76 protein-coding genes, 4 tRNA genes and 1 pseudogene are annotated in these 81,297 nt (G+C 69.9%); 45 read left to right on the forward strand and 36 right to left on the reverse strand.

Translation table 11 applies throughout. The features are described 5' to 3' along the window. Positions 1–96 precede the first annotated feature (96 nt). The 9 genes from AB0B64_RS45020 (at position 97) to AB0B64_RS45060 (ending at position 10,340) form a co-directional block, all read left to right on the forward strand. Positions 97–1,650 carry an AMP-binding protein gene (locus tag AB0B64_RS45020; RefSeq protein WP_358187350.1) on the forward strand — a complete coding sequence of 518 codons (1,554 nt, stop codon included), beginning with the start codon at positions 97–99 and terminating at the stop codon, positions 1,648–1,650. 72 nt (positions 1,651–1,722) lie between these two features. Further along, the gene (locus AB0B64_RS45025) at positions 1,723–3,306 is read left to right on the forward strand and encodes an NAD(P)-binding domain-containing protein (protein ID WP_357955661.1); all 1,584 of its coding nucleotides are present in this window, start codon (positions 1,723–1,725) and stop codon (positions 3,304–3,306) included. Further along, the gene (locus tag AB0B64_RS45030; RefSeq protein ID WP_357955863.1) at positions 3,306–4,376 is read left to right on the forward strand and encodes an alpha-hydroxy acid oxidase; all 1,071 of its coding nucleotides are present in this window, start codon (positions 3,306–3,308) and stop codon (positions 4,374–4,376) included. The genes AB0B64_RS45025 and AB0B64_RS45030 overlap by 1 nt, the downstream gene beginning before the upstream one ends. Next, positions 4,370–5,878, forward strand: a complete 1,509-nt coding sequence (locus AB0B64_RS45035; RefSeq protein ID WP_358187359.1) for a cytochrome P450 — start codon at positions 4,370–4,372, stop codon at positions 5,876–5,878. Before AB0B64_RS45030 ends, AB0B64_RS45035 begins: the two co-directional genes overlap by 7 nt. Positions 5,879–6,155: 277 nt before the next feature. After that, positions 6,156–6,845 (forward strand): response regulator transcription factor, encoded by a 690-nt coding sequence (locus AB0B64_RS45040; RefSeq protein WP_358187363.1) that lies wholly within the window; start codon positions 6,156–6,158, stop codon positions 6,843–6,845. Further along, positions 6,842–8,188 carry a HAMP domain-containing sensor histidine kinase gene (locus tag AB0B64_RS45045; protein WP_358187369.1) on the forward strand — a complete coding sequence of 449 codons (1,347 nt, stop codon included), beginning with the start codon at positions 6,842–6,844 and terminating at the stop codon, positions 8,186–8,188. The genes AB0B64_RS45040 and AB0B64_RS45045 overlap by 4 nt, the downstream gene beginning before the upstream one ends. Positions 8,189–8,229: 41 nt before the next feature. Further along, the gene (locus AB0B64_RS45050; protein WP_358187620.1) at positions 8,230–8,502 is read left to right on the forward strand and encodes a helix-turn-helix transcriptional regulator; all 273 of its coding nucleotides are present in this window, start codon (positions 8,230–8,232) and stop codon (positions 8,500–8,502) included. A gap of 233 nt (positions 8,503–8,735) precedes the next feature. Next, positions 8,736–8,942, forward strand: coding sequence for a hypothetical protein (locus AB0B64_RS45055; RefSeq protein WP_357955667.1), 207 nt, complete (start codon positions 8,736–8,738; stop codon positions 8,940–8,942). A 168-nt stretch (positions 8,943–9,110) separates the two neighbouring features. Further along, positions 9,111–10,340 carry a transposase gene (locus AB0B64_RS45060; protein WP_358187375.1) on the forward strand — a complete coding sequence of 410 codons (1,230 nt, stop codon included), beginning with the start codon at positions 9,111–9,113 and terminating at the stop codon, positions 10,338–10,340. Here AB0B64_RS45060 and AB0B64_RS45065 read toward each other — a convergent pair. Further along, positions 10,323–10,484 (reverse strand): hypothetical protein, encoded by a 162-nt coding sequence (locus AB0B64_RS45065; RefSeq protein WP_357955670.1) that lies wholly within the window; start codon positions 10,482–10,484, stop codon positions 10,323–10,325. The two genes, AB0B64_RS45060 and AB0B64_RS45065, sit on opposite strands and share 18 nt — an antisense overlap. A gap of 218 nt (positions 10,485–10,702) precedes the next feature. Between AB0B64_RS45065 and AB0B64_RS45070 the strand changes: the two genes are divergently transcribed. Further along, positions 10,703–12,874 (forward strand): hypothetical protein, encoded by a 2,172-nt coding sequence (locus AB0B64_RS45070; protein ID WP_358187379.1) that lies wholly within the window; start codon positions 10,703–10,705, stop codon positions 12,872–12,874. 75 nt (positions 12,875–12,949) lie between these two features. Here the strand turns inward: AB0B64_RS45070 and AB0B64_RS45075 are convergent, their stop codons facing one another. Next, positions 12,950–13,777, reverse strand: a complete 828-nt coding sequence (locus tag AB0B64_RS45075) for a hypothetical protein (RefSeq protein WP_358187385.1) — start codon at positions 13,775–13,777, stop codon at positions 12,950–12,952. Positions 13,778–14,023: 246 nt separating this feature from the next. Between AB0B64_RS45075 and AB0B64_RS45080 the strand changes: the two genes are divergently transcribed. Continuing rightward, complete coding sequence (locus AB0B64_RS45080) at positions 14,024–14,248, forward strand: hypothetical protein (protein WP_357955675.1); 225 nt, start codon at positions 14,024–14,026, stop codon at positions 14,246–14,248. Between the two features lie 122 nt (positions 14,249–14,370). Here the strand turns inward: AB0B64_RS45080 and AB0B64_RS45085 are convergent. Further along, positions 14,371–14,445 (reverse strand) — tRNA-Val (locus AB0B64_RS45085). A 427-nt stretch (positions 14,446–14,872) separates the two neighbouring features. Between AB0B64_RS45085 and AB0B64_RS45090 the strand changes: the two genes are divergently transcribed. Beyond that, positions 14,873–15,289, forward strand: coding sequence for an SsgA family sporulation/cell division regulator (locus AB0B64_RS45090; protein WP_020547189.1), 417 nt, complete (start codon positions 14,873–14,875; stop codon positions 15,287–15,289). Between the two features lie 263 nt (positions 15,290–15,552). Here the strand turns inward: AB0B64_RS45090 and AB0B64_RS45095 are convergent, their stop codons facing one another. Continuing rightward, complete coding sequence (locus AB0B64_RS45095; RefSeq protein ID WP_357955676.1) at positions 15,553–16,170, reverse strand: DUF305 domain-containing protein; 618 nt, start codon at positions 16,168–16,170, stop codon at positions 15,553–15,555. A gap of 78 nt (positions 16,171–16,248) precedes the next feature. Between AB0B64_RS45095 and AB0B64_RS45100 the strand changes: the two genes are divergently transcribed. Further along, entirely contained in the window at positions 16,249–17,601 is a 1,353-nt protein-coding gene (locus AB0B64_RS45100) for a beta-propeller domain-containing protein (protein WP_358187395.1), read from the forward strand. Here the strand turns inward: AB0B64_RS45100 and AB0B64_RS45105 are convergent. Genes AB0B64_RS45105 through AB0B64_RS45120 form a run of 4 tightly spaced genes read right to left on the reverse strand, consistent with a single transcriptional unit; the run spans position 17,595 to position 22,009 of the window. Continuing rightward, positions 17,595–19,280, reverse strand: coding sequence for a serine/threonine-protein kinase (locus AB0B64_RS45105; protein ID WP_358187399.1), 1,686 nt, complete (start codon positions 19,278–19,280; stop codon positions 17,595–17,597). The genes AB0B64_RS45100 and AB0B64_RS45105 overlap by 7 nt on opposite strands. A gap of 4 nt (positions 19,281–19,284) precedes the next feature. Further along, positions 19,285–20,115 (reverse strand): aminotransferase class IV, encoded by an 831-nt coding sequence (locus AB0B64_RS45110; protein WP_357955683.1) that lies wholly within the window; start codon positions 20,113–20,115, stop codon positions 19,285–19,287. After that, positions 20,112–21,125 carry a chorismate-binding protein gene (locus AB0B64_RS45115; protein WP_358187406.1) on the reverse strand — a complete coding sequence of 338 codons (1,014 nt, stop codon included), beginning with the start codon at positions 21,123–21,125 and terminating at the stop codon, positions 20,112–20,114. The genes AB0B64_RS45110 and AB0B64_RS45115 overlap by 4 nt, the downstream gene beginning before the upstream one ends. Beyond that, positions 21,092–22,009 carry a LysR family transcriptional regulator gene (locus AB0B64_RS45120; protein ID WP_357955688.1) on the reverse strand — a complete coding sequence of 306 codons (918 nt, stop codon included), beginning with the start codon at positions 22,007–22,009 and terminating at the stop codon, positions 21,092–21,094. The genes AB0B64_RS45115 and AB0B64_RS45120 overlap by 34 nt, the downstream gene beginning before the upstream one ends. A gap of 58 nt (positions 22,010–22,067) precedes the next feature. Between AB0B64_RS45120 and AB0B64_RS45125 the strand changes: the two genes are divergently transcribed. Then, positions 22,068–23,222 (forward strand): Rid family hydrolase, encoded by a 1,155-nt coding sequence (locus AB0B64_RS45125; protein ID WP_357955689.1) that lies wholly within the window; start codon positions 22,068–22,070, stop codon positions 23,220–23,222. Between the two features lie 71 nt (positions 23,223–23,293). Here AB0B64_RS45125 and hutH read toward each other — a convergent pair whose 3' ends face one another. Together hutH and AB0B64_RS45135 are read right to left on the reverse strand one after the other, a co-directional pair. Further along, a complete protein-coding gene (gene hutH, locus AB0B64_RS45130; protein ID WP_357955691.1) occupies positions 23,294–24,844 on the reverse strand; it encodes a histidine ammonia-lyase in 1,551 nt (516 codons plus the stop codon). Between the two features lie 16 nt (positions 24,845–24,860). Continuing rightward, a complete protein-coding gene (locus AB0B64_RS45135) occupies positions 24,861–25,649 on the reverse strand; it encodes a helix-turn-helix transcriptional regulator (RefSeq protein WP_358187417.1) in 789 nt (262 codons plus the stop codon). 104 nt (positions 25,650–25,753) lie between these two features. On the opposite strand from AB0B64_RS45135, the gene AB0B64_RS45140 reads away from it, so the two are divergent. From AB0B64_RS45140 to AB0B64_RS45160, 5 genes are all read left to right on the forward strand, one after another. Continuing rightward, positions 25,754–26,575, forward strand: coding sequence for an SDR family oxidoreductase (locus tag AB0B64_RS45140; RefSeq protein ID WP_358187421.1), 822 nt, complete (start codon positions 25,754–25,756; stop codon positions 26,573–26,575). 220 nt (positions 26,576–26,795) lie between these two features. Further along, on the forward strand, positions 26,796–27,275 hold the full coding sequence (locus AB0B64_RS45145; protein WP_357955697.1) for a hypothetical protein: 480 nt from the start codon (positions 26,796–26,798) through the stop codon (positions 27,273–27,275). Between the two features lie 34 nt (positions 27,276–27,309). Beyond that, positions 27,310–27,381: transfer RNA gene (locus AB0B64_RS45150), tRNA-Gly, on the forward strand. 15 nt (positions 27,382–27,396) lie between these two features. Continuing rightward, a tRNA-Cys gene (locus AB0B64_RS45155) sits at positions 27,397–27,467 on the forward strand. Positions 27,468–27,471: 4 nt separating this feature from the next. Then, a tRNA-Val gene (locus tag AB0B64_RS45160) sits at positions 27,472–27,546 on the forward strand. Positions 27,547–27,895: 349 nt separating this feature from the next. Here the strand turns inward: AB0B64_RS45160 and AB0B64_RS45165 are convergent. From AB0B64_RS45165 to AB0B64_RS45180, 4 genes are all read right to left on the reverse strand, one after another. After that, positions 27,896–28,240, reverse strand: coding sequence for a GNAT family N-acetyltransferase (locus AB0B64_RS45165; protein WP_357955699.1), 345 nt, complete (start codon positions 28,238–28,240; stop codon positions 27,896–27,898). Positions 28,241–28,931: 691 nt separating this feature from the next. Next, positions 28,932–30,386, reverse strand: a complete 1,455-nt coding sequence (locus AB0B64_RS45170; RefSeq protein ID WP_358187427.1) for a S1 family peptidase — start codon at positions 30,384–30,386, stop codon at positions 28,932–28,934. A gap of 170 nt (positions 30,387–30,556) precedes the next feature. Then, the gene (locus tag AB0B64_RS45175; RefSeq protein ID WP_357955704.1) at positions 30,557–30,751 is read right to left on the reverse strand and encodes an AMP-binding protein; all 195 of its coding nucleotides are present in this window, start codon (positions 30,749–30,751) and stop codon (positions 30,557–30,559) included. Further along, entirely contained in the window at positions 30,748–30,897 is a 150-nt protein-coding gene (locus tag AB0B64_RS45180) for a hypothetical protein (protein ID WP_358187433.1), read from the reverse strand. The genes AB0B64_RS45175 and AB0B64_RS45180 overlap by 4 nt, the downstream gene beginning before the upstream one ends. Before the next feature lie 425 nt (positions 30,898–31,322). Here AB0B64_RS45180 and AB0B64_RS45185 point away from each other — a divergent pair, with 425 nt between their 5' ends. Then, positions 31,323–33,197, forward strand: a complete 1,875-nt coding sequence (locus AB0B64_RS45185) for a glycoside hydrolase family 97 catalytic domain-containing protein (RefSeq protein WP_358187438.1) — start codon at positions 31,323–31,325, stop codon at positions 33,195–33,197. A 50-nt stretch (positions 33,198–33,247) separates the two neighbouring features. Further along, positions 33,248–35,674 (forward strand): glycoside hydrolase family 95 protein, encoded by a 2,427-nt coding sequence (locus AB0B64_RS45190; protein WP_358187443.1) that lies wholly within the window; start codon positions 33,248–33,250, stop codon positions 35,672–35,674. Here the strand turns inward: AB0B64_RS45190 and AB0B64_RS45195 are convergent. Continuing rightward, positions 35,661–36,503: an SAM-dependent methyltransferase gene (locus AB0B64_RS45195; RefSeq protein WP_357955713.1), complete on the reverse strand. Its 843-nt coding sequence runs from the start codon at positions 36,501–36,503 to the stop codon at positions 35,661–35,663. The genes AB0B64_RS45190 and AB0B64_RS45195 overlap by 14 nt on opposite strands. Before the next feature lie 189 nt (positions 36,504–36,692). On the opposite strand from AB0B64_RS45195, the gene AB0B64_RS45200 reads away from it, so the two are divergent. Continuing rightward, entirely contained in the window at positions 36,693–38,279 is a 1,587-nt protein-coding gene (locus AB0B64_RS45200; RefSeq protein ID WP_358187448.1) for a Coagulation factor 5/8 type domain-containing protein, read from the forward strand. A gap of 5 nt (positions 38,280–38,284) precedes the next feature. On the opposite strand, the gene AB0B64_RS45205 is transcribed toward AB0B64_RS45200, so the two are convergent. From AB0B64_RS45205 to AB0B64_RS45215, 3 genes are all read right to left on the reverse strand, one after another. Further along, entirely contained in the window at positions 38,285–38,848 is a 564-nt protein-coding gene (locus AB0B64_RS45205; protein ID WP_358187453.1) for a dihydrofolate reductase family protein, read from the reverse strand. Between the two features lie 109 nt (positions 38,849–38,957). Further along, positions 38,958–39,584: a helix-turn-helix domain-containing protein gene (locus AB0B64_RS45210; protein WP_358187458.1), complete on the reverse strand. Its 627-nt coding sequence runs from the start codon at positions 39,582–39,584 to the stop codon at positions 38,958–38,960. 240 nt (positions 39,585–39,824) lie between these two features. After that, on the reverse strand, positions 39,825–43,028 hold the full coding sequence (locus AB0B64_RS45215; RefSeq protein WP_358187624.1) for a BTAD domain-containing putative transcriptional regulator: 3,204 nt from the start codon (positions 43,026–43,028) through the stop codon (positions 39,825–39,827). Between the two features lie 101 nt (positions 43,029–43,129). Between AB0B64_RS45215 and AB0B64_RS45220 the strand changes: the two genes are divergently transcribed. Both AB0B64_RS45220 and AB0B64_RS45225 read left to right on the forward strand, forming a co-directional pair. After that, a complete protein-coding gene (locus AB0B64_RS45220; protein ID WP_357955720.1) occupies positions 43,130–44,443 on the forward strand; it encodes a hemolysin family protein in 1,314 nt (437 codons plus the stop codon). Then, positions 44,440–45,459: a hemolysin family protein gene (locus AB0B64_RS45225; RefSeq protein ID WP_358187465.1), complete on the forward strand. Its 1,020-nt coding sequence runs from the start codon at positions 44,440–44,442 to the stop codon at positions 45,457–45,459. The genes AB0B64_RS45220 and AB0B64_RS45225 overlap by 4 nt, the downstream gene beginning before the upstream one ends. Before the next feature lie 6 nt (positions 45,460–45,465). Here AB0B64_RS45225 and AB0B64_RS45230 read toward each other — a convergent pair whose 3' ends face one another. From AB0B64_RS45230 to AB0B64_RS45255, 6 genes are all read right to left on the reverse strand, one after another. Next, positions 45,466–45,903, reverse strand: coding sequence for a hypothetical protein (locus AB0B64_RS45230; protein WP_358187468.1), 438 nt, complete (start codon positions 45,901–45,903; stop codon positions 45,466–45,468). Positions 45,904–46,062: 159 nt separating this feature from the next. Next, the gene (locus tag AB0B64_RS45235) at positions 46,063–47,316 is read right to left on the reverse strand and encodes an amidohydrolase family protein (RefSeq protein WP_357955726.1); all 1,254 of its coding nucleotides are present in this window, start codon (positions 47,314–47,316) and stop codon (positions 46,063–46,065) included. Continuing rightward, entirely contained in the window at positions 47,313–48,122 is an 810-nt protein-coding gene (locus tag AB0B64_RS45240) for an ABC transporter ATP-binding protein (RefSeq protein ID WP_357955728.1), read from the reverse strand. The genes AB0B64_RS45235 and AB0B64_RS45240 overlap by 4 nt, the downstream gene beginning before the upstream one ends. Next, positions 48,115–49,821, reverse strand: a complete 1,707-nt coding sequence (locus tag AB0B64_RS45245; RefSeq protein WP_358187478.1) for a dipeptide/oligopeptide/nickel ABC transporter permease/ATP-binding protein — start codon at positions 49,819–49,821, stop codon at positions 48,115–48,117. The genes AB0B64_RS45240 and AB0B64_RS45245 overlap by 8 nt, the downstream gene beginning before the upstream one ends. Beyond that, a complete protein-coding gene (locus AB0B64_RS45250) occupies positions 49,808–50,863 on the reverse strand; it encodes an ABC transporter permease (RefSeq protein ID WP_358187484.1) in 1,056 nt (351 codons plus the stop codon). Before AB0B64_RS45250 ends, AB0B64_RS45245 begins: the two co-directional genes overlap by 14 nt. Before the next feature lie 27 nt (positions 50,864–50,890). Next, positions 50,891–52,432 carry an ABC transporter substrate-binding protein gene (locus AB0B64_RS45255; protein ID WP_358187490.1) on the reverse strand — a complete coding sequence of 514 codons (1,542 nt, stop codon included), beginning with the start codon at positions 52,430–52,432 and terminating at the stop codon, positions 50,891–50,893. Between the two features lie 251 nt (positions 52,433–52,683). Between AB0B64_RS45255 and AB0B64_RS45260 the strand changes: the two are divergent. The 4 genes and pseudogenes from AB0B64_RS45260 to AB0B64_RS45275 all read left to right on the forward strand — a co-directional run. Further along, positions 52,684–52,797 (forward strand): annotated as a pseudogene (locus AB0B64_RS45260) (AsnC family protein); the annotation flags it as partial. A gap of 27 nt (positions 52,798–52,824) precedes the next feature. Next, on the forward strand, positions 52,825–53,694 hold the full coding sequence (locus AB0B64_RS45265) for an Lrp/AsnC ligand binding domain-containing protein (protein ID WP_358187629.1): 870 nt from the start codon (positions 52,825–52,827) through the stop codon (positions 53,692–53,694). Positions 53,695–53,838: 144 nt separating this feature from the next. Next, positions 53,839–55,092: an amidohydrolase gene (locus AB0B64_RS45270; protein WP_358187494.1), complete on the forward strand. Its 1,254-nt coding sequence runs from the start codon at positions 53,839–53,841 to the stop codon at positions 55,090–55,092. Positions 55,093–55,378: 286 nt separating this feature from the next. Then, positions 55,379–56,200, forward strand: a complete 822-nt coding sequence (locus AB0B64_RS45275) for an SAM-dependent methyltransferase (protein ID WP_357955739.1) — start codon at positions 55,379–55,381, stop codon at positions 56,198–56,200. 2 nt (positions 56,201–56,202) lie between these two features. On the opposite strand, the gene AB0B64_RS45280 is transcribed toward AB0B64_RS45275, so the two are convergent. Further along, complete coding sequence (locus AB0B64_RS45280; protein ID WP_358187500.1) at positions 56,203–57,132, reverse strand: helix-turn-helix transcriptional regulator; 930 nt, start codon at positions 57,130–57,132, stop codon at positions 56,203–56,205. A 205-nt stretch (positions 57,133–57,337) separates the two neighbouring features. On the opposite strand from AB0B64_RS45280, the gene AB0B64_RS45285 reads away from it, so the two are divergent. From AB0B64_RS45285 to AB0B64_RS45305, 5 genes are all read left to right on the forward strand, one after another. Beyond that, on the forward strand, positions 57,338–57,994 hold the full coding sequence (locus tag AB0B64_RS45285) for an NAD-dependent epimerase/dehydratase family protein (RefSeq protein ID WP_357955742.1): 657 nt from the start codon (positions 57,338–57,340) through the stop codon (positions 57,992–57,994). A gap of 76 nt (positions 57,995–58,070) precedes the next feature. Beyond that, positions 58,071–59,144, forward strand: a complete 1,074-nt coding sequence (locus tag AB0B64_RS45290) for an LLM class flavin-dependent oxidoreductase (protein WP_357955873.1) — start codon at positions 58,071–58,073, stop codon at positions 59,142–59,144. 30 nt (positions 59,145–59,174) lie between these two features. Further along, the gene (locus tag AB0B64_RS45295; RefSeq protein ID WP_357955744.1) at positions 59,175–59,855 is read left to right on the forward strand and encodes an FMN reductase; all 681 of its coding nucleotides are present in this window, start codon (positions 59,175–59,177) and stop codon (positions 59,853–59,855) included. A gap of 91 nt (positions 59,856–59,946) precedes the next feature. Further along, positions 59,947–60,732, forward strand: a complete 786-nt coding sequence (locus tag AB0B64_RS45300) for a chitosanase (protein WP_357955746.1) — start codon at positions 59,947–59,949, stop codon at positions 60,730–60,732. A 36-nt stretch (positions 60,733–60,768) separates the two neighbouring features. After that, on the forward strand, positions 60,769–61,845 hold the full coding sequence (locus AB0B64_RS45305; protein ID WP_358187512.1) for an SDR family NAD(P)-dependent oxidoreductase: 1,077 nt from the start codon (positions 60,769–60,771) through the stop codon (positions 61,843–61,845). A gap of 22 nt (positions 61,846–61,867) precedes the next feature. Here the strand turns inward: AB0B64_RS45305 and AB0B64_RS45310 are convergent, their stop codons facing one another. Further along, positions 61,868–64,057 carry a glycogen debranching N-terminal domain-containing protein gene (locus AB0B64_RS45310; RefSeq protein ID WP_358187518.1) on the reverse strand — a complete coding sequence of 730 codons (2,190 nt, stop codon included), beginning with the start codon at positions 64,055–64,057 and terminating at the stop codon, positions 61,868–61,870. Positions 64,058–64,180: 123 nt separating this feature from the next. Here AB0B64_RS45310 and AB0B64_RS45315 point away from each other — a divergent pair, with 123 nt between their 5' ends. From AB0B64_RS45315 to AB0B64_RS45340, 6 genes are all read left to right on the forward strand, one after another. After that, positions 64,181–65,209: a LacI family DNA-binding transcriptional regulator gene (locus AB0B64_RS45315; RefSeq protein ID WP_357955754.1), complete on the forward strand. Its 1,029-nt coding sequence runs from the start codon at positions 64,181–64,183 to the stop codon at positions 65,207–65,209. A gap of 11 nt (positions 65,210–65,220) precedes the next feature. Beyond that, positions 65,221–66,447 (forward strand): extracellular solute-binding protein, encoded by a 1,227-nt coding sequence (locus AB0B64_RS45320; RefSeq protein ID WP_358187527.1) that lies wholly within the window; start codon positions 65,221–65,223, stop codon positions 66,445–66,447. Further along, entirely contained in the window at positions 66,447–67,454 is a 1,008-nt protein-coding gene (locus tag AB0B64_RS45325) for a sugar ABC transporter permease (RefSeq protein WP_357955875.1), read from the forward strand. Before AB0B64_RS45320 ends, AB0B64_RS45325 begins: the two co-directional genes overlap by 1 nt. Positions 67,455–67,498: 44 nt before the next feature. Further along, the gene (locus tag AB0B64_RS45330) at positions 67,499–68,329 is read left to right on the forward strand and encodes a carbohydrate ABC transporter permease (RefSeq protein ID WP_358187531.1); all 831 of its coding nucleotides are present in this window, start codon (positions 67,499–67,501) and stop codon (positions 68,327–68,329) included. A 202-nt stretch (positions 68,330–68,531) separates the two neighbouring features. After that, positions 68,532–68,855, forward strand: coding sequence for a PadR family transcriptional regulator (locus AB0B64_RS45335; RefSeq protein ID WP_358187535.1), 324 nt, complete (start codon positions 68,532–68,534; stop codon positions 68,853–68,855). Continuing rightward, complete coding sequence (locus AB0B64_RS45340; protein WP_358187540.1) at positions 68,852–69,703, forward strand: hypothetical protein; 852 nt, start codon at positions 68,852–68,854, stop codon at positions 69,701–69,703. The genes AB0B64_RS45335 and AB0B64_RS45340 overlap by 4 nt, the downstream gene beginning before the upstream one ends. 6 nt (positions 69,704–69,709) lie before the next feature. Here the strand turns inward: AB0B64_RS45340 and AB0B64_RS45345 are convergent, their stop codons facing one another. The 3 genes from AB0B64_RS45345 to AB0B64_RS45355 all read right to left on the reverse strand — a co-directional run bounded on the left by AB0B64_RS45345 (position 69,710) and on the right by AB0B64_RS45355 (position 71,335). After that, positions 69,710–70,492 (reverse strand): thioredoxin family protein, encoded by a 783-nt coding sequence (locus AB0B64_RS45345; protein WP_358187542.1) that lies wholly within the window; start codon positions 70,490–70,492, stop codon positions 69,710–69,712. Between the two features lie 89 nt (positions 70,493–70,581). Further along, the gene (locus tag AB0B64_RS45350) at positions 70,582–70,914 is read right to left on the reverse strand and encodes a metalloregulator ArsR/SmtB family transcription factor (protein ID WP_358187549.1); all 333 of its coding nucleotides are present in this window, start codon (positions 70,912–70,914) and stop codon (positions 70,582–70,584) included. Continuing rightward, a complete protein-coding gene (locus AB0B64_RS45355; protein ID WP_357955767.1) occupies positions 70,901–71,335 on the reverse strand; it encodes an SRPBCC domain-containing protein in 435 nt (144 codons plus the stop codon). Before AB0B64_RS45355 ends, AB0B64_RS45350 begins: the two co-directional genes overlap by 14 nt. A 126-nt stretch (positions 71,336–71,461) precedes the next feature. Here AB0B64_RS45355 and AB0B64_RS45360 point away from each other — a divergent pair, with 126 nt between their 5' ends. Next, complete coding sequence (locus AB0B64_RS45360) at positions 71,462–72,916, forward strand: carboxylesterase family protein (protein WP_358187558.1); 1,455 nt, start codon at positions 71,462–71,464, stop codon at positions 72,914–72,916. A gap of 66 nt (positions 72,917–72,982) precedes the next feature. Here the strand turns inward: AB0B64_RS45360 and AB0B64_RS45365 are convergent, their stop codons facing one another. The 3 genes from AB0B64_RS45365 to AB0B64_RS45375 all read right to left on the reverse strand — a co-directional run bounded on the left by AB0B64_RS45365 (position 72,983) and on the right by AB0B64_RS45375 (position 74,627). Further along, on the reverse strand, positions 72,983–73,282 hold the full coding sequence (locus tag AB0B64_RS45365; RefSeq protein WP_358187563.1) for a helix-turn-helix transcriptional regulator: 300 nt from the start codon (positions 73,280–73,282) through the stop codon (positions 72,983–72,985). 1 nt (position 73,283) lies between these two features. Beyond that, positions 73,284–73,631 (reverse strand): type II toxin-antitoxin system RelE/ParE family toxin, encoded by a 348-nt coding sequence (locus tag AB0B64_RS45370; RefSeq protein ID WP_358187567.1) that lies wholly within the window; start codon positions 73,629–73,631, stop codon positions 73,284–73,286. Positions 73,632–73,805: 174 nt separating this feature from the next. Next, positions 73,806–74,627: a helix-turn-helix transcriptional regulator gene (locus tag AB0B64_RS45375; RefSeq protein WP_358187571.1), complete on the reverse strand. Its 822-nt coding sequence runs from the start codon at positions 74,625–74,627 to the stop codon at positions 73,806–73,808. Positions 74,628–74,787: 160 nt separating this feature from the next. Between AB0B64_RS45375 and AB0B64_RS45380 the strand changes: the two genes are divergently transcribed. Then, positions 74,788–75,513: an alpha/beta fold hydrolase gene (locus AB0B64_RS45380; protein ID WP_358187577.1), complete on the forward strand. Its 726-nt coding sequence runs from the start codon at positions 74,788–74,790 to the stop codon at positions 75,511–75,513. 43 nt (positions 75,514–75,556) lie between these two features. On the opposite strand, the gene AB0B64_RS45385 is transcribed toward AB0B64_RS45380, so the two are convergent. After that, complete coding sequence (locus AB0B64_RS45385; protein WP_357955783.1) at positions 75,557–76,525, reverse strand: HD domain-containing protein; 969 nt, start codon at positions 76,523–76,525, stop codon at positions 75,557–75,559. Further along, positions 76,522–76,851 carry a helix-turn-helix transcriptional regulator gene (locus AB0B64_RS45390; protein WP_358187583.1) on the reverse strand — a complete coding sequence of 110 codons (330 nt, stop codon included), beginning with the start codon at positions 76,849–76,851 and terminating at the stop codon, positions 76,522–76,524. Before AB0B64_RS45390 ends, AB0B64_RS45385 begins: the two co-directional genes overlap by 4 nt. A gap of 304 nt (positions 76,852–77,155) precedes the next feature. On the opposite strand from AB0B64_RS45390, the gene AB0B64_RS45395 reads away from it, so the two are divergent. After that, complete coding sequence (locus AB0B64_RS45395; RefSeq protein ID WP_357955787.1) at positions 77,156–77,662, forward strand: DoxX family protein; 507 nt, start codon at positions 77,156–77,158, stop codon at positions 77,660–77,662. Positions 77,663–77,683: 21 nt separating this feature from the next. Here AB0B64_RS45395 and AB0B64_RS45400 read toward each other — a convergent pair whose 3' ends face one another. Further along, complete coding sequence (locus AB0B64_RS45400) at positions 77,684–78,481, reverse strand: NAD(P)H-binding protein (RefSeq protein ID WP_357955789.1); 798 nt, start codon at positions 78,479–78,481, stop codon at positions 77,684–77,686. 77 nt (positions 78,482–78,558) lie between these two features. Here AB0B64_RS45400 and AB0B64_RS45405 point away from each other — a divergent pair, with 77 nt between their 5' ends. Further along, a complete protein-coding gene (locus AB0B64_RS45405) occupies positions 78,559–79,074 on the forward strand; it encodes a helix-turn-helix domain-containing protein (RefSeq protein ID WP_357955791.1) in 516 nt (171 codons plus the stop codon). Between the two features lie 61 nt (positions 79,075–79,135). Here the strand turns inward: AB0B64_RS45405 and AB0B64_RS45410 are convergent, their stop codons facing one another. Continuing rightward, a complete protein-coding gene (locus tag AB0B64_RS45410) occupies positions 79,136–79,417 on the reverse strand; it encodes a hypothetical protein (RefSeq protein ID WP_357955793.1) in 282 nt (93 codons plus the stop codon). A 338-nt stretch (positions 79,418–79,755) separates the two neighbouring features. On the opposite strand from AB0B64_RS45410, the gene AB0B64_RS45415 reads away from it, so the two are divergent. Continuing rightward, positions 79,756–80,277 carry a hypothetical protein gene (locus AB0B64_RS45415; protein WP_358187595.1) on the forward strand — a complete coding sequence of 174 codons (522 nt, stop codon included), beginning with the start codon at positions 79,756–79,758 and terminating at the stop codon, positions 80,275–80,277. After that, positions 80,259–81,297 (forward strand): zinc ribbon domain-containing protein (locus tag AB0B64_RS45420; RefSeq protein ID WP_358187600.1); only part of this gene is annotated, 1,039 nt, incomplete at its 3' end. The genes AB0B64_RS45415 and AB0B64_RS45420, both read left to right, overlap by 19 nt.

The raw sequence follows: 81,297 nt of genomic DNA on the forward strand, positions 1-81,297 counted from the left end.
CTGATCGGCCTCTGATCCGCGATCCCTAACGTGACAACTGGGTTATATGACCAGATACATGTCGCAGCCGACCGCCGCAATGGTGAGGAGCCGACCATGCTGTTCCCGCTTCCCCTTCTCGACGCGTTGCGGGGCTCGCCCGGCGGCGTGGCGTTCGAGCACGGGTCCCGGACCGTCTCACGGGGTGAGCTGCTGGAGATGATCCGGCGGCTGGCCGGCGCGCTGGCCGATGCCGGGCTCGGGCCCGGCCGGGGCATCGCCATCCGGACCGCCGTCTCGCCGGAGGCATTCGCGGCGCACATGGCCGCGCACGCGCTGGGCTGCCGCGTCGTGGGCGTCCGGCCCGGCTACCCGGCCGCGCAACTCGCCCACGTGCTGGGGATGGGAGTCGACGTCCTGCTGGTCGACGGGTCGCTCCCCGTGCTGGTCGACCGATCCAGCGCGGCACCCGAGGGGCCGCTTCCCGCGCTGGTCGACCGGTCCAGCGCGGCACCTGAGGGGCCGCTTCCCGTGCTGTCCTTGGCGGAGTTGCTGGCGCGCGCCGACGATGGCCGCCCCCTCGCCGTCACGGCGCGGCCCGACGACGTGGCCGCCCTGACCTTCACCAGCGGCAGCACCGGGCGGCCCAAGGGCTGCGCGATCACCTACCGCGCGCTGAGCGAGCACTGGGCGTGGCAGCCCCGCGTGTGGGGCCCGGTCGCGGCGGCGCTCGCCGAGTCGTTCGGGCGCTACCTGCTGTTCGGCACCCTGGCCAGCATGGTCGTCATGGAGTTCCTGGCGCCGTGCCTGCTGGGCGGCGGGACGGCGGTGATCCCGGAGGACGACGGGCGGCCGGTCTTCCCGTACGCGATCGAGCGCCACCGGATCACCGGCTCCATCATCACCGTGCCCCGGCTGTACCAGATGCTCCGTCTGCTCAAGGACGACCCGGTCGACGTCGGCAGCCTGCGCGCGCTGATGGTCTCCGGCTCCCCGCTCAGCCCGTCCCGGCTGGCGGCGGCGGTGGAACGGCTCGGCCCGGTCGTCTACCAGGGCTACGGCCAGACCGAGGCGGGCAACATCGCGATGCTCACGCCCGCCGACATCGCCCGGGGCAACGTGGCCTCGGTGGGCCGTCCGCATCCGGGGGTCGAGATCAGCGTCCGGGACGAGGCGGACCGGGAGGTGGCCGCGGGAGAGACCGGCGAGATCCACGTACGCAGCCCGTACCTGATGTCCGGCTACTGGGGGCAGCCGGAGGAGAGCCGCGACACGCTGCGGGACGGCCGGCTGCGCACCCGCGACCTGGGCTACGTGGACGAGGACGGCTTCCTGTACCTGGTCGGCCGGACCCGGGATGTGATCATGGTCAACGCGGTGGTGGTGTACGCGGGTCCGATCGAGCGGGTGCTGGCCGCTCATTCCGACGTGGACGAGGCGTACGTGGCCGGGGCGCCGGACGAGCTGACCGGCGAGGCCGTACACGCGTTCGTGGTGCCCGCCGCCGGGCGGACCCCGGACCGCGACGCGCTGACCGCCCTGGTACGCGCCGAACTCGGCGACGACAGCGTGCCCCGGACGATCACGGTGGTGTCGGCCGTCCCGGTCGCCGCCAGCGGCAAACCGGACAAGCGCGCCCTGCTGGACCAGCCCGGCGGGCGGATGCTCTGAGCATTCTCTGAGAATCGCCCGCCAACACTGAGGTCGTCCGTTTCATGACATCGCTCGTTTCATGACATCGCTGTGACGGAGGCCTACGTGCCGGACAACGCCCTCGACTACCTGGTGATCGGCGCCGGCCCGGCGGGGCTGCAACTCGGATATTTCCTCGAAAAAGCGGGCCGGTCGTACCTGATCCTGGAAGCCGGTCCCACGCCGGGCATGTTCTTCCGCACCTTCCCGCGCCATCGCACGCTCATCTCGATCAACAAGAGGTACAACGGAACCTCCGACCCGGAGCTCAACCTCCGGATGGACTGGAACTCCCTGCTGTCGGACGACCCGGACCTGCTGTTCACCCGCTACAGCGACCGCTACTTCCCCGCCGCCGACGACATGGTCCGTTACCTCGCCGACTACGCCGCCGCGTGCGGCCTGCGGATCGTCCACGACGCCCGCGCCGTCCACATCACCCGCGCGCCCGGCATGGGCCCCTTCCGGGTGACCGACGAGCGCGGCCGGTCGTACGAGGCGAAGCGCCTGATCGTGGCGACCGGGGTCAGCCGGCCCAACATCCCGGAGATACCGGGCATCGAGACCGCCGAGCTCTACGGCACGGCCGCCACCGACCCGTCCGGCTACGTGAACCAGCGGGTGCTCGTCATCGGCAAGGGCAACTCGGCCTTCGAGACGGCGGACAATCTGGTAGAGACCGCCGCGGTGATCCACGTCGCGGGCCCGAACTCCGTACGCATGGCGTGGCGCACCCACTTCGTCGGCCACCTGCGCGCGGTCAACAACAACTTCCTCGACACCTACCAGCTCAAATCGCAGAACGCGGTGCTGGACGGCTCGGTCAAGCGGATCGAGCAGCAAGCCGACGACTCGTACCTGGTGACGGTGAGCTTCGCCCGCGCCGACGAGGTCACCAAGGACATCCCGTACGACCGGGTGATCGTCTGCACCGGCTTCCGGTTCGACGCCTCGATCTTCGACGACGGGTGCCGTCCTGAGCTGATGATCCAGGACCGGTTCCCGGCGCTCACCCCCGCCTACGAGTCGGTCAATGTGCCCGGCCTCTACTTCGCCGGGACGCTGACGCAGTCCCGGGACTTCAAGCGCGGCACCAGCGGGTTCATCCACGGCTTCAGGTACGGCACGCGCTCGCTGCACCGCGTCTTGGAGCACAGGTACCACGGCGTCCCGTGGCCCGGCCGCGAGCTCGCCGCAGAGCCGGAGGCCATGGCGGCGGCGGTGCTCGACCGGGTCAACCGCTCCTCGGCGCTGTGGCAGCAGTTCGGGCTGCTGGCCGACGTCATCGTCCCCGACGGCCGGGGTGGGGCCCGCTACCTGGAAGAGCTGCCGGTCGACCTGGAGGACCCGCCGATCGGCGACGCCGGCCATTTCGCGATCACCCTGGAGTACGGGCCGGAACACGACACGGTCGACCCCTTCGACATCGCCGTCGGCCGGATCCGGCAGAGCGACTCCGCGCGCGCCCACGAGGGCCACTACCTGCACCCGGTGGTACGGCATCACCGGCCCGGCGCGCCGGCCGCCGTCCACCACATCACCGAGAACCTGGAGAACGACTGGACCTCCCCGGAGGTGCACGTCGCGCCGCTGCGAGCCTTCTTCGCCCGCCAGGCCGCCTCGGTGCCGGCGTGATGGACACGCTGGGCGAGTTCGAGACCGGCGAGATGGACACGCTCGGCGAGTTCGAGGCCGCCGCCCGCGCGCGTCTCGACCCCGCGCACTACGACTACTTCGCCGGCGGGACCGGTGACGAGGTCACGCTGCGGGCCAACGAGGCGGCGTTCGACCGGCTGGCGCTGGTGCCGCGGGTGCTGCGCGGCGCCGGGAAGCTCCAGCTCGGCGTCACCCTGCTGGGCAGCCGCGCGGCCATGCCCGTGCTGGTGGCGCCGACCGCGTTCCACCGGCTGGCCGACCCCGAGGGCGAGCGGGCCACGGCCCGGGCCGCCGCCACCGCCGAGACGATCATGATCGTCTCCATGGCGTCCACGGTCGCCGTCGAGGACGTGGCCGCGGCGGCGCCTGGGGCCAAGCTCTGGTTCCAGCTCTACATCCAGCCGGACCTGGCCTTCACCGAGACCATCGTCCGGCGCGCCGAGGCGGCCGGCTGCACGGCGCTGGTCGTCACGGTGGACTCCCCCACCCTGGGAGCGCGGCCCCGGGACCGGCGCAACGGCTTCAACGACCTGCCCGAGGGCCTGCGCTGCGAGAACCTGCGCGACGGCGCGCGGGTGCGGCCGATCGTCATGTCACCGGAGATCTCCTGGGCGCACCTCGACCGGCTCAGGGAGATGACGGCGCTGCCGATCGTGCTCAAGGGCGTCGCCCATCCCGCCGACGTACGCCCGGCGCTCGACCACGGCGTCTCGGCGCTGGTGGTCTCCAACCACGGCGGCCGGCAGCTCGACACGGTCCCGGCCGCCGTCGACCTGCTGCCGGACATCGTGGCCGCCGTCGGCGGAACCGTCCCGGTGCTGCTGGACGGGGGTGTGCGGCGCGGCACCGACGTGCTGAAGGCGCTGGCGCTGGGCGCCGCCGCGGTCGCGGTGGGCCGCCCGGTGATCTGGGGGCTGGCGGCGGACGGGGAGCGGGGCGCGGGCCGGGTGCTCAGCCTCTTGCGTACCGAGGTCGAGCGGGCGCTCACCCTGTGCGGCTGCGCGTCGATCGACGAGCTCGAACCGGGGATGGTGCGACGACCGTGGTGACCGGAGCTTTGACCGCAGTGGCCACGGCGCTCGCCGTCGTCGCGGTGCTGAGCCTGCCGTGGTGGCTGCCGGGCCGGGTCGTGGCGCTGCGTGTACGGGTCTTCAACCGGGTCAACGGGGACGAGGGCATCCCGGTGCCCGGCGATCTGGTGGGGATCGAGCGGTTCAAGGAGGTCTACTCCCATCCGGCGGCCGGCGGCCGGAGCAAGGGCGCCGCCCTGTCGGACCTGTTCTGGTACTGGCTGGCGCCCGGCCCCGAGATGCACCAGGAGCACCTGGAGGCGGGCGAACGGTATGACGCCGTCGCCCGGGCCACGCGCGGCTTTCTGTCCATCCCGCGTACGGAAGCGGAGGAGCTGACCCGCCGCTGCGTCACCCGGACGCTGCGGGAGGCGGGCGGGCTGGTCCGGCTGCGCGACCTGATGATGCCGCTCTGGGCGGAGTTCTCGTACGAGCTGGTCTTCGGCAGGCCATGCCCGCGCACGGCCCGCGACCTGATCGCCGGCAACGCGAACGACGTCGTCACCTCGCTCAAGTGCTGCGGGCTGCGGCACATGGACCGGCGCGACCGGCTGACCCGGTATCTCATGGACCGGCTGCCCCTGGTACGGCAGCCGCTCCCCGAGGGGTTGTCGGCCAGGGAGCAGGCGCTCTATCTGCAAGGGGCCTTCTTCAACACCGCGGTCGTCCAGCTGTCGGAGGCCATGGCCCACCTGCTGATGGTCCTCGCGCAGCACCCGGACGTACAGGCCAGGGCGTTGACGGGCGGTCCGCGCTACCTGGACCAGGTGATCGCGGAGACGCTGCGGCTCTACCCGCTCTTCGGCATCGCCCACCGCGTCACGACCGGCGACATCCCGCTGGACGAGCACACGGTGATCCCGGCGGGCTCGGTGCTGTGCTTCAACTACCCGGAGTTCCACCGCGCGGGCTTCACCGACCCCGACCACTTCGACCCCAGCCGCTTCGGCCCCGACCGGTCCGACCCGGCTCGCCTCCACCCCGACCGCCTCGACCCGGTCCAATCCCAGCCTGACCACTTCAGCCCGGCCCAATCCCACCCTGACCACTTCGACCCGGGCCGCTCCCACGCCGACCGGTTCGACCAGGCCCACCCCCGCCCTCACCGAACGGCGGTCCGTGAGCTCAACCACATCCCGTTCGGCGTCGCCGCGAACCGGCCGTGCCCGGCCTGGCGGCTGGCGCCGATCGCCATGCGGGTCGCGGCGGAGGAGATCCTGCGCCTGTACGCCCTGGACTCCACCGCCTCCCACACCCGGTCCCTGCCCAACCGGGGGCCGTGCCTGCTCACCCCGCGCTACGCCCGCAGGAGTGCCGCCCACCGGCCACTGCTGCTGTTCGTGCGATTCAGGGACCGCTGGGAGGACGTCTGGCGCAGCCTGGTCCAGCTCGTCCTCGGCACGTACATGGTCTGGGACGCGCGCAGGCAGCGGCTGTGCGAGCGCCACTTCGCGGATGACGGCCAGCCGGTCGCCCACTGACCATCCCGCCCAGCCGATCACCCGCTGATCGTCCCAGCCGACCGGTCACCCAACCGATTGTGCTGATTGTCTGGATTGCGAGCGGAGGAATGGTATGCCGACGATGGCGCTGGTCGCCGCCGGTGACCCGAACGCCTCGAGCAGGCAGGGAGAACCGACCCCGAACAGCCCCGCCCTCTGGAGAAGCAGACAGCCGCCGCCCAGCCCACCATTTCCTGAAATGTCAACACTTGTCGGGACCCTGGTAATTCTGCGGCGGTGATGCAACGGTTGATCCGTGGCTGGGACATCGAGTACAGCCGGCGCCCCCGCCCGTCGGCTGCTGCTCGTGGAGGATGACCGCGAGCTCGGGGGCATGTTGGTGGACCTGTTCACCGACGAGGGCTACACGGTCGACCTGGCCCTGGAGGGGCAGCGTGGCCTGCACCTGGGCCTGAGCCGCGCCTACGACGCCATGATCGTCGACCGGGGCCTGCCGGTGGTCGACGGCATCGACCTGCTGCGGCGGCTGCGCAGGCAGGCCGTCACTGTGCCGGTACTCGTCCTCAGCGCCTTCGGCACGGTCGCCGACCGGGTCACCGGGCTCGACGCGGGCGCCGAGGACTACCTGGTCAAGCCGTTCGAGATCGACGAGCTGCTGGCCAGGGTACGGGCGCTGCACCGCAGGAACCTGGACCAGGCAGGGCTGCTGCCCGTCGGCGCCGGCTGGCTGGATCCGGAGGCCCACACCGTACGGCTGCCGACCGGCGAACAGGTGACCCTGTCCGGCCAGGAGGCGCGGCTGCTGCACGCGCTGGCGATCCGGCCGCGGCAGGTGCACACACGCGCCTCGCTGCGGCAGCGGGTCTTCGACGGCGCCCGCACCGACGCGATCGTGGACACCTACGTCTACTACCTGCGCGGCAAGCTGGGGGCGGGCATCGTCAGCACCGTACGAGGCGTGGGCTACCGCCTGGGTGAGCTGTGAGGGGGCAACTGGCCGCCGATCCGGATCGGCGTCTGCTGAACCGGGCCCGCCGGCGGGTCACCGTGCAGGTGGCGGGCGCGATCTCGGTGGTGCTCGCGCTCTTCGGGGTGATGGTCTACTGCGTCACCGTGAGCGACCAGAGCGCCTCCGCACGGCGCGACCTGGCCGCCGCGACCCAGCACGGCTCCGTCGCTCACCCTCCCCCCTGCATGTGGCTGTTCGAACTACGCGACGGCACCGTACAGGCCTCTCCCGGCGCACCGGCGGCGCTCCCCCTGCGCACCGCGCTGTACCTGGCCGCCGCCGGCGGCGGCCCGCAGGTCACCCAGGCCGAGCTGGCCGGGCAGAGCTATCTCGTACGCACCGAGCGGCGCGGTGACGTGGCGACCCAGGCGGTGATCGACCTTCGCTACCAGGCCGCCGAACGGCAACGCCTGCTGCGCACGATCGCCGCCGCCGAGCTAGCCGGGCTGCTGGCCGCGCTGCTGATCGGCCAGGTCCTCGCCCGCCGGGCGATCGCGCCGCTGGGCGAGGCCCTGGCCCGCCAGCGCAGGTTCGCCGCCGACGTCAGCCACGAGCTACGGACCCCGCTGACCCGCCTGCACACCCGCGCCCAGCTCGTGGCCCGCCAGCTGCGGCGCGGCACCGACCCGATCCTGGTCATCGACGAGGCCGACCAGCTGGTCACCGGCAGCCGCCAGCTGGGCGAGGTGGTCGAGGACCTGCTGGTGTCGGCCCAGTTCAGGCAGCTGCGCCGGCCGTTCGTCCCCGTCGACCTGGCGGCGCTGGCCGAGGAACTGGCCGTCGCCGAGGCGGCCCGCGCCGCCGCGCACGGCGTGACGATCGAGGTACACCGCCAGGGCCTCGACGCCCACACCGTGCGCGGGGCGCAGTCGGCACTCCGCCGGGTGATCTCCGCCCTGCTGGACAACGCGCTCGGCCACACGAGTGCGGGCGGGCACATCTGGATGACGATCGTCGGCGGCCCGGAGGTGGTGGAGCTCACGGTGCGGGACGACGGGGTGGGCCTGGATCCGGCCGACTCCGAGCGGCTGTTCACCCGGTTCGTCGGCCAGGGCTTCGGGCTGGGGCTGGCCCTCGTACGGGAGGTGGTGGACGGGCACGGCGGCACGATCACGGCGGACGGGCGGCTGGGCGCGGGCGCGGTGTTCACCGTCCGCCTCCCGGCGGACCCCACCGTCCCGCACCGCCCGCGGCCAAGAAACGAGCCCACCAAGCCCACCAAGCCCACCAAGCCCGCCGAAACCACCAAGCCTGCCGACCACTCCGACCACTCTGGCCGCTCCGACCGCTCGGACCGCGAGCCTGAGCGGCGATTCTGATCCGCAATATTCCAACTCACGAATATTCCGGATCCCATCGACTGGCTGCTCGAAGCGGTATCAGCCAGAGCAAGATCTCCAAGATCGAGACAGGCGAAGTACCGCCCTCCGCAGTCGACGTCGAGCGCATCCTGCGCGCCCTGAACGCTTCACCTGAAGTGACCGAGGAGATCACCGCTCTCCCGCGACTGGCGAACACGCAGTTCCTAGACTTGCGCTCTACCCTTCGGCGCGGCCTCTGTGCCCGGCGGATGTCATGGCGGTCCAACTCGGTCGTCTGGCGTCGCTGGCGGTTCTTCCCAATATCCGGTTAGGCGTCATCCCCGTGGCTCAACCGCACCTGCCAGAGGGGCCGCTGGGCAAAGCCATGGGTCGACCTGGTGGTCTGGTCGGACGGGCTTCGCTTTTGGTGGCGTGTCGGCTGGAACGGAGAACACCCGAGACCCGTCTACGCGTGGCATCCGTCGGCGCACCCGACGCGCGCCCGCCGCCGCGTGGCGCACTCGCCTTCCGAGGCGACCCCCGGTGCGTATCCATGGGTGTGAGGTTGCGCGAATTGATCAGCGCGTTCCCCGGCTGGGACATCTCAGACGCGGCCGGCGGGGGCTGGTACGCGGTCCGCATCGCCACGGTCCCCGCACACAGCGGGCTCTCCAATGTCCGGTGTGGAGCCACCTTGGACGAGCTGCGTAAGCACCTGGAGCTGGAAGCTCAACGCGCGCGCCGCCCTGCCCGGCTGCGAGGTGCGGCCTGACCTGCCGCCCCGTCTATCAGGGACGCTTCATCTGAATTGTGGCGTGGAGACCCGGTCCTTCAGGGCCGGGAGGAAGCGCCACCCCTCCTCTCGAAAACAGTATGGAAAGACTCGGTCACGTTCGGTAATATGTGCGGTGGGTGAGGCCGGAGTGACAGGAGGTGCGTGATGGCGATCCGCCGCTCCGTCGCCAAGCGGCACGGCCTGCCCACGGTCGTGCAACTGCGGCTCACACCCGCACCGGCCCAAGCCGACGCCCTGGCCGCAGCGGTGCTGCTGTGCAATCAGGCGGCCACCGTCGTCTCCCGCCTGGCCTGGCAGCACCGTGTCTTCGCTGTGGTGGAGTTGCATCGGCTGGCCTATTACGAGGTGCGGGCGCAGGTGGCCGGGCTGGGCGCGCAAGCGGCCGTGCGGGCCATCGCCCGGGTCGCCGGCGCCTACGCCAACCGGCGCGCCACCAAGAAACGCGCCCACATCTTCCGCCCGCACGGCGCCGTCCCCTACGACGCCCGACTGATGAGCTTCAACCGGGACGCCCGCACCGTGTCGCTGTGGACCCCCACCGGCCGCATCACCCTCCCCTACACCGGCCGTACGGAAGACCTCAAAGCCGTGGACACGCTGCCGCTCGGCGAGGCAGACCTGATCTGCCGACGCGGCGTGTGGCTGCTGCAGGTCGCCCTCACCCTGCCCAAGCCGGCGGTGCGCGAGCCGGTTCACGGCTTTGTGGGGGTTGATCAAGGGGTGGCCAACCTGGCGGTCACCTCCGACGGGTCAGTGCTGCCCGGCCCCGCCCTGCCGGGGCCGATCGGCGGCAACGGCCACGTCCGCACCCTGCGCGAGCGACGCCATCGCCAACGCCGACGGCTGCAGAAGAAAGGCACGTCTGCGGCGCGGCGGGTACTGCGCCGCCTGTCCGGCCGTGAACACCGGATGATGACCGACCTCAACCACCAAATCAGCAAATACGTGGTGCGCGAAGCCGAACGCACCGGCCGCGGCATAGCCCTGGAAGACCTTCAGGGCATCCGCGGCCGGGTAAGGGCTCACCGGCTCCAGCGGCGCACCCTGCACAACTGGGCCTTCGCCCAGCAGATCACCCTCACCTGCTACAAGGCCACCCGAGCCGGGATCGCCTTCCTGCTGGTCGACCCCGCCTACACCTCCCAGGCCTGCCCGGAATGCGGGCACGTCAGCAGGGCGAACCGTCCGGCGCGGGGCCGGTTCGTCTGCGAAAGGTGTGGCCTCGCTGGGCACGCCGATCACATCGCGGCCCGCAACATCGCCGCACGCGGCGTTGCGGGCTGGGCTGCCATCAACCAGCCACACGCTACCGGCCTCCCTTCACCCAGACGGGACCGTGAGAGCAAACCACCGGCTTCAGTCGGTGGTAGTTGATTCTTGCCTGCTCTCCGCACTGAGCAGCAGACCGAAAAGCGCGCCTTGCGCGGTTTGAGTACGGAACGCGTCCAGCGGCGGGTTCGATCCGATGCCGAAGAGGTCTTCGGCATCCTTCACGGACGGCGCGGAATCTAGGCTCACGGCCATCCCCTGTCCTGCTGGAGGCCTCCATGTCCGGGCCTGATCAACTGTTCGCCAAGCTGCGGGCCAGGCCGGCGCGGGCCCGCGTCTGGGTGCAGACGCTGATTCTGCTCGTACGCCCTGGATCTTCGGGTCGCGGGGGTGGGAGCGAAGCATCTCCTCACAGAGCCCGCCCAGGATCGGTTTCACCTGCGGCGGCGGAACAGGCAACGAGCCGGTTGACCGGTGAGCGCCCCGAGGGCGATAGTGCGGACGAGCGCCGCCGGCACGCCCGGGACGAGTTACGGCGGGGCGGCGTCGTCTGGCTGGCCTATGCCACCGCGGTGCGGCACCTGATCCGGCTCGCGGTGCCCGCCGCGGCGGTATTCCTGCCGATCGGCCTGCTTGCGGCGTCGGCGCTGGTCTTGCTCGCGGACGGGTCCGCGGCGGTGGTCAACGGCGACTTCGAGCTGATCGGCACGCCTGATACGTCCTTGCTGGCGTGGTCGGCGGCGGTGCTGGTCGTCTTGGGGGCCGGACAGGCGGTGGCGCTGCCCGCGACGGTGATGCTCGCCACCGGGCGGCTGGTCGGCAAGGACGTCTCGGCCTCCGACGCGATGCGGGCCGCGGCCCGGCGCTGGCCCGCGATGGCGGTCCTCGTCCTGGTCGGCGTGTTGGCGTTCACGGCTGCTCTGGTGGCCGGGCTCGGCATTCTCATGTGGACCGGGGCGCAGGTCACGGCTTACGCCGTCATGACGGTCCTGGCCCTGTCCGCGATGCCGTGCCTGCTGGCCGTGGCGCCCATTGTCCTGGAGGGCCGGTCCGCGAGGGGCTCGCTCGCTCGCGCCTACCGGCTGACGGCCGGCGCCTCCTGGGCAACAACGCTCACGCTGGCCTTCGGCGTCGTGCTCTTGCCCGCACTGGCCGCGCAGGCAGTGAACTGGGCGGTGTCCGGGCTGCCCATCGTGCCGGCCGTGGCCGGCTCCGTACTGGCGTTGGCCACCGTGCCGTTCCAGGCGGCCGTGATCGCCCGCCTGTTCCTGCACCGCTTGGACATCAAGGGGACGATCACCGAGTTCAAGGAGGTCGTCGACGGTCTGCCGGCGAGCACGCCACACCCGGTCAGGCGCGTGCCGGTGCTCGCGGCGCTGCTCCTGCCCGGCCTGCTGTACGGCGGCGCGGTGCTGATCAACCCACTCGGCTGGCTGGAGGTCTCCGAGACGGCCGTCACAGAGAACTGGTCACGCGAGTCGGACTCCGAGGTTTCTGAGGAGGACGGGCGTCCAAAGCCGCAACTCCATGCGTCGGACTTGCAAGCCCTGCACGCGGGGCAGGGCGGGCGCATGGTCATGCTCCTCGACGACTCCGCCGAGGCGAAGCTGCTGACCTGCATGGACAGCAGCTGCACTCAAACCCGGTTCACCTGGGCCGAACCGGTCGGCGTCGTCGGCGGGTACACAGCGGCCAGCGCCCGGCTGGCGGACGGCCGTCTCGTCGTGTCGACGTGGACGCAGGAGGGCGCGGACGAAGACGGGCTGATCCTGGACTACGACAAATGGCGCGCCCGGCTCGGGCTGCTGATCTGCGACGCGACGGCCTGCGTCCCGGCCCCTGGCGGCAAGACCATCACGGAGGTGACATCGTCCACGCAGGACAGGACGGTCGCTCTCGCGGCACGGCCTGGCGGCGGTCTGCTGGTCGCCCAGCTCCACCAGCTCCCGTTGAGTGAAAGTGACATCGCCGAGGAAGGGCTCTCGATCACCACCTGCGACGATCCGGCCTGCACCCATCCACGCACCAAGCAGATCGCCAAGCTTCCCGTCCACAGATACCGGGACAACGATCGCGGCCTCATCGCCGGCGTAGGCCCCGACGACCGGCCCGTTGTGCTGCGGTTCGACCGCGAAACCGGCTCGGTCTTCGTGATCTCCTGCGACGACCCCGCCTGCGCCCGGGCACGCACGGGGCAGCCCGTCCAAGATTCGACCGATTACTCCGACGGCCAAGCCGGCGCTGCCATGCTGGTCCGGGCCAACGGCCGGCCGCTGATCGCCTACCGGGATGTGACCGACGGCGCGATCAAACTGCTCGACTGCCACACCCGCGAATGCTCAAAGGCCGGCACCATCACGCTGTCCGAACCCGGTCACAACACGGCGCCGGCGACGGTGCTGTCCCGGGACGGGCGGGCTCTGGTGGCCTATCAAGACCTCGACCGCAAACGGGTCGTCATCGCCGCCTGCACGGGAACGCACTGCACGCGCACTCCGATCACGACGATCCGGCGCCGCGGTAGTGATGGCCTGGCCATGGCGTTGAACGGCCAGGGCCGACCCATGATCGCCTGGATGGACGTCGGGGGATGGCACGACTGGGACCTTGTCGTCACCACGCCGCTCAACCTGCCCTGACCCAACTGGTTCCCGCGCTACCGATCAACGTGCCGCGCCACACCTGATCATCGGGCACGAGCGCTCGCAAGGAGCTCAAGGCGTTCCGTCCAAGCTCGCGAGCAATCGCTCGATCTCCGAGGCATCAGGCAGACTCTCCACCACCGGCGGTAGAACTGGAACGGCGTCTCGCTCATCGACTGCCGCAAGGTGTGCGACACCAGGCGGCACCACGGAGCGGATCGCCTCTACGCAGCGGGTTTCGGCCTCAGCGCGGATGCTGATCGCCTTCAGGGCGGAACGTTTGGCCTCCTGCCGTTCTTCTTCCCACTCGCGGGCCTCTCGGGCGACCTCGACGGATCGTTCTCTCCTGTACGGATCGGACAGATCGCGGATGAGCTCTTCCGCCATGAACTCGTCCAAGGCGCGCCAGTCACCGCCCGGCGCATCCGGCGCCGAAGCCAGGATACGGAAGCTCCGGACGGCCCGGCTGTGCGCCTCTCGCGCGTTCTCCGCCCAGGACCGCGCGCCGGATGCCTGTGTCCTGGCCAACTCCACGCTGTCGGCGAAGTCCGACAGCGCCTCGGCGCAGGCACGATAGGCGATCGCGAGTCTGGTCGTCTCCGCGTGGATCTCCGTCATGATCTCATGGAAGTCGGCATCATCACCGTCTCGCACCCGGGCGCCGCCGACCGGCCGGGCGTAGTCGGTGGACATCGAGGAGAACCAGCCCTGTCGATGGGCCGAGTGCTTGGCCGCCCGCTCCAGCAGCACCCGCTCACGGCGCGACACGCTCCCGTCCAAGGCCCGCAGCACCAGGTCGGCCACGTCCTCGGGCCGGTAGCGACGATCCAGCGAGCCGTGCAGCTCCACCAGGGCTTCCCGGCGGGCTGGAACGCGGCCGTCCGCCTCGCGGAACTCCATGCCCCCATCATTCACGTCCGCGCCATCCCGCCTCAAACGATTTGCCGGCGCGGGCCGAACCCGATGTCCGCCAAGCCCTGACCGTGTGACCGGAGGTCGTCCGCCACCGGTTCCAGCGATTCGGCAAGCCACTCTCATGACCAGGAAAGGTGACCGGGTCGTTCCAGGGCGGATCACGACAAGGCTGAAAACCTCCCTGTGGGAGATGCGGTGACCCGCAGTCCGATCACCACACGGAGGTGCGCCATGACGATCAACGCCAATCTCGACAAGCTGCTCGACAAGGCATTCGAGAAGTACGAGCTGGAGAAGCTGCCCGCCGCCCCGGTGAGCGCGCTCGCCGGGGTGAGCGACGCCGACGCCGAGTCGCTGGCCAAGGCGTTCAACATCAAGACCATCGGCGATCTCGGCCGCAACAAGCACTTCCGCGCCGCGGTGGCCATCGTCAACCTCGTCGACGCCGCCAAGTAGCAGCGCACCGCTAAGACGCCCTGTCCATCGTGGGCGCGGGCGGGGCGTCTCGGCAGCGACGCACGCATGAGAAGAGGCCCGTTCCTCATGACGAGTAACGAGCCTCTGACCTGCGACGAGCGTGGTGGGCGATACTGGGATCGAACCAGTGACCTCTTCGGTGTGAACGAAGCGCTCTCCCGCTGAGCTAATCGCCCGCCCTGCGGCCCCTTGCGGCGCCGACGGGAAAACCATACCGCACTCCGGGACCAGGTGGCGAAGCGGCGGGAGGCGCGGAGGGTGATTCGGGGAAAGGGTGCGGTTGCCCATCGGCGTGACGGCTCGTTGGCATACCATCGTCGTGTTCCGGTAGGTGCCGATCGTGATCTTTTCTCAAGGAACGTTCTTGGTGGGCTCCCCGGAACAGGCTCCACGAACACGCAAAACCCTTGTAAATACGACCCGATTGATGCCGTTTAGCCAGGTAGATGCCTAAATGTCCAGCTGTGATGTGCGTTACAGAAGGGCCTAGGAGCGGAATCTTTCCTACAGGTTTCTTCGTTCCGCGTGATAGCTCAGGACGAAGTCCGTCAGAGCAGTGATAGCCCCGAAGAGGGGACCTTCGACGAAAAGGTTTGGCTGACGATGAACAGCACCACCGTCTCCGCCGAGCTTGGCCTTCGGCTTGTGGTCCCCGACCGTACTACCGTCCCCCTGCTCGCCGGACTGAGTTACACGGCCGACGACCCGTACGCCATCCGCATGGCCTTCCACGTAGGGAACGACGAACCGGTCGAGTGGATCTTTGCCCGTGAGTTGCTGACAGTTGGCATCGTGAGACGCGTCGGCGACGGCGACGTGCAGGTATGGCCCGCACGCGCCGACGGCGAACGCACCCTGCACATCAGTTTGACCTCGCCGTTCGGCCAGGCACTGTTCGAGGTGCCGCTGGCGCCGCTGACCGAGTTCCTCCACCGCACCTACGAGAAGGTGCCCGCCGGCCGCGAGACCGACTTCATGGACCTCGACGCCGAACTCACCAATATGCTCTGGCCGAGCTGACCTCTTTTCGATCTTTTACGGCAGAGCACGGTGAGCCCCAGACGCCGCACAGGGCTGGGGTCTGTCCAGGGACACGCTCCTCCGGTGGAGGTGGCCGGGCGCCGTGACGTGCGCATTCTTGACCCCGGTCCGGGGATTGGGCCGGGGTCTCATGATTTGCGCGGGACCGCCCGGGGTCTGATCATTAGGCCGGGGTCCCGGTGAACGCGTGCCCGAGGTCCGCGCCATAGACGGTAAGTCGGGTTCCTGATGGTTTGCTGAGATTATTGGTTGATCTCGGTCAGAGCCGCTTTCATTCTCGTAATCTCGATGCTCTGGCCCGAGTAGACGTCTCTCGCCATGCGCCTCATCGGCTGGTCCGTGCCGGCGGCGAGCTCTTCGCCGGCCATCTTCAGGGCGCCCCCGTGGTGTCTGACCATGAGTTGCAGGAACAGGCGGTCGAAGGCGGCCGCGCGGGCCGCCCGCAGGGCGTTCATCTCCTCCAGGGTGGCCATGCCGTAGCCCTCGGGGCCGTGCGAGTGGTCGCCGGGGACCGGGCGGCCGAGGGAGGCGAGCCAGGAGGACATGACGGTGATCTCGGGACGCTGCGCACTGGCGATCTGCTCGGCGAAGCGGCGTACGGCCGGTGTCGTCGTACGGTCCTTGACCAGGCCGGTCATCTCCAGCGCCTGCCGGTGGTGCGGGATCATGCCTTCGGCGAAGCGCACGTCGGCGGCGGCCGGGGCGGGCGGCGGCTGGCCGAGGCGTTCGCCGGGCGTGGCCGTGCGGGCGGGGCTGCCCGGGCCCTGTGGGACGATCACCGGAGCGTCGGTGCCGATCGCGGACGGCTGCTCCGCCTCCTGGGCGCACGCCGACAGCACGGGCAGCACGAGTGCCGCCAAGACTGCGGGAATGAGCGCACGCGATCGGGACCTTTCTGACATAGCTTCCATAGTGACCCAGGAACGAGAGGGAAGTGCGTGATCTTCGGAAAGGTACGGGTGGCGGCGGCGTGCGCGGCACTCCTGCTGATGGCCGCGTGCAGCGCCGGTTCGCGAGGGGAGGATCCCTCCGGAGACGGGGGCGAGCCCCTCACCACCGCCCAGCCGACCGGTGACGCGAAGACGAGCCCGAACGTCAAGCGGGTCGCCCACGTGCCCCGCACGGCTCCGCTCAACGGCGCCATGGACTGGAACACCGACCTGGCCTTCCAGGGCGACTACGCGTACGTGGGCAACTTCGGCGGGTTCTCGATCTACGACATCAGCGACCCGACCAAGCCCAAGACCGTCAGCCAGATCGCCTGCCCGGCGCAGCAGAACGACGTCTCGATCTACGGCGACCTGCTGATCCTGTCGATCGACGAGCCGCGCAGCGACGAGAGCTGCGCCTCCACGACGAAGAGCCAGGCATGGGAAGGGCTGCGGATCTTCGACGTCAGCGACAAGAAGAACCCGAAGTACGTCTCGGCCGTCGCGACCGACTGCGGATCGCACACGCACACGATGATCCCCGACGGGGAGACGCTGTACGTGTACGTGTCGTCGCCCGGCCCAGAGCCGGAGTCGGACACGTGCCCGCCGCCGCACGAACTCCTCCAGGTCGTGGAGATCCCCACCAAGGATCCCAAGGCCGCCAAGGTCGTGGCAAGGCCGAACTTCTTCCCGGACCGCGAGGAGACGGGCGCCGGGTGCCACGACATCACGGCGTTCCCGGAGAAGAAGCTGGCCGCGGCCGCCTGCTTCGGTGACGGCGTGCTGCTCGACATCTCCGACCCGGTCAACCCGAAGCTGCTCCAGCGGATACGCGACGAGGAGAACTTCCAGCTCTGGCATTCGGCGACGTTCAACAACGACGCGACCAAGGTGGTGTTCAGCGACGAGCTGGGCGGCGGCTCCGCGCCGACCTGCGACCGGGACACGCCGCGGACCAAGGGCGCGGACGCGATCTACGACCTCACGAACGGGCAGCTGGAGCGGCGCGGCTACTTCAAGATCCCGCGCGAGCAGGAGCAGGACGAGAACTGCGTAGCCCACAACGGCTCGCTCCTCCCGGTGCCGGGCAAGGACATCATGGTCCAGTCGTGGTATCAGGGCGGCGTGTCGATCTGGGACTTCACCGACTCCGCCAACGCCAAGGAGATCGGCTACTTCGATCCGCCCCCGTTCGACGGCGTCGCGGGGTCCTGGTCCGCCTACTACTACAACGGCTACATCTACTCCAGTGACATCCGGGGCGGCCTGGACGTCATCGAGATCAAGGATCCGCTGACGGACCCGGCCAAGCAGGTCAAGATGGACGACTTCAACGTCCAGACCCAGAAGTCCTACTGAGGTGCCGTGATGGTCCCCGCCCGCCAGTTGCTGTAGGTGGTGGCGAAGGAGGAGGCCAGCCGGATGTTGGCGTTGAGCGCGCGCCAGGACAGGTCGAAGAAGACCGGCCTGTCGCGCGGGTCCAGCTTGAGCTTCCAGGTGAGCTGGGTGTCGGCGAGGTCGTCGGCGGTCCACCCGCCGGTGATCTCCGAGATCTTGTCCTGGAGCGCCCGCGGGCCCTTGCTGGTCACCAGGGAGCCGGAGTAGGACCGTCCCTCCGCGCTGATCCGCGGCGTCAGGCTGATCACGTCGAGCAGGGCGCCGATCCCCGCGGTCACGGGAAGCATCTCGGCGAAGTAGAGCGACGCCGACGCCTCCTTGCCCTTCACCGGCTTGCCGTCCAGGTAGACCGTCGGCGTGTCGGAGCTCTCTATGACGACCACCTGGCGGCTGTCGCCGACCGACTCGACCCGCATGTCGAAGTCCGTGGTGGTGTCGTCGCTCGCGCCGAACACGAGCCGGCCCCGGGCCTGGCCGGCGTACGCGCTCTCGCTCAGGCCGCCCGAGTAGGTGAAGTCGGCCAGCGGCGTCACGATGGTCGCCGCCTCCACGGCCGCGACCAGCTCCGCGCGCTTGGCCGGCGGCGGGGGGACCACGGACTCGGCCGCGCCGGTGGTCGTCGATGACGGTGTACCGGTGGCGGCGGCCGATGTGATGGGTGCGCGGCCGGCCGCCCGCTCCCAGAGCAGCACCCCGCTGACCAGCAGCGCCGTCGCCGCGAGGCCCGCCCCGGCGAGCATCTTCCTGCGCGCCAGCAGCGCCCGCACGGGGTGGATGGGCGGCAGCGGCCCGGCCACCAAGGTGTCGGCCGCCGCCAGCGCGCCCTGTTCGAGCACGTCGGCCTCTTCCGAGCGCCGGTCCTCGCCGAGCAGTTCCAGCAGGACGCCGCGCGCCGTGGGACGGGCCGCGGGGTCCTTGGCCAGGCAGCGGGCCACGATCCCGCGCAGCGGCTCGGCCAGATCGCCCAGGTCGGGCTCGCCCTGCAGGATCCGGTAGGCGACCGCGGCGATCGTGTCCCCGCCGAACGGCGCCTGCCCGGTGGCCGCGTACGCCATCGTGGAGCCCCAGGCGAACACATCGGCCGGCGGCCCGACGGGCCCGTCGCCGAACTGCTCGGGCGCCATGTAGCGCGGTGTCCCGGCCAGCCCGCTCTTGGTCGCGGTGAGCCCCGAGAGCCGGGCGATGCCGAAGTCGATGACCCGCGGCCCGTCCTGGGCCATCAGCACGTTGCCCGGCTTGAAGTCGCGGTGCACCACGCCCGCCCGATGGATGGCGGTCAGCGCGGTGACCGTACCGATGGCCAGGCGGGTGAGAGACGTGCCGCGCAGGGGTGCGACCTCCTCCAGAGAGGGGCCGTCGATGTACTCGCTCACGACGTAGGGCGGGTCGTGGTCGAGGTCGGCGGTGATCACCCGGGCCGTGCAGAACTCGGCGACCTGCCTGGCGGCGGCGAGCTCCCGCTGCGCCGTGCGATCGACGCCGCCCGCCACGCCGCCCGCCATCAGCTTGATCGCCACTCGCTCGCCACCCGGCTTCTCGGCCAGGTAGACCACGCCCTGCCCGCCCTGCCCGAGCCGGCCCACGATCAGATAGCCGCCGAGCCGCAGCGGGTCGCCCGGCCGGGGTGTATCGACGGCCATCTGCTCAGGGGTTGAGGTCGGCGGCGGCGTGCTCGGCGAAGATCCGCATCGCCTTCGCGGTGATCGGCCCCGGGGCCACCGGCAACTCGGTCTCGTCGACGAGCCTGATCGGCTGGATGTCGCGGGTGGTGGAGGTCAGGAACGCCTCCTCGGCGGTGTAGAGGGCGGACAGCGGTACGTCGGCCTCCTCGCCGCCGCACCATTGGAGTACCAGCGCCCTGGTGACGCCGGCCAGGCAGCCGGAGTCGAGGGTCGGGGTGAGCAGCCGCCCGTCGCGGACGATGAAGATGTTGGAGCCGGTGCCCTCGCACAGGTTGCCGGCGAGGTTGCCGAAGATGGCCTCGCCGCCGCCGCGCGCCTTGGCGTGGGCCAGGGCCTTGGCGTTGTCGCCGTAGGAGGTGCTCTTGACGCCGGCCAGGGCGCCGTTCTCGTTGCGCGGCCAGGGGACGACGGTGACGTTGGCGGTGCCGGGGAACGGCTTCTGCTCGTCGACGATCACGATCGAGGTGGTGCCCTGGTCGCCGCGGTCGGAGCCGAGAGGGCCCGGGCCGCTGGTGTAGGTGATGCGGATGCGGCCGAGCGGCCAGTCGGGGGCGGCGGCCAGGCACTTGCCGACGCCGTCTTCGATGGCCCCGAGGTCGGGCTCGGGCAGGTCCATGCGCTGGGCCGACAGCGCGAGCCGGTCGAGGTGCCTGGTGAGCGCGAACGCCTCGCCGTGCACGATCTTGATGGTCTCGAAGACTCCGTCGCCGACCATCAGCCCATGGTCGAACACCGAGACGGTCGCCTGCGCGGGGTCGATCAGTTCCCCGTTGACCCAGACAGGGATGGTCATCTATTTCCTCCTGAGGATGCCAGTGCGATGAGCCTGGACGCCTTCAGCTCGGTCTCGAGCCATTCACGCCGGGGATCGCTGCCCCAGGTTATGCCCGCGCCCGTGCCGAAGCGGATCTCGCCTGCTTCGATCCAGAACGTACGGATGCCCACAGCCAGCGCCGCCCGTCGACGGTCGGCGTCGACCCAGCCCACGGCCCCACAGTACGGCCCGCGCGGCTCCGGTTCGAGCTCATTGATGATGCGCAACGCGGACGACTTGGGCGCGCCGGTGACCGAGCCGGGCGGGAAGGTCGCCGCGAACAGCTCCGGCCAGCCCGCTCCGGGCGCCAGCCTGGCCCGTACGGTCGACACGAGGTGGACCAGCCCGGGATGCTCCTCGACGGCGCAGAGCGACGGCACCTCGACGGAGCCGACGGCGGCGATCCGGCCGAGGTCGTTGCGGACCAGGTCGACGATCATGACATTCTCAGCGTAGTCCTTCTCCAGCAGGTCGTCCGCCGTGGCGCCGGTGCCCTTGATCGGTCTTGACTCGATCAGGTCCCCTTCGCGCGACAAATACAGCTCGGGCGAGGCCGACACCACGCTCAGTCCGGGCACCTGGACGACGGCCGCGTAGGGGGCCGGGTTGCCGGTGGCCAGGCGGGCGGCCAGGGCCAGCGGGTCGGCGTCGTGGGGCAGCGGCGCGGTCAGGACGCGGCAGAGGTTGGCCTGGTAGACCTCGCCCCGCTCGATGTAGTCGCGGATGGCCTGGACCCCGCGCTCGTAGGCGGCCTGGTCGAGGGAGCTGTGCCACCGGTCGGGGGCGGGGCCGTGCCACGGGGCCCTGGGGGTGGGCAGGGGCGCCTGGCGTACGTGGTCGAAGCGGGCGCACGTCACCTTGCCCTCATAGTCGACCACCACCGCCCACCAGCCGTCGCCGTCGAGCGCGGCCAGGTCGGTCGTCAGGTCGCGCAGGCCGGTGGCGAGGAGGTTGCCTACGGAGGCGAAGCCGTCGTACACACCTGCCATTCTCCCAGCAATCGGACGAACTCCCGCGCGGACGGCAGCGGCACTTCGGGCAGGGCCGCGTACACCTTGCGTGCAGGGACCAACCCCCTCAGGGGCCGCAACACCAGATCGGCGGGTACGGCCCGCGCCGCGAGCTCCGGCACCAGCGTCACCCCGAGCCCGGCAGCGACGCAGCCGAACTTGCCCGTCCATTCGGCCACCCGCAGCCCGCTGCGCGGCGTGAACCCGGCCGCGGCGCAGGCGGTGACGAGCAATGTCGGCTGTCCGCGCGGCGCGGCCTCGATCCACGTCTCGTCGGCCAGGTCGCGCAGGTCCACGTCGGGCTCAGCGGCCAGCCGGTGCGCCCGCGGCAGCGCCACCAGCAGCCGGTCCTCGCGCAGCGGCACGATCCGGCCGCCGTCGGCGGGCAGCCCGGCGGGATAGTCGCTGATCACCGCGACGTCCAGCGCGCCCGCCTGCAGCCGCTCCATCAGCCGCGTCGTCAGCCCCTCGACCAGCCGCAGCCCGACCTCCGGCCGGCGCTCGGCGAACCGCTTGAGCGTCACGGGCACGAGATCGACGTTGGCCGTGGCGAACGCGCCCACCCGCAGCGTGCCGCCGCTGCCGCCGTGGATCGCGGTCAGCTCCTCGCACGCGCGGTCGAGCCGGTCGAGCACGGCGACGGCGTGCCGGTGCAGCGCCACTCCCGCCGGTGTCAGACGTACGCCTCTGGCCAGCCGCTCGAACAGCGGCCCGCCGGTGGCCCGCTCAAGGGCGGCGATCCGCCGCGAGACGGCCGACTGGGTGTATCCGAGCAACTCGGCGGCGGCGGTGAACGAGCCGCTTTTGGCCACCTCGTCGAAGAGGCGGAGCGCGACGGTGTCGAAGGTATTCGTGTCTGTCATGGCTGACATGCAATCTAGTCGGTGGTGGAATGCCTCGCATGTCAGTTAACTGGGGAACGTGATTGCATTTCTCGGACAGGGACGCATGGGCGTCCCCATGGCCCGGCGGCTCAGCGAGGCCGGGCATCAGGTGACGACATGGCGGCGCGGGACCGGTGTCCCGGTCGCCGAGGCGGTCGACGGGGCGGATCTGGTTCTCACGATGCTGCGGGACCCGGCCGCTGTGCGTGAGGTACTGACGGGCGCCCTGCCGGGGCTGCGGCCCGGCGCGACGGTGGTGGAGATGTCCACGATCGGGCCGGAGGCGGTGCGGGAGCTGCGCGCGCTGCTGCCCGCCTCCGTGAAGCTGGTGGACGCGCCCGTCCTGGGCAGCGTCGGTCCCGCGGCCGACGGCACGCTGACCGTGTTGGCGGGCGGGGATCTTGCGGGGGTGCGTGACGTGCTGTCGGTGTTCGGCACGGTGCGCGAGTGCGGGCCGGTGGGGGCGGGCGCGGCGATGAAGCTCGCCGTCATGAGCGCCCTGGTGCCGGCCCAGGTGCTGCTGGCGGAGACGTACGCGTACGGGGAGGCGCACGGGGTGGACCGCGACGCCCTGGCCGAGGTGCTGTCGGGCACCCCGCTGGGCGTCCTGGCCGAACGCCTGCGCACGCCCGCCCCCGAGACCCGCTACGCGCTCGGCCTGGCGGCCAAGGACCTGACGCTGGCGGCCTGGCCGGGTGCCACCCTGGCCACCGCGGCCCGCGCGCGCCTGCAGGAGGCCGAGGCGGCCGGGCTCGGCGACCACGACGTGACGGCCATCGCCGCCCACGTCGGCGGGCGGGCCGCGCACCGGGCCGTGCCGATCAACCCCGCGACCGTGCCGGCCACGAACGGCTTCTACTCCCATGCCGTACGAGTGGGCGACATGCTGTACGTCTCCGGGCAGGCGGCCTTCGACTCGAACGGGCGGCTCGTCGGGGAGGGGGACATGGCGGCTCAGGCCGAGCACGTGTTCCAGTGTCTGGGGCGGATTCTCGCCGATCAGGGGGCGGGGTTCGAGGACGTGGCGTTCCTCCGGACGTACCTGACGAACATGGACGATCGGGTGGCGTACGGGCAGGTGCGCCGCAAGTACTTCCCGGGGACGCCGCCCGCGAGCACCACCGTGGAGGTGTCGAAGCTGTTCATGCCGGGGCTGCTGCTGGAGATGGACGCGATCGTCGCGCTGCCGTAGCGCGGGCGGGGCCCGCGCCACGACGGCACCGGACGGCTGGCGGCCTAAATATGGCGAAAAATGCCGAAAAATTACGCCAGGCGGCCCGTGACGGACTCGGCGGCGGCGACCACGCCGCCGTCGGCGACCAGGCGGACGGCGTACTCGATCTCCGGCGCCAGGAAGCGGTCGGGGCCGGGCCCCGGGACGGTCTCGCGCAGCGCCTTGACCACCGCGCCGGTGGCGGGCGCCGGCTCCAGCGGGGCGCGCAGGTCGAGGGCGCGGGCGGCGGTGAGCACCTCGACGGCCAGCACCCGGGTGAGGCCGTCGACCGACTTGCGCAGCTTGCGGGCCGCCGACCAGCCCATGGAGACGTGGTCCTCCTGCATGGCGGAGCTGGGGATCGAGTCCACGCTGGCGGGCGCGGCGAGCCGCTTGAGCTCGGAGACGATGGCCGCCTGGGTGTACTGGGCGATCATGTGGCCGGAGTCCACGCCGGGGTCGTCGGCCAGGAACGCCGGCAGGCCGTGGTTGCGCGCCACGTCCAGGAAGCGGTCGGTGCGGCGTTCGGACATCGAGGCCAGGTCGGCGGCGACGATGGCCAGGAAGTCCAGTACGTAGGCGACGGGGGCGCCGTGGAAGTTGCCGTTGGACTCGACGCGGCCGTCGGAGAGCACGGCGGGGTTGTCCACGGCGCTGGCCAGCTCCCAGGTGGCGACGTTCGCGGCGTGGGCGATCGTGTCGCGGGCGGCGCCGGCCACCTGGGGGGCGCAGCGCAGGGAGTAGGCGTCCTGGACGCGGGTGCAGGCGGTCGGGTCGCGGTGGCTCGCCATGATGCCCGATTGATCCAGAATTTTCGTCATATTGGCGGCGGAGAGCGCCTGGCCGGGCTGCGGCCGGAGCGCCTGCAGTTCGGGGGCGAAGACGCGGTCGGTGCCCAGCAGCCCCTCGACGCTCATCGCGGCGCTCACGTCGGCGGTCCTGACGAGCATGGTCAGGTCGTCGATGGCCAGGATGAGCATGCCGAGCATGCCGTCCGTGCCGTTGATGAGCGCGAGGCCCTCCTTGGCGGCCAGCTCGACGGGCTCGATGCCCGCCTGCTTGAGCGCCTCTTCCGCTGCGGTGATATTTCCGGACTCATCCCGTACGACGCCCTCGCCCATCAGCGTGAGCGCCACGTGCGCCAGCGGCGCCAGATCGCCCGAGCAGCCGAGGCTGCCATACTCGTGCACGACCGGCGTGATGCCCGCGCTGATGAGCGCGGCCAGCGTCTTCGCGGTGGTCGGCCGGATGCCGGTGTGCCCGGTGGCCAGCGTGTGCAGGCGCAGCAGCATGAGCGCGCGCACCACCTCGGTCTCGACCTCGGGACCGTTGCCCGCGGCGTGGCTGCGGACCAGCGAGCGCTGGAGCTGGGCGCGCAGAGCCGGGTCGATGTGCCGCGTGGCCAGGGCCCCGAACCCGGTCGAGATCCCATAGGCGGGCACCGGGCTCTCGGCCAGCTCGTCGACCAGCTGCCGGGCCGCGGAGATGGCGGCGATGGCGTCGTCCGTGAGCCGTACGGCGGCGCCGTGACGGGCCACCCGGATGACGTCGTCGAAGGTGAGGGGCTCTGGACCGACGTTCACGACTCCGTTGTCGCGCATGATGTGACTCTCCCGCTTAGGTAACCGGCGTATGTGATGTTAGCTCCTTACCGGAGAACGAGGTGGCCCGCCCTTCCCTGGCCTCATCACTGGAGAACAAGGCATCACTGGAGAACAGGGCATCACCGGAGAACAGGGCGGCCAGCCCTTCTCTGCCCTCATCCGTCAACACCACCGCCCGGGGAACGGGGCTCTGCCGGTACCAGCCGCGCTCGAGCAGCGCCCCGGTCACCGCCGCGCCGAGAGCCCCGCCGAGGTGGGCCCGGCGCTCGGTCCAGTCCAGGCATTCCGGGGCGAACCGCCGCCTGGCCTTCCGTACCCCCGCGACGTCCACCCCGAGCCCCGCCAGCAGCCGCTCCCCCTTGTCCGTGACCTCCTGGTTCACCAGGAAACCGCCCTGGACCAGCTGGTCGAACAGCGCCACACCGGCCCGCCCGGCCAGGTGGTCGTAGCACGTACGCGCCTCCTCCAGTTGCCTGGCCTGGCGCGACTGGCGCAGGGACCGGATGGGCGGCCGGGTGCTCACCCTGGCGAGCACCTCCAGCACCTCGGCGACCTCGTGACCGGCCAGGCGGTAGTAGCGGTGGCGGCCCTGCCGTACGACGTCGACGAGCCGCCCGTCGAGCAGGCGGGACAGGTGCGCGCTCGCCGTGGCGGCGCTCACGCCGGAGAGCCTGGCCAGCTCCCCGGCGGCCAGCGCGCGACCGCCCAGCAGCGCGGTGAGGATGGCCGCCCTGGTGGGATCGGCTATGAGCGCCGCGACGGGCGCGATGTCGGAGTCGTGGGCGATGTATTCGGCGGCCATACTTGACGCTACCCCACGGACATTTCGCCGCCCGCCGAAGCATGGCCTCTTCGCCGCGCCCGGCGCCCGGTTAGGCTGCGGGTGAGCCTAACCAGGGAGTTCCGTTGGCAGTCCCGTCGACCCCGTCGACAGCAGGAACCGGCGTCTCGACAGGAGAAGCCGACGCCTCGGCCGCCTCGGCCGCAGGAGCCGGCGTCGCGCTCGTCACCGGAGCGTCCCGCGGCCTGGGCGCCGTGATCGCCCGCAGGTTAGGCGCCGACGGCCACACCGTGGCCGTCAATTATCACTCCGAACACGAGAACGCCCACCGGGTGGCCGCCGACATCCGCGCCGCCGGTGGATCCGCCGAGGCGTTCGCGGGGGACGTCACCGACGAGGCCGCGACGGCCGAACTGGTCGCCCAGGTCACCGACCGGCTGGGCCCCGTGGAGGTGCTGGTCCTCAACGCGACCGGTCCCCAGCCGAAGGTCGCGTTCGAGGATCTCACCTGGCAGACGCACCTGGACCAGCTCCACTTCTTCGTGAAGAGCCCCACGCTCCTCATCCAGGCGGCCCTGCCGGGCATGAAGGCACGGGGCCGGGGCCGCGTGATCCAGATCGGCTCGGACATCGTGGACCGCGCCCTACCCGGCATGTCCGCCTACATCGCCGCAAAGGCCGCCCAGCACGAGCTCACCCGGGCATGGGCACGCGAGCTGGGACCGTACGGCGTCACGGTGAACCTCGTCGCACCCGGCTTCATCCCCGTCGAACGGCACGCCGAGATCGGCGCTGAGGACCTGGCGGCGTACCGGGCGCATGTCCCACTCGGCCGGATGGGCACGCCTGACGACGTGGCGGGCGCGGTGTCCTTCCTGGCCTCGGAGGCGGCGGCGTTCGTTACGGGAGAACGCATCACCGTCAACGGCGGCCACACCATCGGCTGACCCGAAACCCGAGACTCGGAGACAGCGGCGCCCGGAAACAGCGGTGTCCTGAGACGGCGGCGCCCAGAAACAGTGATGCCCGGAGACGGCGGCGCCCGATGACAGCGGCGAGCCCCACGGCTCGGCTCCCATGCGCCGGGCCGTCGCGACCTCGCGACGGCCCGACCACGCGACCACGCTTAGACGCCGCCCCAACCATTCCACGGCCACGATCGACCCCATGACAGACAACGCCACCAACCCCGCACTCCTCGTCGCCGAAGCCGTCGACCGGTGCCTCACCATCGCCGAGACCTGGCTCGCCTGGGACGGCATCCCCATCGTGACCGACGGGGCCAACCTGTGGACCCCGGCGAAAGCCGTACGCCGCATCCAGGACCACCTCATCGACCACCTCGCCGAAGTCGAGGCGCTCCTGGCCGGCGCCACCCCGCAGGACGACCACTGGCACGGCCGGATGGTGACACTGGAGGCCGACTGGGCCCGCTTCACGGAGCTGGACCTGGCGGAGGCCCGCTCCCGCTGGACCCGCCTGGGCCAGTCCTACGTGAACCGCTACACCACCGCCCCGGACGCCTGGGATCTGCCGCGCTCCCCCAACTGGACCCTGCGCGGGATCGCCGAGCACGTGTCCGAGATCACCTGGTACGCCGAACAGGTGGGAACCCTCCGGTTTGGGGACTCGGCCAGGATTCGCTAGAGTTCTCTCGTCGCCGCACACCAGCGGAGACAACGCGGAAGTGGCTCAGTGGTAGAGCATCACCTTGCCAAGGTGAGGGTCGCGGGTTCGAATCCCGTCTTCCGCTCGGAGCTTCCGGCTCGGTGGAGTGGCCGAGAGGCGAGGCAACGGCCTGCAAAGCCGTCTACACGGGTTCAAATCCCGTCTCCACCTCCCAGGACGATTAGCTCAGCGGGAGAGCACTTCCCTGACACGGAAGGGGTCACTGGTTCAATCCCAGTATCGTCCACCACATTTCAATGCAAGACCTGGTCAAACAGGAGTTATAGCCCCAGCTCACGGCACCTGACGGGAGTCTGGGGCTTCTTGTTGTTCCCGGCCGCGATCGTCAACCCGTGGGCCATGATGTGGCGCACCCCGCAGGCCGAATGGCTGGAGCTTCGAGCTCGGACGGTGAAACGAAGCCTGCTGCCAAACTTGGCCAGCTGTCCGCCTTCCTCAGCAGAACCAACCCGGCTGGCCGTGCCTATCCCTGGCGACGCCGTCTCCGGATGACGTCCATGCCGCCAAGGCCAGGCAACCGGCCCCGCCACAGACTGTGCCGCAGTTGACGTACCGGCTCACGAGGGTGACCTACACCGCTACAACGGCTGTTCCAACCAATGCCGCATGGGCGCGAGACCTGAGGCTCCGAAGAAGGCCAACGCGCGCTTGTTGAAGTCCCACACGTCGGTGAGAAGGCTTGAACAGCCCGCTTCCTTGCCGGCCACGCGAACTGACTCGACCAAGGCGGAACCCACTCCAGTACGAGCTATGGCAGGGTCGACGGCGATGTGTTCCACGAAGACAAAGCTCCGGGGCTGCATGAGCGCGTCACCTGGGCGCTTGTGCATGGTCGCCATGACATAGCCGACAGGACCTTCCGAAGAGTCTGCGATGAACGCAAGAGCGTTCTCGCGCGCCAGGAAGGAGCTGAAGAGGGACACTAACTCTTCCGCCGAGGTGAGGCCCGATGTCGTCGTGAAGGGAAGGAGTCGTCTCGGGCCGATTTGCTACACCCTTGCGCCGCTCCCTTTCGCTCAGGACCGGACCGTAATGCCTGAGGGGTCGATAGCGAAGAACCCATCATGCGCGCCGCAGTTTCCGGGTGGCGGCCCGGCCTGAGAGTAGGCGGGATGCGTTTGGGGAAGCGGAGTCCCGCCCCCGCTGAAGGTGCGCCCGTCGAATATCTTTCCCACGCCGGGGATCGCGACTCCGCGTCTCCCGTCCCGGGCCCGGAGCGGTGATGTGCCTTTCGGCCACAGGGGAATGAGCACCTTGGATCCGTGGGTGCGCACCAGGGCAAGGCACGATTCCTTCTCGATCCATGTGAGCCGGGCGGTCAGGAACATCAGATCGCTCCACCCTTGATCGTGCACGAGAATGGCGGGATCGGTACCAACCGTCCAGTGGCAGACGACTGTTGAGCAGGACGTCGGGGCGGGTGCACGGGTGGCGGCAGTTTGAGCGCTGGGGCGCGCAGACGTGCAGCCTTGCAGGCCGAATATCCCGATCAGCATGACGACGACGGCTACTCGCCTCATGAGGAGCGCACCTCCGTGAAGGCGGAACCAGGATCGAGGCTGGGCCGCCGTGGGCACTTCAGTACGTGCGTGCCATCGGCGACCCAGCGAAAGCCTAGCGAGTCCAGACGTAGTATTTCGCTCCGTTGTAAAATCGGTTTACCGGCGTGAAGGCGCAGAATGAACCTTCCACCGGCGTCGCAGCGCCCTTAAGGACGCCATATGCCTCTGCGTCGCGATAGAAGGGCCCACCGCTGTCCCCGAACCAGCATGTCGTGTCCGTGGCACGAATGGTGGTCACGACCTGGCCGCCGACATCGCCGATGGTGTGGTTGAGTTTGGTAACGGTACCGCAGTCCCGTCCGGTTGCCTGCCCATACTTGCAAACAGCGTCGCCTATGGCCGGGCCGGCGGATCGGGCGTCAGCGTAGCGTTTGGCGCCGTCGTCCCAGTAGAACGTCCGGGTCGCGGTCATCGCGCCGTGGTCGTACATGCCGATGTCACCGCCGGAACCGATGTACACCCACTTCGCGACTACGACACTGCTGCCGCCATCAGCCACGTCGTTGTGGTAGACCGCTTCTCCCTCCTCCACACAGTGCCCTGCCGTACCGTGCCGCTTGGTGGCTCCGCTCTCGGAAATCAGATTGAAGTTCGAGGTGCAGAACCCGTCGGCATATCCCAGTCTTCCTCCGCCCCGGATGTAGTTGTCATAATCGGCGCCCAACGGCCCTTCGCCGATGGACACCTTGACCTGGATGTTCGGATCAGCCACCGCTGGAACAGCGGCCTCACGCAGCTTGTCGGCCGTCAGCGTGGCTCTCGCACGTGAGGATGGCACCACCAGGGCTTCCACGGCGCCGAGCCGAGGGTCGTACCAAGTTGCGATGTCTGCCACGTCGGGATTGCCGCGTAGCGCCTTGTGCAACTGCTTCTGCGCGACAGGCAGATCGGCTTCGGTGTAGCCAAGGTTGCCACGCAGCTCGACCTGTACGGGAAGCGTCTTGGCAAGCGCGATGGCTCGGGGCGGGATCGCGCCCTTGAAGCCGATCCAGACGCTACCGTCGTCTTCGTTCGCGAACCCTGACAGCTCTTTGGGGAAATTCGCCGACAGTTTGTGGGCCATGGGTGAGGTGTACCTCTGATAGCCGTACCGTTCGATCGCATCCTCCAGCGAGGTCTGCTTGGCCTCAGCCATTCCCTGCAGGTCGATGAGCTGTACAGCCGACAAATCGTCGATCATGACGTCAGGGGTTGAGACAGGACCATCGGGCCAGTTGGCGGTCGCGGCGGGATCTGTTCTGGCGATGTTCGCGACGTAATCCGCGATGACATCCTTCAGCGGGATGCCCTTCGACGCGGCCGTCGCCTTGAGGCGATTTAGCTTAGGGCGCTGTACCTTCGGTTGTTTCTGGGCGGTCAGCGTGACGATCGTCGGATCGGCGGCGTTGGCTGTGGGGGTCGAGGCAGTCGCAGGCGCTGCCATGATCCCGCCCGGCAAGCCCAAGATGGGCAAGGCGAGCAGAGCAAGCATTTTCCCGCGTTTGGTGTGACCGATGGGTAAGTGCACTCGTTTCCTCCGATGGCCGTAAGGATCACTGCTTACGGTTGCAGTCAAGCCTCGCAATGCCGTACGGCAAAGGCGCGGAGGCAATCTGTGTCAGCCTCGTTATCTGGTAACGCTGCCGTCTCCCTCCACAGCAATTCACCGCTCGAAAATAAGGCCATAAACATTTCGGGTCATCCCGAGCAGCGGGGTAGGTGAGGCGGCCGCCGAAGGTCTCCTGGGCTGCGCTCGGGTTTGCGCCAGTAGCCGCGCGCCACATTGGGGCCGTGCAGCCAGATCTCGCCGATCCGGTCATCGGGTAGTTCCGCGCAGGTCTCGGGGCCGACGATGACGACGTACTGGCCGGCGGGGCTGCCGCACGAGATCATCCCGACGGCGCGGCGGACCGGCGCAGCCGGGCGGCCGTCGAGGACGCTCGCGCGTGTGTCTCGGCCCAGGTCAACGTGGTTTTGCGGCCATCACGGTGGCTGCCGTAGTCGACGAAGGTGTACGCCGGCGTGTCGGGCCGCTCCACGGCCCACCTGAGAACCAGATCGGTCAGTGGTTCCCCGTCTAATGCCTCGGTTGAGCGATCACCCAGAGCCATTCCACCCCCCCCGCCAATGGGCCGGCGCGACCGTGTCGGCTAATTGCATTTACCTAGTCGCCGATTAATAGCGCCATTCGAGAGGATAGGCTCACCTCGGCTCGCTCAATGGACATACTTTCCATCTCTGTCTATATATGGTATTAAATTGGACATTTCTTATGCCGGGAGCAGCGGGCAATTTCTATCTCGGTCTTTTTTATCTGCTTTCCGGATATAAGAGATTGGCTTTCCGGGCTGAATCGCGGGATCTGACACGTGGGAGACAGGTCCGATCTTGGCCCTGGTCAAACGGACCTGTACGGGTTACCATCCGGGAACACATCCGATGTATGTGGCCCTCAGGAGCTGTCATGCCGACCGCCACACCGATACGTCTGTGCGCCGCCCTCCTCCTGTGCCTCTTCCTCCTGCCCGCCCTGCCCGCCTCTGCCGCCTCGGCCACAAGCTGGACGATCTCCGCCTTACCCGGCGGTCCGGCGGCGGAGCTCTCGCTCGACCCCCAGGCGGGCACCCTCACCTTCGCCGCGACGCGCCGCGGCGTCCGGGTCCTGGAGCCGAGCCCGGTCGGCATCGTCACCGAACGGGCCGACCTGTCCCAGGGATTGCGCTTCCTGCATCGCCGCGACCGTCTGGTGACCGAGCACTACACCACCACGGTGGGCAAGCGGCTCAAGCGGTCGGCGCTCATGCGCGAGGCGACGTTCACCTTCGCGAACGCCACCGGCGCCCGGCTCGACCTGGTCGTCAGGGTCGCGCGGGACGGTGTCGCCTACAGGTACCGGCTGCCGGCCGACTACGGTCCCGTCCTGCGCGAGACGTCCGCGTACACGCTGCCCCAGAACGCCACCGCCTGGCTGGCCCAGCACCGGCGCGACTACGAGAACCCGTTCGTCCAGTACACGGCCCTGACCGCGCCCACGGCCGACTACATGGTGCCCGCGCTGTTCGAGAGCGGCGGCGACTACCTCCTGATCACCGAGTCCGGCCTCGACGGTGGCTACTCCGGGCCGCGACTGGCGCACGAGGAGGGCACCGGCACCTACAGCCTGCGGCTATGGGATGAAAAAGTGCAGGCCGGCGAGACCCCATGGCGGGTGCTGATCGCCGGGGATCTGGCCACGGTCACCGAGTCCACGCTGGTGGACGACCTCGCGCCCGATTCCCGGGTCCGCGACACCTCCTGGATCGCGCCGGGCCAGGTGCTGTGGACGTGGCTCGCGGGCGGCAGGGAGGCGGGGCAGAGCCTGGAGAAGCAGCAGGCGTTCGTCGACTACGCCTCGGCGCGCGGCTGGCCGTACGTGGCGGTGGACGCCGGGTGGTATTTCCTCAAGGACCAATGGGACGTCACCGATCCGAACTGGCCGACCACCAGCTGGATGCCGAAGCTCGTGGAGTACGGGCGGGCCAAGGGCGTGGGGATCATCGTCTGGATCCACTTCCGCGACCTGGACACGCCGGAGGAACGCGCCCTGTGGCTGCCCACCCTGAGCCGCTGGGGCGTGCGCGGCGTCAAGATCGACTTCATGGACTCCGAGTCGCAGGAGCGGCTGCGCTGGTACGACGAGATCCTCCCGGCGACCGCGGCGAACCGGCTCCTGGTCAACTTCCACGGCTCGACCATCCCCAAGGGCATCCACCGCACCTGGCCGCACGTGATGACCATGGAGGGCGTGCACGGCGGCGAGAAGCGCACGCTCACCACCGCCCACATCACCACCCTGCCCTTCACCAGGAACGTCGTCGGCTCGATGGACTACACGCCCATGGCCTTCCACCGGGCGGGCCGGCCCACCTCCGACGCGCACGAACTGGGCCTGGCGGTGACGTACGAGTCCGGCCTGCAGGATCTGGCGGGCACCGTCGAGTCCTACCAGGCCAGGCCGGAGGCCGAACGCTTCCTCGAGCAGGTGCCCACCGCCTGGGACGAGACGCGATTGCTGTCCGGCCGCCCGGCCGACCACGTGGTGCTGGCCCGCCGCAGCGGCGACCGCTGGTTCGTGGGGGCCGGGATCTCGGGCGCGGCGCGCACGCTCGACGTGCCGCTGAGCATGCTGCGCGGCCGATGGCTGGTCGAGGTCGTCCGTGACGGCCCGACCGGCCTGGTACGCGAGAGCCACGTGGTCGACGGGCCCCGTGGCCGGCTGTCGGTGCCGGTGCCGGACGAGGGCGGATACGCCGCCATCGCCTGCCGCTGGCATCCCCGGATCACGACCTGCGACCGCTAGACCTCCGATCAGCGCTCCACCCACACCTCCGATGTATAGGTTGCATTTTGATGAGAAGACGGTTTCTGGCAGGGCCGATTGTCCTGGTTCTCGGCGCGGCGCTGACCGTGGTCCCGGCCGTACAGGCGCAGGCTCGTGAGCCCGCCGCAATGCCGTACACGCTGTGGTACGACGAGCCCGCCCCCGACACGAACGAGGGCTGGGAGACGCGGTCGCTGCCGATCGGCAACGGGGCCATGGGCGCGACCGTGTTCGGCGGAGTGGGAGCGGAGCGGCTGCAGTTCAACGACAAGACCCTGTGGACCGGCGGCCCCGGCGTGGCCGACTACAACTTCGGCAATTGGGACGCCCCGCGGCCCGGCGCGCTGGAGGGCATCAGGGAGCGGATCTGGAAGGAGGGCGGTATCCCGCCCGAGGACGTCCTGGCCGCGCTCGGGCTGAAGTCGGACACGCCGCGCCAGCGCCGGTTCGGCGCGTACCAGAGCTTCGGCGATCTGCGTCTGGCCTTCCCCGGCCTGCCCGAGCAGACCGGCGACTACCGCAGGCGGCTCGACCTCGCGCGCGGGGTGGCGGGCGTGTCGTTCACGGCCGGCGACGTCCGCCACAGCCGTGAGTACTTCGCGTCCGCGCCCGCGGGCGTGATCGTGGCCCGGCTCGCCACCGACCGGCCCGGCGGCGTGACCTTCACCGCCGGCATCGCCGTGCCGGCCAACCGCACGGTGAACGCCACGGCCGAGCGCGGCAGGCTGACCGTCAAGGGGGCGCTGACGAGCAACGGGATGGCGTACGAGGCCCAGCTGCGGGTGCTCAACCAGGGCGGGAGCCGGACCGACAACCCCGACGGCACCATCACCGTGACCGGCGCGGACTCGGTGGTCCTCATCCTCGGCACCGGCACCGACTACGCCGCCGACTACCCCACCTACAAGGGCGAGGACCCGCACGCCAAGCTCACGGCGCGGGTCGACGCCGCCGCGCGCCAGGGGTACGCCAGGCTGCTGGCCGCGCACCGGGCCGACCACGCCGCGCTGTTCGACCGGGTACGGCTGGATCTGGGGGGAAGCCTGCCCGCCATCCCCACCGACGAGCTGCTCGCCCAGTACGGCAACGGCGCGTCCCCGGCCGCCGACCGGGCGCTGGAGCAGCTCTTCTACCAGTACGGGCGCTACCTGCTCATCGCCTCCTCCCGCCCCGGTTCGCTGCCCGCCAACCTCCAGGGCGTGTGGAACCTCCAGGAGGCCCCGCCGTGGCAGTCGGACTACCACCTCAACATCAACCTGCAGATGAACTACTGGCCCGCCGAGATGACCAACCTGGCCGAGCTGGCCCGGCCGCTGCACGACTACGTGAACGGGCTGCGCGAACCAGGCCGGGTCACCGCCAAGCAGATGTACGGGGCGCGCGGCTGGGTCGCCCACCACGCCTCGAACATCTTCGGCCAGACCGGCGCCTGGGACCACCCCGCCTACTTCTTCCCCGAATCGGGGGCCTGGCTGTCCGAGCAGCTCTACGACCACTACCGCTTCACGCTGGACGAGCGCTTCCTGAAGCGGACCGCGTACCCGATCATGAAGGAGACCGCCCAGTTCTGGCTCGACTTCCTGCGGACCGACCCCAGAGACGGCAAGCTCGTCGCCGTCCCCAGCCGCTCCCCCGAGCTCGGCCCGGCCACCGCGGGGGCGTCGATGTCGCAGGAGATCCTCTTCCAGCTGTTCACCGACCTGCGTGAAGCCGCGGGGCTGGTGGGCGACCGGCAGCAGGCGGCCGCGGCCGCCGACGTGCTGGCCAAGCTGGACCCCGGCCTGCGGGTCGGCCGGTGGGGGCAGCTCCAGGAGTGGAAGGAGGACATCGACGACCCGGCGGAGACCCACCGGCACGTCTCCCACCTGTTCGCGGTGCATCCGGGGCGGCAGATCTCCCCGCGTACGACGCCGGAGCTCGCGGCGGCGGCCAAGGTCTCACTCAACGCCCGTACCGACGTGGGCACCGGCTGGAGCAAGGCGTGGAAGATCAACTTCTGGGCCCGGCTGCTCGACGGCGACCGCGCGCACAAGCTGCTGCGCGACCAGCTCCAGACCAGCACACTGGCCAACCTGTGGGACACCCACCCGCCGTTCCAGATCGACGGGAACTTCGGCGCGACCTCCGGCATGACGGAGATGCTGCTGCAGAGCCACCTGGGAGCGATCGACCTGCTCCCTGCGCTGCCCGCCGCGTGGGCGGCCGGCCGGGTGACGGGCCTGCGCGCCCGCGGCGCCCACACGGTGGGGCTGACCTGGGCGTCCGGGCGGCTGTCGGAGGCCCGTCTGACCTCCGACCAGGGCGGCGAGGTCAAGCTCCGTAACGACGCGTTCCGGGGCGGGGTGCGGGTCACGGCGGGGCACGGTCGTCCGGTCGCGTACAGGGTGGACGGAGACACGGTGACGTTCCGGGCGCGGGCCGGTGATGACTACCGAATCGGCGTCATCGGCCGATAACGGGCTCCAGGGGCGGGGGCCCGGCCTTGCGGCCGACGCCGACCATCACCCACGCCTTCTCCGGTCTCTCGGACTGGAAAGGGCTGTCGGGCCGCCACTCCCGGACGTACACCAGCCCGGGTTCGACCAGTTCGAGCCCGTCGAAGAAGGGCAGCACCGTCTCGCGCGTACGGGCGCCGCCTTCGGCGTGGCCCAGCATCCTCCGGTAGAGGGCGACGATCGGCTCCGCCACCTCCGGGCGGGAGTCGAAGACGACGTGCGTGATGACGATGTGGCTGCCGGCCGGCAACGCGTCACGCAGTTCGGCCACGTGCCGGAAGGGCTCGTGGCCGTCCGGGATGTACTGCAGGACGCCTAACAGCAGCACCGCCACCGGCTGGTCGAGGTCGATGACCGCCCGCAGGTCGGGGTCGGCCAGCAGCTCGGCGGGATGCAGGATGTCGCCCTTGACGACGCCGGTCCCGGCGCCCCGGGCCAGGATCGCGCGGGCGTGCGCGAGCACCACCGGGTCGTTGTCCACGTAGGCCACGCGGGCGTCGGGGGCGAGGGATCGGGCCAGTTCGTGGGTGTTGGCCTCGCTGGGGAGCCCCGAGCCCAGGGTGATGAACTGGGTGATGCCCTGCTCCACGAGAAACGGGATCACCCGTCCCTGGAACGCCTGGTGCTCCTGCGCCATGACCCGGACCTCCGGCGCGGTGGCCAGCACGGCCTCGGCCGCCTCCCGGTCAACGGCGAAGTTGTCCTTGCCCCCGATGAAGTAATCGTGCATCCGGGCGAGGTTCGGTGTGCTGGAGTCGATTCCTGCGATCCACCGGGCCTCGTCACTCATGCGGCGTCTCCTCCACTGTCGAATAGCTCTTTGATTATGCCCAACGACAGCAAGCTACGCCCAACCCGTAAAGACCGGACATAGCGCATCTAACAGCGGTGATGAGATGGGCTCACGTTTGGGCCTTGTTGGAGTGGCGCGGGCGGCGGATGCTGACGGCAGGCCCCCCAGCCGTGTGAGGTGTCCGTGATGCGCCGCCGATCCATCGCCGTCGTCCTCCTCCTTCTGACCGCCTTACTGGCGCCGCCGGGGGGCCGGTCGTCGGCGGAAAGCAGGTCGGCGGCGGCCTCCGATGTGCGTGGGTTCGTCGACGCGCACAGCCACCTGTTCTCCTACGAGGCGTTCGGCGGCATGCTGCTGTGCGGGAAGCCGTTCGACCTCGGCGGCATCTCCCGCGCCCTGGCGGACTGCCCCGATCACTATCCCCATGGCGAGCTGGCCTGGTTCGAGAACTTCACCCGCACCGGCTCAGCGACCGGCACCCACGACCCGGTGGGCTGGCCCACGTTCCGCGACTGGCCGGCGCACGACTCGCTGACCCACCAGCAGGCGTACTACACGTGGGTGGAGCGGGCCTGGCGCGGCGGGCTCCGGATCATGGTCAACGACCTGGTGGCCAACCGCCAGCTGTGCGCGATCTACCCGCTGAAGAAGAACTCCTGCGACGAGATGACCACGATCAGGCTGGAGGCGCAGCGGGCCCGAGAGCTGCAGGACTACATCGACACCCAGTACGGCGGGCCCGGACGAGGGTGGTTCAGGATCGTGCTCGACCCGGCCGAGGCCAGGCGGACGGTCGAGGCGGGCAAACTCGCCGTCGTTCTTGGCATCGAGACCTCCGAGCCGTTCGGCTGCCGCCAGATCCTCGGCATCCCGCAGTGCACCCAGGGGCAGATCGACCGCGGGCTGGACGAGATGTACGCGCTCGGCGTACGGAGCATGTTCGTCTGCCACAAGTACGACAACGCCCTGTGCGGCGTACGCTTCGACTCCGGCACCCAGGGCGCCATCGTCAACCTGGGCAACCTGCTCAGCACCGGCTCCTTCTGGCAGGCGCGTACCTGCACCGGGCCCGAGCACGACAATCCGATCGATCCCGGCGGAGTCCTGCCCGACCAGCTGGCCGCGCTGCTGCCACCGGGCGTCTCCCTGCCGATCTATCCCCCGGCGCCGCACTGCAACACCAGGGGGCTGACCGCCCTGGGCGAGTACATGGTCAAGGGGATGATCCGCCGGGGCATGCTGGTGGAGCTCGACCACATGAGCGCGAAGGCCGCCGGCAGTACGCTCGCCATCCTCGAGGCGGCCGGCTACCCGGGCGTGATCTCCTCCCACAGCTGGGCCGATCCGAGCTACTTCGACCGGATCTACGCCCTTGGCGGGATGATCACGCAGTACGGGCACGACGCGCGGGACTTCGTCGCCGAGTGGCGACGTACCCAGCCGCTCAGGCAGGCGCACCAGATCCCCGGCTACGGCTACGGCCTGGACGTCAACGGCCTGGGCCGGCTGCCCGCGCCTCGTACCGGCAACGCCGCGAACCCGGTGACCTACCCCTTCACGTCCTTCGACGGAAGCGTGTCCCTGGACCGGCTGCGTACCGGCGATCGGGTCTGGGACGTCAACACGGACGGCGTCGCCAACTACGGCCTGGTGCCCGACTGGATCGAGGACATGCGGATCATCGCCGGACCGGACATCGTGCGGGACATGGCCGCGGGCGCCGAGTCCTACCTGCGCACCTGGACGGCCGCCGCGGCCCGCCGCATCCCCTAGCCCTGTTACCGGGTGCGGTCGTAGCGCATCACCACCACGCGGGAGTCGCAGGTGCGCGAGTCGGCGAGCCGCAGGTTGATCCGGTCCTCGCGGGGCACGAACAGCGGCTTGCCGCCGCCAAGCACGACGGGATGCACCGCGACGTGGTACTCGTCGATCAGGCCGTGGTCGGTCAGGGCGGCGGCCAGGCGGGAGCCGCCGGTCAACAGCAGGTCCTTGCCGGGCTTTCGCTTGAGCTCGGCGACCTCCTCAGCGAGGTTCTCGCCGATGACCCTGGCGGCCCATTCGGTCTCCGTCAGCGTGGTCGAGAAGACGATCTTCGGGGTGTCCCGCCAGATGGGCGCGAACCTGAGGACGTGCGGGTGGTCCGACATCGACTCGGCGCTCGGCCAGAAGCTCGCCATCCCCTCCCACACACCGCGCCCGTACAGGAAGGTGTCGGATCTGTCGGTCAGCGCGTCGGAGTACGCCGACAGCTCCTCGCCCATCTCGGGCCAGTCGAACTCGCCCTTCGGCCCGTCGATGTGGCCGTCGATCGACGCGTGCACCCAGTAGATGATCTTGCGCATGTCCCGCTCCTTCACTCGGCGTTCTTCGCTTTCGTGGTGGAGTCGGAGCCGCGCCGCCGTTCTCTACATCCGGCCGGAAGTTTTTTCCTGAATTCTGCGAGCCAGGGCTTCAGGCCAGGAGTTCGCGGGCCAGGGCCTCGCTCCACCACTGCTGGACCCGATCCGGCGCCCAGCCGCGTTCGGTCGTGAGCGTGGTGTAGACGTCGATGGTGCACAGGGCCGCGTAGATGTCGACGGCCGACCGCACGTCCAGCCCGTCCCGCAGCACCCCGGCCGGCCAGGAGGAGAACACCTGGACCCGCGTCTCGTCGCCCCGCCGGCGGGCGTCGCGGTAGAGGGCCGCCAGCTCGGGCTCGGTGCGACCGGCCTCGCGCACCAGCGTGATGACATCGCCCGCGCGCTCGAACAGCCGCCGGTCGTAGGCGGCCATCGCCGCCAGTTGCCGACGGGGATCCGCCGCCGCGGCTTCCAGCTCGGCGAGCTCCCGGGCGACATCGGCCGACAGGTCGGCGTCGTCGACGAGGGCCTGGGTCAGCCCCGCCTTGTTCCCGTACACCGCGTAGACCGTCGGTACGGAGACTCCCGCCTCGCGCGCCACGTCGCGGACGGTCGTGGCCGCCCACCCTTGGGAAACGAAGAGCCGGCGAGCGGCCCCGGCGATCTCGGCCCGCGTCTCCCGCGCCTGCGTCGCCCGGCGCAACGAGTCGTAGCGGCGCGGCCCCGGCTGTGCACTCACGATTCCCCATACTTTCCGCTGTTCATAATGAATATATGACACGACTCGCGAAGGACAGCGCGGCGAGGCACCTCGTGGCAGAGGTCCCCAGGAGGGAGACGGTCCGTCACAGCAGGGCCCCTGCGGAGACACCCCTCCAGAGGGAGAGGTCCCCAGGAAGGAGACGGTCTGTCACGGCAGGGGTTCCTGCGGGGACACCCCCTCCGCGGGGAGAGGCGGCGACCGGTCGCGGACATCGCGCTAGTGGCCGCGTACGGCCTGGATCGCGGCGTCACGTGTGAGTGCGGCGCCGCGGTCGTAGGCCGTGGTGAAGGCCGCCTCACCGAGTAGGGCGCGGGCGCGTTCGGTGGGTCGCAGCAGGTTGTCGAAGCCGCTCAGGTCCGTCGTTCCCCGCAGTGCGGTGGCCAGGCCGAGCAGGTGGGCGGCGCGCGTGGGCTCGGCGTCGGCCAGGGCGAGCGCGGCGCGCAGGTGTGCCGCGCCGGCCAGGGTCGGCATGTCCACCGCGTCGGCGGCCAGCTCGATCGCGGTGTCGAGCAGCGGCCGGGCGCCGTCGGCGTCGCCGTCGAGCAGGGCGGCCATGGCCCGGTAGCAGCCGGCCGACGCCCGAACCGGAGAGTGGAGAGCCATGGCCTCCACCGCATCGAGCTCGCGCCGGGCAGCCGCCCGATCGCCGCTTCTGAGCAGGACCTCGGCCCGCGCCAGCCGGATGTACTCGATGCCTTCCTGCTTGCGCAGCTGCTCGGCGAAGTCCCAGGCCGCGAGCATGTCGCTCTGTGCCTGGTCGAGCTCGCCCAGCCGCGCGCGGGTGATCGCGAGGCCGGCCAGGATGGCCGCCTGATCTTCGAGGATGCCGAGCTCGCCGGCCAGGCGGAGCGCCTCCAGCCGCGCGTCGATCGAGGCGCTCAGGTCGCCCTGGCGGGCGTGGTGCTCGGCCAGTACGCGTAACGCCGAGGACAGGGCCCAGCGTTCGCCGAGGGCCTCCAGTTCTCGGCGGGCCTCGTCCAGGAGGGTAAAGGCGTGAGTGACCTCGCCCTCGTACTCCGCCACGATCGACTGCGTCATCAGCGTCGTCGCGCGCTCCCAGCCGGTGAGGCGCGGCAGCAGCCGATCGGCCGAACGCGCGGCGCCCGCGGGATCGCCCAGCCAGATGGGCGCGAAGAGCAGCAGAACCCATCCGGACACCCCATCGCCCAGCCGGTCGCGCAGCTCCAGGCCGGTGTTCATCGCCTGCCGGGCCGCCTCGACCGCACCGAGCCCGTGGTGGGCGAACGCCTCCAGCACCAGCCGCACCGGGCGCTGGGCCTCGGGCACCTCGCCGGGCAGGTCGAGGACGCCGCGCGCCCAGTGCATGCCCTCGAGGGACCTGCCCTCCAAGTACCAGAACCACCAGACTGCCGCGAGGAGCCGTACGCCCAGCTCCGCGTCCCCGACCTCGGCCGCGAGCCTCATCGCGGCCAGGACATTGTCGTCCTCGGCCCGCAGCCGCGCCAGCCAGTGGAGCTGGTCCGCCTTGCGCAGCTCGGGGTCGGCGGTCTCGGCGAACCGGAGGAAGTAGCGGGCGTGCCGGTCACGGACGGCCCGGTCCTGCCCGGCCTCGGTCAGCCGCGCCATCCCGTACGACCGGACGGTCTCCTGCATGCGGTAGCGGTCGCCGGACGGCTCGACCAGGGACTTGTCCACCAGGGCAGTGAGGACGGCCAGCACGTCGGCGGCATGCGGTCCGCTGGCCCCTTGGGGGGTGTCGGCGGCATGTCCGCCAACCGTTTCGAGCGCGTCGAGGGTGGCGCCGCCGGGGAAGGCGGCCAGGAGCATCGCGAGTTCGCGTTCGCGGCCGGACAGCAGGTCCCAGCTCCAGTCCACGACCGCCTGCAAGGTCTGATGCCGGGGCAGCGCCGTACGGCTGCCGCTGCTGAGCAGGCGGAACCGGTCGTCGAGCTTGGCGGCGATCTGCTCGACGCTCAACGCGCGCATCCGCGCGGCGGCCAGCTCGATGGCCAGTGGCATCCCGTCGAGCCGTCCGCAGATCTCGACGACCGTACTGGTGTTGTCCTCGTTCAGTACGAAGCCGGGGCGGACCAGGGCCGCGCGTTCGACGAAGAGCCGCACGGCCGGATAGGACCGCGGATCGCGCACCGCGGCCGCCGGCCACTCCAGGGGCGGGATGGGATAGAGACTCTCCCCCGCGATGGCCATCGACTCCCGGCTCGTCGCCAGGACGCGCAGGTCGGGACAGGCGCCGAGCAGCCGGTCGGCCAAGTGCGCGACGGCCGACACGACGTGCTCGCAGTTGTCCAGGACGAGCAGCACCCGCCGGCCGTCCAGCTCCTCGGACAGCCGGTCCAGCGCCTGGGCCAGCCGGTCAATGACGTCACGAGCCGGGGCATCGTGAGCCGCGGCATCGCGGTCCGGGGCGTCACGGTCCGGGGTGCCGCGAGCCGGGGTGCCGTCGGTGGGCGCGGGCTCGAACCAGCCGGAGTCCCTGGCGCCGATCGCCGTGAGCACGGCGTGGGCGACGTCGAGCGGCTCCGTCACCGCCGCCAGCTCGACCAGCCAGACGCCGTCGGGGGCGAGCTCGGCGGAGCGCTGGGCGACCTCGGTGGCCAGCCGGGTCTTGCCCGCGCCGCCCGGCCCGACGACGGTGACCAGGCGGGCGGCCTCCAGCGCCTTGGTCAGCTGCGCCAGTTCCTCCTCCCGGCCGACGAAGCTGGTCACCTGAGCGCGCAGATTGGTACGCCGGGTCCGACGGCGAGGTTGATGCCGAGGGTCGTGCCGGAGGAGGCTCAGGTGGACCTCGGCCAGCTCCGCCGACGGGTCGACACCCAGCTCGTCGGCCAGCGTGCGCCGGGTCCGCTCGTAGGCGTCCAGCGCGTCCGCCTGCCGGCCGGCCGCGTAGAGCGCGCGCATCAGCAGGCCCTGCAGGCGCTCGCGCAAGGGATGGGCGGCGGCCAGTGGGCGCAGCTCGGCGAGGACGTCGGCGCCTTCGGCGAGTTCGAGCTCCAGGCGTTGTTCGGCGGCCGACAGGCGCAGCTCGGCCAGGCGTACTCCCTCGTGAGCGGCGAACGGCAGGTCGGCGAACTCCGCGAACGCGGGCCCGCGCCACAGGCTTTCGGCCGCGCGCAGCGCCGCGAGGTCGCCGACGCTCACCAGCTTCTCGAAGCGCGTGACGTCGACCTCGGCGGGCTCGATCGCCAGCCGGTAGCCGGGCGGCTGCGACTCGATCGTCGCGGCGCCGACCAACCGGCGAGTGCGGGAGACCAGGGCCTGCAGAGCGTTGGCGCTGCCCGCCGGCGGCTCATCGCCCCAGATGGCCGCGATGAGAACCTCCACCGGCACGACCCGACCCGCCTCCAGCGCGAGCCTGGCCAGCAGCGCGCGCAACTTCGTGCCCGGGATCTCGATCGGCCGGCCGTCGTCGGCCCGCGTCTCGAACGGACCCAGCAGCATCACACGCACGCCCCAAGCTTCCCACTCGCCGGCTTACGCCGGTGCCGGTCGTCGCGCCGCGTTGGCTTCCACCAGTCCTTCGCCGGTGCTAGCTTTCGCCCGTGATCCTGAATGTGGTCTTCCTGCTCGGGGCGCTGGCCTTGATCGTGGCCAACGGGATCTTCGTCGCGGCGGAGTTCTCCCTGGTGACGGTCGAGCGCGTACGGGTCCATCAGCTGGCGGAGTCCGGAGACCGGGGCGCGCAGGGGATCGAGGCCGCGGTGCGGCGGCTGTCGTTCCACCTGTCCGGGGCGCAGCTGGGCATCACCGTCACGTCGCTGCTGCTCGGCGTCGTGTCCGAGCCCGCCATCGCCGGCCTGCTGGAGCCGCTTCTGGGTAGCGTCCCCGCCGCTCCCGGCGTCGCCGTCGCCCTGGCGATCGTCATCTCCACGGTGGCGCAGATGGTCCTGGGCGAGCTGGTGCCCAAGAACGCCGCCCTGTCGAGGCCGATGGCCGTGGCCAGGGTGGCGACGCCGCCGCAGCGGGTGTTCTCCGCCGCGTTCGGGCCGCTGATCAAGCTGTGCAACGCGGTGGCCAACGGCATCGTCCGGTGGCTGGGGGCCGAGCCGCAGGAGGAGCTCGCCTCGGCCCGCTCCCCCGAGGAGCTGAGCCTGCTCGTACGCCTGTCGGCGGAGGCGGGGGCGCTCCAGCCGAGCACCGCCGCCATGCTCCAGCGGGCCCTGCGCTTCGGCGGCAAGAACGCGGCGGAGGCGATGACCCCTCGTACGGACTGCGTGACCATAGCCGGATCCACCAGCGTCGCCGAGTTCCTCAGGCTGGCCCGCCGCACCCGGCATCTGCGCATCCCCGTGTGCGGCACGGAACTGGACGACATCCTGGGCGTGGCGAGCGTGCCGCGCGCGTGCGCCGTGCCGGAGCAGGAGCGGGAGCGGACGCCGGTGTCCGCGATCGTCCGGCCGGCGGTCCAGGTGCCCGAGTCGGTGAGCCTGGAGGTGGTCCAGGAACGGCTCAGCTCGACGGGCGTCGAGATGGCCGTGGTGATCGACGAGTACGGCGGCTTCGCGGGCGTCGTCACCGCGGAGGACCTGGTGGAGGAGCTGATCGGCGACATCGCCGACGAGTACGACCTGCCGGAGGAGGAGTCGGCGGAGCCCAAGGCCGCGCTGCTCGCGCCGGGCGCCTCGGTGAGCGTGCCGGCCGTGCTGACGGCGGACGAGGTCGAGGAACGTACCGGCTTCCGCATGCCCGAAGGGCCCTACGAGACGCTCGCGGGGCTGGTGCTGGCCCGGCTCGGCAGCATCCCCGATCCTGGCGACGAGGTGGAGGTGGGCGGGTGGAGGCTCCGGGTGGAGGCCATGCGTAGCCGGCGCATCGAGCAGGTCACTCTCACCGCGCCGAGGCGGGAGCATCCGTGACCATCGGCGACGGCTTGGCCCTGGTGCTGCTTCTGGCGGTCAACGGGTTCTTCGTGGGCGCCGAGTTCGCCCTCATCTCGGCGCGCCATACCCAGGTCGAGCCGCAGGCGCGGGCGGGTTCGCGCCGGGCGCAGGCGGTGCTCGCCGCCATGAACACGGTGCCCAAGATGCTCGCCGCGGCCCAGCTGGGCGTGACGCTGGCCTCGCTGATGCTCGGCGCGTTCGGCGAACCGGTGGTGTCGCGGGCGGTGGAGCCGCTGTTCGCGGCCGTGGGGCTGCCCGAGGAGATGGTGCATCCGGTCGCCTTCACGCTGGCGCTGCTCCTGGTGGTGTCCGCGCACGTGATCATCGGGGAGATGGTGCCGAAGAACCTGGCGCTGTCCGGCCCGGACACGGCGGCGCTGTGGCTGGTGCCCCCGTTGTTCGTTCTGGCCCGGGCGATCGGCCCGGTGCTCACGTTGATCCAGGCCATGGCGGGTGCGGCGCTGCGGTTGCTGCGGATCCCGCCGGCCGACGAGATCCACACCGTCTACACCTCGGCGGAGCTGCCGGTGCTGATCGAGGAGTCCCGCCGGCACAAACTGCTGCGGCAGGACGAGCGGGACCGGATGATCGCCACGCTCGCGCTGCACGCCCGGCCGGTCCGGACGGTCATGGTGCCCATCGGCGAGGTGGTGAGTGTCCCCGCGACGATCGACAGCCTCGGACTGCAGGAATACTCGGGCCGCCACGGGCACTCCCGCTTCCCCGTGCACGGTGACAGCCCCGCCGAGCTGCGGGGCTACCTGCACGTCCTGGACGCGCTCAACGGGCACGGAACCCGTCAGCCGCTGCCGATCCGCGCCCTGCCGCTGATCGCCGGCACGGCGACGCTCGCGGACGTCCTGGCGACCATGCGTCAGCGCCGCGCCCAGCTCGCCGCCGTGACCGGCGACAAGGGGCAGGTGCTCGGCGTGGTCACCCTGGACGACGTGCTCAGCGGGATAGTTCGCCAGCCTTCCAGAGGCCCTTCATGACGGTATTCAGGGCATCTTGTACTCCGCGGCCTTGCCGCAGTAGCTGACCCCGATCGGCGAACTGCTGAACCGGCACACCTGTACGACCACGCGATCGATGGCGGCGACCCCCGCCGGATCCGACAGCGAGAAGGAGAGCGGGACCTGGGCGTCGTCCGCCTTGTAGGTCTCCGAGTCGACGAGGGTGGTGCCGTTGTAGGCGCTGAAGACGGCGCTGGAGTACATGCCGTCCCGAGAGCAGGGCGAGAGGGCGGCGTCATCGGATAGGTACCCGTCGACCTTGACGGTCGGCCAGTCCAGCGTCCCTTCGGTGATCCCGCGAAAGCATGAGTCGCCGGAGTCGGCGTGGAACCTCACCGCCGCCTGGGCCGACGCCACGGACTGGACCGTCAGCAGAGCGGCGGCGACCAGGGCGCCCAGCGCCAGGTGAACAGGTAAACGCATGCGATTTGACCCTTCCCTGTCATGGTGATCCGAGCCCTCATCGTGAACGACGGATCCGGGCTGCGCCACCCCTGACGGTGGAACCCCAGCTCGCCGAGCTCAAAGCGCACCCCTTGCCGTTGGATGACCCGTCCGGCCCCCGACTTCCACTCGGCGGAGTCAGCCGGCCGTCCCGAGCTTATTCATGACGTCGTCCTTCATGACGACGCCCGCCTGCATCACGATCTCGATGTGCGCGGGATCGGCCAGCGCGTGGATGTCGCGCAGCGGATCGGCGTCGGTGACCACGAGGTCGGCGAGCTTGCCCGTCTCCAGCGTGCCCACCTCGTCGGAGATGCCGAGCGCCTCGGCCCCGGTCCGGGTGCCGGCGACGAGGGCGTCCATCGGGGACATGCCGAGCTCGACGAGATGGCCGAGCTCGCGCAGGTTCTGGCCGTGCGGGCACACCCCCGCATCCGTGCCCAAGGCGATCTTGGCCTTGCGCGCGATCGCGTGACCGATGTTCTTCTTGGTGATCTCGGACCACTTCACCTTCTTGGCGTAGTGGTAGGGCTGCATCTTCTCCTTGTCGATCGCGAACACGGTCGACAGGGTCGGGACGAGGAAGGCGCCGCGCTCCTCCAGGAGATCGAGTCCTTCGTCGTCGATGCCGTACCCGTGCTCGACGCTGGTCACCCCGCCCCGCAGGGCGGTCAGGATCCCCACGCGCCCCTGCGCGTGGGCGGCGATCGGCTTGCCGCCGTGCCGGTCGAGCTCGTCGACGATCGCCCGTACCTCGTCCAGGCGCAGGCCCTCGTCGTCGGGATGGTCGTGCCTGCTGCCCATGCCACCGCTGGTGCAGATCTTGACGAGGTCGGCCCCCTGGCGGAGTACCCGGCGCGTCGCCCGGCGGGCCTCCTCCACGGTGTCGGCCAGCTCGATCAGCTCGGGGACGGTGTAGGCGACCTCTCCGCCGGGCACATGGAAGTCCCCGTGGCCCGCGGTGTGACTGATCGGGCTCACCGCCAGCTTCAGCCGGGGTCCGGCGATCAGCCCGCGCTCGATCGCCTCGCGGAAGCCCATGGACAGCCCGCCGAGATCGCGCGCGCTGGTGATGCCCGCCTCGAGCGTCTCCCGGATCCGCGCGGCGGACTCCAGGTGGATCAGGGCCGGGTCGTTCTGGAGGCGGTGATACGGCCCGTTCGCCAGGGCGAACCCCAGATGCACATGACAGTCGATGAATCCGGGCAGAAGCGTCCGGCCCCGCAGATCGCGTACGTCCGCGTCGCGGCCGTCCGGGGCCTCGGCCGCCCTGCCGACGAACCCGATGACGCCGTCCGAGGTCACCTCCAGCACGCCGTCCTCGATGGGCGGGCCTCCGGTGCCGTCGATGATCCTGACGTTGGTGAGCCGAAGTTTTCGCTGCAGCCTCAAGAGGCGTCCTTCCGTGGCCTGGGCCGGATGTCGAAGCCTGGTGCGCCCGGCACCGAGTCGAGCAGGGTGCGCGTGTACTCGTGCCGCGGGCGCTGATAAAGATCCGCCGCCGGGGCCTGTTCGACGATGTCGCCGTGGTAGAGCACCACGACCTCGTCGCTCACGTGCCGGATGACGGCGAGGTTGTGCGAGATGAACACCATGGTCAGATCGAGTTCGCGGCGCAGGCTCGCGAGGAGGTTGAGGATCTCCGCCTGGACCGAGACGTCGAGCGCGGAGGTGATCTCGTCGGCGATCACCACCTCGGGCCGGATCATCAGGCCGCGGGCGATGGCCACCCGTTGCCGCTGTCCTCCGGAGCACTCGTGGGGATAGCGGTCGATGGTGTCGGCCGGCATCCTGACGGTCTCGAGCCAGTGGACGATCTCGTCCCGGTGCGTCTTCACCTTCGCCCGGCGCGGGTCCATGGCCTCGGCGAGTGCCTCGCCGATCGTGCGGCGGGGATCAAGTGAGGAGTAGGGGTCCTGCGGGATCATCTGGACCTTCCGCCGCATCGCCCGGCGGTCCGCGCCGCGTGCGGAGGACACGTGCACGCCGCCGACCTTGACGCTGCCCGCCGACGGCCGGACGAGCCCGACCAGCGCCTTGGCCAGCGTCGACTTGCCCGATCCTGACTCTCCGACGATGCCGACCGTACGGCCCCTGGGGACGTCCATCGTGATGCCGTGCAGGATGCGCGTCGCGTTGCCGCCCCAGCCGTAGCCCACCTCGAGGTCGCGCACCTCGACGGCGATCGCCTCATCCATGCGAGTGCTCCTTCGCGTGCTCCGGGTCGCTGGGCCGGTCGGCCACGGGGCCGTCGATGTCGGGTGCGGCTTCCAGGAGTTTCTTCGTGTACGGGTGGCGGACGGTCTCCACGGCGAGGTCCACCGCGGCGATCTCCTCCACGATCTCCCCGTGGTACATCACGAGGACGCGGTCGCACAGCGCGCGTACCACCCCGATGTCGTGCGAGATGAACACGATCGAGGCGCCGAACTCGCTGTTGACCCGCTTGAGCTCGCGCAGGATCTCGGCCTGGACGGTCACGTCCAGGGCCGTCGTCGGCTCGTCGGCGATGATCAGGCGCGGCTCGACGGCCAGGGCGGTCGCGATCATCGCGCGCTGCCGCATGCCGCCGGAGAGCTCGTGCGGGTGCTGCTTCATGCGGTGTTCCGGCCTGGTCATCTGGACCACCTTGAGCGCGTCGAGCACGCGCTGCCTGGCCGCCTGCGCGCCGAGGCCCTTGTGGGTACGCAGCACCTCGGTGAGCTGACCGCCCATGCGGAGCGCGGGATTGAACGTCGAGCCCGGATCCTGGTAGATCAGGCTGACCGCCTCCGCCATGAGCGCCGGTGCGACGGGCCGGCGCAGGTCCAGATCGCCGATGGCCATGCGGGCGGCCGTCGAGGTCAGGCCGTCGGGCAGCAGCTGCGCGAGCGACATCGCGGTGAGGGTCTTGCCCGAGCCGCTCTCGCCCACGATGCCGACGATCTCTCCCCGTCTGATGCCGAAGGAGATGCCCTTGACCAGCGGTTGGTCGCCCGAGTGGATCCACAGGTCGCGGACGTCGGCGAGGTGGTCGCTCTCCGGCACCGCCTCGGCCGGGCTGGTGGGAGGTGCTGTGCTCCGGGCCGTCGTGGTGCGCCCGCGCGGGTTGGCCGCCGCCGCGAGCCCGTCGCCGATCAGGACCGCGCCCAGCCCGGTCAGGATGACCAGGGCCGCCGAGCCCGCCATCTGGAAGGGCCGGCCCGCCAGGAGCGACGGCAGGGCCTCGTTCAGCAGCTTGCCCCAGTCGTAGGAGGGCGACTGGACGCCGAGGCCCACGAACGACAGCGCGGAGATCGCCGTGAGCGTGGCCGCGAACGTCGAGGCCGACAGCACGAGCAGCGGCTCGGCCATGTTGGGCAGCATGTGACGGATCGCGATCCGGCCGTGGCTCACGCCCAGGAGGCGGGCGGTCGAGACGTACTCCTGCTGGGAGACCTTCGCGGCGAGGTTCGCGGTCAGGCGCGCGAAGTAGGGGATGCCGGACAGGCCGATGGCGATCACCGCGGAGGAGCCGCCCGCGCCGAGCACGGCCGCCACGACGAGCGCGAGCAGGAGCCCGGGGAAGGCCACCATCGCGTCGATCACCCGCAGGCAGATCTCCCTGACCCGAGGCGGTACGAGCCAGACGCCCGTACCCAGGACGACACCGAGGACGACCGCTATGGCCGTCGCGCCGACCGTCATCAGCAGGGTGAGGCGGGTGGCGACCAGGCTGCGCAGCAGGACGTCGTGGCCGGCCGCGTCGGTGCCGAGCGGGTGATCCGAGGAGGGCGCGGCGAACCGCGGGCCCAGCGCGTTCGCCTGGCCGGCGAACAGGATCGGGGCCAGTACGGCGATCAGCACGACGCAGCCCAGCACGCCCAGGCCGAGCACGAGCCCGGGGTTCCAGCGGCGCGAACGGCTACGCGGAGACATGTGACCCCCCGAGGGTCCGTGGGTCGATCAGTCCGAGCAGGACGTCTACGAGGAGGTTGATGATCGCGGTGATCATGCCGATGACGAGGACCATGCCTTGGATGACCGGATAGTCGCGGTCGAGGATGGCCTTGATGATGCCGCTGCCGAGGCCCGGCAGCGCGAACACCGATTCGATGATGATCGCGCCGCCGACCATGCCGGTCAGGATCAGCCCACTCAGGGTGAGCGTGGTGGTGAGCAGGTTCGGGAGCGCCCAGCGGACGTGGCGCCGCAGGGCGGGCAGCCGCCAGCCCCGGGCCGTCCGCATGTAGTCGGTCTCCAGCACGACCGCCATCTCGCGCCGGACGACACGGGAGATGGTGCAGATCGGGCCGATCGCGATGGCCACGACCGGGAGCACGAACGACGCGGCCCCGAAGCGGGGTGTGTAGGCCGGCGGGAACAGCGGCACCAGCCCGATGCCGAGCGCGAACGTCACGACCAGGAACGACGCCATGATGTAGCCGGGAATCGAATCCAGGAAACCGGTGACCATGCCGAAGGCCACGTCCAGCCCCTTGCGCCGGCCGCCGCGCGTGAGCACCCCGATGACCATGCCCAGCGGGACCGAGATCACCAGGACCAGGACGATGCCGGTCACCGCGATGGTCGCGGTGAAGGGCAGGCGGTTCACGATGAGTGACGACACCGGCTGCCGGTACATGAAGGACGTACCGAGGTCCCCGGTGAAGACACCGCCCACGTGGTCGAGGAATCGCTCCCAGATCGGGCGATCGAGTCCCAGCTCTCCCCTGATGCGCTGGATGTCGGCGAGGTCGGCGTTGGCGCCGGCGATGCCGACCGCTGGATCACCGGGGATGAGCTGGACGATCAGGAACGACACGACCAGCAGCGCGACGAAGATCACCACCAGGCTGGCGAGCCGCCGCACGGCGAATCGGAGCCAGGCGGAGGAGATCCGCGCCGGACGCTGCCGCGCTCCCGTCAGGGGGTCCGGTGGGGGGACTCCCAGAGCACGCGTGGAATCGAGAGAGGCCATGACTGACGCGCCTTCCGGCTATTGGAGCTATTTGACGATGCGGAGCGTGGCGGGGTCGAGGTAGTCGTCGAAGGTCCGGATGTCGAACCCGGCGGCGGCGACCGTGGTGGCGGGCAGGGTCGCCAGCGGGATCGCGTCGACCCGCTCCAGGAACGACTTCTGCGCGGACTGGAGGGCCGAGCACTGCGCGTTGCGGTCGATCTCGCTCATCGCCTTGGTGACGAAGCCGTACCCCTCCTTGTTGAGCTCGCCCGTCTTGTTGCGGCCGCCGTCCTCGGTGGCCGGGCCCATCACCCGCAGCAGGGAGGAGGTGAGGACGCCCAGCTGGTTGTTGTCGCCCTGGACGTTGATGTCCCAGTCCTTGCCGCCGGCCGTGGTCAGCGTGGCCCAGTTGGCGTTGTCGAGCGAGTCGACGGTCACGGTGGCGCCGGCGTTGCGCAGCGCCTCGGCGATGTAGTCGTTGCCGCCCTGCAGCAGGGTGGTGCCGACGATGCGGAAGCGGAGCCCGGTCAGCTTCTTGGTGGCGGCGGCGAGATCCTGGGCGACCAGCAGCGACTTGTCGGTGTTGACACAGGCCAGCTTGGCCGACCCGACCGACAGGGTTGTGCTGCCGCGCTTGCCGCTGATGATGTCGCTGAAGGCCTTCGCGTCGATGGCCTGGGCCACCGCGGTGCGCAGCTCCGGCTTGTCCGCGAACACCGTCCCGGGACGCTCGTTGAACAGCAGGTACGTCGTGGTGTTCGAGGCGACCGACGAGGTGAACCCCTTGTTGCCGTCGAAGCGGGCCACGTTCTCGTCGCTGATCGTCCCGACGTCCAGACTGCCGGCCAGCAGCTGGGTGGCGATCGTCGCGTAGTCGGTGATCGGCGTGAGGGTCACCTGCTTGGCGGCCACGCCCGTCAGCGGCTTGGCGAACTTCGGCCAGGCCGCATAGCCCTCGCGCAGCGACAGCTGGTAGGACACCGCGGGCTGCGAGGCGGTCAGGGAGTAGGGGCCGGAGAACGCCCCGGCGACCTTGCCCGCCGCGAGTCCCTTGGTGTCCTTCAGGCCCGCCGGGCACACGATCCCGGCCTGCGGCAGGGTCAGCCCGGTGAGGAAGTCGGACCACGGAGCCGACAACTCGGCTTTCACCGTGCCCGCCTTGTCATCGGGCGTGAACGTCGCGGTGGCCCCGCCCAGGGCCAGCGTACGGCCCGAGGAACCCGTCTCCTTGGCCGCGAACCGCGTCAGTGAGGCCGCCACCACGGTCGGCGTGATCGGCGTACCGTCCGAGCAGTTCAGTCCGTTGCGGATGGTGAGCGTGTAGTGCGCGGCGTCCTCGGCGGTCCACGAGGACGCGACCCCACCCGCGAGGGTGTTGCCCGCGTCCTTGCGCACCACCGTGTCGAACAGCAGTCGCGCCACGGTGAAGTCGTCGCCGCCCTTGGCGAGCGCCGGGTCGAAGGTCGCCGGATCGGTGTTCAGCGACATGTTGATGGTGTCGGTGGTTCCCCCACCGGCACCACAGCCGACCGCGCCCAGCGCGACCGCGGCCGTCACCGACAGCGCAAGAATCGATTTGCGATACACCAATCCTCCAGGTCCAACCGCGAAAGGAATGGCGTGAGCTTAGGTTCTGCGTGCTACCTGGCGGGTTTTCCCGACCCACTTTGCACGGAATTGCGGGATAAGGCGGGTCGGGTGCACGATCCTTCCGGAAAGGCTGCCTACCGCAGGTTTCCCGCATGTTACCGGCACCCGACGCTTAATTGATCTTGTGGTGACATCTGCGCAGGTGCCCGATTGCGGGGAGGACCTGGCCTTTCCTGCATGATGGACGGATGGTGGACGGGCTGGACTTTCAGATCATCAACGCGCTCCAGATCCACCCTCGGGTCACTTGGGCGCAACTAGGGAGGATTCTTAGGGTTGATCCTTCGACGATTTCCCGTCGCTGGTCGGCGCTCACCCACGAGCGGCAGGTGTGGACGAGTTGTTTCGAGGCCGACGGGCAGCGGTCCCATGGGCGAGAGGTCTCGGCTCTGGTCGAGATCCGGTGCGCTCCCGGCCGACGCGTCGACGTGATCGCCGAACTCGGCCGGCAGGGACCCATTTTCAGCGTGCACTGCACCTCTGGTCCCCGCGATCTCTACATCATGGTCTCGACGCACACCCTGCTGTCCATGGACCGTTACATCGACGAGCACATCGCGGTGATCCCCGGCATCGTCGGCACCCAGACGCACTATCTGCGGCGGATCTTTCTCGAAGGATCGGGCTGGCGGCTCAACGCGCTGTCCGACCAGCAGGTCGAGGCGTTGCGCCTGCTCCGGCCGTCCGAACCCCCCGAACACCGCAAACCCACCCACCGCGAGGTGATCACCGCGCTCAGCACGGACGTGCGCCGGACGGCCGCCGACATGCAGCGAGAGCTGGGCCGCTCGATCTCGGTGATCTCCCGGGACATCGACGCGCTGCTCGCGGCGGACTGGGTCAGATGGCGCGTCGACTTCGCGCACACCCTCATGGGCTGGTCGGCCGCGGCGGTGCTGTGGCTCGACGTCCAGCACTCCGAGATGGAACGCCTCGTCTCCATGCTCCGGTCACTGGAGAATGTACGGATGTGCGCGTCGGTGACCGGCGCCACCAATCTGGCGGTCTTCCTCTGGTTGCGCGATCTCCAGGAGCTGGACGAGATCGAGGGCAAGCTGGCCTCGCTGTTCCCGAAGGCGCCGATCAAGGACCGATGGATCGTGCCAAGGATCGCCAAGCGCACCGGCTACATCCTCGACCTCGACAGCCGGCGTCTGCGTTACGTGCCGGTCGGCGGTCAGCCGGTATTTGAGGACTAGCTAGACGCGACTTCGTGCGGACCATGCTCGGAAATTTGGTGTTTCGTGCAGGATCGCGCGCGATCGACCCCGCTCCGCGGTGCCTTCCCTAGCCTGAGCGAGGCGGCCGCCCGGCCGTCGATCATCGTGGCGAGAAGGAGTCTTGTGGACTTCGAGCAGCTCAGGGCGCTTCGGCGAGAAGTGCACCGCAATCCGGAACCCGCGTTCGTGGAGATCGGGACAGCGGCCCGGATCAAACAGGCCATCGACGGCCTGCCGGTGCGGGTCCTGACCGGGAAGGACGCCCACGACCTCTCCCCCGTCGTGAACTACCCGTCACCGCAAACGCTCGACGAGTGGGAGGCTCGCGCGGTCGCGTCCGGCGTTCCCGCCGAAAGTGCCAGGTACTTCCGGGAGAACGGCACCGCGATGGTCGTCGATCTGGCCGGCGACCGGCCGGGCCCGCGATGGGGGCTGCGGATCGACATCGACGCGCTGCCGATGCGCGAATCAGACGATCCCGCTCACTTCCCGGTCGCGAACGGCTTCGCCGCGACGAACGGCGCGATGCACGCGTGCGGCCATGACGCGAACGTCGCCATGGGTGTGGGCCTGCTGCATCGTCTCGCCGACCGCGACTTCGCGGGCTCGCTGCGGATCCTGTTCCAGCCCGCGGAAGAGGGCGTACGGGGCGCGCAGACGATGATCGACGCCGGGGTCGCGGACCCGATCGACACCATGCTCGCCGTGCACATGGCGGGCGACTTGGCCGTCGGCTCGGTCGTGGGCAGTTTCACCGGCGGCATGGCCACCCGCAAGCTGAAGGTCGACTTCACCGGCAAGGCCTCCCACGCCGCCGGTTCGCCGGAGACGGGTCGCAACGCGCTGCTCGCCGCCGCCATGGCCGCGCTGGGGATCATGGCGATCCCGCGCTTCAGCTCCGCGGACACCCGGCTCAACGTCGGCACGCTCGTCGCCGGTGACGGAGTGAACATCGTGCCGTCCGCGGCGGTGCTGACCTGCGAGGCGCGCGCCACGGATGACGAGGTCGTCGATGAGTTGGTGGACCGGATCCGGGCCATCGTGGAGGGAGCCGCCCGCACGCAGGGCGTCGAGGTGGCGCTCGCCGTGATGGGCCAGTCCTCGACCGTGTCCCCTGACGACGAGGTGATCGACCGCATCGTCGAGGTGGCCGGTGCGCTGCCCGAGGTGGCGGAGGTGATCAGGACGCAGGCGTTCGCCGGGAGCGACGACGCCAACCTGCTCATCCGGCACGTGCAGCGGCGCAACGGTAAGGGCGCGTACCTGATGATCGGCGGCGCCAGCCCCGGGCCGCACCACAGCGCGAACTTCGACGTGGTGGAGGAGGCGATCCCGATCGGCATCGACATCCTCGCCTCGCTGATCCGCCAGAATTGAGCGTCGCCTCCCTGACGTACGGGTTGTGCCGTCTGGCCCGCGGGCCCGGCGGCACCTGACTGAGTGCCTCGCGCGGCGTGTAACAGTTGCGCCAACCCCCGGGAATCAGTCAAGATCAGTTCATCTGCGCACGGTTCTGGGCAGAAAGCGCCAACCAGACATCCGTCTTAAGCGGCAATTTTTTATCTGGAAGGTTAGGAGATCCCGCTTTAAGGCGTGACAGCGCGACGAGACGCCAGGACACTCAGCTTAGAGCCATATATGCGATAAAAGAGGAGACGATGTCGTGGCGGATGAATCCTTCGACAACGATCCCGCACTCCCCTCCAAGATCGACGCCAGCAAGCCGCATCAGGCCCGGGTGTGGAACTATTGGCTGGGCGGAAAGGACAACTACCCGGTAGATCGCGAACACGCCGAGCAACTCCGGCAGATCTATCCGGGAATGGAGGATATCGCCCGCCACGCCCGCGCGTTCCTGGGCCGCGCCGTCCGCTATCTGGCGGAGGACGCCGGCATCCGGCAATTCCTGGACATCGGCACCGGACTGCCGACGGTCGACAACACCCATGAGGTCGCTCAGCGAGTGGACCCGTCCTGCCGCGTCGTCTATGTCGACAACGATCCCCTGGTGCTGGTACACGCCCAGGCGCTCCTGGCCAGCGACCCTCGGGGGGCCTGCGACTACATCGAGGCCGATGTACGCGAGCCGGCCGCCATCCTGGAGTTCGCGGCCAAGACGCTGGACTTCAGCCGGCCGACCGCCCTCATGCTCCTCGGCGTGATGGGCACGATCTTCGACGACGACCAGGCGCACGCGCTGACGCGGCAACTGCTGGACGCTCTGCCGTCGGGCAGCTACCTGGTGTTCGAAGACGGTACGAACACCATCAAGCCCGACGCGGCCGCGGAGGCCGGACGGCTCCACGACGAGGAGCAGTCGTACTCCTACCGCCTGCGCACCCCGGACGAGATCGCCCGGTTCTTCGACGGCCTGGAACTGGTGGATCCGGGCGTCGTCTCCGTCTCCCGGTGGCGGGTGGAGTCCTCGGTGTTCGGCGTGCCCGACGAGGTGGACGCCTTCTGCGCCGTGGCCCGCAAACCGTAGCCCTACGGGGTGCCGTCGATCTCCTCGTCGATCTCGTCGATGATCTTGTTGATGATCGCCGGCGTCACGGCCGACGGCTGCGCGTGGATGCCCAGCTCGTCCATCAGGTGCTGGTACGGGTGCACGTCGGAGGCCCTGGTGAGATACTGCGCGCTGGCGATCTGCTCGAGGTAGACCACGTCGTCGAGCTCGGCCTGGGCGAAGCGCAGCATGGTGATGGGGCCGACCCCGCCGATGTGGCCGCAGTAGCTGAACGGAAGCACCTGGATGGTGACGTGCGGCAGCTTCGCCATCTCCTTGAGGTGCTCGAGTTGCCCGCGCATCGTGGGGCCGTCGCCGACCCGGCGGCGCAGGGCCGCCTCGTCCAGCACCACCCAGAGCTTGGGCGCCATGGGCCGCGTGAGGATCCGCCGGCGGCGCATCCGGAGCGCGAGCCGGCGCTCGATCGCCTCGGGCGGGCAGCCCTGGTGGCCGCAGGTGATCACCGCGCGGGCGTAGTCCTCGGTCTGGAGCAGGCCAGGGATGTATTGGACCTCGTACGTACGGATCATCGCCGCGTCCTGCTCCAGCCCGAGGTAGTCCTCGAACCAGTCGGGCACCACCTCGCGGTATTCGTGCCACCAGCCGGGCGCGTTGGCCTGCTTGGTCAGCGAGAGCACGGCCTCGCGCTCGGCCTCCTCGACCACGCCGTAGAGGGTGAGCAGGTCGGCCACGTCGCGCAGCTTGAAACTGGTCCGCCCGCATTCCAGGCGGCTGATTTTGGAATGCGAACCCCGGATGGCGTATCCCGCGGCTTCACGCGTGATCTCCCGCGACTCACGCAGCCGGCGTAGTTGCCTCCCCACCAATATCCGCAGCGCTGTCGGCCCGGACTGACGAGTCTCCCAACCTGGAATTTCGGTCAGGTCGTCAATATTCCGAGCATTCGGCATATACGCTCCTAGGTCGGAAACTGTGGCAGTCTGACGCGCAGACAATCCTGCCACGCTAGCCAGCTCCGCCGCCACGAGCCAGGTTAATAGCGGAAATACCAGGTCACGGGATGGGCACAGCGCTTGACCACCGCTTGACCACCGTCTGACTGCTTCCGATCTGGCTCCGATCTACCGCCGATCGGGCGATAACATTTGGGTTGGCATGAAAGTCATCATCTTCGGCGCCACCGGCATGGTCGGGCAGGGCGTACTCCGGGAATGCCTGGCCGACGACCGGGTGACGGCCGTGCTCACGGTCGGCCGCACCCCCACCGGACGTACCCATGACAAGCTGCGCGAGCTCGCGCACCCGGATCTGCTCGACCTCACACCGATCGAGGCCGAGCTGTCCGGCTACGACGCGTGCTTCTTCTGCCTCGGTGTCTCCTCGGCGGGCATGAGCGAGAAGGACTACCGGCGCGTCACGTACGACTTCACGCTGGCGGCCGGCGAGACGCTGGCCAGGCTCAACCCCGGCTCGACGTTCGTCTACGTGTCCGGGGTGGGCACCGACGAGCACGGGCGGGCGATGTGGGCCCGGGTCAAGGGCCAGACCGAGAACGCGCTGCTGGCCCTGCCGTTCGAGGCGTACATGTTCCGGCCCGGCTACATCCAGCCCATGCACGGCGTCACCTCGCGGACGACCTGGTATCGGCTGGCGTACGTGGTGACGGCGCCTTTCTACCCGATACTGCGGCTGCTCTTCCCCGCGGCGGTGACCACGACGGAGCGGATCGGCCAGGCCATGATCACCGTGGCGGACCGCGGCGCGCCCAAGCGGATCCTCGGACCGCTGGAGATCAACGCCCTCCAAGGCTGACCCGCGCGGAATAACCTCGGACCGTTCGCTGCTTGGGTGGTCGTTGAACGTTCAATAGTAAGAGGTGATGAACGATATGCAGTTCGGGATCTTCAGTGTGGGCGACGTGACCACGGACCCCACCACCGGCAGGACGCCGACGGAGCATGAGCGCATCAAGGCGATGGTGGCCATCGCGGTCAAGGCCGAGGAGGTGGGGCTGGACGTGTTCGCGACCGGCGAGCATCACAACCCGCCGTTCGTGCCGTCCTCCCCCACCACCATGCTGGGCTACATCGCGGCCAAGACCGAGCGGCTCACGCTGTCCACGGCCACGACGCTGATCACGACCAACGACCCGGTCAAGATCGCCGAAGACTTCGCGATGCTGCAGCATCTGGCCGACGGCCGGGTCGACCTGATGCTGGGCCGGGGCAACACCGGGCCCGTCTACCCGTGGTTCGGGCAGGACATCCGGCAGGGCATCCCGCTGGCCGTCGAGAACTACGCGCTGCTCCACCGGCTCTGGCGCGAGGACGTCGTCGACTGGGAGGGCCGTTTCCGCACGCCGCTGCAGGGCTTCACCGCCACGCCCCGGCCGCTGAACGGGGTGCCGCCCTTCGTGTGGCACGGCTCGATCCGCAGCCCGGAGATCGCCGAGCAGGCCGCCTACTACGGTGACGGGTTCTTCGCCAACAACATCTTCTGGCCGAAGGAGCACTTCATTCGGCTGATCACCCTCTACCGCCAGCGGTACGCCCATTACGGGCACGGCACGCCCGAGCAGGCCATCGTGGGGCTCGGCGGGCAGGTGTTCATGCGGAAGAACTCGCAGGACGCGGTGCGCGAGTTCCGTCCGTACTTCGACAACGCCCCCGTGTACGGGCACGGCCCGTCGCTGGAGGAGTTCACCGAGGAGACGCCGCTGACGGTGGGCAGCCCGCAGCAGGTCATCGACCGGACGCTGACGTTCCGGGAGTCGTTCGGCGACTACCAGCGGCAGTTGTTCCTGATGGACCACGCGGGGCTGCCGCTGAAGACGGTCCTGGAGCAGCTGGACATCCTCGGGGAGGAGGTCGTGCCGGTGCTGCGCCGGGAGTTCGCGGCGAACCGGCCGGCCGACGTGCCCGACGGTCCCGTCCACACCACCCGCGACCGTCTGACCGCCTGACCGCTGCACATGGAGTTCGGAGGAGTGTTCATGAAGCTCGTCGTCGTCACGGCGGGTCTGACCCAGCCGTCGTCCACCCGCCTGCTCGCCGACCGCCTGACGGAGGCGACCGTGCGGCGGCTCACCGACCGGCCGACCGAGGTGACTGTGCGGGTGATCGAGTTGCGCGATCTCGCCGTCGACATCGCGAACAACTTCGTCACCGGCTTCCCCGGCGCCCGGCTGCGCGCGGCGATCGAGGCGGTGACGGAGGCCGACGGCCTGATCGCGGTCACGCCCGTCTTCAGCGCCTCCTACAGCGGCCTGTTCAAGTCGTTCTTCGACGTCGTGGAGCCCACCGCGCTGGCGGGCAAGCCGACGCTCATCGCGGCGACCGGCGGCACGCCACGGCACTCGCTGGCATTGGAGCACGCGCTGCGGCCGCTGTTCGCGTACCTGAGGGCCATGGTGGCGCCGACCGCCGTCTACGCGGCGTCGGAGGACTGGGGCGGCGGGGGTGACGGCTTCGCGGACGGCCTGGCGGAGCGGATCGACCGCGCCGCGACCGAACTGGCCGACCTGCTGCGCGGCCGTACGCCGGCGCCCGCTGAGGCCGGGCTCGGCGACGCGGCCGGCAGCAGGCCGGGCCGAGAGCCGGGCCGCCAGCCGGAGCCGGAGCCGGAGCTGGATGTCGTGCCGTTCGAGCAGCAACTAGCCGCACTACGCCGATAAGGGGCCCAATTTCACAACAAAAGCCCCGAACGTTGACTCCTGTGAGTATGGTTCGTTAGGAAGCTTTCCTAACGAAGAGCAGGAGATCACGTTGCTCCGAACCACTCTCGTCTCACTGGTCGCCTTAGCCACCACTCTCGCGCTCACGGGCACCAGCCAGGCCGCGGTCGACCTCACCGATCCGCACAAGAAGGACATCGCCATGCAGCTGGTGTCCAGTGCCGAGAACTCCACACTCGACTGGAAGTCCCAGTACGGCTACATCGAGGACATCGACGACGGCCGCGGCTACACGGCCGGGATCATCGGCTTCTGCTCCGGCACCAGCGACATGCTGGCGCTCGTCGAGCTCTACACCAACCGCAAGCCGGGCAACGTCCTGGCCAAATACCTTCCCGCGCTCCGCAAGGTCAACGGCAGCGACTCGCACGCGGGCCTCGACCCGAACTTCACCAAGGACTGGAAGACCGCCGCCAAGGACACCGTCTTCCAGACGGCGCAGAACGACGAGCGCGACCGCGTCTACTTCAACCCGTCGGTCAGCCAGGCCAAGACGGACGGACTGCGGGCGCTGGGCCAGTTCATCTACTACGACGCGATCGTCATGCACGGCCCCGGCACCGACAAGCTCAGCTTCGGCGGCATCAGGAAGACCGCGATGTCCAAGGCCAAGACCCCCGCGCAGGGCGGCAACGAGACGACGTACCTCAACGCGTTCCTGGACGCCCGCAAGGCCGCGATGAAGGCCGAGGAGGCGCACGAGGACACCACCCGCGTCGACACCGAGCAGCGGGTCTTCCTCAAGAACGGCAACCTCGACCTGAACCCGCCGCTGACCTGGAAGGTGTACGGCGACAGCTACACGATCAAGAGCTAATAGACGTACGGCCCGCGCCTCTGCCACGCTCTGATCATGACCCGTGCTGGGACGATCTTATTGACAGGGGCGACGGGCGGCATCGGCTCGGCCATCGCCACGACGCTGCTGGACGCGGGCTACCGGGTCCTGGCCCTGGTCCGCGACCCGGCCCGCCTGAGCGAACTCGCCGCCTCAGGCGGGCTCGCCACATCGGGTGAACTCGCCACATCTGGCGGGGTCGCCACCGTGGACCGACCGGTCGGGCCCGGTGCCATGGACGAGGTCACCGGACCTGGCAGCTCGGGCCGGACCACTGGCCCTGGCGGCGCAGACCGGACCGCTGAGCCTGGCGGCGCGAACCCGACCCCTGGGCCTGGCGGCACAGACCGAACCGCCGGGCATGGCGTGGATGGGATCGCCGGGCCTGATGCCATGGATGGGATCGCCGGGCTGGGCGAGATCACCCCGGTCGCGGCGAATCTCCCGTGGCCGGAGATCATGACTCCGGCCGTACCCACGGTCACGCCCGCCGAAGTCAGCCCCACCACCGTCACGCACCTCGATGTGACGCCCGCCGGTTTCACCCCCGGCAGTGTCATCGCCATCGTGGCGGACCTGGCCCGGCCGGAGACGCTGGCCGCCGCGCTGCCGCCCATCGGGGAGTTAGACGCGTTCGTACACTGCGCGGCCATCGCCGAGGTGACCACGACCGCGGACAGCACGGTGGAGCTGTGGCGCGACACGTTGAATGTCAACGTCGCCTCGGCCGCCGAGCTGCTGCGCCTCCTCCTGCCCGCCCTGCGCAGAAGCCGCGGCCGGGTGATCCTCATCAACGCCGCGCCCGGCCTGAGCCCCCAGGGCTGGCCCGCCTACGCGGCCAGCAAGGCCGCACTGCGCGAGCTGGGCGACGCCGTACGGGACGAGGAACAACCCCATGGCATCCGGGTCACCACGATCTACCCGGGCGCCACGGCCACCGAACTGCTGCGCAAGGTCCGGACCGGCTTCGGCTCGCCGTACAACCCCGACAGGTGCCTACCCCCGGCCGCGGTCGCCTCCATGGTCCTGACGGCCCTCACCGCCCCACCGCAAGCCCACCTCGCAGAGCTCTCCGTCCTCCCGGCCCCCTGACCTCTCCGGGCCCGCTGACCCCTCACAGCCCCCCGACCGGCAGGCCGGGCTCGGTGACTTCGACCGGCAGGCCGGGGTCGGCCACCTCGACCGACAGGCCAGGTGGGAGGCCCGTCACCTGGACTCCGCCCGACCGGTCGATCGACACGGTGACGTCGGCGCCCGCCACCCGCAGGCCGCGTACCGTGACCGCGCCGAGCGGGGCTCCCGCCAGAGGACGCACCAGGACCTTGCCGCCCGGTACGTCCGGATACAGGCCCACAGCCGTGTGCAGCAGCGTCACGGCGGCGGCGGCCGACCACGCCTGGGGACGGCAGGCGGCTGGGTAGGCCACCGGGCGCCCGACCGTGTCCCGGTCGTCGCCCGCGTGCAGCTCGGGCAGGCGGTAGTCGAAGCCCTCCGCCGCCGTCAGCAGGCCCCGCGCCAGCTCCGCCGCCAGGCGGCCATGACCGGTCCTGGCGAGTCCGGCGATGACGATGGCGGTGTCGTGCGACCAGACGGACCCGCAGTGGTAGGACAGCGGGCTGAACGCGCCGTCGTCCGCCGACATCGTCCGCAGCCCGAAGGCACCGGACATCGCCGGGGTGCCCAGCAGCTCCGCCACCCTCGCCTCCTCCCCCGGCGACAGCAGTCCCGTGCCGAGGAGGTGGCCGATGTTGCTGGTCAGCGAGTCGACCGGCCGCTTGTCGCGGTCAAGGGCCAGCGCCGGAAAACCGCTCTCCCGATCGGTGACCGGTGCGGGGTGGGTGACCCAGAAGCGGGCGCGGAAGCGGTCGGCCATCGTGCCCGCGTAGTCCAGCCACCGCTCAGCCCCCTCCCGCCCGAACGCCGCAAGCAGAGCGGCCCCCTGGTGGGCGGCGGCGCAGGCGTACCCCTGGACCTCAGCCAGCGCGATGGGCGGCTCCGCCTGGCGGCCGTCGCGGAAGCGGACCGCGTCGCCCGAGTCCTTCCACCCCTGGTTGGCCAGGCCGTGGCCGGTGGAGTCGATGTACTCCAGGAAGCCGTCCCCGTCCGGGTCCGCGTGGTCGCCGAGCCAGCCGAGCGCCGCCTCCAGGGCGGGGAGCAGGGGCTCGATCTGGGCGGCGGGCATGCCCCAGCGCCAGGCGTCGTGCAGCAGCCCGATCCAGAGGGGGGTGGCGTCGATGGTGCCGTAGTAGGCGGCGGGCAGTCGCAGGTCGCCGCCGCTGTGCTCGTGACGGCGCAACTCGTGCATGATCTTGCCGGGTGCCTCACCGGTGGCCGGGTCGACGTGGGTGCCCTGTCGTCTGGCCAGTACGCGCAGAGTGCTCGCCGCCAGGTCGGTGCCCAGAGGCAGGAGCATCCTGGCGGCCCAGAGGCTGTCCCGCCCGAACAGCGTCAGGAACCACGGCACCCCCGCCCCCAGGAACGTGTCCTCCGGCTCACCGGTCTCGGCCAGCCGGAGGGAGCGCAGGTCCTCGAGCGAGCGGGCCGCCAGCCGTACGAGGCGGGCGTCGTCGGCCGTCACCTGCGGGACGCTCCACTCCAGCGGCTTGGCCGGCGCGGTCACCACCGCCTCGGGGTCGTCGATCACGACGGCCCACCGCAGCGTGACGCGCTTGCCGGGCGCCAGCGCGACATCCCACCGAAACCGCCCTGCGGTCTCCGGCTCGGCCGCCACATTCTCGCCGGTCACCCGCACGGGGTCCCCCACGAGCTCGGCCGTGGCGTTCTCGGCGGTCGCCCGTACGTGGATGCGGCCGGACCGCCACTCCAGGCATGCGCCATCGGTGGACGAGCCGGGCGTGACGGCGGCCGGAGGGGCGCTGCCGCCGGACTTCACCAGCTCGATCGGGGCGAAGTCGCAGCTCAGGTCGAGGGTGACGGTGGCCGTCACCGGGCGGGTGGCGGTGGAGGTGATCTCGATGAGCTCCGCCATCCGTCCGGGCGCGACCTCCCGCGTACGGTCGACGCGGACCGTGGGGTCCGCGATCGGGTCGCCCAGCCAGCGGACCAGCGACACGAACCTGGTACGGCCGGCGGCCTGCACGGCGTGCCCCACCGCCTCCGGTTCCCTGCCGTCCACGGCCAGCTTCACCTGCGACAACGCTCGCGCGTCCGCATGGAAGAGGCCCTGCACCCCGGCCGCCCTGATCTGGCCGTCGGTCCCGCTCAGCGCGGTCGTCGGTGCCAGGACGGTGCTGACGAGGTCGTGCAACAGCGGTTGCAGGCGGTGCGTGGCTTGGTCGAGCACGAGCGGCCCCCAAAATCTTGACAGGCGAATCATCCAAGGGAGATAGTGCGTAACACTCCGTTTACTTGAACGATCCAATCCTGCCATACCTCCGTTTGAACGTTCAAACCCTTAGAAAGCGACATGATGCCCGAAAAGGTGACGATCGCCGACGTCGCGCGGCGTGCCAACGTCTCCCGGCAGACCGTCTCGAACGTCCTGAACTCCCCCGACCTCGTCCGCGAGGAGACGCGTGAGCGCGTACGGCAGGCGGTCGAGGAGCTCGGCTACCGGGTGAACCAGGCCGCGCGCCGCATGCGGACCGGCCGGTCACGGCTCCTGGCCGTCCGGATCGAACAGACCCAGGATGGCATGAACGTGTTCGACCGGTTCCTGCACGGGCTGACCGAGTCGGCGGCCAAGGCGGGGTACCGGGTGATCCTCTACTCGGCCGACGACGACCAATCGGAGATCGCCACCTTCGACGACCTGCTCGGGGCGTACGAACCGGATGCGTTCGTCCTGACCGGCACCCATTACGGCGATGTGCGCACCTCGTGGCTTGCCGAGCGGGAGCTGGCATTCGTCACGTTCGGGCGGCCGTGGGGCATGCCGGAGGGCGGCGACCATCCGTGGGTGGACGTGGACGGCGCGGCCGGTACGGCCGCCGCCACCCGGCACCTGCTCGACGCGGGTCACCGGCGGATCGGGTTCATCGGCTGGCCCGAGGGCTCCGGCGTCGGCGACGACCGCAGGAGCGGCTGGGTCCGGACGCTCGAAGCCGCGGGCCTGACGCCGCGCGCGAAAAACGGCGAAGCTCGCACGAATGACGCCGAAGGCGGCGAGGCGGGTGCGCTTGAGCGGCGGACCGATGGGTCGGCGGCCGAGGGTGAGGCCGCGGCGCGGGAGCTGATCGCCGCCGGCGCCACCGCCCTGGTGTGCGTGAGCGACTCCGTCGCCCTGGGCGCCATGCAGGCCGGGCCGGTGCCCGTGATCGGGTTCGACGACACGCCCGTGGCGGCCGCGATCGGCCTGACCAGTCTGAGCCAGCCGCTGTCGGACGCCGCCGTGCGCTGTGTCCGCGTGCTGACCCGGCTGCTCGAAGACGACAGCCCGGACAAGCCGGATCACGTACTGCTTCAACCCTCCCTGGTCATCCGGCGTACAGCGTGAAAGGAAACGCGATGAAACACCTCCCCCTGGCGGCGCTCGCCGTACTGGCGCTGGCCGCGACCGCGTGCGGCAGCGGCTTCGAGGACAAGCCGTCGGCCGCGCCGCAGAGCAGCGGCCCGGCCTCGCTGCGGATTCTCATCGCCTCCTCCGGCGACCCGGAGACGACGGCGGTCAAGCAGGCCGCGGACGCGTGGGCGAAGGCGAGCGGCAACCAGGCCACGGTCACCCCGGCGCAGGACATCCACCAGCAGCTCGGCCAGGCGTTCGCGGGCGGCACCCCGCCCGACGTCTTCTACGTGGACGCCTCGCGGTTCGCCGACTACGCCAGTGTCGGCGCGCTGGAGCCGTACGGTGACAAGATCTCGAACCCGGACGACTTCTACCCGAGCCTGCGCACCACCTTCACCCGCGACGGCAAGTTCTACTGCGCGCCGAAGGACTTCTCCACGCTGGCGCTGATCGTCAACGACGGCCTGTGGAAGAAGGCGGGCCTGGCGGCGGACGACGTACCGACCACGTGGGAGCAGCTCACCGAGGCGGCCGGCAAGCTCAAGGCCAAGGGCATCATCCCGCTGGCGATCGGCGACACCCGCGACCGGATCGGCGCGTTCATGGTGCAGGCGGGCGGCTGGATCACCAGCGCCGACGGCAAGCAGGCCACCGGCGACAGCCCCGAGAACCTCAAGGCCCTGGAGTACGTCAAGACCCTGCTCAAGGACAAGCTGGCCCAGTACCCCAAGCAGCTCGGCGCGGAGTGGGCCGGTGAGGCGTTCGGCAAGGGCAAGGCCGCGATGACGATCGAGGGCAACTGGATCAAGGGCGCGCTGAAGGCCGACTACCCCGACATCCAGTACACGGCCCATCCGCTGCCCGCCGGGGCCAAGCAGGGCACGCTGTCGTTCACGAACTGCTGGGGCATCGCGGCCAAGAGCGCCAACAAGACGGCGGCGATCGCCTTCGTCGAGGCGATGACCAAGGCCGACCAGCAGCTCACGTTCGCCAAGGCGTTCGGGGTCATGCCGTCGCGACAGTCGGCCAAGGACGCCTACGTCAAGGAGTTCCCCGCGGACACGGCGTTCGTGGACGGCGCCGCCTACGCCCAGGGCCCGGTGAACGCCGCCAAGATGGACAGCGTCCTGTCCGACTTCGACGCCGGGCTCCAGCAGCTCACCTCGCAGGACCCGAAGGCGCTGCTGGCCAGGCTGCAGAAGAACACGCAGTCCGCGCTGGGCGAGTGATGCGCCGCAGCCGGGCCAGGGACGACGTGACGGGGTGGCTGTTCGTCGCGCCGGTCGTGGTCATCCTCGGGGTGTTCCTGCTGCTGCCGATCCTGATGGCGATGTGGGTCAGCCTCACCTCGTGGAACGGCCAGGGCAGCCCGTTCAAGAGCGGCGTGCCGTTCGTCGGGCTGGAGAACTACGGCCGGCTGTTCACCCGCGACGACCTGGCCCGCGAGAACTTCATGATCAGCGTCCGGAACAACGCCTATTACGTGGCGATCGTCGTACCCCTGCAGACGGCACTGGCGCTGGGCCTGGCCCTGATCGTGAACAGCCGCCTGCTCAAGGGCAAGTCGTTCTTCAGGAGCGCGTTCTACTTCCCGTCGGTCACCAGCTCGGTGGCGATCAGCGTGGTGTTCCTGTTCATCTTCAGCAACTCCGGGGCGCTCACGCAGCTGCTGGGCTTCTTCGGCATCCAGGGGCCGCAGTGGTTCTCCGACGCCAGAGGGGTCATCCACCTGCTGCTCGGCATGGACACGCCGCCGGCGGCACTCGCCGGGGCGGGGCCGTTCGGCCTGTCGTGGTGGGAGTGGCTGTCCGGGCCGAGCGTGGCGATGTGCGCGATCATCGCGCTGGTCGTGTGGACGACGTCGGGCACGTTCATGCTGATGTTCCTGGCGGCGTTGCAGGACATCCCGGTGACGCTGGAGGAGGCGGCCGTGCTCGACGGGGCGGGGCGGTGGCAGCGCTTCCGGTACGTGACGCTGCCCATGCTCAGGCCGACGATGTTCCTGGTGCTGACGCTCGGGATGATCGGGAGCTGGCAGGTGTTCGACCAGATCTACGTCATGAGCAAGGGCGCTCCGGCCAAGACCACGCTGACTCCGGCGTTCCTGTCGTACCAGACGGCGTTCCGGGACTTCGACTATGGGGCGGGGACGGCGATCTCGTTCGTGCTGTTCCTCATCATCGTGCTGCTGACGCTGTTCCAGCGGCGCGTGATGCGGGAGAGGAGGAGCTCGTGACACACCCGACGCTCTCAACGCGGGACAGGACGGCGGGAGGTGGGGTGCGCAGGCTCGCGAGCACCTTCACCGGCTACGCCATCCTGATCTTCTTCGCGCTGGTGTTCATCTACCCGTTCGTCATCCAGGTCGCGAACTCGTTCAAGACCGAGCCGGACGCGGCCGCCTCACCACTCTCGCCCATCCCGCAGCCGGGGACGCTGGCGGGGTTCGAGCGGGTGTTCAGCGGGACCGACATGCCGCTGTGGCTGGGCAACTCGCTATTGGTGACGCTTGTGCTGACGGCCGGGCGGGTCTTCCTCGACTCGCTGGCCGGGTACGCGCTGTCCAGGCTGCGCTTCCGCGGGCGGTCGGCGCTGTTCGGGGCGGTCATCGCGGTGATGGCCGTGCCGGGCGTAGTCCTCTTTATCCCGAAATTTCTGGTCCTCAATCAGTTGGGGATGTATGACAGCTATCTGGCGTTGATCCTGCCGGTCCTCGTGGACGCGGCGGGGGTGTTCATCATGAAGCAGTTCTTCGACTCGATCCCGGCGGGGGTGGAGGAGGCGGCCCGGATCGACGGGGCGGGCGCGTTCCGTACCTTCTGGTCGGTAGTGCTGCCGATGGCGCGGCCGGCGCTGATCACGCTGACGATCATCTCGTTCCAGAGCGCGTGGAACGAGTTCCCGCACACGCTGGTGGCCGTCCAGAGCCCGGCGCTGTTCACGCTGCCCCGGGGGCTGGCCGACCTGGTCAGCGGGTCGCTGGGGGGTGGCACGCAGTACCCGCTCAAGCTGGGGGCGGCGCTGCTCGCGACGATCCCGGTGGCGGTGATCTTCGTGATATTCCAGCGCAGGTTCGTCCGCGGCGCCAACGAGGGCAGCGACAAGGGGTGATCAATTTTCTTGTACGGCACAGCCGCCCCCACCGCCACCCGCCGCACGGGGCTCAGGACCTCCAGGAATACGGCCGCCGAACCCGCACGGAGCCGGGCGCCGTTACGCGCGCACGGGCACCGTCTGGGTGGGTTGTCCGCACCCCTTCACATACTTCGCCGCCCGATATATCGTCGCCCGTATGGTTAAAAGATCGCCAGTGATGAGCGAGCCCACGTACTTCGTACTGGCCGCGTTACTCGATGGGCCTTCGCACGGCTACGGGATCATCAAGCGCGCCGAGGAGCAGTCCGATGGGCGGGTGCGGCTCGCCGTCGGCACCCTTTACGGCGCGCTGGACCGGTTGGCGGGCGACGGGCTGATCGCCGTGGACCGTGAGGAGAGCGTCCAGGGCCGCCCCCGCCGCTACTACCGCCTGACCGAGGACGGACGTGCGGCTGTCATCAAGGAGGCGGCGCGGATGGAGCAGGCCGCCCGGGTCGTCACGGGACGGATCGCCCCGGCGTTGGGGACGGCACGGGCATGAGCGAGGCGTTCACCGAAAGCTGGTACCGGCTGTTCCTGCGGGCCTTCCCGTCCGGCCACCGTGCCGAATACGGCGCCGAGATCCTCGGCACGTTGATGAACGACTCGCCGCGCCGTGCCCCCTCGCCGCGGGAGACGGCCGCCCTTGTCACGGCGGGCTTCGCCGCCCGGGCCCGCAAGGCCGCCGAGGGGCCCGCGCCATGGTGGGCCGACGGCGTGCATCTCGGCCTCCTGACGCTGGCCCTGGCGAATCTGTCGTACAACATCGCCGACCACGCCTCCCCCTGGTGGCTGGCCACTTCGGCGGCGCTGGTGGTCGCGCTGCTGCGCGGCTGGGCGCTGGCGGCACTGCCTTTGGCCTTGGTCAGCACGCTCTCGACCGGCCGGGCCATGCTGCTGGGGACCGAGGCGACGGGATGGGCGCCGTTCTTGGGCCCGGCGTACCACAACTGGGTTTCTCTGGCGCCCTACGGCCTGCTGGCGGCCGGGGCCGTGGTCCTCGCGGCCGGTCGATCGCGGGACCTGCGCACGCGGCCGTGGTGGTGGCTGGCGATCCCGGCGGCTGCCATCGTCCTCACTTACGCGCCCAATTTCGTCGAGTACGGCGAGACCTGGCAGCTGGTCAGGGCGGGCACGGAAGGCGGCCTGCTCTTGGCAGGGGTGTGGGCCACCGCCGTCGCGCGTAGCCCGCGCTGGGCGTTGGCGGCGTCGATCTACGTCCTGCCGGGCTTGGCGTCCGCGCTCACCAACCCACCGGCGAGCCTGCGGTACACGGCCTATTGGTCGGCCCTTGCGGCTCTCCTGCTGATCATGGCCGCGACGGGATGGAGGCGCGCGGCCAAAGACTGAGAGTGATCACTGGCTGTCGTACTCGTCGTGGCGGCGCCACCAGAAGCCGGTCTCGTTACGGCCGAGTGGCGCGCGGTCGAGCCACTGGAACATGCCCCAGAGCCCGTCCACCCCACGCTCATACGTCGAGTAGGTGTGATACACGACGGCATCCTCATCCTCGTCAACCTCGAGCGCGAACGCGCTCATGCCGGGCCCTTGCTGCCGGTACGTCGGCCAGTCCGTGCCCACGCTCGACGCGAACTCGACGAGGACGGGATTCTCCTCACCCGACTCCGGCGGCCGGACGTCCATCGAGCGGAAGTTGTACTCGACGACTCCCGACTGCCACTCCTCCCTGGTGTGCGTCACCCGGAAGTCGTAGTTGAAATCGCTTCCAAACGATGAGGCCCAGGGGAAGCTCCAGCCCATCCGCCGCTTGTACGCCTGCAGTTTGGCGAGCGGAGCCTGCGACACCGCGCAGAGCGTGACGTCGTGGTTGGCGAGGTGGACGACGGAGCCGTTGAAGCCGTCCGCGATCGCCGAGCAGGACGGGCATCCCGCCTGGTAATCGGGCCCGAACATGAAGTGGTAGATGAGCAGCTGCGAGCGTCCCTCGAAGAGGTCGGCGAGGGACGCGGTGCCCTCGTCGGTCTCGAATCGGTATTCCTTGTCGACGCGAACCCAGGGCAGCTCCTGCCGCTGCCGCGCCACTCGGTCGCCCTGCCGAGTCAGGGCCTTCTCGGCCTCGAGCAGCTCCAGCCGGGCCGCGAGCCACTCTTCACGCGTTCCGGTCTTGTGATCGATCATTGTCTTCTCCTTGTCCTTACCACGCGATCAAGTCACGGGCACCGGCGCCCGCGACACGATCCGATCATCGTCACGACTCCCCCTGCCCCTCACGTACCCAGATGCCGCCTGAGGGCGTCGAGACTGGAATCCCAGTCACGGGCCAGCGCGGCGAGAAACTGCTGCGCGACCTGGATGGGGGCCGACTGGAGCCGGTAGCGGACGCGACGCCGCTCGCCGGGCTCGGCGATGACCAGCCCGGCCTCGGCGAGCAAGCCGAGGTGCTTGGCGATCGCCTGCCGGGTGATCGGCAGGCCGGCCGCCAGGTCCGTCGCCGTGGCCGGCCCGCGGGACGCGAGCGCGGCCAGGATGCTCCGCCGACTGGGATCGGCCAGCGCGGCGAAGACCTCTTCCGCGACGGCCTCCGGCTCACGCTCGGGCATCGAGGTATTCGACGAGCTCGTCCAGCTCGCTCTGCCATCCCTTGACGTTGCCGCCGTACGCGCCGGAGTAGAGGTCGTCGGGCAGTTGCGCGAAGCCGGATTCGACCACGGTGAGCCGGGTCCCTCCGGCCTCCGGCTCAAGGGTGAACTCGACGTAGGTACGGCGCGGATCGTCGGCCGGCAGGCCGTTGATGCCCCAGGTGTAGCCGAACACGTGCGGCGGCTCGAGGCGCTCGATGCGCAGGTAGGCGTTATGCCCGCCCTCGAAGGTCAGTTGGGCGAGGCCGCCGACACGCAGGTCGACGGTCGCCTTGTGACCGAACCACGTGCCCAATCCCTCAGCCGTCGTGATCGCTTCCCATACCTTCGCGGGCGGGTGGGCGACGCTGATGCTGCGCTCGATGCGATCGGGAAAACCCATGACACACCTCCATCTGTTGCAACCATTCGGTTGCCACAACACTATGGCAACCATTCGGTTGCGTCAACCGGCCGATGGGGTGGGCCGACCTCCGGCGGTCCTTCGTGGGCTGCTATGAAGGTCGCCGTGACCCTTGTTGAGACTCGTGCTGGTACGGTCCGTGGCGTCGATCTCGGTGATGTGCTCGTCTGGCAGGGAATCCCCTATGCCGCTCCCCCTGTGGGCGAGCTCCGATTGCGCCCGCCGCAGCCGCCGGTGCCCTGGCGGGGGGTGCGGGAAGCCACCGCGCCGGGAAACGCGGCCATGCAGTCCGTCCTGCCCGGCCTACCGGCCCCGGCCATGGACGAGGACTGCCTGTACGCGAACGTGGCGGCGCCTCCCCCGGACGGCCGGTTGAGGCCGGTGCTGGTGTGGATACACGGAGGTGGCTATCTCACTGGCAGCGGCACCGACATGTACGGCGACGGGGCGCTCTTCGCCCGCACCCATGATCTGGTCGTGGTCAGCTTCAACTACCGGCTGGGCAGCCTGGGCTTCCTCGACATCGGCGACTCCTCAGGCGTCTCAGGACTGCTCGACCAAGTTCAGGCGTTGCGCTGGGTGCGGGAGAACATCGCGGCATTCGGCGGAGATCCGAAGCGGGTCACCCTGTACGGCCTGTCCGCCGGCGCCAAGAGCGTGGCCAACCTGCTGGCCACCCCGCTCACCCGAGGGCTGATCCACCGGGCCGCGTCCAGCAGCGGCGGCGGTGACCACGTCGCCACCCCGGCGCAGGCCAAGGCCGTGACCGTACGGTTCCTTCGGGAGCTCGGCGTGAGCGGCGACCGGGTGCGCGAAGTGCCCGCCGCCGAGATGCTCGCGGCACAGGACGCCATCGCCACCGGCGCGAAGGCCCTCTGGATCTGGCGGCCCGTCATCGACGGGACCGTGCTGTCCGGCAGGCCCATCGACGCCATCGCCGCGGGTGCCGCCGCCGGCATCCCGCTGCTCGCCCAGACCTGCGGAAACGAGGGCGGCACCTTCCAAATGCTGGACGCCAGTACGGCCGCACAGGCGCCGAGGGTGCTGGCCGAACTGTTCGGCACGGCCGAGGCGGACACGATACTGGCCGCGTACCGCGAGAGCCGACCCGAACTCGACGACACCGCGCTCGGCCTGGCCGTCCTGAGTGACGAGCGGTACGGCATCCCCACAACCCGGCTGGCCGAAGCACAGGCACGACACGCCCCGGTGTGGCGATCCCGCTACGACGGCCCCTTTCCCGGCGTACCCGCCACGACCCCCCTCGGCAGGCTGCTGCGCGGCGGGCACGGCGCGGACGGGCCGATGATCTGGCAGTCGATCCCACTCACCGACCCCGCCGACCAGACGCTGTCGGCAGAACTGCACGACACCTGGGGACACTTCGCCCGGGGTGACGCGCCCGGCTGGGCACCCAATGACACCGAACACCGCCAGACCATGATCTTCGACACCGGCCAGAGCCGGGTCGAATCCGATCCCCGCCCGACCGAACGCCGCGCCTGGAACGGCCGCACCTGGCCCTCAGGCACCTGGTGGCACCTCGACGGCCTCACCTGAGACGGCCTGTCGGCAAAGCGGGCCCGACCAGGTCAGTGATGGTGCGGTGACCGGATCAAAGAAAGCTCAGCTCGCTTCACGAAGGGGCTGGAACTGGACGGAGAGACGTAGGCCGAGGGCTTCGGCGAAGCGTTCCAGCATGGGGATGGTCGGCATGGTGCCGCCCGCTTCGAACCGGGCCACTGCCGGCTGCTGGAGACCCGCTCGCTCGGCCAGCTCCGCCTGGGTCAAGCCAAGCTCTTCGCGGCGCAGCCGTACAGCCTCACCCAGCTCGAAACGGATCCGAGCGGCTTCGTAAGCGGCTCCGGCGCCCGGACGGCTCATGATTTCGGCGCGCTTGTCGGTCCATGCCTTGCGCTCGCTCACGTCACTCATCCTCATCCGCCGTGTGAGCCTCGGCGATGCACCGATTCATAGCTCGCACAGCTCGTTTGACCTCGGCCGTCTCGCGCATCCGCTGCTTGCGGAACACCGTCAGCAGAATGATCCGTCTGCCTGATGCGATCCAGTATGTGATGCGCACAGCCTCTTGAGAGAGGTAGAACCGAAGCTCCCTAAGCTTGCCATGCAGCTGCCTGGTGTACGGCTCGTCGAGCAGCACTCCGCGCCACGCCAGCAAATCGACATAGAAGACCACCGTTTCCTGATCCTCCTGGCTGAGCGAGTCGAACCACTTGTCGACCTCAGGTTCCAACTCCACCTCTCCCCAATTCATAACACGGACGTTATAGCGCAGGCAAGCGCGGTGTCCCCTGAAACGAGAAGTAAGCCCAGGTCACCAGCTACGCTCGCCTATTTTGGCGGAGCGGTCCCGTCCGACCCAGCGCCGATGGACGACCCTCTGTCAGCAGTCGTGGTCACCCGGCCGAGCGGCTGAGCACGGGCGGCGTCATGTCCGCATGACGGACGCGAGGAGCGCCAGCTTGTCGGCGCTGTCGGTGCCGGGGTCCGGGTGGAGGACGACTAGTGTCTGGCCTGTCGCGCCGCTGACGGCCAGTCTCTCCCGGTTCAGCCACAGGCCACCGAGCTGGGGGTGGTCGATGTGCTTGGGTGTGCCTTCGCATGTGTTCACGTCGTGGCGGGCCCAGAGCCTGCTGAAGCGAGGGCTGGCGAGGGAGAGCTCGCCGACGAGTTCGATGAATCGGGGGTCGTCCGTGTCGGTGCCGACCGACTCGCGGAAGCCGGCGACCATGCCCTGCGCGGCGTCCTCCCAGTCCGGGTAGAGGGCCTGCTCGGCGGGGTCGAGGAACACGTCCCGCAGGCGGTTGCCCCCCGCCACGAGTCGCGGTGACAGAGCGGTCGCCAGCGCGTTGGCGGCGAGGACGTCGAAGTAGCGGCCCTCCACGTACGCGGGGAGCGCAAGCGTGACGACGAGCTTGGCGACGCCCGGAGGGACGGTCTCCTTCCGGGAGCGCCGCCGACGCCGCCGGGGCTTGTCCGCCCCGAGGCGTAGCAGGTAGGCCGTCGCGTCGTCGTCGAGTTGCAGCACGCGGGCGAGCGACTCGAGGACCTGCGTGGAGGGGTTGCGGTCGCGGCCCTGCTCCAGGCGTAGGTAGTAGTCGGCGCTGATGCCGGCCAGCATCGCGACCTCCTCCCGGCGCAGGCCCGACACGCGCCGTACGCCCACAGAGGGGATGCCGGCCTGGTCAGGAGTGACGAGCTCCCGGCGGGCGCGTACGTAATCGCCAAGAAGATTGACTTCGTCGCTCATGCCCCCACGGTAGTTCGCGCGCCTTCGTGCGTGCCTGGTCCCCTCACCCCCAGGATCGCGGGGGCTCTGGCTCCGTCAGCGGGTGAGCGGAAACCTCACCTCCGGGACGAACACCGGCGAATCGGCCGGTGGCCCCTTCCAACGAGCAAGGAGCTACACCATGTCAACATATTTGCTGGTACACGGGGCCTGGCACAGCGGGCAATGCTGGGAGCGGGTGGTCCCGTTGCTGGCAGCGGCCGGGCACCGGGTGGTCGCGCCGTCGCTGACCGGCTTCGGCGACAAGGCGCATCTGCTCGGCCCCGAGGTGGGGCTGGACACGCACGTCGACGACATCGTCAGGGTGATCACCGAGGAGGGCCTCACCGACGTGATCCTGGTGGGCCACAGCTACGCCGGGCTGGTCATCTCGTCCGCCGCCAATCGGATCCCGGATCGGATCACCCATCTGGTCTATCTCGACGCGATGGTCCCGGAGGACGGCGAGAGCGCGCTGGATGTGCATCCCATGACCCAGGCCCTCATCGACCGTGCCGCGGAGTCCGGTGTCGGGTGGCGGATCCCGCCGATGCCCGAGTTGCCGCCGCCCCTGGGTCTGTTCGGGGTCACCGAACCGGCGGACGTGGCGTGGCTGCGGACGATGTTGTCGGATCAGCCGGTGCTCTGCTTCCGGCAACGGGTCCGGCTGGACAATCCGGCCGTACGCACGATCGCGCGGACGCACATTCACTGCGTCGCCCGCGCACCGGAGGGCATCAAGCGGCGGCCCGTCCCAGCGATCCAGCCCAACGGCAGCCCGGCACAGGTGTGGGAACTGGAGACGGGCCACGACTGCATGATCACCATGCCGGCCGAGCTCACCGAACTGCTGCTCAAGCTCGGCTGACCCGCCCCGCAGACGGTAGACGCGGGCAGAGCGATAACCGCCCTCAGGTGGGCTCGGCTGGTTGATCAAGACCGAGCTTCGTGCGTAGGCGGGTGACGCCGGCGTGGAGGGCGGGAGGCACCGTGATCAGGATGGCTATGGCGGCGCCGAGGCTGTTCCGGACGGTTTCCACGATCATCCAGCCGAGCAAGACGGTCAGTGGGGTCCAGGTGCGCAGGTCCGTCCGTAGGATCCAACGGAGAACGGACAGCAGATGATCGGCCGGCATGTGCCGTATGGGGCGGCGCAGGGTCAGAGCCAGAGCGGGCATGCCGAGAGCCAGCCTGAGCGCGAAGCGGGTGCGGGCCCGCGGGTCCCCCAGCACGTCGAGCTCGCCGAGCCATTCGTCCACATAGCTCGCTCTCACCGCCGCCGGGAGAAGCAGCGCGCTGAGGACGAGCACCTGGTACCTCGCGCCGGTGTCCCCGAGCAGGTGGGTCAGGCGGCCGCGGGCGATCGATTCGAGTTCGTCCGCGATGGCGCGCAGGCCGAGGTGCCCGGCGAGCGGTGCGATGATGTCCAGCGTCTGCTTGCTCTTCAGCCGCTGTTTGTCCTGGTCGAGGTGCTGGATGGTGCGCATGTTGTGCAGCCGGTCGAGCACCTTCAGGGCGAGGACGCGGTTGTCCGCGGCGTCGATGGCCGCCTGATCGTGCCTGTGGTCGAGCTCGGTCATGCTCTGGACCAGCGTGGTGATCTCGTCGCCGAACTCCGCGCGGAGCTGTGCGGCGTCACATCCGGTGTCCTCGATGACATCGTGGAGCAGGGCGGCGCAGACAGTGGCGCAGTCCAGACCGGCGTCGATCGCGATCTCCGCCACGGCGACGGGGTGGGTGATGTACGGGTCACCGCTCTTGCGCACCTGGCCCTCATGGCAACGGGCGGCGAACTCGTAAGCACGCTGAATCCGGCCACGCTCCACAGCCGTCGATTCGGCGGGCAGCCGAGCCAGCAGCGGCTCCAGCAAGCCGGTCATGACGTCGCCGGCCGGAGGTTCACGGCGGGTCCGCGGGACCGCTCGGCTCGCTCGAGGGCGGCGCGAGCCCGGAGAGCGCCCTTCTCGGTCAGCGTGTAGTAGTAGCGGGCGCGGCGGCCCTGGGCCAGGTGCTCGGCCGCGGCCTCCTTGTGGCGCTCGATCCAGCCGAATTCGCGCTCCAGCCTGGCCAGGATCGGGTAGATGGTGCCGCTGGGCTGAGCGGTCTTCTCGCACAGTTCCAGCCCGTAGCGGCGCTTGGTCGGGTCGGACAGCATCTCTTCCAGCACGAGCATCGTCTGCAGGGTCATCCGCGGACCATTCGTCATGTGTAGAACTCTAGATATCCAGCACGGACTGTGACATTACCTCGCGGGTGACAACCATGTACCGCGCGCCACGAGAGCCGTCCCAGCCCGCGGCCACGGCACAAATTCCTGTTTTCGCAGCTGGACCGCATCTCGCGTGTCCCACCGTGTCCCACGGACGCCGCGCGCGACCTTGCCGCGGTGGTCGGATGAGTCCTGTCACCACGTACCAGCACCAACCCGATGAGAAAGGCAGTGACAGGACATGGGCCAGCACGTAAGCGACAGCGTCAAGGACATTCAGCAGCAACCCAAGGGGCGCGGAATGAGGTTCACGCTCAACGGCGCACTCTGGTCGCTTCAAGCGTTGTTCGGCTTCTTCTTCGCCGGCAGCGGTTTCGGCAAAGTGCTGCTGTACGACGGAGCCCTGTATGCGGCGGCGCCCCGGGCCGTGGCTTGGTACGCCGCCGTGCCGCAGCCCCTGATCGTCTTCATCGGGGTCTGTGAGGTACTGGGCGGCGTCGGCCTGATCCTGCCGGCGATGACGGGAGTCAAACCGAAGCTGACGCCGCTCGCCGCCGCGGGCCTGGCACTGACGATGATCCTCGCGGCTGGTTTTCACATCAGCCGCGGCGAATACGCATTGGTGCCGGCGAATGTCTTGCTGGGCGGCGTCGCGGCGTTCATCGCGGTCGGACGGTGGAAGCTGAGGCCCATCGCGCCCGCGACCATCACCACCTCACGCGTACTCAAGTCGTCGGCGGTCCTCGGCGTGCTGGCCCTGCTGGCTTTCGCTCCGACGTGGTACACGATGACCAACGTCCAGTTCTGATCACTCCGCCGGCGCGCACGGCTACCCGAGGAACTCCCGGAGCGAACGCGGTTCGCGGCCCAGGATGTCGGCCACGGTCGTGGTCGTGCTCGCCCAGCGCCCGTCCCCGATCTGGGCCATGAGTTCGGCCAGGTCACGGGCCGCTTGGGCGGGCATGCCGCGCTTCTCCAGGTGAACGGCGGCCTCCTCGACCGACTGGTCCACATAACGTACGGTCCGGCCGAGCGCTCGGGTGAGCTCGGCGGCGATCTCGTCGTGCGTAGGCGCCACCGGGCCGGTGAGCTCGTACGTGGTGTCGGCGCCGACGGGACGCGTGAGCAACGCGGCCGCCACCGCCGCGATGTCCCGCGCGTCGATGTAGCCGACCCTGCCCCCGCCGTACGAGCCGAAGATCCGCCCTTCCTCGTCGACGTCGCCCGCGAGATTCTGCATGAAGCCGACGGGCGCCAGGATCGACCACGGCACCCCCGACGCCTTAAGATGCTCGTCAACCTGCCCGTGCAGGCCGAACCCGAGCAGGCTGCTCGACGTCACGCCGCGCACGGACACGGTCACCACCTGCGCCACACCCGTGGCCGCCGCGTGATCGATGACCGCCTTGTGCGCTGCCATGAAGCCCGGCCACAGCGCGCTGTTGAGAAAAAGCCTGTCCCCCGGCTCGAGCGGGATGCTCTCCGGCCGCTCCAGGTCGCCGACCACGTAGTCGCAGCCCAGCTCCTCGCCCTGTTCCGCGCGCCGTACCACGGCTCGCACCGCACCGCCGAGTTCCTCGACCAGCGCGCGCCCGATCGTGCCCGTCGCACCCGTCACCACGATCATCGCAACCTCCTAAGTGGAATGTCAGCTTCCGTTTGTATACTAAGCGGAAGCCTGTCGTCCACTTCAATGGGAGTTCAATGCGCGCCGATGCCCGCCGCAATCGGGACCGGATCCTGGAGGCGGCCCGCGACGCCGTGGCCGAGCGCGGCGCGGACGCGCCGATGGAGCTGATCGCCCGCCGGGCCGGGGTCGGCGTCGGCACGCTCTACCGCCGCTTCCCCGACCGCGGTGTGCTGCTCGCCGCCCTGGCGGAGCAGTATGTTCACGAGCTCATGGACGCCCTCGACCGCGCCGTGGCGGCCGAGCCTGACGCGTGGTCGGCCATTCGCGCCTTCGTCGTCTACAGCGTGGAGAAGGGCCGCGGCGCCATCGCGGCCGCGCTGGCCGGGACCACCGCGCCGCAGGCGAGGCAGGCGCTGGTGCGTCGACTCGACGAGCTGGTACGGCTGGCGCAGGCGGACGACACGATGCGGTCAGATGTCGGCACGGACGACCTCATGGAGTTGCTCAACGTGTTCGCCTGCCACCCCGACGTCATCCCGAAGCGCTTCCTCCCCCTCATGCTCGACGGCCTCGACCGGCGCGGCAGGTGATCAAACGACGACGCGGCATGGGGCACCTGCCCGGCGCGGCAGGCGCCCCACGCCACCCTGGTCACGCGCGGGTCGTGAGTGCGAAAATCTTGACGTTCGGCGCCACGGGGCTGGTGAACGAGACCGCCTCGCGCGTCGCGTCGGCGGCTACCGACACCCGCCAGATGGTCACCTTGCGGCCGTCGGCGGTGTTGTTGACGTTGTAGCGGGTGTCGGCCGTCAGTGCCGCCTCCTCGCCGAAGTGGGGTGCGGCGCCGGCCCAGTCGGTTACCTTGAGCGGGGCCGTGGAGGTTGTGCCGTCCGCGTAGGTGATCGTGAGCTCGGTCTGCTGGTCGCCGTTCACGGCCGTGACCAGCAGGTCGAGGGCCTGGTAGCGGCCTGGCGTGAGGTAGGTGCGCTGGCCGCGCAGTGTATGAACCGTTCTTCATATTCGCTGTGAAAGCCTGGGATTCTGTTCTGGGCTCGTGGTCCGTGCTGTGCGGGTGGAACGTGATCCGTGGGATGGGTCGGTATCCGGCGGGCGTGTATCGCTCACGCGTTCTACCCAAAGACGTCAACTCTTGGTAGCGTTGCGGTCGCACATCGTGGTGGCGGGGGTGAGCGGGGTGCAGGTTGGGCTCCAGGTCGTGCGGTGCACGTGTCGATGTCGCCTGGTCACCCATGACCTGATGGGGGCGGTGAGTGAGTAGGCTCACCGCGACAGCCTCCTGCACCGCTTACGCGGCGGTGGTGGAGGCGACTGGTGAGGTCGTCGCGCAGGCGCTGCTGGTGCGGCGGGTGGCCTGGCTGACCGGTCTGGCGCGCGATGTGACCGCCCGTCTGGTGGTGGCCCGGTGGAATGCGGCTGATCTGGACGCTTTGGGGTCCGGGGTGGGGCTGGACGGGCGGGTGTTGCCGTCGAAGGGCTGGATGGCGCTGCGCCGGCTCGGCTGGGGTGTGAGCCCGCCCTTGGGCGTGTACGTCTGTGATCGGGTGATGCGGTGCGCCCAGGAGCAGGCCGCCCGCCTGTTGCGGCTGGCGTTGCACCGGCGCCGTCTGGTGGCGGCGATCGTGGCCACCTGGCCGCAGAATACGGGTGCACGCACCGGCGCCGAGTGGCAGGCGCTGCGCGCGTTGCTGCCGGACGGGGTGACGGCGGCCGGAACCGGACGCGGCAGATCCGCGCCTACCTCGACGCGCATGAGGTGTTCCCGGCAGATCTGACCGAGTTGGAGGAGCCGCCGAACGTTGCGGCGCAGGTGGTGCTGGCGGCGGCCGACCGGCAACTGCTCACCCTGGAGCGCGCCGGCGATGACGGCGCCCGGCTGCGGGTGCGGCTTCCGCTGGTGGAGTTTCCTGCCTCTTCTAGGGACTGGGCGTGGCATGTGCTGCCGGTCGCGTTGCCGCCGACGGTGCCGGCGGAGGCGGCGTTGTGCGCCCCTACTGTGCGGGTGGTCAAGGGTCGGGTGCGCGTCGATCTGCCGTTCCAGATCCCGGTCGGTTTCGCGCCGGCTACCGGTCATCGGGTCGGGTGCGGCTTGGACTGGGGCCTCAACGGGCTGCTGGTCGGCGTGACGGGGCGTCTGGCCGACGGTCGGGTGATCAGTGATGGGCGGCCGCTGGTCTACGACGCCAGCGGCGTGTCGGCCAAGCTGCACCGGCTGCGCGGCGAGCGTGAACGCCTGGCTGCCAAGCACCGGCACCTGGAAAGGCTGCTGGCGGGGATCACGCCTGCTGATCCCCGCTACCTCGCGTTGCGTACGGCCTGCCAGAGGCTCGGTGTCGAGCATGAGCGGTTGTGCGCCCGTATCCGTAATCTGAACAAGGCACTGATCTGGTCGGCGGCGCGGTGGGCGGTCGATCAGGCCGCCGCCGCGGGGGCGACGGTCATCTACCTGGAGGACCTGGCCACCCTGGAAGCGCGCGGACGCCGGGCCAGGGCGAACGCGCGCCTGTCGGGGCAGGTGCGCGGGCGGATCGTCGAGGCGATCCGGCATCTGGCCGCCAAGTACGCCATCGCGGTGGTCACCGTCGCGGCGCGTGGCACTTCCCGGTACTGCCCCCGGTGCGGGGACGGCACGTCGGTGCTCCAGCATTGCCCGGCCCCGGACCGGCTCGCCGAGCGGGGCTGGAGGTGGGCTTACTGCCTGGCCTGCGGCCTGTCCTGTGATCGGGACTGGGCAGCGGCCGAGCGGATCGTCTCCCGCGGCCTGCTCGGCCAACACGCCACCCGCACCCACCGTT

The sequence above is a fragment of the Nonomuraea sp. NPDC049129 genome, from assembly GCF_040648495.1.
Lineage (GTDB): Bacteria > Actinomycetota > Actinomycetes > Streptosporangiales > Streptosporangiaceae > Nonomuraea.

What these genes read in the sequence shown, in the direction of transcription:
- AB0B64_RS45020 (WP_358187350.1), top strand. Translation starts at nt 97, where the DNA reads ATGCTGTTCCCGCTTCCCCTTCTCGACGCGTTGCGGGGCTCGCCCGGC.
- AB0B64_RS45030 (WP_357955863.1), top strand. Translation starts at nt 3,306, where the DNA reads ATGGACACGCTGGGCGAGTTCGAGACCGGCGAGATGGACACGCTCGGC.
- AB0B64_RS45060 (WP_358187375.1), top strand. Translation starts at nt 9,111, where the DNA reads ATGGCGATCCGCCGCTCCGTCGCCAAGCGGCACGGCCTGCCCACGGTC.
- AB0B64_RS45075 (WP_358187385.1), bottom strand. Translation starts at nt 13,777, where the DNA reads ATGGAGTTCCGCGAGGCGGACGGCCGCGTTCCAGCCCGCCGGGAAGCC.
- AB0B64_RS45080 (WP_357955675.1), top strand. Translation starts at nt 14,024, where the DNA reads ATGACGATCAACGCCAATCTCGACAAGCTGCTCGACAAGGCATTCGAG.
- AB0B64_RS45090 (WP_020547189.1), top strand. Translation starts at nt 14,873, where the DNA reads ATGAACAGCACCACCGTCTCCGCCGAGCTTGGCCTTCGGCTTGTGGTC.
- AB0B64_RS45105 (WP_358187399.1), bottom strand. Translation starts at nt 19,280, where the DNA reads ATGGCCGTCGATACACCCCGGCCGGGCGACCCGCTGCGGCTCGGCGGC.
- AB0B64_RS45110 (WP_357955683.1), bottom strand. Translation starts at nt 20,115, where the DNA reads ATGACCATCCCTGTCTGGGTCAACGGGGAACTGATCGACCCCGCGCAG.
- AB0B64_RS45115 (WP_358187406.1), bottom strand. Translation starts at nt 21,125, where the DNA reads ATGGCAGGTGTGTACGACGGCTTCGCCTCCGTAGGCAACCTCCTCGCC.
- AB0B64_RS45120 (WP_357955688.1), bottom strand. Translation starts at nt 22,009, where the DNA reads ATGACAGACACGAATACCTTCGACACCGTCGCGCTCCGCCTCTTCGAC.
- hutH (WP_357955691.1), bottom strand. Translation starts at nt 24,844, where the DNA reads ATGCGCGACAACGGAGTCGTGAACGTCGGTCCAGAGCCCCTCACCTTC.
- AB0B64_RS45135 (WP_358187417.1), bottom strand. Translation starts at nt 25,649, where the DNA reads ATGGCCGCCGAATACATCGCCCACGACTCCGACATCGCGCCCGTCGCG.
- AB0B64_RS45145 (WP_357955697.1), top strand. Translation starts at nt 26,796, where the DNA reads ATGACAGACAACGCCACCAACCCCGCACTCCTCGTCGCCGAAGCCGTC.
- AB0B64_RS45175 (WP_357955704.1), bottom strand. Translation starts at nt 30,751, where the DNA reads ATGATCTCGTGCGGCAGCCCCGCCGGCCAGTACGTCGTCATCGTCGGC.
- AB0B64_RS45185 (WP_358187438.1), top strand. Translation starts at nt 31,323, where the DNA reads ATGCCGACCGCCACACCGATACGTCTGTGCGCCGCCCTCCTCCTGTGC.
- AB0B64_RS45190 (WP_358187443.1), top strand. Translation starts at nt 33,248, where the DNA reads ATGAGAAGACGGTTTCTGGCAGGGCCGATTGTCCTGGTTCTCGGCGCG.
- AB0B64_RS45195 (WP_357955713.1), bottom strand. Translation starts at nt 36,503, where the DNA reads ATGAGTGACGAGGCCCGGTGGATCGCAGGAATCGACTCCAGCACACCG.
- AB0B64_RS45200 (WP_358187448.1), top strand. Translation starts at nt 36,693, where the DNA reads ATGCGCCGCCGATCCATCGCCGTCGTCCTCCTCCTTCTGACCGCCTTA.
- AB0B64_RS45205 (WP_358187453.1), bottom strand. Translation starts at nt 38,848, where the DNA reads ATGCGCAAGATCATCTACTGGGTGCACGCGTCGATCGACGGCCACATC.
- AB0B64_RS45215 (WP_358187624.1), bottom strand. Translation starts at nt 43,028, where the DNA reads ATGCTGCTGGGTCCGTTCGAGACGCGGGCCGACGACGGCCGGCCGATC.
- AB0B64_RS45230 (WP_358187468.1), bottom strand. Translation starts at nt 45,903, where the DNA reads ATGCGTTTACCTGTTCACCTGGCGCTGGGCGCCCTGGTCGCCGCCGCT.
- AB0B64_RS45240 (WP_357955728.1), bottom strand. Translation starts at nt 48,122, where the DNA reads ATGGATGAGGCGATCGCCGTCGAGGTGCGCGACCTCGAGGTGGGCTAC.
- AB0B64_RS45245 (WP_358187478.1), bottom strand. Translation starts at nt 49,821, where the DNA reads ATGTCTCCGCGTAGCCGTTCGCGCCGCTGGAACCCCGGGCTCGTGCTC.
- AB0B64_RS45250 (WP_358187484.1), bottom strand. Translation starts at nt 50,863, where the DNA reads ATGGCCTCTCTCGATTCCACGCGTGCTCTGGGAGTCCCCCCACCGGAC.
- AB0B64_RS45280 (WP_358187500.1), bottom strand. Translation starts at nt 57,132, where the DNA reads ATGCCGAATGCTCGGAATATTGACGACCTGACCGAAATTCCAGGTTGG.
- AB0B64_RS45285 (WP_357955742.1), top strand. Translation starts at nt 57,338, where the DNA reads ATGAAAGTCATCATCTTCGGCGCCACCGGCATGGTCGGGCAGGGCGTA.
- AB0B64_RS45290 (WP_357955873.1), top strand. Translation starts at nt 58,071, where the DNA reads ATGCAGTTCGGGATCTTCAGTGTGGGCGACGTGACCACGGACCCCACC.
- AB0B64_RS45295 (WP_357955744.1), top strand. Translation starts at nt 59,175, where the DNA reads ATGAAGCTCGTCGTCGTCACGGCGGGTCTGACCCAGCCGTCGTCCACC.
- AB0B64_RS45305 (WP_358187512.1), top strand. Translation starts at nt 60,769, where the DNA reads ATGACCCGTGCTGGGACGATCTTATTGACAGGGGCGACGGGCGGCATC.
- AB0B64_RS45315 (WP_357955754.1), top strand. Translation starts at nt 64,181, where the DNA reads ATGATGCCCGAAAAGGTGACGATCGCCGACGTCGCGCGGCGTGCCAAC.
- AB0B64_RS45320 (WP_358187527.1), top strand. Translation starts at nt 65,221, where the DNA reads ATGAAACACCTCCCCCTGGCGGCGCTCGCCGTACTGGCGCTGGCCGCG.
- AB0B64_RS45325 (WP_357955875.1), top strand. Translation starts at nt 66,447, where the DNA reads ATGCGCCGCAGCCGGGCCAGGGACGACGTGACGGGGTGGCTGTTCGTC.
- AB0B64_RS45335 (WP_358187535.1), top strand. Translation starts at nt 68,532, where the DNA reads ATGAGCGAGCCCACGTACTTCGTACTGGCCGCGTTACTCGATGGGCCT.
- AB0B64_RS45340 (WP_358187540.1), top strand. Translation starts at nt 68,852, where the DNA reads ATGAGCGAGGCGTTCACCGAAAGCTGGTACCGGCTGTTCCTGCGGGCC.
- AB0B64_RS45345 (WP_358187542.1), bottom strand. Translation starts at nt 70,492, where the DNA reads ATGATCGATCACAAGACCGGAACGCGTGAAGAGTGGCTCGCGGCCCGG.
- AB0B64_RS45350 (WP_358187549.1), bottom strand. Translation starts at nt 70,914, where the DNA reads ATGCCCGAGCGTGAGCCGGAGGCCGTCGCGGAAGAGGTCTTCGCCGCG.
- AB0B64_RS45355 (WP_357955767.1), bottom strand. Translation starts at nt 71,335, where the DNA reads ATGGGTTTTCCCGATCGCATCGAGCGCAGCATCAGCGTCGCCCACCCG.
- AB0B64_RS45370 (WP_358187567.1), bottom strand. Translation starts at nt 73,631, where the DNA reads ATGAATTGGGGAGAGGTGGAGTTGGAACCTGAGGTCGACAAGTGGTTC.
- AB0B64_RS45375 (WP_358187571.1), bottom strand. Translation starts at nt 74,627, where the DNA reads ATGAGCGACGAAGTCAATCTTCTTGGCGATTACGTACGCGCCCGCCGG.
- AB0B64_RS45380 (WP_358187577.1), top strand. Translation starts at nt 74,788, where the DNA reads ATGTCAACATATTTGCTGGTACACGGGGCCTGGCACAGCGGGCAATGC.
- AB0B64_RS45385 (WP_357955783.1), bottom strand. Translation starts at nt 76,525, where the DNA reads ATGACCGGCTTGCTGGAGCCGCTGCTGGCTCGGCTGCCCGCCGAATCG.
- AB0B64_RS45390 (WP_358187583.1), bottom strand. Translation starts at nt 76,851, where the DNA reads ATGACGAATGGTCCGCGGATGACCCTGCAGACGATGCTCGTGCTGGAA.
- AB0B64_RS45395 (WP_357955787.1), top strand. Translation starts at nt 77,156, where the DNA reads ATGAGGTTCACGCTCAACGGCGCACTCTGGTCGCTTCAAGCGTTGTTC.
- AB0B64_RS45400 (WP_357955789.1), bottom strand. Translation starts at nt 78,481, where the DNA reads ATGATCGTGGTGACGGGTGCGACGGGCACGATCGGGCGCGCGCTGGTC.
- AB0B64_RS45405 (WP_357955791.1), top strand. Translation starts at nt 78,559, where the DNA reads ATGCGCGCCGATGCCCGCCGCAATCGGGACCGGATCCTGGAGGCGGCC.